Origin of the sequence: Chitinimonas prasina (assembly GCF_030160395.1) — a bacterium.
GTDB classification, from domain to species: Bacteria; Pseudomonadota; Gammaproteobacteria; order Burkholderiales; family Chitinimonadaceae; genus Chitinimonas; species Chitinimonas prasina.
Genome location: NZ_BSOG01000002.1, coordinates 674,478 through 784,538 on the forward strand (window position 1 = coordinate 674,478; position 110,061 = coordinate 784,538).

Annotated in this window: 126 protein-coding genes, 1 tRNA gene and 2 pseudogenes (2 of these 129 running past the window's edge); 74 read left to right on the plus strand and 55 right to left on the minus strand. The window is 60.1% G+C overall.

All coding sequences use genetic code 11. The features are described 5' to 3' along the window. From QQK16_RS10125 to QQK16_RS10135, 3 genes are all read right to left on the minus strand, one after another. Positions 1-6, minus strand: partial view of a xanthine dehydrogenase family protein molybdopterin-binding subunit gene (locus tag QQK16_RS10125; protein WP_284196340.1) — the beginning only. 2,160 nt of this gene lie to the left of the window's left edge; 6 of the gene's 2,166 nt are visible here — the first part of the coding sequence; it begins with the start codon at positions 4-6; its stop codon lies beyond the left edge, outside the window. A 1-nt stretch (position 7) separates the two neighbouring features. Next, positions 8-490: a (2Fe-2S)-binding protein gene (locus tag QQK16_RS10130; RefSeq protein WP_284196341.1), complete on the minus strand. Its 483-nt coding sequence runs from the start codon at positions 488-490 to the stop codon at positions 8-10. Positions 491-693: 203 nt separating this feature from the next. Continuing rightward, positions 694-1,842, minus strand: a complete 1,149-nt coding sequence (locus tag QQK16_RS10135) for a glycerate kinase (RefSeq protein WP_284196342.1) — start codon at positions 1,840-1,842, stop codon at positions 694-696. 106 nt (positions 1,843-1,948) lie between these two features. Between QQK16_RS10135 and QQK16_RS10140 the strand changes: the two genes are divergently transcribed. Continuing rightward, positions 1,949-3,007, plus strand: coding sequence for a PA0069 family radical SAM protein (locus QQK16_RS10140; RefSeq protein ID WP_284196343.1), 1,059 nt, complete (start codon positions 1,949-1,951; stop codon positions 3,005-3,007). 13 nt (positions 3,008-3,020) lie between these two features. Here QQK16_RS10140 and QQK16_RS10145 read toward each other — a convergent pair whose 3' ends face one another. Then, positions 3,021-3,725: a glutathione S-transferase N-terminal domain-containing protein gene (locus tag QQK16_RS10145; protein ID WP_284196344.1), complete on the minus strand. Its 705-nt coding sequence runs from the start codon at positions 3,723-3,725 to the stop codon at positions 3,021-3,023. 219 nt (positions 3,726-3,944) lie between these two features. On the opposite strand from QQK16_RS10145, the gene QQK16_RS10150 reads away from it, so the two are divergent. Further along, entirely contained in the window at positions 3,945-4,481 is a 537-nt protein-coding gene (locus QQK16_RS10150) for a DUF1993 domain-containing protein (RefSeq protein WP_284196345.1), read from the plus strand. Here the strand turns inward: QQK16_RS10150 and QQK16_RS10155 are convergent. From QQK16_RS10155 to QQK16_RS10175, 5 genes are all read right to left on the minus strand, one after another. Next, on the minus strand, positions 4,451-5,704 hold the full coding sequence (locus QQK16_RS10155) for a DEAD/DEAH box helicase (RefSeq protein WP_284196346.1): 1,254 nt from the start codon (positions 5,702-5,704) through the stop codon (positions 4,451-4,453). The two genes, QQK16_RS10150 and QQK16_RS10155, sit on opposite strands and share 31 nt — an antisense overlap. A gap of 375 nt (positions 5,705-6,079) precedes the next feature. Next, on the minus strand, positions 6,080-6,379 hold the full coding sequence (locus tag QQK16_RS10160) for a hypothetical protein (RefSeq protein ID WP_284196347.1): 300 nt from the start codon (positions 6,377-6,379) through the stop codon (positions 6,080-6,082). Between the two features lie 471 nt (positions 6,380-6,850). Beyond that, positions 6,851-7,189: a hypothetical protein gene (locus QQK16_RS10165; RefSeq protein ID WP_284196348.1), complete on the minus strand. Its 339-nt coding sequence runs from the start codon at positions 7,187-7,189 to the stop codon at positions 6,851-6,853. Positions 7,190-7,329: 140 nt separating this feature from the next. Next, the gene (locus QQK16_RS10170; protein ID WP_284196349.1) at positions 7,330-7,620 is read right to left on the minus strand and encodes a hypothetical protein; all 291 of its coding nucleotides are present in this window, start codon (positions 7,618-7,620) and stop codon (positions 7,330-7,332) included. Positions 7,621-7,982: 362 nt separating this feature from the next. Next, positions 7,983-8,231 (minus strand): hypothetical protein, encoded by a 249-nt coding sequence (locus QQK16_RS10175; RefSeq protein WP_284196350.1) that lies wholly within the window; start codon positions 8,229-8,231, stop codon positions 7,983-7,985. Between the two features lie 822 nt (positions 8,232-9,053). On the opposite strand from QQK16_RS10175, the gene QQK16_RS10180 reads away from it, so the two are divergent. Next, the gene (locus QQK16_RS10180) at positions 9,054-9,731 is read left to right on the plus strand and encodes an SOS response-associated peptidase (protein WP_284196351.1); all 678 of its coding nucleotides are present in this window, start codon (positions 9,054-9,056) and stop codon (positions 9,729-9,731) included. 40 nt (positions 9,732-9,771) lie between these two features. Next, positions 9,772-10,092 carry a hypothetical protein gene (locus QQK16_RS10185; RefSeq protein ID WP_284196352.1) on the plus strand — a complete coding sequence of 107 codons (321 nt, stop codon included), beginning with the start codon at positions 9,772-9,774 and terminating at the stop codon, positions 10,090-10,092. Between the two features lie 70 nt (positions 10,093-10,162). Here the strand turns inward: QQK16_RS10185 and QQK16_RS10190 are convergent, their stop codons facing one another. Together QQK16_RS10190 and QQK16_RS10195 are read right to left on the minus strand one after the other, a co-directional pair. Further along, positions 10,163-11,212, minus strand: a complete 1,050-nt coding sequence (locus QQK16_RS10190) for a phage portal protein (RefSeq protein WP_284196353.1) — start codon at positions 11,210-11,212, stop codon at positions 10,163-10,165. After that, the gene (locus QQK16_RS10195; protein ID WP_284196354.1) at positions 11,212-12,975 is read right to left on the minus strand and encodes a terminase ATPase subunit family protein; all 1,764 of its coding nucleotides are present in this window, start codon (positions 12,973-12,975) and stop codon (positions 11,212-11,214) included. Before QQK16_RS10195 ends, QQK16_RS10190 begins: the two co-directional genes overlap by 1 nt. A 144-nt stretch (positions 12,976-13,119) precedes the next feature. On the opposite strand from QQK16_RS10195, the gene QQK16_RS10200 reads away from it, so the two are divergent. From QQK16_RS10200 to QQK16_RS21220, 31 genes and pseudogenes are all read left to right on the plus strand, one after another. Next, on the plus strand, positions 13,120-13,947 hold the full coding sequence (locus QQK16_RS10200; protein WP_284196355.1) for a GPO family capsid scaffolding protein: 828 nt from the start codon (positions 13,120-13,122) through the stop codon (positions 13,945-13,947). 42 nt (positions 13,948-13,989) lie between these two features. After that, a complete protein-coding gene (locus tag QQK16_RS10205) occupies positions 13,990-15,015 on the plus strand; it encodes a phage major capsid protein, P2 family (RefSeq protein WP_284196356.1) in 1,026 nt (341 codons plus the stop codon). Beyond that, positions 15,015-15,713, plus strand: a complete 699-nt coding sequence (gpM, locus tag QQK16_RS10210) for a phage terminase small subunit (protein ID WP_284196357.1) — start codon at positions 15,015-15,017, stop codon at positions 15,711-15,713. Before QQK16_RS10205 ends, gpM begins: the two co-directional genes overlap by 1 nt. Positions 15,714-15,815: 102 nt before the next feature. Further along, positions 15,816-16,298: a head completion/stabilization protein gene (locus QQK16_RS10215; RefSeq protein ID WP_284196358.1), complete on the plus strand. Its 483-nt coding sequence runs from the start codon at positions 15,816-15,818 to the stop codon at positions 16,296-16,298. Further along, positions 16,298-16,501, plus strand: coding sequence for a tail protein X (locus tag QQK16_RS10220; RefSeq protein WP_284196359.1), 204 nt, complete (start codon positions 16,298-16,300; stop codon positions 16,499-16,501). The genes QQK16_RS10215 and QQK16_RS10220 overlap by 1 nt, the downstream gene beginning before the upstream one ends. Positions 16,502-16,503: 2 nt before the next feature. Further along, on the plus strand, positions 16,504-16,896 hold the full coding sequence (locus QQK16_RS10225; protein WP_284196360.1) for a phage holin family protein: 393 nt from the start codon (positions 16,504-16,506) through the stop codon (positions 16,894-16,896). Then, on the plus strand, positions 16,893-17,219 hold the full coding sequence (locus tag QQK16_RS10230) for a phage holin family protein (RefSeq protein WP_284196361.1): 327 nt from the start codon (positions 16,893-16,895) through the stop codon (positions 17,217-17,219). The genes QQK16_RS10225 and QQK16_RS10230 overlap by 4 nt, the downstream gene beginning before the upstream one ends. Continuing rightward, a complete protein-coding gene (locus QQK16_RS10235; protein WP_284196362.1) occupies positions 17,216-18,034 on the plus strand; it encodes an N-acetylmuramidase family protein in 819 nt (272 codons plus the stop codon). Before QQK16_RS10230 ends, QQK16_RS10235 begins: the two co-directional genes overlap by 4 nt. Continuing rightward, positions 18,031-18,429 (plus strand): annotated as a pseudogene (gene lysB, locus QQK16_RS10240) (Rz-like lysis system protein LysB); the annotation flags it as partial. The gene QQK16_RS10235 and the pseudogene lysB, both read left to right, overlap by 4 nt. Further along, the gene (gene lysC, locus QQK16_RS21310) at positions 18,359-18,589 is read left to right on the plus strand and encodes an Rz1-like lysis system protein LysC (protein ID WP_368860132.1); all 231 of its coding nucleotides are present in this window, start codon (positions 18,359-18,361) and stop codon (positions 18,587-18,589) included. The pseudogene lysB and the gene lysC, both read left to right, overlap by 71 nt. Beyond that, the gene (locus QQK16_RS10250; RefSeq protein ID WP_284196364.1) at positions 18,564-19,019 is read left to right on the plus strand and encodes a phage tail protein; all 456 of its coding nucleotides are present in this window, start codon (positions 18,564-18,566) and stop codon (positions 19,017-19,019) included. Before lysC ends, QQK16_RS10250 begins: the two co-directional genes overlap by 26 nt. Beyond that, a complete protein-coding gene (locus QQK16_RS10255) occupies positions 19,019-19,471 on the plus strand; it encodes a phage virion morphogenesis protein (RefSeq protein ID WP_284196365.1) in 453 nt (150 codons plus the stop codon). The genes QQK16_RS10250 and QQK16_RS10255 overlap by 1 nt, the downstream gene beginning before the upstream one ends. Before the next feature lie 178 nt (positions 19,472-19,649). Next, positions 19,650-20,165, plus strand: coding sequence for a hypothetical protein (locus QQK16_RS10260; RefSeq protein WP_284196366.1), 516 nt, complete (start codon positions 19,650-19,652; stop codon positions 20,163-20,165). Continuing rightward, a complete protein-coding gene (locus QQK16_RS10265) occupies positions 20,165-21,094 on the plus strand; it encodes a hypothetical protein (RefSeq protein WP_284196367.1) in 930 nt (309 codons plus the stop codon). Before QQK16_RS10260 ends, QQK16_RS10265 begins: the two co-directional genes overlap by 1 nt. A 158-nt stretch (positions 21,095-21,252) precedes the next feature. Continuing rightward, positions 21,253-21,927, plus strand: coding sequence for a phage baseplate assembly protein V (locus QQK16_RS10270; protein ID WP_284196368.1), 675 nt, complete (start codon positions 21,253-21,255; stop codon positions 21,925-21,927). Between the two features lie 11 nt (positions 21,928-21,938). Then, the gene (locus tag QQK16_RS10275; protein WP_284196369.1) at positions 21,939-22,289 is read left to right on the plus strand and encodes a GPW/gp25 family protein; all 351 of its coding nucleotides are present in this window, start codon (positions 21,939-21,941) and stop codon (positions 22,287-22,289) included. Beyond that, a complete protein-coding gene (locus QQK16_RS10280) occupies positions 22,286-23,176 on the plus strand; it encodes a baseplate assembly protein (RefSeq protein WP_284196370.1) in 891 nt (296 codons plus the stop codon). Before QQK16_RS10275 ends, QQK16_RS10280 begins: the two co-directional genes overlap by 4 nt. Then, on the plus strand, positions 23,166-23,777 hold the full coding sequence (locus tag QQK16_RS10285) for a phage tail protein I (RefSeq protein ID WP_284196371.1): 612 nt from the start codon (positions 23,166-23,168) through the stop codon (positions 23,775-23,777). The genes QQK16_RS10280 and QQK16_RS10285 overlap by 11 nt, the downstream gene beginning before the upstream one ends. After that, complete coding sequence (locus tag QQK16_RS10290) at positions 23,777-24,328, plus strand: phage tail protein (RefSeq protein WP_284196372.1); 552 nt, start codon at positions 23,777-23,779, stop codon at positions 24,326-24,328. The genes QQK16_RS10285 and QQK16_RS10290 overlap by 1 nt, the downstream gene beginning before the upstream one ends. A gap of 9 nt (positions 24,329-24,337) precedes the next feature. After that, positions 24,338-24,658 carry a hypothetical protein gene (locus tag QQK16_RS10295; protein WP_284196373.1) on the plus strand — a complete coding sequence of 107 codons (321 nt, stop codon included), beginning with the start codon at positions 24,338-24,340 and terminating at the stop codon, positions 24,656-24,658. Positions 24,659-24,693: 35 nt separating this feature from the next. After that, positions 24,694-25,569 (plus strand): hypothetical protein, encoded by an 876-nt coding sequence (locus QQK16_RS10300; RefSeq protein ID WP_284196374.1) that lies wholly within the window; start codon positions 24,694-24,696, stop codon positions 25,567-25,569. Between the two features lie 2 nt (positions 25,570-25,571). After that, complete coding sequence (locus tag QQK16_RS10305; RefSeq protein WP_284196375.1) at positions 25,572-26,108, plus strand: hypothetical protein; 537 nt, start codon at positions 25,572-25,574, stop codon at positions 26,106-26,108. Continuing rightward, positions 26,105-26,599: a hypothetical protein gene (locus QQK16_RS10310; protein ID WP_284196376.1), complete on the plus strand. Its 495-nt coding sequence runs from the start codon at positions 26,105-26,107 to the stop codon at positions 26,597-26,599. Before QQK16_RS10305 ends, QQK16_RS10310 begins: the two co-directional genes overlap by 4 nt. 67 nt (positions 26,600-26,666) lie before the next feature. Beyond that, on the plus strand, positions 26,667-27,617 hold the full coding sequence (locus QQK16_RS10315) for an MrcB family domain-containing protein (RefSeq protein ID WP_284196377.1): 951 nt from the start codon (positions 26,667-26,669) through the stop codon (positions 27,615-27,617). Between the two features lie 10 nt (positions 27,618-27,627). Continuing rightward, positions 27,628-27,972 carry a nucleotide pyrophosphohydrolase gene (locus QQK16_RS10320; RefSeq protein ID WP_284196378.1) on the plus strand — a complete coding sequence of 115 codons (345 nt, stop codon included), beginning with the start codon at positions 27,628-27,630 and terminating at the stop codon, positions 27,970-27,972. A 287-nt stretch (positions 27,973-28,259) separates the two neighbouring features. Further along, entirely contained in the window at positions 28,260-29,432 is a 1,173-nt protein-coding gene (locus QQK16_RS10325; RefSeq protein ID WP_284196379.1) for a phage tail sheath protein, read from the plus strand. A 56-nt stretch (positions 29,433-29,488) separates the two neighbouring features. Then, positions 29,489-30,001, plus strand: coding sequence for a phage major tail tube protein (locus QQK16_RS10330; protein ID WP_284196380.1), 513 nt, complete (start codon positions 29,489-29,491; stop codon positions 29,999-30,001). Positions 30,002-30,030: 29 nt separating this feature from the next. Beyond that, on the plus strand, positions 30,031-30,369 hold the full coding sequence (locus QQK16_RS10335) for a phage tail assembly protein (protein ID WP_284196381.1): 339 nt from the start codon (positions 30,031-30,033) through the stop codon (positions 30,367-30,369). Between the two features lie 8 nt (positions 30,370-30,377). Beyond that, on the plus strand, positions 30,378-30,494 hold the full coding sequence (locus QQK16_RS10340) for a GpE family phage tail protein (RefSeq protein WP_284196382.1): 117 nt from the start codon (positions 30,378-30,380) through the stop codon (positions 30,492-30,494). A gap of 228 nt (positions 30,495-30,722) precedes the next feature. Next, complete coding sequence (locus QQK16_RS10345; protein WP_284196383.1) at positions 30,723-31,535, plus strand: hypothetical protein; 813 nt, start codon at positions 30,723-30,725, stop codon at positions 31,533-31,535. Positions 31,536-31,552: 17 nt separating this feature from the next. Next, positions 31,553-31,741, plus strand: a pseudogene (locus QQK16_RS21220) (GpE family phage tail protein); the annotation flags it as partial. 96 nt (positions 31,742-31,837) lie between these two features. On the opposite strand, the gene QQK16_RS10355 reads toward QQK16_RS21220, so the two are convergent. Continuing rightward, positions 31,838-32,911 carry a putative phage abortive infection protein gene (locus QQK16_RS10355; RefSeq protein ID WP_284196384.1) on the minus strand — a complete coding sequence of 358 codons (1,074 nt, stop codon included), beginning with the start codon at positions 32,909-32,911 and terminating at the stop codon, positions 31,838-31,840. Positions 32,912-33,041: 130 nt separating this feature from the next. Here QQK16_RS10355 and QQK16_RS10360 point away from each other — a divergent pair, with 130 nt between their 5' ends. The 7 genes from QQK16_RS10360 (at position 33,042) to QQK16_RS10390 (ending at position 41,724) form a co-directional block, all read left to right on the plus strand. Beyond that, positions 33,042-35,885: a phage tail tape measure protein gene (locus QQK16_RS10360; RefSeq protein WP_284196385.1), complete on the plus strand. Its 2,844-nt coding sequence runs from the start codon at positions 33,042-33,044 to the stop codon at positions 35,883-35,885. 9 nt (positions 35,886-35,894) lie between these two features. Then, complete coding sequence (locus QQK16_RS10365) at positions 35,895-36,302, plus strand: phage tail protein (protein ID WP_284196386.1); 408 nt, start codon at positions 35,895-35,897, stop codon at positions 36,300-36,302. Further along, positions 36,299-37,333, plus strand: coding sequence for a phage late control D family protein (locus tag QQK16_RS10370; RefSeq protein WP_284196387.1), 1,035 nt, complete (start codon positions 36,299-36,301; stop codon positions 37,331-37,333). The genes QQK16_RS10365 and QQK16_RS10370 overlap by 4 nt, the downstream gene beginning before the upstream one ends. Beyond that, positions 37,330-37,803 (plus strand): hypothetical protein, encoded by a 474-nt coding sequence (locus QQK16_RS10375; RefSeq protein WP_284196388.1) that lies wholly within the window; start codon positions 37,330-37,332, stop codon positions 37,801-37,803. Before QQK16_RS10370 ends, QQK16_RS10375 begins: the two co-directional genes overlap by 4 nt. 274 nt (positions 37,804-38,077) lie before the next feature. Then, complete coding sequence (locus QQK16_RS10380; protein WP_284196389.1) at positions 38,078-39,097, plus strand: hypothetical protein; 1,020 nt, start codon at positions 38,078-38,080, stop codon at positions 39,095-39,097. Between the two features lie 267 nt (positions 39,098-39,364). Then, positions 39,365-40,786, plus strand: a complete 1,422-nt coding sequence (locus QQK16_RS10385) for a hypothetical protein (RefSeq protein WP_284196390.1) — start codon at positions 39,365-39,367, stop codon at positions 40,784-40,786. Positions 40,787-41,094: 308 nt separating this feature from the next. Further along, the gene (locus QQK16_RS10390; protein WP_284196391.1) at positions 41,095-41,724 is read left to right on the plus strand and encodes a BRCT domain-containing protein; all 630 of its coding nucleotides are present in this window, start codon (positions 41,095-41,097) and stop codon (positions 41,722-41,724) included. 108 nt (positions 41,725-41,832) lie between these two features. Here the strand turns inward: QQK16_RS10390 and QQK16_RS10395 are convergent, their stop codons facing one another. The 5 genes from QQK16_RS10395 to QQK16_RS10415 all read right to left on the minus strand — a co-directional run bounded on the left by QQK16_RS10395 (position 41,833) and on the right by QQK16_RS10415 (position 44,925). Then, positions 41,833-42,537: a helix-turn-helix transcriptional regulator gene (locus QQK16_RS10395; RefSeq protein ID WP_284196392.1), complete on the minus strand. Its 705-nt coding sequence runs from the start codon at positions 42,535-42,537 to the stop codon at positions 41,833-41,835. 7 nt (positions 42,538-42,544) lie between these two features. After that, complete coding sequence (locus tag QQK16_RS10400) at positions 42,545-42,709, minus strand: hypothetical protein (RefSeq protein ID WP_284196393.1); 165 nt, start codon at positions 42,707-42,709, stop codon at positions 42,545-42,547. A gap of 25 nt (positions 42,710-42,734) precedes the next feature. After that, positions 42,735-43,772 (minus strand): helix-turn-helix domain-containing protein, encoded by a 1,038-nt coding sequence (locus tag QQK16_RS10405; RefSeq protein ID WP_284196394.1) that lies wholly within the window; start codon positions 43,770-43,772, stop codon positions 42,735-42,737. 9 nt (positions 43,773-43,781) lie between these two features. Then, positions 43,782-44,009, minus strand: a complete 228-nt coding sequence (locus QQK16_RS10410) for a hypothetical protein (protein ID WP_284196395.1) — start codon at positions 44,007-44,009, stop codon at positions 43,782-43,784. 127 nt (positions 44,010-44,136) lie between these two features. Further along, the gene (locus QQK16_RS10415; RefSeq protein ID WP_284196396.1) at positions 44,137-44,925 is read right to left on the minus strand and encodes a helix-turn-helix domain-containing protein; all 789 of its coding nucleotides are present in this window, start codon (positions 44,923-44,925) and stop codon (positions 44,137-44,139) included. Between the two features lie 297 nt (positions 44,926-45,222). Between QQK16_RS10415 and QQK16_RS10420 the strand changes: the two genes are divergently transcribed. From QQK16_RS10420 to QQK16_RS10460, 9 genes are all read left to right on the plus strand, one after another. Then, positions 45,223-45,720, plus strand: coding sequence for an ogr/Delta-like zinc finger family protein (locus tag QQK16_RS10420; protein WP_284196397.1), 498 nt, complete (start codon positions 45,223-45,225; stop codon positions 45,718-45,720). Positions 45,721-45,832: 112 nt separating this feature from the next. Beyond that, the gene (locus QQK16_RS10425) at positions 45,833-46,078 is read left to right on the plus strand and encodes a pyocin activator PrtN family protein (RefSeq protein ID WP_284196398.1); all 246 of its coding nucleotides are present in this window, start codon (positions 45,833-45,835) and stop codon (positions 46,076-46,078) included. Between the two features lie 31 nt (positions 46,079-46,109). Beyond that, positions 46,110-46,517 carry a hypothetical protein gene (locus QQK16_RS10430; protein WP_284196399.1) on the plus strand — a complete coding sequence of 136 codons (408 nt, stop codon included), beginning with the start codon at positions 46,110-46,112 and terminating at the stop codon, positions 46,515-46,517. Between the two features lie 95 nt (positions 46,518-46,612). After that, positions 46,613-46,819 carry a hypothetical protein gene (locus QQK16_RS10435; protein WP_284196400.1) on the plus strand — a complete coding sequence of 69 codons (207 nt, stop codon included), beginning with the start codon at positions 46,613-46,615 and terminating at the stop codon, positions 46,817-46,819. Positions 46,820-46,821: 2 nt separating this feature from the next. Further along, the gene (locus QQK16_RS10440) at positions 46,822-47,292 is read left to right on the plus strand and encodes a hypothetical protein (protein WP_284196401.1); all 471 of its coding nucleotides are present in this window, start codon (positions 46,822-46,824) and stop codon (positions 47,290-47,292) included. Beyond that, a complete protein-coding gene (locus tag QQK16_RS10445; protein WP_284196402.1) occupies positions 47,289-49,469 on the plus strand; it encodes a replication endonuclease in 2,181 nt (726 codons plus the stop codon). The genes QQK16_RS10440 and QQK16_RS10445 overlap by 4 nt, the downstream gene beginning before the upstream one ends. 99 nt (positions 49,470-49,568) lie before the next feature. Continuing rightward, a complete protein-coding gene (locus QQK16_RS10450; RefSeq protein ID WP_284196403.1) occupies positions 49,569-49,802 on the plus strand; it encodes a TraR/DksA family transcriptional regulator in 234 nt (77 codons plus the stop codon). Beyond that, positions 49,799-50,050, plus strand: a complete 252-nt coding sequence (locus QQK16_RS10455) for a DUF4224 domain-containing protein (RefSeq protein ID WP_284196404.1) — start codon at positions 49,799-49,801, stop codon at positions 50,048-50,050. The genes QQK16_RS10450 and QQK16_RS10455 overlap by 4 nt, the downstream gene beginning before the upstream one ends. Continuing rightward, positions 50,050-51,075, plus strand: coding sequence for a tyrosine-type recombinase/integrase (locus QQK16_RS10460; protein WP_284196405.1), 1,026 nt, complete (start codon positions 50,050-50,052; stop codon positions 51,073-51,075). The genes QQK16_RS10455 and QQK16_RS10460 overlap by 1 nt, the downstream gene beginning before the upstream one ends. Positions 51,076-51,147: 72 nt before the next feature. Here the strand turns inward: QQK16_RS10460 and QQK16_RS10465 are convergent. Continuing rightward, positions 51,148-51,231, minus strand: a tRNA-Leu gene (locus tag QQK16_RS10465). Between the two features lie 42 nt (positions 51,232-51,273). Next, complete coding sequence (gene rsmI / locus QQK16_RS10470; RefSeq protein ID WP_284196406.1) at positions 51,274-52,134, minus strand: 16S rRNA (cytidine(1402)-2'-O)-methyltransferase; 861 nt, start codon at positions 52,132-52,134, stop codon at positions 51,274-51,276. Here rsmI and QQK16_RS10475 point away from each other — a divergent pair. From QQK16_RS10475 to QQK16_RS10490, 4 genes are read left to right on the plus strand one after another with little or no spacing between them, the layout of a single operon-like run. After that, positions 52,129-53,427, plus strand: a complete 1,299-nt coding sequence (locus tag QQK16_RS10475; RefSeq protein WP_284196407.1) for a penicillin-binding protein activator — start codon at positions 52,129-52,131, stop codon at positions 53,425-53,427. The two genes, rsmI and QQK16_RS10475, sit on opposite strands and share 6 nt — an antisense overlap. Continuing rightward, positions 53,427-53,783 (plus strand): YraN family protein, encoded by a 357-nt coding sequence (locus tag QQK16_RS10480; RefSeq protein WP_284196408.1) that lies wholly within the window; start codon positions 53,427-53,429, stop codon positions 53,781-53,783. The genes QQK16_RS10475 and QQK16_RS10480 overlap by 1 nt, the downstream gene beginning before the upstream one ends. Positions 53,784-53,816: 33 nt before the next feature. After that, positions 53,817-54,407, plus strand: a complete 591-nt coding sequence (locus QQK16_RS10485) for a phosphoheptose isomerase (protein ID WP_284196409.1) — start codon at positions 53,817-53,819, stop codon at positions 54,405-54,407. 5 nt (positions 54,408-54,412) lie between these two features. Continuing rightward, entirely contained in the window at positions 54,413-54,985 is a 573-nt protein-coding gene (locus QQK16_RS10490) for a BON domain-containing protein (protein WP_284196410.1), read from the plus strand. Between the two features lie 185 nt (positions 54,986-55,170). Here the strand turns inward: QQK16_RS10490 and ybiB are convergent, their stop codons facing one another. Both ybiB and QQK16_RS10500 read right to left on the minus strand, forming a co-directional pair. Next, positions 55,171-56,157: a DNA-binding protein YbiB gene (ybiB, locus tag QQK16_RS10495; protein ID WP_284196411.1), complete on the minus strand. Its 987-nt coding sequence runs from the start codon at positions 56,155-56,157 to the stop codon at positions 55,171-55,173. 161 nt (positions 56,158-56,318) lie between these two features. Next, entirely contained in the window at positions 56,319-56,831 is a 513-nt protein-coding gene (locus QQK16_RS10500) for a Crp/Fnr family transcriptional regulator (RefSeq protein ID WP_284196412.1), read from the minus strand. A 127-nt stretch (positions 56,832-56,958) separates the two neighbouring features. On the opposite strand from QQK16_RS10500, the gene QQK16_RS10505 reads away from it, so the two are divergent. Together QQK16_RS10505 and QQK16_RS10510 are read left to right on the plus strand one after the other, a co-directional pair. Then, a complete protein-coding gene (locus QQK16_RS10505) occupies positions 56,959-57,735 on the plus strand; it encodes a TatD family hydrolase (protein WP_284196413.1) in 777 nt (258 codons plus the stop codon). 35 nt (positions 57,736-57,770) lie between these two features. Next, complete coding sequence (locus QQK16_RS10510) at positions 57,771-58,553, plus strand: substrate-binding periplasmic protein (protein ID WP_284196414.1); 783 nt, start codon at positions 57,771-57,773, stop codon at positions 58,551-58,553. Positions 58,554-58,686: 133 nt separating this feature from the next. On the opposite strand, the gene QQK16_RS10515 is transcribed toward QQK16_RS10510, so the two are convergent. The 5 genes from QQK16_RS10515 to QQK16_RS10535 all read right to left on the minus strand — a co-directional run bounded on the left by QQK16_RS10515 (position 58,687) and on the right by QQK16_RS10535 (position 63,124). Next, positions 58,687-59,454 (minus strand): HesA/MoeB/ThiF family protein, encoded by a 768-nt coding sequence (locus tag QQK16_RS10515; protein WP_284196415.1) that lies wholly within the window; start codon positions 59,452-59,454, stop codon positions 58,687-58,689. A gap of 45 nt (positions 59,455-59,499) precedes the next feature. Next, on the minus strand, positions 59,500-60,567 hold the full coding sequence (locus QQK16_RS10520) for a DUF418 domain-containing protein (RefSeq protein ID WP_284196416.1): 1,068 nt from the start codon (positions 60,565-60,567) through the stop codon (positions 59,500-59,502). Continuing rightward, positions 60,560-61,180, minus strand: coding sequence for a TetR/AcrR family transcriptional regulator (locus QQK16_RS10525; RefSeq protein ID WP_284196417.1), 621 nt, complete (start codon positions 61,178-61,180; stop codon positions 60,560-60,562). Before QQK16_RS10525 ends, QQK16_RS10520 begins: the two co-directional genes overlap by 8 nt. 124 nt (positions 61,181-61,304) lie before the next feature. Continuing rightward, positions 61,305-62,525, minus strand: coding sequence for a hypothetical protein (locus tag QQK16_RS10530; RefSeq protein ID WP_284196418.1), 1,221 nt, complete (start codon positions 62,523-62,525; stop codon positions 61,305-61,307). Between the two features lie 95 nt (positions 62,526-62,620). Next, positions 62,621-63,124 carry a GAF domain-containing protein gene (locus QQK16_RS10535; protein ID WP_284196419.1) on the minus strand — a complete coding sequence of 168 codons (504 nt, stop codon included), beginning with the start codon at positions 63,122-63,124 and terminating at the stop codon, positions 62,621-62,623. Between the two features lie 383 nt (positions 63,125-63,507). On the opposite strand from QQK16_RS10535, the gene QQK16_RS10540 reads away from it, so the two are divergent. After that, positions 63,508-65,148: a porin gene (locus QQK16_RS10540; protein WP_284196420.1), complete on the plus strand. Its 1,641-nt coding sequence runs from the start codon at positions 63,508-63,510 to the stop codon at positions 65,146-65,148. 393 nt (positions 65,149-65,541) lie between these two features. Further along, positions 65,542-66,738 (plus strand): murein transglycosylase A, encoded by a 1,197-nt coding sequence (mltA, locus tag QQK16_RS10545; protein WP_284196421.1) that lies wholly within the window; start codon positions 65,542-65,544, stop codon positions 66,736-66,738. A gap of 189 nt (positions 66,739-66,927) precedes the next feature. On the opposite strand, the gene QQK16_RS10550 is transcribed toward mltA, so the two are convergent. The 9 genes from QQK16_RS10550 to QQK16_RS10590 are packed head-to-tail and all read right to left on the minus strand — an operon-like array spanning position 66,928 to position 74,646. Next, on the minus strand, positions 66,928-67,863 hold the full coding sequence (locus QQK16_RS10550) for a MerR family transcriptional regulator (RefSeq protein WP_284196422.1): 936 nt from the start codon (positions 67,861-67,863) through the stop codon (positions 66,928-66,930). Beyond that, entirely contained in the window at positions 67,860-68,276 is a 417-nt protein-coding gene (locus QQK16_RS10555; protein WP_284196423.1) for a nuclear transport factor 2 family protein, read from the minus strand. The genes QQK16_RS10550 and QQK16_RS10555 overlap by 4 nt, the downstream gene beginning before the upstream one ends. Further along, complete coding sequence (locus tag QQK16_RS10560; protein WP_284196424.1) at positions 68,273-69,040, minus strand: SDR family NAD(P)-dependent oxidoreductase; 768 nt, start codon at positions 69,038-69,040, stop codon at positions 68,273-68,275. The genes QQK16_RS10555 and QQK16_RS10560 overlap by 4 nt, the downstream gene beginning before the upstream one ends. A gap of 11 nt (positions 69,041-69,051) precedes the next feature. Then, positions 69,052-69,576 carry a DUF3833 domain-containing protein gene (locus QQK16_RS10565; protein ID WP_284196425.1) on the minus strand — a complete coding sequence of 175 codons (525 nt, stop codon included), beginning with the start codon at positions 69,574-69,576 and terminating at the stop codon, positions 69,052-69,054. Further along, entirely contained in the window at positions 69,573-70,841 is a 1,269-nt protein-coding gene (locus tag QQK16_RS10570; RefSeq protein WP_284196426.1) for an MFS transporter, read from the minus strand. The genes QQK16_RS10565 and QQK16_RS10570 overlap by 4 nt, the downstream gene beginning before the upstream one ends. Further along, positions 70,838-71,332 (minus strand): chalcone isomerase family protein, encoded by a 495-nt coding sequence (locus QQK16_RS10575; RefSeq protein ID WP_284196427.1) that lies wholly within the window; start codon positions 71,330-71,332, stop codon positions 70,838-70,840. Before QQK16_RS10575 ends, QQK16_RS10570 begins: the two co-directional genes overlap by 4 nt. After that, positions 71,332-72,543, minus strand: a complete 1,212-nt coding sequence (locus tag QQK16_RS10580) for an SAM-dependent methyltransferase (RefSeq protein WP_284196428.1) — start codon at positions 72,541-72,543, stop codon at positions 71,332-71,334. The genes QQK16_RS10575 and QQK16_RS10580 overlap by 1 nt, the downstream gene beginning before the upstream one ends. Beyond that, positions 72,540-73,355 carry a DUF1365 domain-containing protein gene (locus tag QQK16_RS10585; protein WP_284196429.1) on the minus strand — a complete coding sequence of 272 codons (816 nt, stop codon included), beginning with the start codon at positions 73,353-73,355 and terminating at the stop codon, positions 72,540-72,542. Before QQK16_RS10585 ends, QQK16_RS10580 begins: the two co-directional genes overlap by 4 nt. Next, the gene (locus QQK16_RS10590; protein ID WP_284196430.1) at positions 73,348-74,646 is read right to left on the minus strand and encodes an NAD(P)/FAD-dependent oxidoreductase; all 1,299 of its coding nucleotides are present in this window, start codon (positions 74,644-74,646) and stop codon (positions 73,348-73,350) included. Before QQK16_RS10590 ends, QQK16_RS10585 begins: the two co-directional genes overlap by 8 nt. A gap of 98 nt (positions 74,647-74,744) precedes the next feature. On the opposite strand from QQK16_RS10590, the gene earP reads away from it, so the two are divergent. The 3 genes from earP to recA all read left to right on the plus strand — a co-directional run bounded on the left by earP (position 74,745) and on the right by recA (position 77,756). Next, complete coding sequence (gene earP, locus QQK16_RS10595) at positions 74,745-75,881, plus strand: elongation factor P maturation arginine rhamnosyltransferase EarP (RefSeq protein WP_284196431.1); 1,137 nt, start codon at positions 74,745-74,747, stop codon at positions 75,879-75,881. 89 nt (positions 75,882-75,970) lie between these two features. Then, on the plus strand, positions 75,971-76,534 hold the full coding sequence (gene efp / locus QQK16_RS10600) for an elongation factor P (protein WP_284196432.1): 564 nt from the start codon (positions 75,971-75,973) through the stop codon (positions 76,532-76,534). Positions 76,535-76,709: 175 nt separating this feature from the next. Further along, positions 76,710-77,756 carry a recombinase RecA gene (gene recA / locus QQK16_RS10605; protein WP_284196433.1) on the plus strand — a complete coding sequence of 349 codons (1,047 nt, stop codon included), beginning with the start codon at positions 76,710-76,712 and terminating at the stop codon, positions 77,754-77,756. A 140-nt stretch (positions 77,757-77,896) separates the two neighbouring features. Here the strand turns inward: recA and QQK16_RS10610 are convergent, their stop codons facing one another. The 12 genes from QQK16_RS10610 to gluQRS form a co-directional block, all read right to left on the minus strand. Then, the gene (locus tag QQK16_RS10610) at positions 77,897-78,499 is read right to left on the minus strand and encodes a DUF2306 domain-containing protein (RefSeq protein ID WP_284196434.1); all 603 of its coding nucleotides are present in this window, start codon (positions 78,497-78,499) and stop codon (positions 77,897-77,899) included. Positions 78,500-78,996: 497 nt separating this feature from the next. Beyond that, positions 78,997-80,535 (minus strand): amidophosphoribosyltransferase, encoded by a 1,539-nt coding sequence (purF, locus tag QQK16_RS10615; protein WP_284196435.1) that lies wholly within the window; start codon positions 80,533-80,535, stop codon positions 78,997-78,999. 204 nt (positions 80,536-80,739) lie between these two features. After that, positions 80,740-81,231 (minus strand): CvpA family protein, encoded by a 492-nt coding sequence (locus QQK16_RS10620; protein ID WP_284196436.1) that lies wholly within the window; start codon positions 81,229-81,231, stop codon positions 80,740-80,742. Then, positions 81,228-81,932 (minus strand): SPOR domain-containing protein, encoded by a 705-nt coding sequence (locus QQK16_RS10625; RefSeq protein ID WP_284196437.1) that lies wholly within the window; start codon positions 81,930-81,932, stop codon positions 81,228-81,230. The genes QQK16_RS10620 and QQK16_RS10625 overlap by 4 nt, the downstream gene beginning before the upstream one ends. A gap of 8 nt (positions 81,933-81,940) precedes the next feature. Then, positions 81,941-83,209 carry a bifunctional tetrahydrofolate synthase/dihydrofolate synthase gene (gene folC / locus QQK16_RS10630; RefSeq protein WP_284196438.1) on the minus strand — a complete coding sequence of 423 codons (1,269 nt, stop codon included), beginning with the start codon at positions 83,207-83,209 and terminating at the stop codon, positions 81,941-81,943. A 69-nt stretch (positions 83,210-83,278) separates the two neighbouring features. After that, entirely contained in the window at positions 83,279-84,148 is an 870-nt protein-coding gene (accD, locus tag QQK16_RS10635; RefSeq protein ID WP_284196439.1) for an acetyl-CoA carboxylase, carboxyltransferase subunit beta, read from the minus strand. A 79-nt stretch (positions 84,149-84,227) separates the two neighbouring features. Continuing rightward, complete coding sequence (trpA, locus tag QQK16_RS10640) at positions 84,228-85,031, minus strand: tryptophan synthase subunit alpha (protein WP_284196440.1); 804 nt, start codon at positions 85,029-85,031, stop codon at positions 84,228-84,230. A 51-nt stretch (positions 85,032-85,082) separates the two neighbouring features. Then, complete coding sequence (gene trpB / locus QQK16_RS10645) at positions 85,083-86,306, minus strand: tryptophan synthase subunit beta (protein ID WP_284196441.1); 1,224 nt, start codon at positions 86,304-86,306, stop codon at positions 85,083-85,085. Between the two features lie 23 nt (positions 86,307-86,329). Then, positions 86,330-86,950, minus strand: coding sequence for a phosphoribosylanthranilate isomerase (locus tag QQK16_RS10650; protein ID WP_284196442.1), 621 nt, complete (start codon positions 86,948-86,950; stop codon positions 86,330-86,332). A gap of 24 nt (positions 86,951-86,974) precedes the next feature. Next, complete coding sequence (gene truA, locus QQK16_RS10655) at positions 86,975-87,757, minus strand: tRNA pseudouridine(38-40) synthase TruA (RefSeq protein WP_284196443.1); 783 nt, start codon at positions 87,755-87,757, stop codon at positions 86,975-86,977. Positions 87,758-87,854: 97 nt separating this feature from the next. Continuing rightward, positions 87,855-90,521, minus strand: coding sequence for a FimV/HubP family polar landmark protein (locus tag QQK16_RS10660; RefSeq protein WP_284196919.1), 2,667 nt, complete (start codon positions 90,519-90,521; stop codon positions 87,855-87,857). 257 nt (positions 90,522-90,778) lie between these two features. Then, positions 90,779-91,729 (minus strand): tRNA glutamyl-Q(34) synthetase GluQRS, encoded by a 951-nt coding sequence (gene gluQRS / locus QQK16_RS10665; protein WP_284196444.1) that lies wholly within the window; start codon positions 91,727-91,729, stop codon positions 90,779-90,781. Positions 91,730-91,807: 78 nt separating this feature from the next. On the opposite strand from gluQRS, the gene fdxA reads away from it, so the two are divergent. Continuing rightward, positions 91,808-92,146 carry a ferredoxin FdxA gene (fdxA, locus tag QQK16_RS10670; protein WP_284196445.1) on the plus strand — a complete coding sequence of 113 codons (339 nt, stop codon included), beginning with the start codon at positions 91,808-91,810 and terminating at the stop codon, positions 92,144-92,146. Positions 92,147-92,246: 100 nt separating this feature from the next. Here the strand turns inward: fdxA and prpR are convergent, their stop codons facing one another. After that, positions 92,247-94,148, minus strand: coding sequence for a propionate catabolism operon regulatory protein PrpR (gene prpR / locus QQK16_RS10675; RefSeq protein WP_284196446.1), 1,902 nt, complete (start codon positions 94,146-94,148; stop codon positions 92,247-92,249). 226 nt (positions 94,149-94,374) lie between these two features. Here prpR and QQK16_RS10680 point away from each other — a divergent pair, with 226 nt between their 5' ends. The 5 genes from QQK16_RS10680 (at position 94,375) to QQK16_RS10700 (ending at position 97,934) form a co-directional block, all read left to right on the plus strand. Continuing rightward, positions 94,375-94,935: a GNAT family N-acetyltransferase gene (locus QQK16_RS10680; protein WP_284196447.1), complete on the plus strand. Its 561-nt coding sequence runs from the start codon at positions 94,375-94,377 to the stop codon at positions 94,933-94,935. 281 nt (positions 94,936-95,216) lie between these two features. Further along, positions 95,217-95,903, plus strand: coding sequence for a hypothetical protein (locus QQK16_RS10685; RefSeq protein ID WP_284196448.1), 687 nt, complete (start codon positions 95,217-95,219; stop codon positions 95,901-95,903). 237 nt (positions 95,904-96,140) lie between these two features. Beyond that, positions 96,141-96,698: an isochorismatase family protein gene (locus QQK16_RS10690; RefSeq protein WP_284196449.1), complete on the plus strand. Its 558-nt coding sequence runs from the start codon at positions 96,141-96,143 to the stop codon at positions 96,696-96,698. Positions 96,699-96,713: 15 nt separating this feature from the next. After that, positions 96,714-96,947 carry a DUF1272 domain-containing protein gene (locus tag QQK16_RS10695; RefSeq protein ID WP_284196450.1) on the plus strand — a complete coding sequence of 78 codons (234 nt, stop codon included), beginning with the start codon at positions 96,714-96,716 and terminating at the stop codon, positions 96,945-96,947. A 9-nt stretch (positions 96,948-96,956) separates the two neighbouring features. Continuing rightward, positions 96,957-97,934 (plus strand): GlxA family transcriptional regulator, encoded by a 978-nt coding sequence (locus QQK16_RS10700; protein ID WP_284196451.1) that lies wholly within the window; start codon positions 96,957-96,959, stop codon positions 97,932-97,934. Here the strand turns inward: QQK16_RS10700 and QQK16_RS10705 are convergent. Genes QQK16_RS10705 through pcaC form a run of 4 tightly spaced genes read right to left on the minus strand, consistent with a single transcriptional unit; the run spans position 97,931 to position 100,712 of the window. Continuing rightward, positions 97,931-98,821, minus strand: a complete 891-nt coding sequence (locus tag QQK16_RS10705) for a DMT family transporter (RefSeq protein WP_284196452.1) — start codon at positions 98,819-98,821, stop codon at positions 97,931-97,933. The genes QQK16_RS10700 and QQK16_RS10705 overlap by 4 nt on opposite strands. Continuing rightward, entirely contained in the window at positions 98,814-99,707 is an 894-nt protein-coding gene (locus QQK16_RS10710) for a bifunctional helix-turn-helix domain-containing protein/methylated-DNA--[protein]-cysteine S-methyltransferase (RefSeq protein WP_284196453.1), read from the minus strand. Before QQK16_RS10710 ends, QQK16_RS10705 begins: the two co-directional genes overlap by 8 nt. Positions 99,708-99,757: 50 nt before the next feature. Beyond that, positions 99,758-100,342 (minus strand): adenylate/guanylate cyclase domain-containing protein, encoded by a 585-nt coding sequence (locus QQK16_RS10715; protein WP_284196454.1) that lies wholly within the window; start codon positions 100,340-100,342, stop codon positions 99,758-99,760. Continuing rightward, complete coding sequence (gene pcaC, locus QQK16_RS10720) at positions 100,335-100,712, minus strand: 4-carboxymuconolactone decarboxylase (RefSeq protein ID WP_284196455.1); 378 nt, start codon at positions 100,710-100,712, stop codon at positions 100,335-100,337. Before pcaC ends, QQK16_RS10715 begins: the two co-directional genes overlap by 8 nt. 70 nt (positions 100,713-100,782) lie before the next feature. On the opposite strand from pcaC, the gene QQK16_RS10725 reads away from it, so the two are divergent. Then, on the plus strand, positions 100,783-102,039 hold the full coding sequence (locus tag QQK16_RS10725; protein WP_284196456.1) for a mechanosensitive ion channel family protein: 1,257 nt from the start codon (positions 100,783-100,785) through the stop codon (positions 102,037-102,039). Between the two features lie 101 nt (positions 102,040-102,140). Next, a complete protein-coding gene (locus tag QQK16_RS10730; RefSeq protein ID WP_284196457.1) occupies positions 102,141-102,875 on the plus strand; it encodes a substrate-binding periplasmic protein in 735 nt (244 codons plus the stop codon). Positions 102,876-102,925: 50 nt separating this feature from the next. Here the strand turns inward: QQK16_RS10730 and QQK16_RS10735 are convergent, their stop codons facing one another. Further along, positions 102,926-103,396 carry an Lrp/AsnC ligand binding domain-containing protein gene (locus tag QQK16_RS10735; protein ID WP_284196458.1) on the minus strand — a complete coding sequence of 157 codons (471 nt, stop codon included), beginning with the start codon at positions 103,394-103,396 and terminating at the stop codon, positions 102,926-102,928. 143 nt (positions 103,397-103,539) lie between these two features. Between QQK16_RS10735 and QQK16_RS10740 the strand changes: the two genes are divergently transcribed. Then, on the plus strand, positions 103,540-104,844 hold the full coding sequence (locus QQK16_RS10740) for a D-amino acid dehydrogenase (protein WP_284196459.1): 1,305 nt from the start codon (positions 103,540-103,542) through the stop codon (positions 104,842-104,844). A gap of 107 nt (positions 104,845-104,951) precedes the next feature. Then, complete coding sequence (gene alr, locus QQK16_RS10745) at positions 104,952-106,019, plus strand: alanine racemase (protein WP_284196460.1); 1,068 nt, start codon at positions 104,952-104,954, stop codon at positions 106,017-106,019. A 326-nt stretch (positions 106,020-106,345) separates the two neighbouring features. Here alr and QQK16_RS10750 read toward each other — a convergent pair whose 3' ends face one another. Both QQK16_RS10750 and QQK16_RS10755 read right to left on the minus strand, forming a co-directional pair. Further along, complete coding sequence (locus QQK16_RS10750; protein WP_284196461.1) at positions 106,346-107,017, minus strand: glutathione S-transferase; 672 nt, start codon at positions 107,015-107,017, stop codon at positions 106,346-106,348. 224 nt (positions 107,018-107,241) lie between these two features. Further along, a complete protein-coding gene (locus QQK16_RS10755) occupies positions 107,242-108,150 on the minus strand; it encodes a LysR substrate-binding domain-containing protein (protein ID WP_284196462.1) in 909 nt (302 codons plus the stop codon). Between the two features lie 123 nt (positions 108,151-108,273). Between QQK16_RS10755 and QQK16_RS10760 the strand changes: the two genes are divergently transcribed. Beyond that, the gene (locus tag QQK16_RS10760) at positions 108,274-108,888 is read left to right on the plus strand and encodes an FMN-dependent NADH-azoreductase (protein WP_284196463.1); all 615 of its coding nucleotides are present in this window, start codon (positions 108,274-108,276) and stop codon (positions 108,886-108,888) included. 294 nt (positions 108,889-109,182) lie between these two features. Continuing rightward, a protein-coding gene (locus QQK16_RS10765; protein ID WP_284196464.1) for an ABC transporter substrate-binding protein crosses the window boundary here: on the plus strand, positions 109,183-110,061 show its 5' portion. 240 nt of this gene lie beyond the right edge of the window; the window shows 879 of its 1,119 coding nt (coding positions 1-879); the start codon lies at positions 109,183-109,185; its stop codon lies beyond the right edge, outside the window.

A 110,061-nucleotide genomic window follows, 5' to 3' on the forward strand; every position in this document is an offset into this window, starting at 1 on the left:
GTCCATATCAGGCCTCCAGCTTGTCTGAAGCCTTGCCAGCCATGATGGCCGAAGCCTCATGGATGGCAGCCCGGATGCGGTGATAAGTGGCGCAACGGCAGACATTGCCCGACATGGCGGCATCGATATCGGCATTCGTCGGCTTGGGCTTTTGCGCCAGCAAAGCAGTCGCCGCCACGATCTGGCCAGACTGGCAATAGCCGCACTGCACCACATCCAGTTTTTGCCAGGCAGCCTGTACGGCACGCGCTGGCGCACCGCTGATACCCTCTATGGTGGTGACCTTGCCCTTGCCGACCGCCGATACCGGCAAGCTGCAGGATCGGGTAGGCTGCCCGTTCAGCAGTACCGTGCAGGCACCGCACAAAGCCATACCGCAACCATACTTGGTACCGGTGTAGCCAAGCTCGTCTCGCAACACCCATAACAGGGGCGTGTCTGCATCGGCGTCGACCTCATGGGTCTTGCCGTTGATACTGAGTTTCAACATGGGTAGAGCCTCCGGGCAGGCGATGGGAAGAACTTCAGCAGTATAGAAAGCACGCAGCCAGAAAACAGCACGGTGCAACACACAATGGCATCCATCTCACCGGGTGGCATTTCCAGGCGTTTCGATTTCCAAGCAAGACAAGGCCTGCGTAACAACTGCAACGGCGCCATGCAACGACCGCGCGGTTCCAGGAGGCCCCCGCATCAACGCTTGGCTAACAGCTCGCAATGCTGTCTGGCCATGGCTTCAGCAGCATCGGTCAGCAAACTAGCCGCATCCCGTTGCGCAGTTTCCCGGTCTACCGCACCGCCCACCAACGCCAGGCAGTGATCAAAACGCTGCTGCAAAGCAGGTAGCGCAGCGCTGTCGATATCGCCCGACAGCAGGCTGGCCGGTACCGCAAGGCGAGCCGCACGACCCGCTACCCGCCACGGCACCTTGCCCAAGGGCGTCTGCGCATCCGACCGCCCCTCTCCCGTCAGCAGCCAATCAGCGCCAGCCAGGCTGGCATCCAGCTTCTGCAGATCGGCTATTGCCTCGGCGCCAGGCTCCAGCGTCGCCCCTAAAAGGCGCAGCGCCCAGCCCAGCCCACCCGCCGCACCACTCCCAGGCTGATCGCGTAAATCCTGGCCGCGCACGGCATCGCCCAACTCGCCCAAGCGTTGCAAGCGCCGGTCGAAGCGATCCAGCTCTTCGCTGCGCACACCTTTCTGCGGGCCAAACACCGCAGTGGCCCCAGTTGCGCCGCATAGGGGGCTGGCAACATCAGCCAGGGCTACCAGCCGGGTCTGCGCCAGCCTGCTGTCCAGGCCCGACAAATCCACCACCGCCAGATCGGCAAGGCTCGCCAATGTGGGTGGCAGCAGCAAACCCCGGCCATCCAGAAAACGTGCCCCCAAGGCTGCCAGCAGCCCTACGCCGCCATCATTGGTGCCTGTCCCCCCTAGGCCCAGCAACACACGTGCACAGCCCGCGTCGAGCACTGCCAGCAGCAACTGGCCCAGCCCCAGGGTGCTACGGTCTGCAACCTGGCTGCTGCCCACCAGCGTTATCCCCACCAGCTCAGCCGATTCGATCACCGCCGAACCATCAGGCAAGCGCAACCACCGCGCAGGTTTGAGCCTGCCCTCCAGATCAGGCATTACCGCGTGCTGCCATTGCGCCGGCATGGCTGCGGCTACCGCCTCCAGCGTGCCCTCGCCGCCATCGGCCATGGGGTGCAGATGCAGGTCGGCCTCCGGCCATATGCGGCTCAGGCCTGTTGCCATGGCATGGGCAGCCTGTGCAGCGGACAAGGTTCCCTTGAAGGAATCAGGCGCAATCACGATGCGCGGTATGAATGAGGTCTGCATGGACATAGTGTGCCGACCTGACGAGCGGCAGGAAAGTGCCCGGCCGTTTATCGTTTTGCATGGCCAATGGAGAACGAACGTTCTCCACGGTGCTATCATGGCGGCCATGGACCAGCCTCTACACGGCCGTGGCACAGCCCGCAATCCCGACAACCGCTACGCGGCCCATGCCCGCGAGGCGGTGGACGATGGCTGGCTACGGGAGGCGGATGGCAAGCCACGTACGGTGATTACGCTGCATGAAGCCAAGTCCATCATCAGTCGCAACAGCTCGCCGGATGTGCGCTTTCAGCAATCGATCAATCCCTATCAGGGTTGTGAGCATGGCTGCATCTACTGTTATGCCCGCCCCAGCCATGCTTATTGGGGCTATTCGCCGGGGTTGGATTTCGAAACCAGAATTATCGCCAAGCCCAATGCAGCCGCGCTGCTCAGGGCCGAGCTGGCCAAGCCCGGCTACCAGCCCAGCAGCATCTGCATAGGCAGCAACACCGATTGCTATCAACCTGCAGAACGGGAGCTGGGGCTGACCCGGGCGGTACTCGAAGTCCTGGCCGAAACACGCCACCCCACCATGCTGCTGACCAAGAATGCCCTAATAGAGCGGGATATCGACCTGCTGGCCGATCTGGCCGGAGACGGCCTGGTGCAAGTCATGATCAGCGTTACCACGCTGGATAGGGAACTGGCACGCAAGCTGGAGCCCCGTGCCAGCCAGCCGCTGCGCCGGATTGAGACCATTGCCAGGCTGGCGCAGGCCGGGATACCGGTAGGGGTGCTGGCCGCGCCGATGATTCCGGCACTGAATGATCATGAGATGGAACAGATATTACAAACCTGCCAGGCAGCAGGTGCCAGCCGCGCTGGCTATGTCCTGCTGCGCCTGCCGCTGGAATTGGCCCAGCTGTTTGATGACTGGCTGGCCCAGCACTACCCCTTGAAGCGTGATCATGTATTGAGTGTGCTGCGGCAAAGTCGCGGCGGCCGCTACAACGATGCCCGCTTTGGCAAGCGTATGCGCGGCGTAGGGGTGTTTGCGGATATGCTGTCGCAGCGCTTCAAACTGGCACGCCAGCGCCTGGGGCTGGACCAGCCCACCGTGGGGCTGGATACCAGCCTGTTCCGCCCACCCCGGCCCGATGGCCAGCTCGATCTATTCAGCTGACCGAGCGGCTGCATCAGCTCCTGGCCGGTATCCCCAGGCCAGTGGCAACAGCTGGCCTTGCCACAAAAGCATCCAGTGCCCGCAACACATGGGGGAATTCGCTAACCCCTACCAGCTCGCCCGCGCCATAAAAGCCTATCAGGTTGCGCACCCAGGGAAACACCGCGATATCGGCGATGGTGTAGCGCTCACCCATGATCCATTCCCTGTCCGCCAGGCGCTGGTTCAACACCGCCAACAGACGCTTGGATTCCGCCACATAGCGATCACGCGGACGCTTGTCTTCATAATCCTTGCCAGCAAATTTGTGGAAGAAGCCCAGTTGGCCAAACATCGGGCCTATTCCCCCCATCTGGAACATCAGCCACTGTATCGTCTCGTAACGCTCGGCAGGATCAGCCGACAGGAACTTCCCCGTCTTCTCCGCCAGGTACAGCAGGATGGCGCCCGACTCAAACAGGGCCAGGGGCCGTTCGCCAGGACCTTGGGGATCCAATATCGCCGGTATCTTGTTATTCGGGTTCAAGGACAAAAACGCCGGCGACATCTGATCGTTGGTCTCGAAGCTGACCAGGTGAGCCTCGTAAGGCAAGCCCGTCTCTTCCAGCATGATCGAGACTTTCACACCATTAGGTGTGGGCAAGGAATACAGCTGCAGCCGGTCGGGATGGGTTGCGGGCCACTTCTGGGTGATGGGGAAAGCCGAGAGGTCAATCATGTCTATCCTTCGGGGCAGGCCCAGCCTGCACACCGGTTGATGAGTGGAAGTAGATGCAGCAGCAGTGCTCTACATCAGGGCGACCGCCTCCGCTTTCAAGCATCACCCCGCAGCACCGCTCGCTTGCCCAAGCGCTACGCGGGAGCTTGTTCGTGATGCCAGCCCCCCAAATCCGCCGGAATCAGCTAGATTTGCCGCCCCACAAGCGACTCGGTCATCATGCAAACCAACCTCTACGACGCTTCGGTGCCCGTGTTCAGCCACTATCTGCAACAACTGGCGCACATGCTGGCGAAAGCCACCCTGCATGCCCAAGATGGTGGGGATGCAGCCGAGAAGCTGCTGAACGCGCATCTGGCTCCCGATATGTTCAATCTGGCGCAGCAGGTTGGCATCACCGCTGGCTTCAGCCTGCGCGCCTGTTACCCCTTGGCGGGTCTGGCCATTCCCAGCCTGCCGGATGCCGGCAGCAGCTTTGCAGGGCTGCAGGCTTGCCTGGGCCAGACGCAGGGCTTACTGCAGTGCCTGACCCGCGAACAGATGGCGCATGCCCCCGAACTGCCCATCACCACCCAGGCAGGCCAGGCCGAGCGCCAGTTCAACCGGCACGACTATCTGCTGCACTACACCCTGCCCAATTTCTTCTTCCACCTCGGCATGGTTTACGCCATCCTGCGCCATCAAGGAGTGCCGCTCAGCAAGCAGGATTTCGACGGCCACCATGCCTATGCCCCCGGTTTTTCTTTTGTGGCATAGGCTGCAGCCTCGCGCAGCTTGTCTTTCTTGCTCTTGCGCTTGCCCTTGATGCCGCCATTGCCGCTGACATCCACCACCGCCGAGGCCTGTTGTATTGGCTCGTACCCCGCCACCACTTCGCGCCCAACCCGCAGCCCTTGGCGTTTTTCTATCAGGCGGAAGTGCGCCTCGGTATCAGCGCTGATAAAGCTCACCGCCAGGCCATCCGCCCCCGCGCGCCCCGTGCGGCCTATGCGGTGGGCGTAATCCACCGCTGAACGCGGCAGATCGTAGTTCACCACCACCGGCAACTGGACGATATCAATGCCGCGCGCAGCAATATCGGTCGCTACCAGCACCTGCAGCAGGCCCGCCTTGAAATCCTGCAGCACCTGCCCTCGCCTACCCTGGCTAAGCTGGCCGTGCAGCGCAGCAGCGGCAATACCCGCGCGGCCCAACTTATCGGCCAATCGTTCGGTAGCATGCTGGGATGCGGCAAAAACCAGTACCTGAGTCCATTGCGCCTGCTGCAGCAAATGGCGCAGCAAAGCCGTGCGGCGGTTATCGTCCACCTGTATGGCGCGCTGGCTGATGGCTGGCGCATTGGCGGGTTCCGTCGTCAGCACGATGCGTACCGGGTTCCGCAGCAAGCGGTCGGCCAGCGCCATCACAGCAGCGGGAAAAGTCGCCGAGAAAAACAGGTTCTGCCGCTGCGTGGGCATCAAGGCCAGCAACCGGCCAAGCTCATCGGCAAAATCCATATCCAGCAGACGGTCTGCCTCATCCAGCACCAGGGTGCTCAAGCTACCCAGGCTCAGCGCATTCTGCCCCAGCAAATCCAACAGGCGCCCTGGTGTGGCGATCACCACATCGGCACCGCCCCGCAAATCCATCATCTGCGGGTTGATTGATACGCCACCGTAGGCAAGTACCCGCTTAAGCCGAGTGCCCTGGCTCAGTTGGCCCAGCGTTTCATCCACCTGTATGGCCAGTTCGCGCGTCGGCACCAGCACCAACACCTGCAAACGCCGTACCTTGCTCTCGGGCAAGGCAGAAAGCTGCTGCAGCAAGGGCAGGCAGTAAGCCGCCGTCTTGCCCGACCCCGTCGGCGCCAGCCCCAACACATCACGCCCTTGCAGAATGGCCGGAATCGCCTGCTGCTGTATGGGTGTAGGCTCAGCATACTGACAGGCCGCCAGCTTGAGCAGCAGCGGTTCAGTCAGGCCCAGATCGGCAAAAGACATGGCATCCCGCACTTATAAAAGGGAATGATTATACGTGCCCAAGCCAGCAATCAGGCCTAATCTTGGCAGGCCAAAGCGGAAGAAGTCCCGGCAAGCTGATGCCCCAATCTGGCCGATTCGGATCGATTGTGCAGGCGGCAGCCATGGCACATGAAAAAAGAGGACGGCACCGGCGGCGCAGTCTATACGCAACAGCGGCGCCAGGCAGGTTTGCCAGGCATGCAGGTGAGGACGTTAAATCAAAGCATGCGGGCAATACCAAAGCCTATCCACCCATTGCGTGGCCTTGTACTGGGCAGTAGCAGGTTTGGTCGTGGCCGGAGCTTACCGATGAGGTTGGGCAAGTGCGAAGTTGTGCAACAAAGCCCATACCCCCTACCGAATACGACAACAACAAGACTCGATCTCGCCGGTTGCAATCAAATCAGCGACTGTTCGTCGAATAACGTCCACGCTTATCGATTCAACCACGATCATATCCACTGCCCAAATATACGTACCCTCAGCACATTCCCCAGAATCGCGATGTCTCTTCATAATCGTCCGAAGATTGTCGACGGTAAAAAATGTTGCCGCATATCTCCTACCGTCCTCAAGGTCAACCAAGACGTCGATATTGTCATCGGTCGCAGCAGCGATTTCGCTGCCCGACGGTGTACCAATCTGAAAATTCATGGATTCAGTTTCTAAAAATTTTACGAATTAGGTCAATCACCAACTTTTGATTATCTTTGCACGATTTGCCAACAATATCTATTCCCTACCCCGTAGAACAGTAGTATATGCGCGCTCCATTTTTCGATTGCGCCTCAAAAAACCACATTCTATTGATTTTGATCCTGTACCCGGATTCATATTCCCTTGGTGAAGCTGCTCCACCAGTCGATCCAAAATCTCCTGAACAGTCTTTCCGGCAGCTTCGGCTTCCTTCATGATAGCGATGCTCTGGACTTCGGTGAATCGTGACTTCCTCATGAGGGGCTCCTTTGCCATTCATGCTAACTAATTTAGGGTAGACCTGGGTGGGGTAAGGTCAGCTACCTTTACGTGTTGCGGACGAGCGGGCGACGCAACAAGGTGGGCGCGCAAGGCGCATCTGGACACTACTCCGTTGCAAGCATTTCGTTCGCTGACAGGCACGATCGCCTACTCCGGCGCCAGTGACACCACCAAGCCGAACCTTACTAGGTCTTCTACGGCCCGCTCCATCTCTTCCTTTGTCACGGATCGAACGATCACCAGATTCGGTTCAAAGAACACATTGCCGCTCTCAAGCTCGCTTTCGATCTCCTGACCGAGGCGCGCAGCGTCGTAGAAATTCAAACGATATTGCTTTCCGCCGACAGTAATCCGCGCCCCTGAAAAACAGCCCTTTGCCGTCACCTCCCATTCATACCCCATAAAATCCGACGGCAAATCAAATGAATAATTTAACATGGCCACTTCACACCACCTCACGCAAATCATACCGTTGCATGCATTCATGAACTACTGCGGCGTCAAATTGACGCCGGGTACTGGAAAACCACAAGGGATGGTCCTATTATTTGCATTCTAGGACTATTTAGAATATGTAAGATACAAGATTTGCCCCTTTTGCGTGTAAAACAAAGCCCAGCAGACCATCAAACCGAAAAAGAAAAAGCTCGTAATAGTTGCTTATCAAGACCGCCAACCGACAGACTACCCCTGATAGTCAAACCTTCCAATGGAACAAAGCCTTCTTTGCCGACTGTGTTTTTTGATGGAATAAGTCTGAGCCTATCTCCATCCAATTCCAAATTGACAAGCCTTGCTGACTCACAAAAGGCACGCCAAGATTTTACAACGGCCAGCATTAGCACAGGTTCAAATACTTCTCCCCATGAATTTGGGTGAGGAACTCCCTCACGAGAGGCGTTTAATGCTGCAACCATCGCGACCTCCATATCCCTTACATTCACCACATCCACAGCGACACAAGGAGAAGATAATATTCATACCCCTTCTGTAGTTTTGGAAGACGAATGAAAGTAAACCACATCTTTTCGCATATACGCCGAAGCCAGTTTCATCACACTCTCATGGAAACATACCAAAACCACAGGACCAAGCCTTGTTATTTGCATTTCAAAACTGCTTAGAAAATGCAAAATAAATAATCCGACTCTTTATTAGCGACCCACTTTTAGTGAAACCGACAACTCGATAAATTCAGTTTCATACTTACTCCTGTATCCAAGGGCGTTTTCAACTGCGGTGACAACCTCTTGACGACCAGACTGTCCCTTTGCCGTATCTAATTGAAAGCAATTTCATCCAATATTGCCTGCAATTTAACAGGGTCCGCAGCGCCACCGAAGTAATACTCACTCCCACCTTCTGCCTCAAATTCTTTAGGCGTAGTTTTCCAGTAAAGAACGTAATACTGGTCATCCAAGATATCTTCCAGCGCCCCAGCATCGTCGTAGGTGGAAATACGGATGTATGGCCCGTATGCCTCGTGAACATGAACAATTACTCTATCACCCGTCTTTTTATCAATCACGATCCAATCTCACCAATTAAGAACTGCAGGCTCAGAACTTACCATTAACACCCCAAGATTTTATAAAATAAAAAACACAAGACCTGAACCAATACTGTTAGGTTAGATTGATCCCAGCGTTTGCTACCGTGGATGAATCAACTTGGGCTCAACCATGGCTACAGTGCAATCCAGCGGCTATCGTCGTAGATAGCGATGATCGTGCGAACAATCTAACCGAACAGTATTGGGACTTGACCACAAAAAAGCCAGCCGCAGGAGTACGTTTCAGGACGAATCTAAACAACAAAAAACCCGCATCGCTATCAACGATACGGGTTTTCTGGAAGTCCTTGGAACGACTCGGACTGTATTCTGGTGCCCGGGGTCGGACTCGAACCGACACGCCTCGCGGCGGGGGATTTTGAGTCCGGCGGGGCACCACATGAAATCAACACGATACGTCCAACGAGTTTCCGCAACCCGATGTGCCATAGTTATCACAAACCGCGTGGTTAAGCCAAGTGATTTGCGGTTGCGGAACAATTTCTGGTCGGTTTCGGCCTTGACTAGCGCCCTTTTCCCAGCCATCCCCCATCAGCTCGACACTACACTCAGCCCGCGCGCTTGCATGCCCATGGCGCATAAAAACGCATAAATTTCAGCCCGCCAAAAGATCGCCCGACAGCGCCTGTTTATGGGCCTCCCAGGGGCATTATGCAGGTGCATGGAAAGCGCCCTATGAAGCGGGCGGGCGTGGCGGGGCTACGAGCGCGCGCGCCAGGTGATGACCACTTAAAAAGTGAGCAAAACCCAGCGCGGCAGGCTGGTCCGGTGCCTGCTATGCTGTTCACCATGTGCGGCCGCTACAACGTCACCGATAGCCCCGAGGTTCAGGAACTCTGCAGGCTCCTGGGCATCCACCTCTACCCCGAGCCACGGCTCAACATCAGCCCCGGCGCGCTGGGTCAATTCATTGCGCAGAAGGGCGGGGAGCGCCAGCTCTACACCGGCATGTGGTCGATGCTGGTTGAACCCAAGCCCGATGGCAGCGGCGCCTTTCGACCCAACCCCAAGTTCAAGACCTTCAACGCCCGATCTGATCGGCTGGGTAGTAGCAGCCTATGGCGCCGGCTGTACCCATCCAAGCGGGCCATAGTGCCGGCCAGCGCCTTCCACGAATGGGCGGGCAAGCAACCGTACAACATCACCCAGCCAGGCCGGGCTATCGCTTTCGGTGCGCTGTATGAGCTGTGGAAGTATGGCGATGTGGTCGTACCTGCCTTCTCCATCATCACGCTGCCACCACACCCCAAGTTTCTGCATGTGCATGACAAGTCCTTGCCGCTGATGCTGGAGCCTGCCGCGTTTGATATGTGGCTTGACCCGGACATGCGTAACACCGAAGCCCTGGCCGATCTGCTGGAGTCACGGCTACGGCAAGACTTGCTGCTGACGCCCATTGATTCCCCCAAGACGCTGGCCACCATCGGCGAACCCGAGCTTTTTCCAGCCGATTAATGGCGGTGAACGTTCGTTCTCCGTGCGCTACACTTTGCGCATGAAAGTCATCGTCTACACCCTGCGAAACCAAGGGCGCAAATTGGCAGAGAGCGCCTGGCGTAACAACCCCACCAAGCCCGGCACGATGTCGCTCAGCTCCACCACGTATGGCGAACGGCGCGTTGAGCTGCTGACATTCTATGAAACGCAGCCCAATCAGGTAGTGGCCGGCAAGAACGGCCTGGCCATGGCGTTGTATGAGCCACGGCTTATCACACTTGGAAGTGGCCGCATGCGCTTCGCCGGGTTTGAGTCCGTAGGCACGGGCCAGGAGGCGCGTGGGGTGGTGCAGGAATGGATTACCGAGGTGGTGCCCTGATACGACAAGGCCGCCCATTGCAGGCGGCCTTACAACTGCAACCTCGCCCATTCTGGCGAGGCGGTACCGGTCAGCTCTCGGCAGTCTCCAGCGTGTACGGGGTGAAGGTGATGATCTCTTCCCCCATCCAATCATTCAATTCCTGGAAGCGCAGCTGCAGGTAAGCCAGCTCGTTGCGCGCAAACACAGACGCCGCCTTCTCTACATCGCCAAACCCACCTGTATTGTTTGGGATGATGCCCATCAGGTTCGGCGGCACCCGGTGCGATGCGAGCTGGTCATCGCGCGTCACGTTCTTGATGCCGATGAATTCATCTTTGGCCGCCACCTCAGACAGCGGAATGACTTGCAGGCCGTCTTTCTTGCCCCCTGGCGCGTAGACCATCAGGTTACGGAAGTTGCCCGGCCCTTTGCTTTGCTTGAGGGCTGTGCGCAATGTGTCGATATCGCTCTCTTTCTGAGCCGGGTCGGTTAGATACAGAATCACCCCGGCATGCGAGCCATTCAGATAGTACTTGCGCCTGAAAAGCGTAGCCGACTCGTTCAACCAGGTGCTGTTGTTCGCACTGAGGTAATCCGGCAGGCCGTAAATCTCTTGGTTGATGTCAGGCTCCAACAGATGGAACACCGAGCCAGGCTTGAACTGATGCTCCTGCCCGTTTCCCGATACAAACCAATAGGTATCCATGTCCACCCCGCGCCGGGTGTATTTGGACAGCGATGGCTTGAGCTGCATCGTGCGACCAGTAAAGGCCTCGCATCGCTCCACATAGGCATTGCCAAAGGTGAGGAACTCCAAGGCAAAGCGAGCGAAGTCAGACCGGCTCAAGGCCGGGTGCGGCTTGTAGCAGCTGACCAACAGGTTGCGCTTTACCTGCATCGCGCTGGAATGGTGGACTGCCGCCCGATAGGTGCGGGCAAGGCCATCAAGGCTGATGGGTGGCTCGTACCACTTGTTCCCCACCGTGGGGCACTCCAGCAAGTCGAGCAGCTCACGCCGGTCGAGCACCGGCACTGGCTCGCCAAAGGTGAACGCATCCACCCCGGCCTGGCTAGCAAGCGCCTCGGCCTGGGGCTGCTGCACCGGGCTGGCCGGCTTGAACTTGCGCTTGTTTCGCATCAACACATCTCCATAAAACTACTGTTTGCGCTGGTCATACCTTCCAGCGGTTCGTTTGCCAGGGCGTGCATCAACGCCCAGGCCAAGTCGGCGTGGCTCACTTCTTCGGAGCGGCTTGCTTCAAAGGTGGCTTGCCGGCCACTTGCGGTAACGGTTTTGCGTATCGCCAGAAATGCAGCGGCGAGATCCGTGCAGCCGGCGTCAAACTCCAAACGGCCATTGCTGATTACGTCCAGCGCCTTGAGCACCAGGCGGGTTTTGACGTCCACCGAGTAATTGAAGGCGACGACTTGGGGAAAGAAATTGCGCACCAGCTGATAGACACCCTGACCCACGCCCGTGGTGTCGATGCCGATATGGGTCACGTTGTACATTTCGGTCAGCATCTTGATCTTGGCGGCCTGGCCCGCGAAATCGAGGCCTTTGAACTGGTGGCGTTCCAGCACCCGGAACTTGCCGCCAGCCACCAAGGGCGGCGCCAAGACCACCAGGCCAGCGCTATCCCCGGTGTGGGCCGGGTCGTAGCCTATCCACACCTCGCGGTGGCCAAACGGGCGCAGGGTGTAGGGCTTGTAGTCCGTCCACTCCACCCAGGAATCCACCATGCAGCGTTGCAGCATGGCCAGGGGGAACACCGACGCGCCATCGTCGATGAATTCGCACATAAACAGCTGGGCGAACTCCTCGGCGGAGTTTTCAAGCTGCAGCTGATCCAAGTTGAACAGGTTGCAACCACCTGCCTCGGCATCCTTGACTGTGACAATCTGCCGCCACTGGCCATCAGGCCCACGCCGCCCAGGTGCAAGCGCGGCATGGCTGATATCAAGGTCTATATGCTCGCTCTTGGGCCGCCCCTTGTTGAATAGCTTCCCCGACCAGAATGGGTAAGCGCTATGGCTAATGGCAGAAGGGGTAGAGAAATACGTCAGGCGCCACTTGGCATGGCTGGCCATGGCGCCGGCCACCTTGCGCAGCTCTTGGAACTTGGGAATCCAGAAGTATTCATCCACGTACAGATTGCCGTGGTAACTCTGCGCCGTGCGGGAGTTGGTACCCAGGAAGATCAGCTGGGCGCCATTGGGCAGCACGATAGGATCGCCGCGCAGCTCGACGCCGACCTCCTTGGCAAACCCCAGTATGTAGGCCTTGAACTGGTGCGCCTGAGCCTTGCTCGCGCTAAGGAAAATCTGATTACGGCCAGTAGTCAGGGCATCAATCAAAGCCTCGAAGGCAAAGTAGTAGGTTGCACCAATCTGCCGGCTTTTCAGCAGATTGCGTATGCGCTGGGTCTTGCCGGCCTCGTGCCATTTGCGCTGGTACTCAAACATCGACCCCATGAACAGCTCGATCAGCGCGGCCTGCTGGTCATCGCTGATGGCGTTCTTGTCGGGTGGCTTGCGTGGCCCCTTATTGCGGTTAGCCACCTTGGGATTCAGATCCGTTTCGTTCCCGCCATTGGCGTACTTACGGACGCGTGCCGTGCGCTCCAGCTGCCGGCCTAGTAGGTCGATTTCCTTGTAGTCCGCGCCGCTCTTGGAATCCTTCGCAATCAGCTGCTGCATGCGGGCTTCGAGTGTGGCTTCCACCCGGTCTATCGGGTCGCTCTTGTCCCATTCGTCGCGGCGCTTCCAGCTATGGACGGTGGCGGCCTTTACCCCAAGGTGGTCGGCGATCTTGCCCACGCGCCAACCCTGCCAGTAGAGCGAGCGGGCGAAGCGCCGGGGGTCTATTTCCGGTGTGTCGAAAACGGTGTTGTTGGGCATGCCGACATGCTGCCGACGCATGCACGCGATGCCACGAAGTGGGGAATGTGGGGCTGGCTGGCACAACCACCTTGCGTTGATGGGGCGAGAGCTGAACGGGAAGATGGCCACATCAAGCCACTCACCCCCAAGCGAGCCTCACACATGCCGAAAACCGCGTTCTTCCGTATCGCCCAGGAAGGCACCACCACCGACCGCCGCGTCATCGAAGCCAAGTGGATCGACCAGGCCGCCGCCAACTACGACCCGAAGAAATACGGCGCCCGCGTCAATCTGGAACACTTCCGTGGCCTGCTGCCCGATGGCCCGTTCAAGATGTATGGCGATGTGCTGGCGCTGAAAGCCGAGACCATAGACGGCAAGCGCACCTTGCTGGCCCAGATCGACCCCACCCCCGAGCTGATCGCGCTGAACAAGGCCCGGCAGAAGCTCTACACCTCCTGCGAGATCGATCCCGACTTCTCCGACAGCAGCGAAGCCTATCTGGTCGGCCTTGCTGTCACTGACAGCCCCGCCAGCCTGGGCACGGAAATGCTCAAGTTTGCCGCTGGCCAGGGCGACCAAAGCCCCTTGGCAGTCCGCAAGCTGCACGCCAATACCCACTTTACCGCCGCCGAAGCCTTCCAACTGGAGCTGCAATCGGAGCCAGGCGACGCCATCAAGAGCGTGATCGAGAAGCTCACCGGCCTGTTCAAAAGCACGGAAAAACTGAGCCAGGGCGAAGCCGACACCAGCAAGGCGCTGGACGCGGTAGCCGAGCACCTCAAGACCGTGGAAACCCGCTTTGGCGAGATAGGCGATGTGCGCCAGACCGTGGACGAACTCAAGGCCACCGTAAACGCCACCAACCAGCAACTGGCCGAGACCGTAACCACGCTGAGCGCCCTGACCACCAAACTCAATTTCACCCTACAGACGCCGCCCCGTCCTGTCGCTGCGGGTGGCGGTGGCCAAATCGTCACCGACTGCTAAGCCACCTCTTCACCGCCACCCCATACCCGGAGCCCTACCCGCATGCAAAACACCACACGCAAGCTCTACGCCGCGTACCTGCACCAGATTGCCACCTTGAACGGTGTATCCGACGCAACCGTTAAATTCAACGTCGATCCCACCATCCAGCAGACGCTGGAGACCAAGATGCAGGAGTCCAGCAGCTTCTTGAGCAGCATCAACGTGGTTCCCGTCGCCGAGCTGGAATCCGAGAAACTCGGCCTCAGTATCAGCGGCCCCATCGCCAGCAATACCGATACCACCGCCAAAGACCGTCAGACCAGCGATCTCAGCGGCCTGGATGGTCAGCGCTACCGCTGCGAAAAGAACAACTCGGATACTCACCTCGGCTACGGCAAGCTCGATATGTGGGCCAAGTTTCCCGACTTCCAAGCGAGACTGCGCGACGCCATCATCAAGCGCCAGGCACTGGATCGCATCACCATCGGGTTCAACGGTGTCAGCGTTGCTGCGAACTCCAATCGCGCAACCAACCCCTTGCTGCAGGATGTCAACAAGGGCTGGCTGCAACACTACCGCGAGCACCGCGCCGGGGCGCGTGTCATGAAGGAGGTCGCTGTAGGCTCTGGCAAGATCAAGATTGGCGCCGCAATCTCCAAGGAACAGGGCTACAAGAACCTGGATGCCCTAGTGTTCGACTTGGTGGGCAGCCTGATCGACCCATGGCACCAAGAGAATCCCGACCTGATCGTCATCTGCGGTCGCGCCCTGCTGCATGATAAGTATTTCCCCTTGGTCAACAGCAACCAGGCACCCACCGAGCAACAAGCGGCTGACCTGATCATTTCGCAAAAGCGCATCGGCAACCTGCCCGCCGTCCGCGTGCCGTACTTCCCACCTAATGCGCTGCTGGTGACCACCTACGAAAACTTGAGCATCTACTACCAGGAAGGTAGCCGGCGCCGCCATGTTGTAGACAACCCCAAGCGCGACCGGATCGAGAACTACGAATCGAGCAATGATGCCTATGTGGTCGAAGACTTCGGCGCGGGAGCCTTTGCCGAAAACATCGAGCTGGTGGCGTAATGGTCAGCCCCGCACAAGCCCACGCCATGCGCGTGGCCGCCATGCTGGTGGCGTCAGAGAACAACCCCGCGCCAGCCAACGCCAGCGAATACGAGCTGATGCTGCTCAAGCTCGCCCAGGATCGCGCCAGGCTCAAACAGATCGAGAGCCAGCGCGGCAAGATCGAGGTCAAGCGCAAGCTGCTGCCGGAATACGTGCCGTGGATCGAAGGCGCGCTTAAAGGCAATGGCGCCCAGGATACGGTGCTCATGACCATCATGGTCTGGCGCATCGACACTGGAGACTGGCGCGGCGCCCTGGATATTGCCGCCTATGCGCTACGGCACAACCTCGTGCTGACCGACCAGTTTGAACGCAACCTGCCGTGCCTGATCGCCGAGGAAATCGCCGAACAGGCCAAGGCCGGCGAACCGGTGCCTCTGGCCATCCTGCTTGAAGCCGACGCCTTGCTGAACAGCTATGACATGCCCGACCAGGTGCGAGCCAAGTTGGCCAAGGCCATCGGCATGGCCCAGCTCAAAGAGGCCGGCGAAGGGCTGGCCGGCATGGCGCTAGTTCGCAAGCAACAAGCACTGGTCTCACTCAAGCGTGCCCTGGGCCTGCATGACGCCTGCGGCGTCAAGAAAGACATCGAACGGCTCGAACGAGAGCTGAAGAACGCGGCCAAGCCGGAGGAATCCTCCTCCGGCACCGGCTAGCACCGGGCGTTCCCCCGCGCAGGGCGGCTCGGGGTGGCGAGTGTGCATGTCACAACTCAAAACCCCGACCACCGCCCCCTCTACTTACACCAAGGCCGCGCCATGTCGAATACCTTCATCGCAGTCCCCGCAACACCAGCAACACCCGGCACTGGTAGCGACCTGATCGCAGCCACCGGCTTTTTCCCAAGCATCAGCTTGGCCAAGGCGCGGCAGGCCGTGCGTATGGATGGCACGGTCACCGACGAACGATTGCGCAACGCCATCATAGAGGCCAAAGCCACCGTTATCAGCGACCTAGCCACCTGGGCAGATGCGCAAAAGTCGCTTGGCTTTGCCACCCTGGGCGACATACCCGCCACCCACATTGATGGTGAAAGCATCCATGTCCACCGCTACCGCACGGCGGTCTATGGCCTGGCCGGCGCATCGCTATCCGAACGCTACCGCAGCACCGACCAGACCAAGTCCGGCCACGAAAAAGCAGACAGCATGGAACCCACCATCGACGATCTGCGCCGCGATGCGCGCTGGGCGATACGCGACATCCTGAGCGTATCCCGTACCACGGTAGAGCTGATCTGATGCGCGTCATCGCCCACGAAGGCGACACCATCGACGCCATCTGCCACCGCCACTACGGCCAGACCACCGCCATGGTGGAAGCCGTGCTCAACGCCAACCCCGACCTTGCCCGACTCGGCGCCATCCTGCCGCACGGCACCCCGGTCTATCTGCCGCCCTTGGTCGCAGCCCCCACCCAAAACCTCATTCAACTATGGGATTAAACATGGCCGAACCTGTTACCGCCGCTACCACTGGGAGTCTGGCCCCGCTCGGCCTGACCGGCGCCATTGTCATCAGCCTGTTCCCCGGCATCGACCCCGGCGCCGTCATGGGCGCGTTTGCTGGTGCCGTGGTGTTTGTCCTGAGCGCCAGGGATTTCACCGCCCTGGCCAAGCTCGGCTATTTCATCGTGGCCTTCATCGTCGGCCTGGCCGCCGCCCCCACCGTAACCAGCGTACTGTCCTGGCTGCTGCCGGCTCGCGTCACCATCAACCCCAGCATAGGCGCCGTCATCGCCGCCGCAGTGTCGGTCAAGCTGCTGCAATGGTTGATCGCCCAGGCTGACAACCCTATGGCGCTGGTAGCCAAGCTGCGCAAGAAGGGCGGCCAGGAATGAACCTGCTCGCCATCCTCAATGCCATCGTCTGTGCCGCCATCACCCTGCGCCTGCTGGCCTACCGCCGCCATGGTAGCCAGCACCGCCCCCGCGCCGCTTGGCTGGCCTACCTGCTGATCGTGGCCACGGCATCGGTGCCACTGCGGGTATTGCTGGGTGTACCGGTATCGGCAGACCTCACCACCGTCGCACTCAACCTCGTACTGGCCGCCGCCGTGTTTGCCGTGCGCGGCAACGTGTCGGATCTATTTCGCCGCCCAGGCTGGCGATTGATTACCGACAAAGACCACCCCATCGCCCACTTTGTAAGGAAGCCCCAATGAAAACGCTCATTCTCAAAGCCGGCGCCACCGGCCTGGACGTAGTCGAACTGCAAGAGCTGCTCAACCAGCAAGGCTTCAAGGTAGTGGTGGATGGCCTGTACGACGACACCACCGCCGAAGCCGTGCGCAAGGCCCAGGCTAGCTACGGGCTGGTGGTCGATGGCCAAGCCGGCGCCAAGACCTTGCACGCCCTACGCAATGGCGGTGAAGACCCGCGACACCTGCAAGAAGCCGACCTGATTGCCGCCGCCAAGCGCCTGGGCGTACCGCTGGCCGCCATCAAAGCCGTGAACCAGGTCGAAACCACCGGCCCCGGCTTCCTGCCCAGCGGGCGCCCGGTGCTGCTGTTCGAGCGGCATGTCATGTACCGTCAGTTGGCCGCAGCCGGCCAGGATGCTGCCGCCGCAGCCCAGCGCTACCCGCAGGTGGTCAGCACTGCGCGCGGGGGCTATGCCGGTGGCACCATCGAATGGCACCGATTCCAGACCGCCACCCAGATAGACCCCGCCTGCGCTATCGAGTCGGCTAGCTGGGGCATGTTCCAAATCATGGGTTACCACTGGAAAGCGCTGGGCTACGCAAGCGCCGCCGAATTCCTCGCCTGCATGCAGCAGAGCGAAGGCCAGCAGCTCGAAGCCTTTGTGCGCTTCATCGAGAACGACCCCACGCTGCTGAAAGCCCTCAAGGGCCGCAAGTGGGCCGAATTCGCCCGCCGCTATAACGGCCCGGCCTACGAAGAAAACCACTATGACATCAAGCTGGAGCGTGCTTTTGATCGTTTCAGCGCCGGTGAGAAAGCAGCGGTGCCCGCATGATTCGCGCCCTGATTGTCGCCCTTGCCGTGTCGCTGGCCGGCAATGTGGGGCTGGGCTGGTACAGCCAGGTATCCACCCGCAATGCCGAACTGGCCCTAGCCAACGCCAAGGCCGACCAACGCGAGGCCGTCATCCAGCAGCAGGGCGACCAGATCAACACCCTGCAAGCCATCAATCAACGGCACGACGCCCTGCAGGCCGAGGTCCACCAGGTGGTGGCCAGCCTGGGCGACCTCGCCACCCGCAATGTCCAACGCTATGAAAGGCTAGAACGTGAAAACCAAGCGCTACGCACCTGGGGCGATACTCTCCTGCCTGCTGATCTTGTCCGGCTGCGCCAGCGCCCCGCCTTCGATACCGCCGCCGCTTATCGTCAATGGCTGTCCGACACCGACCAGATGTTTGCTACCACCAGCCAGCCCCCAGACGAACCGGGACTTGAAACGCGACCTTGATGCCGCAGAAGTCGCCTGGGCGGTCTGTGCCGCCAAGGTGGATATGGTCATAGCCTGCCAACACAAGATGCCCCATGTACAAACCCCAGTCACTCCGTGACCACCTGAGCGCCATGGTGCCCGGCTTGAACACCAACCCCGACAAGCTGCTGCTGTTTGTCGAAAGTGGCAAGCTGCGCACCACTGGCGCCGGCTCGCTCTCCTTCCAGTATCACTACACCCTCAACGTGGTACTGCTGGACTTCGCTGCCCACGCCGATACCGTGTTTGTGCCCATACTCATGTGGCTGCGCGAGCATCAGCTCGACCTGCTGTTGAATCACGACAAGCAGTCAGACGGCTTCCAGTTCGAGGCCGAACTACTCAACCACGAAACCGCCGACCTCTCGATCAAACTGGCGCTTACCGAGCGCGTCATCGTGAAAGAAGCCAAAGGCGGCCTCGATGTGCGCCACGCCCAGGAACCCAAACTGGCCCACCACGACAAGCGTCCATGGGAGCTGTTCATCCGTACCGACAAGGTCGCCTGATGGCCGAGCTGACCGAACTCACCGCGTGGTGTGATGGCCTGTTGGCCAGCCTGGAAAGCAGCCAGCGCCGCCAGCTCGCTCGGCAGATCGCCCAGGAACTGCGTACCGCCAACGCCAAGCGCATCGCCGGCCAGGTCACACCAGACGGCGAAGCCTTCGAGCCTCGCAAGGTCACTCCCAAGTTTCGCAAGCAGGGCCACATCCGGCGAGGGCTATTCAGCAAGTTGCGCACTGCACGGTTCTTCAAAGCCGAAGCCGGCCCGGATGGCGCGACGGTCGGCTTTGGTGGCCGAGTCGGGCGCATTGCCCGTGTCCATCACTACGGCCTGCGCGATAGGGTTAGGCCAGGCGGCCCCGAACACCAGTACACCGCCCGCCCGCTGCTGGGTGTTACAGACGAAGACATCGAGTCCATCAAAGCGCTCGTATTGGCCAGCTTGATCAGGATGTAAACAGGCAGCTGCCTCAACTTCTGGTCAGGTACAGAACCCTTAAAGGGTATCGCTGGTATGCACTGCTTGGTAACCATAGAATCCGCGCCAGCCGTTATCCGGCACCGTATTGGTACGAGTTTGCCAGTGCGAGTACGTGATAGTTAAAGAACTAGAAACCAATAGAGCGAGGAAGAATATGTCTTTGAAAAACAAGGTAAAACAAGTAGTCCTGAGTACAGTGATGGCGACGTTTTGCATGCCATTCCAATATGCTCACGCGACAGAAACCATAGTAGTGATTGGCAAGCGCCCGGGTGGCCCCTCTGTCGATGATCTGCGCGATGCGGTAGACCGGGAAGAGGCGCTGAGGTATGGCGAATGGCTGGAGTCGCAGATGCAGCCCATCGATGTGGTTGCAGTAGAGATTACGTCACTGGATACGCGCTGCCATCCTGACGGAACTCAAGCAGTCTCGACAGACGGCAGCTTTGAACGATACCAAGCAGCACATGATACATTTACCTCAACTCTCCACGCGCTGCGCTCTTCCGCCAGTAACCTCAACGGGAAGGAGATTACAATTATTTTTGCCGACGGCGGTCGCGAAAAATATAAGGTGAATGCATTCAGCACGGGACTACTGACCCCAGTCAAAGACTCAATAGTCGTCGGTAGTGGAAAAGCTGAGCCAGGTTGTGGGAAAAAGGGCTAATGAAGAAATTTGCACTCGTTTTGCTGATTGTGTTCGTCGTAGCGTTCGCCTTCGTGTCGTTGCCGAATCAGCCTGAAAGCGCCCCAGTTGCAGAGAAGGTGCAGGCGACTGCTGCTGCTCAAGCAGAAGCATCGGGAAGTGGTCTATTCAGTCAACGTACTGTAGATGGCGGCAACGTCAAACCTCTCGACTCAAAGGCCTCAAGTGAATCGCTGACAGGGAGTCTCCGAGATGCACAGAGCTACAGACAGTTCATTCTGTCTGCAGCACAGCACCCGGAACGAGGTGGTATTGCCTATGCCAAATCGATTAGCACAACATGCTTGGTAATCCAAAAGTCGCAAATCCTCCCGCGAACCAATGATACGGGTGCTCCTGCAACAGCTGTCAGTCTTGCTGCAGCCTTGTTGAAGTCACGATGCGATATCACTCGCTCGGAATATGACGCTTTGCGTAAGTCACAGGCATTTGTCGACGGCAGCAAGAAGGACCCTTTGCTTGCCCTTCTGGATGCGCTGGACAAGGCTAAGGGGCAAGATAAAGCATTGCTCGTCAGCAAAGCATTAGAAAGCGCCGATCCCATTGTTCTGAGTTCCAACATGCTTGCCTGGCGCAAAGGTACCGGTAGTTCCGATCTACCGGACGGTTACTTCAATGGTAAATGGCACACTTATGAGGAAACCGAGGCTAGCGGTGTAGAGGATGCCTTTAGATTGGCCAGGTGTGATCTTGGATGGGACTGCGGCCCGAACAACCCCATGACTTTGGGTGAGTGTGCCTTGGCAGGCGTTTGTCAGGACTCACTTGAGAAGACGCTCTTGTCGGTGCAAGTACCAGGTCGAGATTGGGCCAAAACGCAGGTGCTAAGACGACAGATCGTGGAGGCTGTTCGCACCAAGAATGTAGGCTTCTTTGTGCCCACCAGCTAAGGTAGCAGTACAGTCTGTCGAACTACTAGTTATGCAATCAGCCCCGCTATGCGGGGCTGTTTGCATTGTCGACTAGGACACATCAAGCAGGACTGTGCCCTCCACTGGCACAACCACCACAGCATGACGCCCCCACACCTGCGCGGCATCCTGCCCGCATGGACCCCACCGCCGAACTCGCCCGCCGCCTCGAATCCCTGATTCGCACCGGCACCATACAAGCCGTTGACCACCCGGCCCGCCGCTGCCGTGTGCAGACAGGCCAGCTGCTCACCGACTGGTTACCCTGGCTGGAGGACCGCGCGGGCGACACCGGCACCTGGAACCCGCCCACTGTGGGCGAACAGGTCGTGCTGCTATGCCCCAGCGGCGACCCCGCTACCGGCATTGTCCTGCTCGGCCTCCCCAGCGACGCCAAGCCCACGCCCGACAGCAGCCCCGATACCCATGTCACCGTCTACCCGGACGGCGCCCGCATCTGCTACGACCACGCCTTGGGCGCGCTCACCGCCACCGGCATCAAGACCGCCCTCGTGGATGCCGCCGACAGCATCGCCGCCAAGGCCGGCAAGACCATCACCGCCCAGGCCGGCACGCTGGTCACCATCGACGCCCCCAATACAGTCGTCACCGGCAACCTGCTGGTACAGAAAACCCTGACCTACATGGGCGGCATGGCCGGCTTTGGCTCGGCCCAAGGTACAGGCGGCCCCGCCGCCGTCATCCACGGCCCGGTACAGGTGCGCGGCAATGTCCTGATCGAGGGCAACCTCGACGCCAGCGGCAGCGTCATGGATGCGGGCGGCAACAGCAACCACCACAGCCACCCATGAGCTACCACGGCATGAACGCCCATACGGGCCAACCCATCAGCGGCATAGACCATCTGCGCCAATCCATCGCCGACATCCTCACCACACCCTTGGGGAGTCGCATCGAGCGCCGCGAGTACGGCTCGCTACTGCCCTTCCTGATCGATAGCCCGATGAACGCCGCAGGCCGTATGCGCGTCATCGCAGCCGCCGCCATGCCACTGCTGCGCGATGAACCCCGGCTCAAGCTCAGCCGTATCACCACCATAGCCACGCCCGACGCCCCTGCCAGCCTCACGCTGGAAATCAGCGGCAACTATGTGGACGGCACTGGCCGCCAACAGCCCATCACCACCGCCGTCGAGATAGGCAGACCGCAATGACCACCATCGCCCTCGCCGACCTCCCGCCGCCCGAGCTGATCGAAGCGCTCGACTACGAAACCATCCACGCCCGCAAAGTGGCGCGGTTCAAGGAGCTGTATCCCGCCTTCACCGCCGCGCTCGAATCCGAACCCGTGGTCAAGCTGCTGCAGCTCGCCGCCTACGACGAACTCAACCTGCGCGCCCGCATCAACGATGCCGCCCGCGCCGTACTGCTGCCGTTCGCCCGCCGCAGCGATCTGGATGCCCTGGCCACGCTGCAAGGCGTAGCACGCCGCGTGCTGGTGCCTGCTAACCCTGACACCTACCCGCCGACAGACGCTGTCTATGAGAGCGACGACAGCCTGCGCCAGCGCGCCCAGATGGCGCCCGAGGGTTTCACCGTCGCCGGCAGTATCGGCAGCTACCGTTTCCACGCCCTGGATTCAGATCCGCGCGTGCTCGATGTCGCGGTGGATACACCCACCCCAGGCCAGGTGCGCGTCACCGTGCTATCGAGCGCAGGCAACGGTACGCCCACTGGCGAGATGCTGCAGACCGTTCAAGCCTACCTAAGCGCTGACGAACGCCGCCCGCTGACCGATGTGGTTACAACCAGCGCACCCACGCTGCAGCCCTACACCGTGCAAGCCACCCTGCACCGTAAGCCAGGCCCGGAAGGCGACCGCGCCGAAGCCGCCGCCCGCCAGGCGCTGGCCAACTACCAGGCCGACCGGCGCCGGCTGGGCTGCGATGTCTCGCTATCCGGCCTCTACGCCGCGCTCCATCAGCCCGGTATGGTGCGCGTCACCATCGAGCAACCCACCGCCGATGTGCTGTGCGCCCCCACCGAGCTGGCCCACTGCCAGGTCGTCACCCTCGCTATCGTGGTTAGCAATGAGCGCTAGGCTACTCCCGCCCAATAGCACGCCCCTGGAACGCGCACTGGCCAACGTCCTGCCCAGCGGGCTAGACCCCGAAGGCCTGCGCAAGCTGTGGAACGCCGACGCCTGCCCCGCAGCCTTTCTGCCCTTCCTCGCCTGGGCCATGTCGGTCGATGGTTGGGACGCTGCAACCACCGAAGCCCAGCAGCGCGCCCTGATACGCGGCAGCGCCGCCCTGCACCGCCGCAAAGGCACGGTATGGGCCATCAGGCACGTGTTCGAGCTGCTGGATATTGACGCCACCTTGGCCGAATGGCCCGCCTACCAAGGCGAGCCCTACACCTTCCGCGTGCGTATCGAGGTCACCGACCGAGGCATCGACCCCGCCCGGCTCGCCGCCCTGCATCGTCTGATCGCCGAATACAAATCCGCACGCTCCCACCTGGATCGACTCGACGTCGAGCTTGTGACCAGGGCGCCGATGAATACGGCAGGCCATGCCGCCATCCGGCCCACGTGCATCGCTTACCCCCAAGTCCTGCCCATCAACAGCATGGCGCCCACCCACACAGGCGCAGCTGCTTTCACGCGCCCGCAGATTTGCGTATTACCCAAGGAAACCTGATGGCCAACTACTACACCCTTGTTACCCAGGCCGGCCATATCCTGCTGGCGCAAGCGCTGGCCAACCGGCAACCACTGGTCATCGCCAGCATCGCAGCCGGCACCGGCCAGAATGAGGCCGAGTATGACCCCAGCGCCACCCAAACCGCGCTCGCCAACGAAGTCTGGCGGGGCACCCCTAACACTGTTGCCCAGGATGCCGCTAACCCAACCTGGATCTGTGTGGCTGGCGAGATACCCACACAAGTGGGCGGCTACACCGTGCGCGAGCTGGGCCTGTTCGCCCCGGATGGCACTCTGATTGCCATCGGTAAAACGCCCCCCTGCACCAAGCCACTCCCGACCGATGGCGCCGCCTTCCCGCTACCGGTCAAGTTCGTGTTCTGCGTCACCGACCGCGCCGCCGTCTCGCTGGTTGTCTCAAGCAGCACCTACGCGACCGAGGAATTCTCAACCGGCATCGTGGCTGCGCATGCCGCAGCCGGCGACCCTCATCCCCACTACCTGCGCCGCAATGAGCGCGCCCGCATCCATTTCCTGACTCAGCGTTAAAGGACAGCCATGCCCACACTCGGCAAAGGCCTCGTTACGGCCGCCAACACCCCACAGTCATTCTGGACTGCGTCGCCAGGATCTATGCCCAGCATCTGCATCAACCTGTGCAATGTCACCAAAGCGCCGATATTGGTCTCCCTTGCCATCCACGGCGCCGCGCCTGGACTGGGCGACCACATTGAGTATGAGTTTCCGCTCGACCCGGCTGGCACCGAGGGCAATACCCTGGAGCGCACTGGCATCGCCATCAGCCAAAACATGCAGGTGTGGGTCACCTGCTCAGCAGCTAACGCGGTCGCTGTGCACGTTCACGGCTACGAGGTGTAAACATGGGCCGACACTACACACGTCGCACACCCGGCATGAGCTGGCCCACCGCCGAAACTGCCATACGCCTGGATCTCGGTTACGCCACCGCCGATGCCGCCTTGATACCCCAGCCATCGGGCACAGGTGGCTACCTCAACGTCGCCCACGTGCTGGCCACCAACGGCCCAGGCACCGGACCACTTACTTCCAACACGCCAGCAGGCACATTGATCTGGACGAAAACGCCCGCCGATGTGGATAGCACATGTACTGGCTGGGCCGGAATGGCGGTACTCGACCCAAGCGACATCTGGGTAGCGGCCCGCAACGGCACCACTGGCATCTTCTGGGCCAAATTCAACCTCATCAGCGGTGCCAAAACCATTATCGGCGGGGGCGTATCCAGCCAATCCAGCCACAACGGCGCGTTTGTTCGCCTCGTCGGAAACGAGCTGCATGCTTATACGGATAGCAAACGATTCCGCTACTCCACTACCACGGGCGCCCTGCTGGCCGCCGAGAGCATCACCCTTACCAGCGGCTACCTACTGCCTGGCGTACCCAGCTACTTGCCGACAAACCTGCGCAATGCCCTCCTGCGCGTACCCACCGACCGCCGCGCTGTCGCCATGGCAAACGTGGTGGACGGCTCCGAATACACCAACCAAGTGCCGCTGCTGGTCGCCCGCAACGCCCGCACGCCCATCGCCGCCAATCTCGACCAGCCCGGCGCATTTGGCATCTATGTGCGCGACCACACTGCCGAGCGCTCAGGCCGCTTCATCCAGTACCCCGGCAATCGCTGGCTGCTGGTCGGCCTCATGTCCTACCAGGCCACCGCCAAGAACGAAATCTCCGGCTCCCGCCTGTACACCGAAGCCAACCTCGATAGCTGGCTCGAACGCATCTGCAACGCCTACAGGACATAACCATGAAGCGCGTAATCTTCGACCTCAAGACCAACGACGGCACCGTCACCTACCCCGACGACATCAATCTGTTCGGCGCCACCGACATCGAGACCGAACCCGGCAAGATCATCGCCGACTACCACGGCAAGCTGGCGCTCACCCCCTACCACCCACCCGGCAGCCAGCGCCCCCACCTCGTAATGACAGGGGTGGATAGCAACAAGACCGAGCTGACCCGCATCAACGGGGCATTGACCGAAGCCACCTGCCCACTTGGCACCACCCTCACATTCACCGCCAAGCTGATCGGCCCAGATGGCAAAACGCTCGACATCACCGACACCTTCCGCCTACCCATCCGCCAAAGCGGCGGCAGGGGCGGCATGCTGCTGGCCGATATGAAAGGCGGCATCGTCACAGTATCTGCACCGTTCACGGTGGCCGGCGACGATGGCACCTGGCAAGTGGACGAAGCCACGATCAACGCCGCCCTGCCGCCCACCCTGCAAATGGTGTTTGCTGGCTTCACCGTCCACGTTTTCCGGGCCGCAGCATGAAGACCCTCGCCAGCCTCATACGCAACCTACTCGGCAGCGACATTGCCACCGGCCCCGGCACCCCACCCAAGTGCTGGCGCTACCGGCTCGAACAGCACTACAGCTACAGCTCACCCCACCTGGCCGGCATCACCTGGGCAGGTGAGTGGGCCACCATCTACGAAGGCACCATCACCATCCGGCGCGGCTATGCCTGGGACGGCTGCACCCCAGCCTGGCCGGTACTGGGCCTGTTCTACCTTGGCACGCCCGATGGCGCCCAGCACCTCGGCAAACCGGCCACCTACCATGCCAGCCTCGTGCATGACGTACTGTGCCAATGGCGCCTGGAGATACCCATCACCCGCGCCGCATCCGTCGCCTTGTTCCGCGACATGCTGCGCGAGACCGGCTTCCCCCTGTCCAACGTCTACGCCGGTGCCGTCGCATGGCTCGGCCCCCAGCGATTTGCCGGCGACCAGCTGCAACCGTCAAAACCGGCGAGAAGCTGACGATGATTCTTGCTGCATGTAAGCTTTCGGCGTTTCGTAGCTGGTCCATCCAGGATAAGGAAGCGTTATGGGTTTGCGCGACGGATTTGACAGAGTACTGAATGAGTATCTAGTAGCAAGCCAGGGAGACTTTACACAGCACGCTTTAGCCAATTTCATCCGACGGAGTTTGCGCGACACTGTAGCTGTCGCAGTCGGCGAAAACGAGCGCTTGGTTCTCAAGGGGAGCGCCGGCCAAGGCAACTGGGCGCGCGGTCCTTGGGTGGGCATTTTTGATAAGCTCGTAACTAGCAGCGCACAGAGCGGCTATTACCCTGTCTACCTGTTTCGTGAGGATATGACTGGGCTTTACCTCAGCCTCAATCAGGGGATGACTGAAGCGAAGAAGCTATATAGGTCGGACGCCAAGACTGCCTTGAAATCGCGAGCGGCAAACTTCCGCGCCATGCTAGGCAAAGAGGTTGCCTACTTTCCAGAACTCGACATCGATTTGCGCCCTTCCGATCCGGCTAACGATACCGCTTTTTATGAAGCCGGGAATATATGCGCCCAGTTCTATCCACTCGGGCAGCTTCCAAGCGAGGCGCAGCTGATATCTGACCTCATGATTATGGTCAAACTCTACGAGACCCTAATTCAGGGCGAGACCAATAGCGAGGTGAGCACTACAACCGTGGAGGGCGATGAACCGCCAGAGATGGCATACGAGGATGCCACTCGTTTCCGCATGCACAAGCGCATTGAGCGTAACGCCGGCCTAGCCAGAGCCGTCAAAAAGCATCATGGCTATACCTGTCAGGTATGTAATACAAACTTCGAAGCGCGTTATGGAGAGATCGGTAAGGAGTACATTGAAGCCCATCACCTCAGGCCACTTGCATCTCTCAAGGGGAAGAAGGTTGCCATGGATCCGACCAAGGATTTTGCGGTGCTCTGCGCCAACTGCCACCGCATGATTCATCGTTCAGGTTGTGTAGATGACATCGCACAGTTTAAGAAGGCACACTATCGTGGCTAGCGCACCCCCAATGAGTTTAACGGAGCTCCGCGATGAACTTAGGTTATTCGCCGCAGAGCGCGATTGGGACCAGTTTCACACACCCAAAAATCTCGCCTCAGCACTGAGCGTGGAGGCAGCTGAGTTACTAGAGCCTTTCCAATGGCTCAAGACAGGTGAGCTATCCGAGCTGAACGAGCAGAAACATGAAGCTATTCGGCAGGAGCTGGCAGACGTCCTGATGTATCTCGTGCGTCTTGCAGACAAGCTAGACGTTGACTTAATGACCGCAGCCTCCGAAAAGCTAGTGCATAACCGCGCGAAGTATCCCGCCGAGAAGGTTCGTGGTGATTCTCGGAAATATTCAGAATACTAGGGACTAATCCTGCGCAGGATCACAAGCAGACGTTCGTGGCGTGCTCCTGAAACGTGCTCATTTGGCAGAGAAGCAGATGACTAAATACTCTCCAGATAACCAGCAGACTGCGCAAAAAATGCAGCGAGGCAATCACAAGTAATCTGCGTCCACAGGCAGTGCCAATCTCAAAACAGCCCCGAAAATGCAGGGCTGTTTGTATGTCCGGCTAGCACAACGGTAAGCGCGTGGCGGCTTCGCGGGTGCGCGGTAAGGTGGTTGCGCCCACCCCAACCCCCGGAGCACCAATGGCCAATGATTACCACCACGGCGTGCGCGTCATCGAAGTCAACGAAGGCACACGCCCCATCCGCACCATTTCCACCGCCGTCATTGGCGTAGTTTGTACCGCGCCCGATGCCGACGCGGCCTACTTCCCCCTCAATACCCCCAAGCTGGTCACCAACGTCTATGAAGCCATCGGCAAGGCCGGCGTTGGCGGAACGCTGCTGCCCACCCTGCGCGCCATCGCCGACCAGGCCAAGCCCATGGTGATCGTGGTGCGTGTAGAGGCCGGCGCCGATGCCGCCGCCACTACCTCCAACGTCATTGGCACCGTCACGCCCGATGGCAAATTCACCGGCATCAAGGCATTGCTGGCAGCCCAAGCTGCTTTCGGCATTAAGCCCCGCATCCTGGGGGCGCCAGGGCTGGACACCCTGCCGGTAGCCAACGCCCTGGCCGGTGCTGCCCACAAGCTCCGCGCATTCGCTTACGTCAGCGCCAACGGCGCCCAGACCAAAGAAGAAGCCGTGCTCTACCGGGGCAATTTTGGCCAGCGCGAGGTGATGGTGATCTGGCCCGAGGTCACCGCCTGGGACACTACCGCCAACGCCGCAGTCACTTATCCCGCCGTGGCCTACGCCCTGGGCCTGCGCGCCAAGCTCGACGAAGAACAAGGCTGGCACAAGACCTTGTCCAACGTGGCCTTGAACGGCATCACCGGTATCAGCAAGCCCGTGTTCTGGGACTTGCAAGACCCCGCCACCGATGCCGGCTACCTCAATAGCAAAGAAGTCACCTGCATCATTAACAGCACCGGCTTCCGCTTCTGGGGTTCGCGCACTACCAGCGACGACCCGCTGTTCGCCTTCGAGAACTACACCCGCACCGCCCAGGTGATCGCCGACACCATCGCGGAGGCTCACATGTGGGCGGTGGATAAACCGATAACGCCGATGCTGGTGAAAGACATCATCGAAGGCATCAACCGCAAGTTCCGCGAGCTGAAGCGCGCCGGCTACATCGTGGACGCCAGGGCATGGTTCAACGCCGAGGCCAATACGGTCGACAGCCTCAAGGCCGGCAAGCTCGCCATCGACTACGACTACACCCCAGTGCCGCCGATGGAAAACCTGATGTTCATCCAGCGCATCACCGACCGCTACTTGGCCGACCTCGCCGCCAAGGTCACCGCCTAAGCCAACAATGCCGGCCAGCCAGGCGCTGGCCAGCAACACACAGAAAGGACAACGCTATGGCATTGCCATCAGTGCTCAAGTTTTTCGGGACATTCGTCGGCGGGAACGATTACATCGGCGAAACCAAGGAAGTCGTTCTGCCGAAGCTCACACGCAAGCTGGAGAAATGGCGCAGCGGCGGCATGGACGGCGCCATCTCCATGGACTTGGGCCAGGGCGATCTGGAGATAGAAGTCACCTACGGCGGCTTTATGCGCGAACTGCTTCGGGACTATGCCGCCGACAAGCACGACGCCGTAATGATCCGCTGGGCCGGCTCCTACCAGCGCGGCGACAGCGAGGACGCCGACGCCGTCGAAGTCGTAGTGCGAGGCCGCCACGAAGAATTCGACTTCGGCAGCGGCAAGCCCGGCGAAGAGACCGAATTCAAGGTCAAGTCCGCCATCAGCTACTACAAGTTGACCGTCAACGATGTCGTGGTAGTCGAGATCGATCTTGTGGGCATGGTCTGCATCGTCGATGGCAAAGACCGCCTCGCCAAGCACCGCCGCAACATCGGCATGAACTAAATCCCACCCATACCCAGGAAGCAAAGACCATGACCCAAGACACTGCGACCGAAACCACCCAAGTAGCCATCCTGCCAGCCGCCGAACCCATCACCCTGGATTACCCCATCCAGCGCGGCAATCAGCGCATCAATCAGATCCACCTGCGCAAACCCAAAAGCGGCGCCCTGCGCGGCCTCAGTATCACCGCGCTGGCACAGATGGACGCCGAGTCCATCGCCACGCTGGTGCCCCGCATCAGCACACCCACCTTGACCAAAGCCGACATGCATCAGATGGACCCGGCAGACCTGACGCAGTGTGGCATGGCGATTACCAATTTTTTGCTACCGACTTCGCTGAAGGAGCCAGCCTCCCCGACCGAGTAGAAGACGCCATGGCCGACATCGCCACCATCTTCCACTGGCCACCGGACGCAATGACAGACATGACTTTGACCGAGCTGGCGGAATGGCGAGAGCGGGCCAGGGTAAGAAGCGGGACAGATGCGTAGCTAGCCGGCAATAAGCTGCGGCTCAGCGGAAATATACGGATCGCTGAGCCGCCGCATGCATGTTGGCATCGCTGACTTTACATCAAGAACGTTACAGCCCACGGCGTTACGCCACAAGAGCTCTCCGATCGCAACTACCACACCAGACACTAAGACACTTTGACCTCTCGGGATTGGTCTGCTATGCATCAGAAGCAGTCTTTACGATCCCATACAGGAGGAAAGCAAATGAAAAATATTATGTACATGGTGATTGCATTGTCTTGTGCAGCAGTTCATTCCGAAGAAATTTCTACAGCGGAGAGCACCACTAACGAAACCAAAAAAGATTTTTACAATGGCTGCGGCTCCGGTTGGAATGAAAAGCTGGTGCCTGAAGAGATCTCAATATTTCCATCCAAGATTAATTTAGAAAAGGCTTGCAGGGTTCACGATAATTGCTACAGCAAATGCCTTGAAGGCGGTGATTATTCCAAGACAGAAATATGCAAGGAGCAGGAGGACGAAGCGCGAAGCGCAAGAAGGAGCAAATGTGACGATGAGTTTTCCATGCAAATGAAAGAGATGTGCAGAGAACTTAACAAAGGCAAAATCGCAGAGGCAATATGTAAATTTGTTGGTAACGTCTATTTAACGGGTATAAGCATAGGTGGCGGCAGTTTCTTTGATGGCAAAGTGCTGCCTAAGGAATTCGTCGACTTCCTCAAGAAGGGGGAGGTAAATGAGGATATGCTTAATCGGCTCTCAAGTGATCTTGAGCAGCTTGGAAGTAGCAAACGCATTGTTGACTACAACGTGGCAACCATTAGCATGATTAATGGCCAACCGAAGTTGATTGTAACGGCTCGAGATAATGTAGCCATAGATACAAACGAAGTGCTTGCCGAGAATTACGTATTGCGACAAACCACTTTCGGCACGGCCGATATCACAAAGGCCGTGATTGGGCATGGTGGTGCATTTAAATTTGTAACCAGAGATAACATTGGAGCTAGCCTGCGCGCTAAAGTCATTCAGCAACGTTCACAAGCGATTCCCTGACTGGTCATTTCGAGAAATTGAGAGTACCGGCCATAGTCCGCAAGGCGCAACAAGCAAAGCGCGTTGCGCCGTATGAAACGGAAGGAGCCAGCGTCCCTAATAGAGATGAAGACGCCACCGGCGATATCGCCACCATCGCCCACTGGCCACCAGATGCCGTGGCCGACATAGCACTGACTGAGCTGGCGGAATGGAGAGAGCGTGCCAGGGTGCAGAGGGATAGGGCCGACAGGAGGGAAGTAGCGGCGACCGTGCCGGATGCGCTAATACCCGGCACGGTCTGGTACCCACACACCGATAAGCTACATGTGCATGCTAATATCTTTCAATTGACTCTCAAGAATTCTATGTTCGCGTCGTATTTCAACAGCATCCACACAGAACTGCTCTGCAGAATAGGGCTCAAGATACAGATTCAGGAGGCGCTCATTGTCACCCAAGGCGTTCTGCGCGACTCTTTTTATTAAGTATCTCGTGCATGGATCAAGGGGGCTAAAAGACAAATGCTTTAGTAGGTTATATTTGCATACTTTCTCGTCAAAATCCCGCCCCCAGTAAGAATCATAATTTAAAAGCAGCAGATAGAACTCCGCCTGGGACATTTGCGAGCGGACCATGCTGCTATAGAATTTTTTTTCCGAAGCCTCACCCCATACGTCAACACTATCAATGTGCTTGTATAGTTGAAACAAACTTCTAAAATATGGCCCGAGGCATTTTTGAACGTATGAATCCAGTATATGTTCAGTGCACTTGATAAATTTATCCTGAGGCATATAAGAAACTTGGTATAAATTGCGCATGGCACCAATGACACATTTGACCAGGGCGGCATTACCACTTGAAGTATCGTAAAAAATCTTATCCTTTACATCACGATGTAGCTCCAATAGCTTGAATAATGTTTCTTCCGCTCGTTCACGCTGCCTAAATATTTCATCAGAATGTCGCTCTTCATTGGCCTTCCTCAGCTGCATATTCTGCAGCCAGAAAGTTGCCCCGGCCGCAATAAACAGCAACGAGGACATCAGCGAATTGAATATTCCGAAAGAATCACCCAACTGCCCGAGCTGCGATATTTCAATTGCTGCTTTTTGCTCGGCGCTAGCTGGGCTTACAGTCGCTCCGACTTGAGAAGTGGGGCCCAAATACCTCTGGCCAAAATGAAGGGCAATGCTCGGGGCAGATGCCCAGCCTATTAGCACGATCGCGATCAAGGAAGCATACCAATGTGATTTTAAAATCCGGAACGCCCAAGGAAATGCCCCCTCAACTATAGTATTAACCCGCACTACCCACGCATCATCCACCCCATTCCTCCTTGCATTGGTTGTCTCACTCGCAACTGCAACTTTTTTTTGTTCTTGCTCAATCATTAGTCAACCTTTAGATAGCTTTACGGTTATGACAGGTTCGTGTTTGTTTGGACAATCTGCACAACGATTCTAGCGCGCCAACCACACAGCCGCACGCCACCATGGGCAACCCCCATCACCGCGCGCGCATATGTCCACCACCAACCTCAAACTCCAAGTCCTGATGGCCGGTGCCGACAAGTTGTCGGCCCCCATCCGCCGTATCCGTGGCGAAACCGTCGCCACCGCCACCACCGTCAAGAAGCTACGCGGCGAGGTGTCCGAACTCAACGCCAAGCAGCGGCAGATAGACGGCTACCGCAAGACCGCCGAGCAAACCGCCAAGACCGGCCACGCCGTGAAGGCAGCCCAAGAGCGCATCGCCCAACTGAGCCAGGAAATGGCCAAGGCCACCACCCCCAGCCGGCAGCTACAGAAAGCCCTGGAAGGCGCCAAGCGGGAAGCCAGCGACCTGACCAAGCAGCATCATGAATTGATCGCCAAGCAACAGCGCATGCGCACCGCATTGGCCGCCAGCGGTATCGAGACACGCAAGCTCGGCGAGCACCAACGCCGGCTCAAAACCGACACCGCCGAAGCCGTGCGCGCCCTGGCCGCCGAAGAACAGAAACTTACCCAGATCAACGCCAAGCTGCGGCAGCAGCACGCCATACGCGCCAAATTCAACAACGGCATGAACGCCCGCAACCAGATCGGCGGCGCTGGCGCATCCATGCTGGTCGGCGGCGCAGCGGTCGGCGCCCCCATCGTCGGCATGATCAAGAACTATGCAGACTTTGAGACCGCCATGCTGGGTGTGGCCAAGCAGGTAGACGAAGCCAGAAAGGACACTGGCGAGCTTAGCGACACCTATTACGAGATGGCCCGTGCCATCCAAGCCATGTCCGAAGTACCCGGCAGCAAGTCCGCCATCGAGCTGGCCGCCTTGGTTGAAGCCGCCGCCCGCAATGGCATCAAAGGCAAAGCCAACTTGCTCGCCTTCGCCGCCACAGCCAACACCAGCGCCGTCGCCTTCGACATGGCAGCAGAGGAAATCGGCGACAGCCTGTCCAAGATTTCCAACCTCTACAAGCTACCCATCGCGAACATCGAGGAGCTTGGGGACACCATCAACTGGCTCGACGACAAAACCCATTCCAAGGGCGCCGACATTATCGACGTCATGCAGCGCATTGCGGGTATGGCCGACAAGCTCGACTACCGCAATGCCGCAGCCTTGGGCAGTACCTTCCTCACCCTGGGGGCAAGCGCCGAGGTGGCCGCCAGCGCCAGCGAAGCCATGGTGCGCGAGCTGACCAACGCCACCATACAGCCCAAGCGCTTTCAGGATGGCTTGGCAGCGCTCAAGCTGAACGCAAAAGACGTCCAGAAAGGCATGGCGAAAGACGCCACTAACACCATCCTGCGTGTGCTGGACGCCATCCAGCTGCTACCCGCCGAGCTACAAACCAACGTCACCACCCAGCTATTCGGCAAAGAATACGGTGACGACGCCGCCAAGCTGGCCAACAACCTCAAGGAGTACCGCAAGCAGATCGATCTAGTGCACAGCGCCAAGGCGCGCGGCTCGATGAAGAAAGAAGCCAGCGCCCAGGCCGACACCCTCAACGCCAGGTGGGCGGCCATCAAAAACCGCACCTTCAACACAGGCGCCAACCTGGGCAAGACCCTCAAGCCCGAGCTGATCGAGCTGATGGGCTACACCAACCGCCTACTCGGCGGCATCAACGCCTGGGTACGCGCCAACCCCGCCCTGGCCGGCACCCTCATGAAAGTCGGCGCCGCCCTCGCCGTGCTGCTGGTCGCCATGGGCGGCATCACCCTGGCCCTTGCCGCTTTCATGGGGCCGATGCTGATAGTCCGGGCAGGCATGGCCATGATGGGCGTGCATGTGGGCGGCGCAGTCGGCCTGCTCAGCAAGCTGGGTGGCGTGCTGGGCATGCTCGGCAAAGCCATGATGTGGCTGGGCCGTATCTTCCTACTCAACCCCATCGGGCTGGTGGTCACCGCCATCGCCCTGGCCGCCTACCTGATCTGGAAGCATTGGGACGTCATCGGCCCCAAGTTCGCCGCACTGTGGGCCGGCATCAAACGTGTGTTCGCCACCGCACTGAGCGCCATCACCAACTTCATCATGAACTGGACGGTGGTCGGCTTTATCGTCGATCACTGGCAAGACCTCAAAGCCATCACCCTCGCCGTCTGGGCACTGATCAAGCGCGGCATTACCGCCATCGCCAACGGCCTCACCAGCTACTTTATGAACTGGACGCTCTACGGCGTCATCGCCCGCCACTGGGACACCATCAGCGGCACCGCCAGCCGCGCCTGGCAGGCCATCAAAGGCCACGCCATCGGCGCCGGCCAGGCCATACAGGGCTATTTCCTCAACTGGACGCTACTCGGACTGTTCGTGCGCGAATGGGGCCGTATAACCGGCTACCTGGCCAGCCTGCGCACCGTCATGGCCTCGCTTGGCGGCATGCTGGTCGATGGCATCGTCAACGGCTTTGTCGGCGGCCTGCACAAGCTCAAGGCAGCCATCAATGGCGCCGGTGAAAGCATGATCCTCACCCTCAAGCAGAAGCTCGGCATCCGCAGCCCCAGCCGCGTCTTTGCAGCCCTGGGCGGCCATACCGTGGATGGCCTAACGGTAGGCATCAACAAGGCCCAGCACGGCCCCCTGGATGCCATGGCCCGCATCACCAAGCAGCTCACCCGCCCAATCGGCGCCGCCGTCGCCCTGGGCGCCAGCGCCATGGCACCGGCCAGCACCCTCAACATCGACAAGCGCCCCACGCTGGCCAGCCAGGCCGCGCCAGCGCGATCCATCGTCATAGAGGCCATCAACGTCCACGCCGCCCCCGGCATGGACGCCCAAGCCCTGTCCCGCATGGTCGCCGAGGAAGTCGCCAAAGCCCTGCGCAAAGCCACGGCCACAAGCACCCGCTCGCGGCTGCATGACAAAGATTAAGGAAGCCCCATGATCGCACTCGGACTGTTCGTATTCGACCTCACCACCGCACCGCCCCAAGAGATTCAACACCAAGCCGCATGGCGCCACCCCGGCGCCGCGCGGGTAGGCCTGCGCCCCGCTCACCAGTACCTGGGGCCAGACGACGAACTACTGAATCTATCGGGCGTCCTGTACCCCGAAATCACCGGGGGAGAAGTCACCCTCGACGAACTCAAACAAATGGGCGACCAAGGCAAGGCATGGCCCCTGCTCACCGCAGACGGCTACCTGCAAGGCCTGTTTGTCATTGAATCGCTCGAAGCCACCCGCTCCCTGTTCTGGCCCGATGGCAGCGCCCGCCGTATCGAATTCCGCCTCGCCCTCAAGCGCGTGGACGATGATCGCGTGGATCTGATCGGAAAGGCCACAGCATGACCCCCCGCGCGCCCGCATTTCGCCTGGCCATCGATAGCCAGGACATCACCGCCAAGGTAGAACGCCGAGTCGAATCCATCACCCTCACCGACAACCGCGGCTTCGACGCCGACCAGGTCGAAATCGTCTTGCTAGACCATGACGGCAAGCTCGACATCCCCACACGCGGCGCCAAGCTCACCCTCGCGCTCGGCTACGCAGGTGAACCCCTGATCGACAAAGGCACATTTGTGGTCGACGACATCGAGCACCAGGGCGCCCCCGACAAGCTCATCCTCCGCGCCAGCTCCGCCGATCTGCGCGCCGGCCTGAGCGACAAGAAGGAGCGCAGCTGGCACCGCCAGACCATGGGCGCCATTGTCCGCACCATCGCCAAAGAAGCCGGCCTGCAGCCCGCCATCACTGCCGACCTGGCCAAGCAGCCTATCGCCCACATAGACCAGACCAGCGAAAGCGACATTAACCTGCTATCCCGCCTCGCCGCCATGTTCGACGCCGTCGCCACCGTCAAAGCCGGCCGCCTGCTGTTCATCAAAGCCGGCGCCGCCCAAACCGCCAGCGGCCAGCCCCTGGCCGCCGTCACCATCACCCGCCAGGACGGCGACAGCCACCACTTTACCGTGGGTGACCGCGAAGCCTACACCAGCGTGCAAGCCCACTACCAAGACACCAAAGGCGCCCACAAAGGCACCATCACCTGGCCAGACAAACCCAAGCGCAAGAAGGGCGACAAACGCACCACCAACAGCACCGACAGCGTCAAAACCCTACGCCACACCTACGCCAACAGCGCCAACGCCAAACGCGCCGCCAAAAGCGAGTGGGAGCGCATCCAACGCGGCATGGCCACATTCAGCCTCACCCTGGCTCACGCCCGCCCGGAGTTGTTCCCCGAGCTGCCCGCCACCGTTCAAGGCTTCAAATCTGCGATAGACGCACTACCATGGATTGTGACAAAGGCAACACATAGGCTGGCGGATGGGTTCACAACCGAAGTGGAACTTGAAGTTGCGGCCGAAGCACTGACATGATGGCAGGGCACCCAAGCGGTGCTCACTTAAAAACAAGAAGTAAATTGGGAGGAAGTATGAAAGTAACGACCATTGCCGTTGCACTGGCGGTAACGTGTGGCCTTGCACAAGCAAATGAGGCACAGACACAAGTGCCAGCCATCCAAGCTGCACAGCTACCCATGCTGCCCATGGCCTCTGGACTGCCCACAGGACACGGCCCTGCCGAAACCGGCACCCCACCAGTAGTCGGTGCCATCAACGGCCCTATGCAGCCAAAGGCCTGGGGCGAAATTCGCATCCTAGGCCCATCAACTTCATGGGTGTATACCCCCTATTACGCTCAACTGACCGTATCAGACTTGTGGAGCATAGGCTGGACATCCTCATTCGGCTGGCAAGCACTGCGCGATCCAAGCGGCAATGTCTGGCTTGCCCGTACTAGTGGGTTGTACATCGACTATGCCATTCCACTGCCGCGTCTTTACTAACACGATGTCTTTAGCACGAAGTGCAGACAAAGTGAAACATACTGCGCCGTATTACTCACCTTTAAGGTTAACGCAATTCAAGCGTAAGCAAATGAATTACGGTTGCACTTCGATGACTTATAAAAGGAATATGATCATCGCCTTACAATCCAGCGAGTGATAGAGCATTGAAGCATGACAGCGGAAGCCGTCAAAAATTCACTGAGACTGTCACCAATGAGCGCCGCCCAGCAGCTCCAATCGGTGGCGCACAATATTATAACCGTCCAAAGCCATGAACCACAACGAGCATATCAGTCAGACTTTCGAAGAACTAGTGCGAAAAATCCTAGAGGTGAACAGTTTTTCTGTCCAAACACCCGAGTCAAAGACATTAGACTTCCTCGCGGATTACAACAATGAGAAGTGGGCCATCGAAGTTAAGTACTACCGAACAGCTCGAGCCCAGATTCCATTGATTGAGTCCGCCGCCACCAAGTTAATCGTTGAATGCGAAAAATTAGGTGCAACTAGAGGAATACTCGTAGCTTCCTGTTACATCCCACTGGCAGCCCGCATAGAACTAGAAGGTCGTTATAAAATAGCATTTGCTGATAGGACAGACCTAGAAATATGGGCATCAAAGGATCCAGATTTACTAGATAAGCTGGCCGCGTATTTGAACGAAGACCCCATACCTGGGGCTGAAGAACATGGGCGGAACTTTGGGGACGTTATTTCTCTAACCAATCAGCCTCCCAGCCCATCGACACCCGTTATCACTAAGGGAGCAGACCTGTGCAAGGAGTTGAGGGAGTTGCAAGCAGGAAAGAACACATGGTCAAAATATGAAGATATCTGCGATCGCATTCTTCACTACTTATTTCCCAACAACCTTCATGGGTGGCACAAACAATTAAGCACGGAAGGTAAACATAGTAGATTCGACTACGTGTGTCGCATTAAACCATCTACGGAATTTTGGCAGTTCTTACTCGACAACCTAAACTCGAGATACATAACTTTTGAATTCAAGAATTACACGGAAAAGATAAAACAGGGTCAAGTACTGACGACGGAGAAATACTTGCTAGAAAAAGCCTTACGTCGCGTCGCGATAATCATTACTCGCAAAGGCGCAGATGAAGGTGCCAATGCAATGATTCAAGGTGCTATGCGCGAGCACGGAAAACTCATACTGGTCATCGAAGACAATCACGTTTGCGAAATGCTACATATGAAGGACAGAGGTGATGACCCTTCTGACCTGCTGTTCGATATCGCTGATTATTTCTTACTTACCCTCCCACGCTGAGTGGGGCAGCCCTGCATTAAGGGCGAACTGCGAAAAAGACAGCATCAAGGGAAACGTCTGCTAGTTCATAGCAGTCAAAACAGTGTATGGCAAGGTGGTCAGTAAGCCAGGTCCAAGCAGCCATGTTGGAAGTACTTGGAAAGCATCCCCCATTTTGATGATGTGTGGCACACAACACCGAGATAGACTTACACCAACTGCGCAAAAGCGGTTCAGTCATCCCGATTTCACATTTGGCATCGCAGAACACACTACCCTACCTCGAAAATGTCCAAGTTAATCATCACGGTAGGCATTTCAATTGCCTCGCAAGATGCTAAGAACGAGAGCTTTCGCTCTCGCGCCTCACTACTTGACTGGGACATTATCCTCTTTCGGCCACACATCAGCGAGTTTTTGGTGGACCAAACGGGTCAGTATCAAGGCAAGCCTAGCCTAAATGACTCGTCGTCGTTTCAACTGAAGGAAGCTTGCGAACATTGGCGTCGCGAAATCATACAGGCTGTGGAATCGGGAAAGACTGTATTTGTGTATCTTCCAGAGGTCCAAGAGGTCTATATCGATACAGGTAAACGCAATTACTCCGGAACGGGGCACAATCGGGCGACAACTAGGATAGTTGAGCGATATACAAACTATGCAGCACTACCAAATGACCTAAAACCCGTAAATGCTACTGGCTCTGCGATGAAGCTAGCTCCACTCGGTGCCGATATTCTTGCTCCCTATTGGGCTGAGTTTGGCTCTGTGTCGGAGTACAAGGTACGGCTCACCGCGGAGTCTATTTGCCCTAGTATTTTGACCAAGAACGGCGATATGGCAGTGGCGACGATCCAACGTAGCAAGATGTCTTCAGGGGCGCTTGTGCTCCTTCCCGACATAGATTTCTATCCTGAGACGTTTATAGGGCGTAAGGGAGAACCCTGGACGCCGGCCGCAAAGAGATTCGCTGCAAAACTCATTAGCTGCGTTGTTGCGCTCGACAAGGCACTTCACTCAACTGCAGAGGTGACCCCGGAGCCAGATTGGGCATCTGACCCGTCGTTCGTTCTCGAACCTGAACGTGTGCTTCGCTCTGAGCTTCTTGACGTTGAGCGAAAGGTTGAGGAGGCACAACGAAGGCTAGAAGAGACTCAAGCCTCACTACGTGATGCTGGTCAGTTGCGAGCACTGCTTTACGAAAAGGGAAAGCCGCTGGAGCACGCTATCGTCGGTGCGCTCTCAAGACTTGGATTCTCTGCCGCACCATACAAGGACGCTCAGTCAGAGTTCGATGTAGTTTTCCAATCAACTGAAGGGCGACTGCTTGGCGAAGCTGAAGGGAAAGACTCCAAGGCAATCAACGTAGACAAGCTGAGACAACTGTCGATGAACATTCACGAAGACCTTCAGCGCGAAGAAGTAACGAAACCGGCAAAAGGTGTCCTCTTTGGCAATGGATTTCGACTGAGTAGCCCTAACAACAGGGGACCTCAGTTCACGGAAAAGTGCATAAGCGCCGCAGTGTCATCCTCCACTGCACTAGTTCCAACTAGCGAACTCTTCAGGGCTATACAGTACCTTGCTGCACAACCAGATGATGGCTACGCATCGGAATGTCGAGCGGCGATTATCAACGGTGTCGGCGTTGTGGAACTACCGGCCACACCATATTTTGAGGCGCAAGAAGCGGAAGCGGCAGAGCGGTGATGCCTATAAGTTCCGCCTTACAGGTCGAATCCTGTTCGGGAACCGCGCGAATTGTTAGTAAGGGGTGCTTAGCCACAAAGTGCCAGATACCAAGAACCTATCACCAGTTGCTACCAGCTCTAACGATTACCCGCTGTAGGTACGACGCCCTAAATCGCCCCCAGCCCGCCTACCGCGCCGTCTCCATTTGACGTGAAATCAAGCCGCCCGGAACAATCCTATCCCCCAGATGGAGGATGGCATCAGTAGCTGTGTGGCACTACGCTTGCCACACCGCCAAACGGCGCAACAACAAAAAGGAGGGCTGAATGGCCTACGAGGGAAAGGATTTTGCAGCATGTAGTGCAATCGATCGGCGTTCGATGCAAAAGGCAGCAGAGCAACTTCTGGGTGTGGCAACCGGGTTGATTGCCGACAGCTCCATCAACGACAAGGAAATTTTGTTCCTGCAGACCTGGTTATTCGATCATCCAGAGCTGTGTCACCGCTGGCCGGGCCGGCCAATTGCAGATCGCATCCGAGCAATCCTCTCGGACGGCATCATCACCGATGCAGAGCGGACGGACATGCTGGAGCTGCTGCGCGGTATTTGTGGCTACCAGTTCGATGAGACAGGCACCGGGGAACCAAGTGTTGCGGCTATACCTTACGACGATGATCCATCAGTATGGATTGAGGGATACACGTTCTGCCTTACAGGTCGCTTCCTGTTCGGTAACCGAGCCGATTGCGAGCGAGCGGTGCTCAGTCGCGGTGGCTTCATAGCCGACAGTGTGACTACAAAGCTAGACTATTTGGTGGTGGGTTCGATGGTGGAGCCAACCTGGGCGAACACGACTTATGGAAGAAAGATCGAAAAAGCGCTGGATTACAACGACAAAGGGCATGGTATCGCCATAGTGCCAGAGAAGGATTGGCACGCCGCGCTGTTCCTGTAAGAGGTTCAGTAAGTACGGAGCGACAGGCGCAACGCACCGTATGGAAGACACGTATCGAGCGCCAAACAAAAGCCCCGCAACCGTGGGGCTTGCTACTTTCCAGGCTACTTAAATCGCCCCTAGCGCCCCATGCCGCGCAGCAATCATCGCAGCCTGCAGATAGCTGCCCGCTCCGATCTTCTCAGTAGCGTGCCGTAGTATACGGCGCGCATCGGCGAAGGACACATTTAGCTGCTCAGATACCTGATACTCAGTGTAGCCATGGGCAAACACCCATTTCAGCGCCTCCAGCTCCCTCGCGGTCAGGTCATGTTCAATAAGGCTTTGGATATCGAAGATGGACGCGACCGTTCCGGCCAGCACCTCTGAAAACGTCACCAACTCGCTTATCAGCATGGCTTCTTGCTCGGGCGTCCCGTCGAACGGCACATCCCTGTCCATGCTCATCATCATGCGCCGTTTACCGCCCAAGCAGGCGAGCCGGGCAACCCCGTTATGGATGCCCACGGAATTCCCCAGCTCCCACAGATCCCCGGCACCTGCCTGGGCATAGGTGTCACTTGTCCACAGAATCGTCTTGCTTTCCTTGGTGGCAACAATCGCCGCTGCTACTGGATCGCGGCATACAACTGCCGTGGAGTCCCAGGTGCGTGTGGGCATGTTGTCTACCCAGAATGGTTTGCTAGACAGGGATGGATTGACATACCCGAGCATAAAACTACGAAAGCCCAGCGCGCTCGCCATGGCGGCGACCTGGTCAGCAAGATTGTCCGCATGCCTGATATGGCCTAGCGAGTCGCGCAGTGCAGTCATATTGGTATTAGATGGCTGGATTAATGATCGGCTGTGGCTGATCTGACTTCGTGCTCAGCGCAGCAGCTTGTGGTGCCGCTTGCTGCTCTTTCGCCTGCGCCTCAGCCGGCGCAGCCAATGGTGTAACAGCGGTCAGCAAGTTGATAACGGTGGCAATGATGATCTCAATCATGGTTTCCCCTCAGGATAGTTAGGTGTCAAACAAGCCGACGCGCCATTGTCAGCACGTCGGGCAGCATGATAGAGCAAAAATAGTACCCCTCTATCAGCTGGGGTTCGGCTGGCGTTTCACACAACACCAGCGCTGGAATGTACTGTCCAGTCACCCCACGGACACCTAGTACAAATGAGGGCCAGTCCGGCAAGGCCTCATGCACCACCAGCAAGTTCGGTGGCAAGGCAAACCGGTCTACTACGCCATCATCAATCGGGCCTCCCCAGAACTTGAGCTGATCCCAAAGCGCATGCGCGCTCTCGTATGCCTCCCGAGTTGGGCATCGCTGAAGCTCACCCATCAACAGCTCAAACTCGCGTGCAACCGCCCTGGCTGGTTGCCCAGACAGCGACTTGAACAAGGCCGCCGAATCGGCATACGCATGGACATGCCCCAACTGCCCCATATAACCACCCAGATGCTGCGCCAGGCTTGCGGCATAGTCCTGCATACCTGGCAGACAGATCGCAATACGTGCGGTTGAATACCGCTGGGTGCACTGCATGTCCACGTAGTAGGCAACGTGGGCCGTTGCGCGCGGCCCGCGATTGCACGCCTCAAGCCGCCAATACCGTCCTTTGCTGGGCCGGCAAACAAGGCCAAAGGGCTTGTCGGCAGGCTGCGGTAGCTTCGATACCCACGCCCGGCAGATATACTCGCAGCCCTCAAACGACATGACGCAATCCACCATCTGCGTGCCTTCGAGCGTCGGCTCTAGCAGTACAGCAGGCGGCACATCAAACGCCTCGCATATGGCCATCACATCGGTAACGCTGCGTATGCCTTCATCGCGCCACCGGTAGACCTTACTACGGTGGACTTGCAACTTGGTGGCCAACTTACGGGCTTGGCTCGCCGGGTCCGATTCCTCGCTGTGCAACAGCGAGACCACGCGCGCATAGATCGCAGCCGGGTCGGGCAGCGGGGCCAGCTGCTCACTGAAAGCAATGCAGTGCCGTTCGAATACGTTGTGCTTCGAGACATCAGAAGCAACGCCGCACAGTTCCTCAAGCAGATCCATGGAGTAGGCTTATTCGCTGGTGGTTTTCTTGCCTACGCGTGCTGCATCTACAGCACTCATGGTTCGAGAGAGAATCCGCAGATTCTCGGTGACAGTCCGCACCGGGCCAGCAATCGGAGCCAGTGCGTGGTCACGGCTTACCAGCTCCAGAGTGTGGATACAGTCTTCAACGCGCTGGCGATTGGCAGCGTCTACTACGTCGCCAGCAACGGCCTGAAAATCAGAAATTACTTTCACTTGGATAACCCCCCGAGTTGTTGCTCTGTCTTATTGGGGGGCATCCTAACCACGCGCAACCATGCTGGGTAGCTGGCACCTGTCCGTTTTTCGGACACCTAACAGCTAGCTAACAGATAAACGTCAACTAGCCACCGGTTTTGGTGCGTGACTTGGTGGGCGCGCGCGGACGCTTTACTTCAGCCGCCTGTGCCTGGTCGATGGCGCTGAGTAGGTTTTCGTTCACCATGTCGTCGATGGCGGTATCTGCAGCTGCGCGCCTTGGGTTTGTCGCGGGTACTGGTGAAAGTGCAGGCTTCTGATGCTGCGCAAGCATGTGGATCGGGTTCATCAGCTTCGTTAAATCCGCAAGGACTTGAACGGCCTGCGCGTCGAGTGGGCGTACATGGTGCAGGTGCAACCAAGCCTCAACGAGCGACCCAAGTTCATCAGGAATCGACACCGCCGAGTACCCGGCTTCCTCTACCAAGCCGCGCTTGCCCGTGAGCACGAAAAGCACATCGACCCCAGTCGCATCAATAGCCCGCAATTGCGCGGCATTGGGTTCTGCCGTACCCAATATCCAATTGTTGAAGGTGCGGAGCGACACGCCTACGGCTTCAGACATCTGCAGATCAAGTATGCCGAGTCGCGAACATTCCATCGCCAATCGCAAGCCTAGGCTATCAGCTTCGGGTGTGCGCTCAGGCTGAGCCGACAGTGCGGGACGCTTATCCGTACGCGCACCCAGCACAAGGAATGAAAGATCAAAGCCCATGGAAGCCAATGTGCTTAATGCCTCAACGCTTGGCTCCGCGCGACCACGTTCATATGCCCCGTAGGCATTTGCCGTGATTCCAACCCTATCTGCCAGATCCTTCTGCGTGAGACCCAGGCGCTCTCGCTCGCTCCGTAGCCTCTCAGCAAAATCAGTCATTTGCGCCTCACAGACACAGTTTTTTCAACTTCCACTTGAAATGTGAAAATTAGTTTGGTTAAATTAAGTCACTTAAACGATGAAGGTGAAAAAATATGGATATCGGCAAGGTTCCAACACCATCTCGCCGCCGTCGCCGCCGTCGCTCACCAACCGGGTGCAACTCCAGCCCAGTCGCCTTGCGCTTCTTCCCCCTAGAGCGGGAAGACCTCGATCAGCTTGCCGAGCAACTTGGAGCAACGCCGGCAACCATCGCCCGCGAGTGCGTTTTGAAGTGCTACCCGGAGCTTGGCAAGCGTGCGTAAATCCTATTCCCTCCAGCCGTCATTAGGCACTTGCCAGCGCGTGGCCTCGCCCCGCTGGCGTCTTTTCTTCCGTCTGTTTGGTGCCGGTCACCAAACCGACATCACCACAGCGCTTGGCGCCCTGCTTGCCATGGAAACCATTGTCGCCAAAGCCACCGCGCCAGTGCTGTCAAAAGTTACATTTTTCAACCTTTTGGCAATTTTCGCCCGCAAAGTAACACATTGGAAGGTTCTCGCAATGGCCTTTGATTGCCCTCACTGCGGTGGTGTCGCCAAGACCCGCACCAGCCGTCGCATGTCCACCGTCACCCGCGAGTCCTATTACCAGTGCGAAAACCTGAGCTGCGGTCACACCTTCAAGGTATTGGCCCAGATCGTCTACACGGTCGTGCAAAGCGCCAACCCTAATCCCCAGGTGGCCATGGCGCTGCGCTACTGCCCCCGCAAGGTAGCGCCCCCCGAGCAATACGAGCTGACGCCCAGCACCTAACCCAACCCCGTACTAACCGCCCCGCCTACAGCGGCCATTTTTTGGCCGCATAGGCCCCGGCTTGCCCAAAGAAACGTAATGCCCGGCCACCCAAGCCAGGAAGGAGACCCAGATGAACACCGCCATGTTGCTCGCCGCCCGCTTCAACGGCCCGACCGTACCGCTCGAATCCATCTCCGAAGAATTCCTTGGCATCGAGCGCAAGAAGGCACTCGAACTGGCCAGGCTTGGAACGCTGCCCTTCCCTGCCACACGGCTGGGCAGGACGCAGAACGCCCCCTGGCTGGTGCATGTGGATGACTTGGGCAAAGCCCTGGATGACGCATTCAAAGAGGCCCGCGCGGCCTGCACGCTCTGAGTCCACCAAGAAAAACAAAGGAGGAAACACGATGCACAACCACACCGCCGCCCTCGTCAACGCTGCCCACGCGGTACTGGCACAGCTCGATAACGGCGAACTGTTCGTCCACTGCGAGCCCGCCATCAGCAACAACGTCGCCGCGCTCGATGCGCTGGCCCTGGCCGTATCTGCCACCGACAGCGCACCGACGGCCCAAGCGGCCCTGCCCGCCCTGCGCGCCTCCCTGGAGCACCACTTCAACCAGTCGGTTTACATCCCCCTGGATGGCAACGTCGCGCGCTGCTCCCTGGCCAGCATCAAGGTATTGCTGACCGCACAAGGTGAACAGGTGGTCTACATCGTCGCCGTTCCCGTCACACGCGAGCTGTGTAGATACATCGAAGTCGATGCCATCTACAGCAGCGCCGCTGATGCCTTTGCAGCGATGGTGGGGTGAGCCATGGACATCAACTACCTCTACGGCCTGCTGATCGTCGTCGCAATCGTGTCCGTCCTGGCCGACGCCTGGGCGCGCAAGGAAGGGGGCGACCAATGATCGCCGCCCACTCCACCGCCGAACTGGCGGCCTCCCTTGCCGTATTCGCCGACAACCTGTCACTGGCCCTCGAAAACGCCATTGGCCGGGGCGAGATAGACCCCGACAACCTGCATCCCATCGTCAAGGCCTCCCAGGCGCTTACCCAGGCCGCCACGCAAGCCCGCGCTGCGGGCGCCCACCTGCTCACCGTCAGGGGTTAGCCATGCACTACCACGCGTCCGCCCACCGTGCCGCCATCCGCGCCAACCTCGCCAGCCTGTTAGATCGCCTGGAGTGCAGCGACGCCGCACAACGTAGCGCGCAACTGGCCAAGGCCACGAAGCCCGCCGCGCCGGCCTCTGCGCCGCCGTTCTTGGCGCGCGGCACGGTGCCCATGGGCGCGGTGGCCGTAGACGGCAACAAGCTCATGTCCCGCGCCCAATACAGCAGCGCCGATGAAGCCGTTGCGATCGCTTACGAGATAGACGGGCTGCTGGTCGAGCTGCAAACCCGCGTGGCCAAAATGGCAACGGTCGGCATGGAGATAGACCCGCAGGCCTTTACCGGCAATCTGCGCGGCGGCCTGGGTTTTCTGGCATCCGAGCTACGCCGCGTGCTGGAGCAACACCAGTACGCCGCCGAACGCCTCGCCCCCACGCTGGCGCGCTCCACTGGCTTCGGTGGCGCGCAATGACCTTCGATTTTCGGTACTGCCTGGACGAAGACGACGAAAACTACATCCCGTCGCCTGACTTCTCGCCCGAGACTGACGAAGAATGGCTGGCGGCAAACCGCCCCTACCAGTACAGCGCCGAGGGCGCCCGCGAGCGTAGCCACCAGCTTCAGGCTATCCCGCAGGCCGATTGGCCCGCCCTGCAATGGGCCGACGAAGCCACGGTGGCCAACCACGCCGAGCAATACCGCGACCAGCTACCCGGCGCCGTGCAGTTGCAGAGCCTGGACCACCTCACCCGCGAGCTGATCGGCAAGGAATCCACCAGCCTCACCAGCATCGTCGACCTGGGCAATCTGGGCGCCGACACCGCCCGCCAGCTGCACGGCTGGGTAGACCCCGAGTACACCGCCGAGCTGGTGGCCGAACGCTACGACATACGCCTGCCCCCCCCTGGGCAGGGTGGCGTTACCGTCGAAGGCAACGGCCAGCGCTTGGAGTCGGCCAAGGTCTGGCGCCGTAATTTCATGCGCCAGCACCTGCAATCGCTTGAGTACGCCCGCATCGCAGCCGGCCAGGTGCGCCGTGGCCGTCAACCGGTAGTGTCCGCCTCGACAAGCGGCTATTTCGCCACCCGCTGGAAGCAATCCGAACAGGCCCTACGCAGCGCCGTCGCCCTGAGCGATGCCGGCGACGAAGTGTCGCTGTTCGAGTTGCAGCAAACGAGCGTCAGCAATCCCCGCGTCCGGTTCGCCGAGCTGATCACCCGCGCACGCGGCTTCGAGCTGATCGCCGAAGAGCTGGGCCACGTTGCCGTGTTCGTCACGCCGACCTGCCCCGGCTACATGCACCCTTCCAAATCGGTGCCCATCAAGCGCGCCAAGGGGCAGAAGGCCTACCGCCAGGTGCAAAACCCCGCCTGGGTCGAAGCCGGCAAGCCCACGCCCAAGATGGCAAACGACTACCTGGCCAAGCTGTGGGCCAAAGTCCGCGCCGCCGCTGCCCGCCGTGGCCTGCGTGTGTATGGCCTACGCGTTGCCGAACCCCACGCCGACGCCTGCCCGCACTGGCACATGCTGCTATGGGGCGAACCCCATGAACTGGCCATGTTCATCGCCCTGTTCAACAACTACGCCTGCCGCGAGGCCTGGGACGAACTGTTCGACCTCAAGCTGCGCAAAGATGGCGAACTCGACGTAGTCAACCATACCGTCTGGCACCACGACAAAGACGTACCTAAGGGCCGCGACCCGGTGTGGCGCAAGAAGCCGGCCAGCACCGTGCGTTTCGACGTCAAACAGATGCAGCCCGCCAAGATCACCGAAGACGGCCGCCGCGTAGGTGGTGCCGTGGGCTACCTCACCAAATACCTAACCAAGAACCTCGACGGTCGCACCGAGCAAAAGCGCGAAGACGGCGAACACCTCGCCATGGGCGACAACCACGAAACCGGCACCGACACCGTCACCGGCGCCCAGCTCGCCCGCGCCTGGGCCAGTCTCTGGCGTATCCGCCAGTTTCAGTTCTACGGCGGCCCAGCCGTCACCCTCTGGCGCGAGCTGCGCAAGCTGAAAGGCGCCGAGCAAGACAGTGTCTGGCTCGACTGGGCGGTACACGCCGCCGACCAAGGCGACTGGGCCACCTTCTGCAAGCTGCTAGGCGGCCCGCTAGCCAAGCGCAAGGACATGCCCATCAAGCTGGCCAAAGAGGATCAGCCAGAGAAAACCAACTGCTACGGCGAAGCCGCCTGCGCCGTGGTCAAGGGTGTCGAAGCCTCCGACCAAACCGCCATCACCCGCACCAAGTCGTGGCGCGTTGAGTGGCGGCCGCAGGCAGCCACCGAAGGCACGGCCACCAGCCGGGCCGCCAGGGTGGGGCGCAGCCACACCCACCTTGGACTTGTGCCACTAACTGTACGCGCCACCCCCAACGAAGAACCACCGACCCGCGCGTTTCACTTCCGAATGCTCACCCAGGAAGAAGCAAACGAGCCGGCGCCCTGGGATGTGCCGGCATCCACCGCCGATATCGACGGGGATGAAACCCCGCCCGACTGGCATGCGCTGGCCAGCACCGCTGATTCCGACGATGCCAGATCCGTTTTTGACGATGCAGGCCTGCCGCCCTGGGCCACATCCGTCCCCGACTGGCTCCAAACCTACCCAGCCACCCACGCCGAGGCCCGCCGCCATGCCTGATCTCGCCCGCCTAACCCCCTGGGCGCACGCCCTGCTGTCCGCCTGCGCCTTCTTCGCCTTGCAAGCCCTTATCCAGCTCATTGAAAGGTAGCCGTAGCCATGAACCACGAACGCCTAGACCAGATCGACCAAGCCAACGAAATAGCCCAGGCCCGCCTGGATAGCCTGCTGGCCGCCCAACGCGCCACCGTCCGCCAGGTCGGCACGGCAGAGTGCCAGGACTGCGGCGAAGACATCCCCACCGCTCGCCGCGCAGCCTACCCAGCCGCAACCCGCTGCATCGCCTGCCAGTGCCGCCAAGAAACCCGCAGGAAACAAGGGGTGGTGGCATGAGCATCGAAAACAACTCGCTATTTCTCACGGCCGACGAGGTCGCCGAGCTGACCGGCATTCGCAACGGACGTAATAAGCGCTCCCGGGTCCAGCTACAGGCTGACTGGCTTCGCGCCAACCTTATCCAGCACGTCGTCAACGCCCGTGGCGCCCCCATTGTCTTTCGGGCGCAGTTCATTGCACACAAGGTAGCCACGCCAACAACAGAACCCACCAGGTGGGTTCCGAATATCACAAGGAAAGCATAATGGGACGCAAGCCACACTTGGCAGGCAGCATTACCCGCCTGCGACTGCGAAAGCGCGGTAAGAAGGTTTACTACTACTACGACCAGGGTGGTCGACCACGCAAGGAAATCTCCCTTGGCAGCGACTATGCGCTAGCCCTTCGCAAATATGCCGAGCTCGAGCAATCTCGCGTCGCTGACACCCAAATATCACAGGTACTGACGTTCAAATATGTGGGCGACCTCTACATGAAGGAGGTAGTACCCACCAAGGCGCCGGCCACGCAGCGGGATAACGAGCGCGAGTATCAACAGCTACTCCTCTTCTTCAACAACCCACCAGCACCGCTCGAAGCCATCGAACCAATGCACATCAAGATGTACCTGCGCCAGCGCACAGGAAAGTCACGTGCCAACCGCGAAAAGGCGCTCTTGTCCCATATGTGGAACTGGGCGCGGGAGTGTGGCTACACAAAGCTCGCGAATCCCTGTTCCGGCATCAAAGGCAACAAGGAAAAGGGCCGCGACGTCTACATCGAAGACGACCTTTATCGACTGGTATATGAACACGCTAGTGATGGCCTACGCGACGCAATGGATCTCGCCTACCTGGCTGCACAACGCGTCAGCGACACGCTACGGATGGACATTCGGCATATCCGAGACGGTTACTTAGAAGTGGCCCAGGCGAAAACAGCCGCCAAGCGGAGAATTGAAGTAACAGGCGAGCTAGCAGCACTGCTAGACAGGATTGCAGCGCGCAAAGCTGGGCTGCGTTATTACACAAACAGGCTGGTAGTGAATGAGGCAGGTCAAGCGCTGACCTACAGCATGCTGCGAAAGCGGTTTGATGACGCCCGGGAAGCAGCCGGCGTGGCAAAGCAGGATTTCCAGATACGCGACCTTCGCGCCAAGGGTGCCACAGACAAGGCCGACAGCGAGGAAGACATCCGACAAGCGCAACGCTTGCTGGGCCACACATCAGTCGCAATGACGGAGAAGTACACCCGGAACCGACGCGGAACCAAGATCACACCAACGAAGTAATTGCGGAACAGTGCCGGAAATTGCGGAAGAAAATAAAAAGGCCTTCATCGCTGAAAGCCTTCTTAAATAAGCTGGTGCCCGGGGTCGGACTCGAACCGACACGCCTCGCGGCGGGGGATTTTGAGTCCCCTGCGTCTACCATTTCACCACCCGGGCAGGTCATGAAGGCGCGGATTATGGCCGAGCCTGGCGCTGCGGTCAATCACCCTTTAGCTGCAAGGCCCGCTCGTACAGCGCGTTGCGGTTGCCGCCGGTGATCTCGGCCGCCAGCTTCACTGCCTGCTTCATGGGCAACTCCCGCACCAGGGGGGCCAGCACGCTATCAAAGCTGGCGGCATCATCTGCAGCCTGCTCAGGTGCAGCCTCCACCAACACCACCAGCTCACCGCGCTGCTGGTTACTGTCTGCCGCCACCCAGCTTGCCAGTTCCGCCAATGGGGCGCGCCGTAGGGTCTCGAAGGTCTTGGTGAGCTCACGGCACACCACGGCTACCCTGTCTGGGCCAAATACCTCGGCCATGTCGACCAAGCTTTCGGCGATACGGTGTGGCGCCTCAAAAAAAGCGATGGTGTGCGGCAAGGCCTTGAGGGTCTCGAATTCCTTGCGGCGCGCACCTGATTTGGGCTCGGGAAAGCCATGGAACTGGAACCGGGGCGATTGCATGCCAGCACCGGCCAACGCAGCCAGCAGGGCCGATGCGCCCGGTATGGGCACAACCTTGTAGCCAGCGGCATGCACGGCAGCCACCAGGCGGGCGCCGGGGTCGCTGACGGCGGGGGTGCCGGCGTCCGATACCTGGGCCACGGCCTGGCCTTCTGCCAGCCGGGCGATCAGCTTCTCGGCGGCTTCACGTTCATTGTGTTCACGCAGCGACATCATGCGGGTATCGATGCCAAAATGTTTCAACAGTTGCCCGGTCACCCGGGTGTCCTCGGCGGCGATCAGATCGGCACCGGCCAAAATGGCCTGCGCGCGCGGCGTTAGATCACGCAAGTTCCCGATGGGCGTAGCCACCACATATAATGCGGGACGATCTATCGGATACGGCTCCTCATGCACGGTATTGCTCACCTTGAAGTGAATAGCGCCCCAGTGGCGCTGCCTGCCACCCTTGCTGTGTTGCAAGAGACCAGGCGGGATGAAAAACGCCCGCTAGGCTCAGGCAGCCACGGGCACAGGCTGCCCAGCCTGCATAGGCTGATATTGGCAACAGCGGCACTACTCTACCTTGCCACCCCAGCCCCTGCCAGCGCCGAGGAGCCTGCGCCTGCCCCGCCGGTAGCCGAGGCAGATGCGCCCGGCCCCCATATTGCGCTGATATTGCCAACGGATTCAAAGCAGTTGGCGGCACCTGCCGATATTGTCCGGCAGGGTGTGATGGCGGCAGAAGCCCGCCTGGGCGATGACAACACCCCCAAGGTCAGGCTCTATCCCACCGGCGCAGGTGACGAGGAAGGCATACTGGCCTACCGCCAGGCGGCCATTCGCGGGGCCGTAGGTGTCATCGGCCCGCTTACCCGTGGCGCCATTGCCAAGCTGGCAGCCTTTGGCAAACTGGATGTGCCGGTACTGGCACTCAACACCCTGGACGAGACAATTACGCCGCCGACCAATCTGTTTGCGCTGGGCTTATCGATTGAGGCGGAAACCCGCCAGATCGCCCGCAATATGCAGCGCGACGGCCGCAAGATGCCAGTGCTGATCGAGACGGAAGGCCTGCTGGCCAAGCGTATGCGCGAGGCGTTTACCGCCGAATGGCAGCTGCTTACCGGCAAGGCGCCCGATGTGATTGCCCTGGGTACGGACAAGGATGCGGTCTGGAAGCTCAAGGAAACCGTGGCAGCCCTGCGGGCCGACGCCCTGTTCATGGCGGCAGACCAGAAGAAGGCTCGCCTGATTCGCCCCTATATCGGCACAGAGCGCCCCATCTATGCCACCTCGCAGGTCTGGAGCGGCAAGTTTGGCAAGCAGGCCGGTGCCAATGTCGATCTGCTGGGCGTGAAGTTTGTGGACATGCCCTGGCTGCTGGAACCCTACCAGCCCGATGTGCTGGCCTACAAGCAGGCCGACAAGCCACTGGGGCCCGATATGCAGCGCCTGTATGCGCTGGGGATAGATGCCTACCGGCTCAGCCTGCTGCTGCTGGTTTCGGCCCCAGGTGCCGCCATCGAGGTTCAGGGTGTCAGCGGTGTACTCAAGCTCTCGGCCAACCGCCAGTTCAGCCGCGAGCTGATGAGTGGCGAAGTAGGCGGCCAGCCGCGCACCCCTGCCCCACCCAAGCTGGAAGTACCACCCGAACCAGCCCCTTCGCCTGAAGAGGGCATCACGGCCACGACCCAGCCAGCAGAATAATGGCCACGCCCACGCCGGCCCAGCACAAAGGCGCCGCCGCTGAAGCGCTGGCGGCGAACTTTCTGGCCGCCCGGCGGGTCAGCATCGTGGCGCGCAACTGGCGCTGCCGCATGGGCGAGATCGATTTGATCTGCCACGACGGCAGTACCCTGGTGTTTGTCGAGGTGCGCAGCCGTGCCAGCGGCCGTTTCGGCTCGGCAGCCGACAGCATCACTGCCCGCAAGCAGGCCCGGCTGGTGGCGGCTGCCCAGCACTATCTCGCCACCCTCAAGCGCGTTCCGCCCTGCCGCTTCGACGCCATACTGATCGATGGCGAAGCTGAGCCCCAATGGCTCAAGCACATCATCGAGCTCTAACCCCCGCAATACCGTAGCGAAAGATTCCCCGATATGGATTTGATAGACCGCGTCAACCAGCACTTCCTCGACAGCATCGCCACGCTGGAAGACGCTCGTGAGCTGCTCTCGGCCCCTGTGGCTGTAGCCGCCGAGCGCATGGTGGCGGCACTGATGGCCGATCACAAGATTCTGGCCTGCGGCAACGGTGGCTCGGCTGCCGATGCCCAGCACTTTGCGGCCGAAATGGTAGGCCGCTTCGAGAAGGAGCGCCCCGGTCTGGCTGCTTTCTCGCTCACCACCGATACCTCGGCCATCACCGCCATCGCAAATGATTACGATTACGACCTGGTGTTCTCCAAGCAGGTCCGCGCACTGGGCCAACCGGGCGATGTGCTGCTGGCCATCACCACCTCGGGTAATTCGGTCAATGTGATAGAAGCAGTGCACGCCGCGCACGAGCGGCAAATGACGGTGATTGCGCTGACTGGCAAGGATGGTGGCAAGATGACCGAACTGATGACCGGCGACGATATCCAACTCAACGTCCCCAGCATGCGTACTGCACGCGTGCAGGAAGTCCACGCCCTGCTGATCCACAGCCTGTGCGATGCCATAGACTGCATACTGCTAGACGGAGAATAAGCCCCATGACCAAGCGACTGACCGCCCTGACGATAGCCCTGCTGGCCACCAGCCAGCTGACCGCCTGTTTCCCGCTGGTGGTAGCGGGTGCCGCCACCGGCGTGGCTGTCTCGCAAGATCGCCGCCCCACCTCGGTCATCTGGAACGACCAACAGATACAAGGCCGGATTGCTGATCGCATCGCGGCCAAGTTCGGCACGCTCAGTCACGTCAACATCACCAGCTACAACCGCAGCGTGCTGTTGACCGGCGAAGTACCCGACGACACCACCCGCGCCGAGGTGGAAAAGATGGCCCGCGAGACCCAGGACGTCAAACAGGTCTACAACGAGATCGCCGTGATGCTGCCATCCAGTATCACCTCCCGTGGCTCGGACACCGCGCTGACCACCAAGGTCAAGGCCCGCATGATGGATGCCAAGCGCTTCTCGCCCATGCACGTCAAGGTTATCAGCGAGCGCAAGCAGGTGTTCCTGATGGGTTCGGTCAAGCAGCAGGAAGCCCGCGACGCAGCCGACATCGCCAGCCAGACTGCCGGTGTGGAGAAGGTTGTCACCCTGTTCGAATACATCGATTAAGCGCCGCCAACAACACCCTTCTTGGGCTGATGTGCAAGCTTGCCATACCCGCATACGGCCTGCAGCGCGCGCCTAGGCTTGCGCACCACCACAAATGCTCGCCGGCTATTGTTGGCAACGCCAAGGTCAGCACCCGGGCTCCCGGGTGTTGCCGCAGCCCCGATTCAGCCTATGCCACCCAGCCCTCAGGCTACGCGCCGCCGCTGCGCCAGCACGCCCACCTCCACCGCGGCTATGGCCTTGGCCTGATTCATATCGTCGACATAACCTATGCCATAAAGGCAGCAGGCCAGTTGATTCACAATGGGTGTGGGTACCGGCACGTCGCCCGCCAGCACAGCCTGTATCCAGCGCGCCGTTGCGGCGGCATCCAGGCTGGCCGGCAGCATGCCGGTGGGGCTGAACGAGCCATTTTCAGCGCGGAACAGTACTTCCTGCTCACCATCGCGCAGCAGGTCTATCTCAGGTCGGTGACGCGGGTCGGCAAAGGGCTCACCCTCGGTGCCCATCAGCACCAGTGCGCGACGTCGGCGGCCCAGGCAGATCAGCCGAAAGCGTTCCAACCGGTCGGCATGGGTGGCGCCTATTACGGTCAGCGCCCGCGCATCTTCAAACGGTTGCAACAACTTGGCCGCCTGGTGCCCCAGGTGCCGCACGCCCAGGCGGGCGCGCAAGGCCAAGAGACCAGCCAGCCCCGGCGCCAGCGCCCCAACAGGCAGGAACACCAGCCCTTCGCGGGTCAACACCTCATCAGCCCGCGCCAGGTTCGCCACTGGCATGATGCCCAACTCACGCAACACATAGGCAGTAGCTACTCTGCCGTGGCCATCCAGTTCGCCATGTAGCAGCACCGGTATTTCAAACCGTCGCAGCAGCAAGGCCAGCAGCGGGGTCAGGTTGGGAAAGCCGCGTGCACCACCATAAGTGGGCAGTACCACGGCCGGCTTCTCTCCCCCCGCCAGCTTAGCCGTACGCGCCGCCAGGGCTTCGGCTGCGCCATCCAGCTCATCGATATGCTCGCCCTTGAGGCGCAGGGCCATCAGCAAGGCACCCAGCTCAAAATCGGGTATGCCGCCATCCAGCATGGCCGCAAACAGGCTGCGTGCTTCATCCTGATTCAGATCGCGCGGGTCGCTGCTTGTCATGGCTTTCAGCAGCCGGGTGTAGCTCATGCCTTGTCTCCTTATTGTGGATGGCAGCAACTACCCAGCAATGGCCGTGCCATCTGAATAAGGCGGTTTTTTGGAGAATGCCTGGCAGATTTGGCGCTGCCAAGGTGCATGGCCAGCCCGCTTACGCACCAGTACCGCACAGTGGGCGGGGCACCAAGGCTCTAAGGTAGATAATCGACCAGCAGGCCGCTGGTGCGCCTCAGGCGTTGAGACAGCAAGCGCCCCAGGCGGCGCAGTATCTTGAGCGCAATGACGGGCCGCTCAACACACAAGCGGTCAAAGGCCTCGCGTGACAACAGGGCAATCTGGGTATCGACCGGCGCCATCACCGTGGCCGAGCGCGGCTCCCCATCCAGTATGGCCATCTCGCCAAACACCTTGCCGGCCGACATGCTGTACAACGGCTTGCCCGAGGCCTCATCGTTGCGCTTGGTAACGATCAAGCGCCCATCCAGCACCATGCCCATATAGCCGGCGGCCTCGCCCTCTTTGAACAGCACCGTACCCGCTGGCAGGGCAAAGGCCTTGAGCTGGGTGGCAAGATGGCCGATTTCGGCACCATCCAGCTCAGTCAGCGCCTCGCTCCCATCAAGCTTGGCGCGCAGACTTGGGGTGGTGAGCAGGTCGAAAGCATCCAGTTTCAGGGTTTTCAGGCTGGTATCGGCTTGTGACATGGTCGTTAGACAAAGCGCTATCAGGTAGCTTCATTCTAGGCCCGACCACGCCTGCGCCGCCATCAATACCCGTGCCTACTTTCACCGTTCGCTGCCCAAGGCCAGCCAGCCGCGCTACAGTAGCGCCATGCTCGATCTTATCGATACCCATTGCCACCTGGATGCCCCCGAGTTCGACGCTGACCGCGACGCCGTGGTGGCGCGGGCGCGTGATGGTGGCGTACATACGCTGGTCGTGCCCGCCATCTCGCTGGACACCATCCCCGCCACGCTCGCCATGCGGCAGCGCTATGGCTGCCCGGTTGCGCTGGGCTTTCATCCCATCTACGAGCGCAGCCACCGGGATGCCCATCTGCCTGCGCTACAAGCCTTGATCGAAGCCGAGCGTCCAGTCGCCGTGGGCGAGATAGGCCTGGACTTTTTTGTGCCGGGCCTGGATGCCAACCGCCAGACCGAGCTGTTTGCCGCCCAGCTCAAGCTGGCCCGCGACTTCGACTTGCCGGTGCTGCTGCATATACGTAAATCGCAGGATCAGGTTCTGAAGCAGTTGCGGCGCTTTGGCATACGGCGTGGCATAGCGCATGCCTTCAATGGCAGCCCGCAACAGGCAGATGCCTATATAGCGCAGGGCATGAAACTGGGCTTTGGCGGCAACCTTACCTTCGAGCGCGCCCTCAATATCCGCCGGCTGGCTACCAACTTGCCATTGGACAGCATCGTGCTGGAGACCGACGCCCCCGATATCTCGCCCGAGTGGGCCTATCAGCAACGCAATGAACCCGCCTACTTGCCGTGCATAGCCGGCCTGTTGGCCGAACTGCGGGGCATGGACCCCGCCAGCCTGGCTCAGGCCACCAGCAAAAATGCACGAGCGGTACTCGACCTGCCAGCTATGAAAGATTAGGCTAATATATAAATTCAAACATCTTAGAGAACACCATGCCACTCTCTCGCCTGCTGCTGCCTATCGTGTGCTGCCTGACCCTGTCTGGCGCCTCGGCGGCCGAGGCGACCTGGCGTTTCTGCCACGAGGATAACGAAACCTACCCGTGGATCATGAAAGACCGCGAAGGCCTCTATGCCACCATGGCCAAACTGGCAGCCAAGCGTGTCGATGCCCGTATCGAACTGGTGTGGCTACCCTGGAAGCGCTGCCTGGCCGACGTCAAGAACGGCGTCATGGATGGGGTGGTGGGCGCAGGCTTTCTGCAGGAGCGTTGCGAGATCGGCGTCTACCCAGGCGAGCCTTGCAAGCCTGACACAGCCCAGAGACTGTATATCGACCGCTTTCCGCTCTACCGCAACCGCGCCAGCACGCTAGGCTGGGACGGCCAGAAGGTGATCGGCCAGCGCAAGCCTATTGCCGTTCAACCGGGCTTTGTCGCAGCCCGCATGCTCAAGCAGATGGGTGCCCAGGTAGACGAGACCGACAAGGAACCCTACCAGATACTGCGCAAGGTATCGGCCGGCATGGTCGATGGCGCGATACTGCAGGCACCGGTAGCCGACCCCCTGCTCAAGGAGGTTGCTGATTTTGGCGCCACAATCGAGCGGCTGCCCATCTCATTCCAGGAATACCCCACTTATCTGGTGGTATCGCACCAACGCTACAAGGCCGATCCCAAGCGCGTCAAAGCCATCTGGCAGGCCTTTGTGCAGGCGCGCGACTCCAACGAATACCAGGCCGCCAAGGCCAGCCTGAATTACAACGAGGCCGACTGACCATCGAGCCGGCTCGGGGCGCGCGGCCGGTACAATCCGTCGGCGAGCTTGTTTAGATTCACCAGCGCCTCGTACCCATACCCCATTGCGGGACTATCTCGTGTGCTTGACGTCAAATCGCTGCGCGTCATGGCTAACCGCGCGACGCATTGCAGACAGGGCACGCAGTATCGCGCTTGAAGCGCAAGGTACGCCAGTTGTGGCTGCGCAAATCCAGCGTCACCAGCTTGCCGAGCGGGATATCGGGCATGCCTATCAGCAGCTTCAGCGCCTCGGCCGCCTGCATGGCGCCAATAATGCCGACCAAGGGCGCAAACACCCCGAATGTGGCACACGGACCATCGCTGGCCTCGCCTTCTTCAGGGAACAAGCAGCGGTAGCAGGGACTATCCGCCACGCGCGTATCAAACACCGCAAACTGCCCATCAAAACGCACCGCCGCCCCTGACACCAAGGGCTTGCCTTGCGCCACACAAGCCCGGTTGACAGCGTGGCGCGTAGGGAAGTTGTCAGAGCAATCCAGCACCACATCAGCCCTGGCCACGGCTTCAATCAAGGCCTCGCCAGCCAGCCGCTGGGCCATGGGCTCTACCCGTACCTGGGGGTTGATGCCGGCCAGCGTCTGGCGGGCAGAATCCACCTTGCTCAGGCCCAGGCTATCCTGGCGATGCACGATCTGCCGCTGCAGATTGGTCAGTTCCACCGTATCCGCATCAGCCAGCATCAAATGGCCTACCCCGGCAGAAGCCAGATAGAGCGCGGCAGGCGAGCCCAGCCCACCCACCCCGATAATCAAGGCGGTGGCATCCGCCAGCTTGCGCTGGCCCTCGATACCCACCTCATCCAGCAGGATATGGCGGCTGTAGCGCAGCAGTTCGTCATCAGAAAAATCGTGAGGCATAGCGTGCTCTGGCCAGCGGATAGTCGATACCGCAATCATACGCCGCTAGCCGGCAACCTTGCGCATCAGCATCTCCATGGGTCCACGCTCAAACCAGCGCGACCAAAGATTGGCATAGAGCACGGCGCCAGTGCAGAACAGCAAGGATGCCAGCAACACCAACTGCGGCGACTGGCTACCCAACATGCCCAGGGCCTCCAGAGCGCCCATGCCCAACAGGATATGTGCGATATACAGGGTCAGCGTTTGTCTGCCAGCACGCGTGAACACGGCCAGGCAGTGGCGCGACATACCCGGCCGCCGCGCCAATTGCTGCCCCAGCCACAGGCACGCCCCCAGCACTAGGCAAGCAGCCCCGCCACCGGCCAGCATATACAGCGGCACAGGGGGTATTGGTGCCGTACCTAGCAAGCCATGCAAGCCTGGATGCGCCGCCAAAAGGGTACGCAAACCGGCTGATAGCCCATGTGCCAGCAACATGGCCAACGCACCACCGGTCATCAATCGACATTGTGTGACCGCATCACCCAGTTGCAGGCGCCCCAGCCGTATGCCCAGCACGAAGAAGGCCAGCCAAGGCAGCAAAGGATGCCAACCATTGAACAGCAGGTTGCGGGTAAACCCCGGCAGGGTCCAGAAGTCGGTGTAGCCAAAGGTAGCCCAGTCCCAGCCCTGGCCATAATCCAGCAGGCAGGCCAGCACCACAAACCCCGACACCAGCAGGCCAATCAGTATATGCAAGCTACGGTTGCGCCAGCCCAGGCAGCATACGCCCAGGGCAAAGTAGCAGGCGTAGTAATGCAGGATATCGGCCACGAAAACACTGTAGTTGAGCAGCCCCAGAACCAGCAGAAATGCAGCCCGACGCCAGGTGGCCCGGCGCAGTGTGTCAAACGCACCGCGTGCAGCGGCAACGCTCAGGCCCACTCCGGCCAAGGTGACAAAGGTGGCCGATGCACGCCCTTCCAGCAGGTCAAACCAGTGACTCCAGCCCTGATCTGCTACCGGGCCCATCATGGCCAGCCTGAAATTCACCAGCAGCATGCCGGCAAATGCCAGGAAGCGCGCCAGATCCAAGCCTTCCAGGCGTACTGACTCAGATCTATCACGCATGCCGGCTCCTTACTCCCAACAGCGCCTGCACGGTGCGCAACACCGTTTCCACCGTGGCAGGCGCGGCTGTGGCTGGCAGCAGCACCGTACGAAAAGCTGCACCCTCTATGATATCCAGCACTGCCTCGGCAGCCTCTGCTGCCAGCCAGACACCAGGCGCACTGCCCGTATCGGCGGCACGCTGCAGCACATGCGCCAGGGCAGCGGCCAGATGGCGGCGGTTGTCGGCAAAGTGCTGCGCCACCGGCGGATTGCGCACGGCCTCGGCCATGACCTCTATGGTCAGCACCACGGTCTCTTGCTGCATGCAATTGGCAAGGTAGCGCCGTACAAATACATCCAATGCGGCAATAGCGTCGGGCTCTGTTCTCAAGCCTTCGATCAGCAGTTGCAACTCGGCGGCTTCCAGCGCCGCAATCTCAATGATCAAGGCCTCCTTGCCGCTGAAGTGGTTATACAGATTGCCCAGGCTGACCCCGGCTGCCGTGGCGATGTCGCGCATGCTGGTCTGGTGAAAGCCCTGCTGGATAAAGCAGGTCAGTGCAGCGTCCAATATGTGCAAACGCCGTAGTTCGGTCTTGTCCGAGCGCGGCAGTTTTTGTTTTGTACTCATGCTTGATGGCCTCCTAATCAAATTATGAACGAACATTCGTTCATTTATCAAGTGCGCTTGTGTCACAAAAAAACAGGGCCGGTGCCCGCTCAAGTCAGCGCAGGTACCGGCCAAGGGTTGATTTTCAGTCCAGGCTTACATAACGGGCACAGTGATCGGACGGCGCCACCACAGAAGGATCACGCACTGCTAGCGGTTTGCCATCCAGCGTAAAGCCCATAGGGCGCACAATGCGCTCGGCATCGCCCATGTCGGCCGCCAGTGCGCCGCTGATGACCACATGGTCTATGCCCTTGGTGTAACCGCAGTGCCAACTACCCGCCACCAGCCCGTCGCCGCCTTCACCCTCTTTGCGCAGGTGATCCAGCACCACGACGGTGCTGCCCTCAGGCTGGTTATCGTTCCACTCCGGCAGCATGGCCGAGACAACCGCATTCTCACGCGTGCCAAACTGCACCAGCGGCTTGGTGCCATAGCTATCCCGCTCCCGCAACAGGCTCCGGTTGAAGTCGCCCATCACCACAAAGCGCTTACCCGCACGCTGGTCTATCCACTGTTCCAGCAAGGTAGTCTGCTCTGCCAGGGCGCTGCACGCCTGGTTTGGTGTTTGTCCGCGTGGCTGATCCATGGGCTGCGACCTGCAACCAGCCTTGAGGTGCACCAACAGGAAATCCGTCGCCTTGCCATTGAGCTTGGCGCTAAAAGTCAGGCCTGGCCGCAGCGGCCGCTCACCTTCCAAGGTCAATTCCAGCACCGCCTTGATAGACGCGACATCCAACTTGATCCCGGCCGGCTTCCATGCCACCCCTATCTGCTGCGGCATGGCCGGCACACCGGGCATGTTCGCCGTGGTCCGCACCTTCCAGCCCTCAGGCAGGACGGCTTGCACGGCAGCATCATTGCTCACTTCCTGCAGCGCCACCAAGGTCACGCCAGCCTTGTCCAATGCCGCAAATCCCTCGCGCAGGCCTTGCAGCTTGCGCTCGTACTGCTTCCAGTCTGCCAGGTCGGGCGCAACCCGGCAGGAGGAGGCTTGCTGGTTGGGACGCTGGTAGTACACTTCGCCCAGTTCCGCCTTGCACTTGGCTTCGCGGCCATATTCCAGGCCATTGTGCACATCGCAGTACGGCAGCCCCCGCAAGGATGCGGGCATGGCTTTACCCTCCTGCTCCAGCTCCCTGGCGGTACGCCATTTCACACTGTCGCAGGCGGCAACCCAGCGGCTATGGCTGGCCTGATCCATCAGCCAGGCCAGGTTCCAGGTGGCAATACCCGCAGCCTGCGCGGGAGACAACAACAAGGCAGCCAGCAGGCCACCACCAAGGCGAGTGAGATTCTTTTGCATTAGCGAGGAAAACAGCGAGGTTAAGCAAGGCCGGCAGCACCGGCAAAACAAACGCCGCCCAGAGGCGGCGTAGCCAACAACAGGGGCGGAGCCTATCAGCCCAGCTTTTTAAGCGCCAGACTCACCATGGCTACCACCTGCTTGAGGTACTGCACATCGGTCTGTGTCCATTCCTTGATCTCCACCGTCTGCTCGCAGCAGACTATGCCGATCTGGCTACCATCCATCTCTATGCCCACATCCAGCAAGGAATAGATATTCAAGGGTTCAAAGTAGCCCTCGTTGAAGCAACTGGTTGCAGCATGCTGGCGTGCATCGCCAGCGACTATCATGCGCATCTCGCGCATGGCCTCAAAATACGGCGCATAGTCGTCCTCACTCAGGACCATGCCATTGCTCCACTGGTTGTCGCTGGCGTCATACAGGCTCTCGCAGATGATCTTGTCCTGCAAAGCGCCATCATAGAACCAGAAACTACCACGGCTGCAGCCCACCTCCTGCACCACCACGCGCGCCAGCATCTGGAAGAACTTGGCTCTATCCAGCTTGCCTTCATTCAGCAGCGTGTACAGGTTCTTGAGCAGATTGGTATCGTGCATTGCCACCCCCGTGCATAAGCCTGCCTTCTTTATAGCCCGCTCAGCGCAAAAATGCGAAAGGCCCGCGCCAGGCAGGCCTCGCGTACATCCATCCCCTCCTTGCCCAAGTCCAAGGCAGCCCCAGGCTGACGTGCTGCTTCATCAGGCGGAACCGCAGGCATCCACACGGATACCGCTTGCGGGTGGAGGCAAGGCACTGAATCAGAGGAACAACAACGCAGAACAGCTATTTCTTTTTGATTCAATGCACTACAAAAGAGTATTGCAGCGCTTTAGCAACAATATGACAAGCAGCTTGCTGAGCAAGCGCTCGGCTTGAGACAATCGAGAGTAAATATTCAAACTACCCTCAGTCTACTCTGATGAATTACGTGGAGAACACCATGCAACGCAGCCTGCTTGCACTCGCCCTTGCCAGCGCTTTTGCCGCTTCGGCACAAGCGGCAGAACCCGTTACCGTCTATGGCAAGATGACGTTAGGCGTCGAAAGCATTGCGGCAACCGGCGCCACCCTGGCCAACCAGAATATCGAGCGCCTCATGCGGGTGACCGACGGTGCCTCCACTCTGGGCTTCCGTGGCAGCGAAGAGATCAACGACGATCTGACCGCCTACTTCCAGATTGAAACCCAGATCAAGCCCGATGACGGTTGCGGCTTTGGTGGCTGCTCCACCGTGGGCAAGATCACTGCCCTGGGACCACAGGACAACCGCTATGCCGCGATCACGTCGCCGCATACCGGTACATCGCGCTTTGCCAACCGCCCGTCCTTTGTCGGTTTGCGCGGCTCTTGGGGCCAGATCCAGATGGGCCGCATGGACATGTACTACGAAAAGCATGTGCCGAACGAACTGCACCTGCTGCGTACTGGCCTCAACACCACCGCCCTGGCCGTACTGGGTAGCAACCAGCTCTCGCTGGCCGTAGGCGCCAACGATACCGTGGTGGCCCAGCGTACTTTCAGCACCACCCTGGCCCCCATTGTCGATGCTGCCATCGGCAAAAGCACGCCCGTCAACGCCACCATTGCCGCAACCCTGGGCAATGGCATAGGCGCAGCCTATGCACAGGGCCTGACTCCGGCGCAAATCCTGGCTCAAGCTGGCGGTGGTGTTCAGGCACTGCTGAGCAACCCGCAAATCGCCAGCGCCCTGATTGCTTCCGGCGTCAATCCAGTTCAAGCCGGCGCTTCGCTGCAGGCCGCACTGGGCACGGCCGCGACCCAGGTGTTTACCCCAGGTAGCGCACTCAACACCCAGGTGTTGAATCAGGCCCGTGCCTACACCGTGCAGAACGGCTTCTACTTCGTCGGCCACCGCTACAACAACGTAGTGCAGTACCGCAGCCCTGCCATGAACGGCCTGACCGTGCTGGGTGCTGTCCACACGCGTGAGAACAAGGGCGAAATGGGCGTCGAATACGCACTGGACAAGACCCTGACCAATTCTGCCGCCCAGCGCAAGCTCAACTCCTGGGGCGCCGAGCTGACCTTCCACTACATGAACAAGGGCGTCTTCGCCAGCTTGTCCATGATGCGCGACAATGACCCGTACTCCATGGGTGGCGCCCTCGATAGTGCCTACGGCATCAAGGCCGCCTACGGCATGTACTTCAGCCCCGAAACGCGCGCCGGTTTGGTGTTCGAGCGCCAGGTCAACAAATACAACGGCGCGCTGGGCTATGGCGACAATGTACGCGACGCCTGGGTACTGTCCGGTAGCCACAAGGTCACCCCCAAGATCGAGCTGATCGCGACCTACGCCCAGGCCCTGGATGCCGAAATGCACGGTGCCAAGCAGGCCAATTCCGGTGCCCGCTACGCCCAACTGACCGGTGTTGTGACACTGAGCCCCCGCACCAATCTGTTCGCCACAGCAGCCAAGGTCGCCAACGAAAGCGAAGCGGCCTACAACTTCTATGTCAGCGGTGCAGCTCACCCCAACGGTGACATCCAAAGCGCGCAGTACACCTCCCGCGGTGCCGATCCGACCAGCTTCCAGGTCGGCATCAACCACAACTTCTAAAGAGCCTGTCATCAACTCAAGTCTTGGATAGTTGATGACGTACTGCGCTGGCGCCAGGGCAACCCTGGCGCTAGTCGTCAATGCAGCCTGAATCAGTAGGCTCTTCCCTGATTGATTCCACTCCTCCCGCCCTCGCCGCCGCGACGAAAGTCCACGTTGCACGGTGCGTGGAGGGAGCCTCGCGGGTGCTCGTTGTTGTCTTGAATTGGCTTCAGAGCCGATGAACCTCAGCTTTCAATGAAGACAGCAAACAGGGTGCCTCGGCACCCTGTTTTCATTACTGTACTCACAGCATGCCCGCACCAATCCTGCGTGCCGGTTAGTGACGCTTAAGTACCCTATAACCCGGCCAGTTGCGGTAAGCTCAAACCCTTGTCCAGAACGCGACTCGCCATGCGCCGCCTCCTTACTGCTTCCTGCCTGATGGCCTTGCTGGCTGGCTGTGCCACCCAAGCGCCCGCACCAACCGTCACCGCCACACCGGCCAAGTCTGTCGACTGCCAGTGCCCCGATGCTACCAGCAAGCCCGCGCCCATCACCGCCCGCTATCAGCCTGCAGATTGGTCCGTCCTGCCCGGCTGGCCTGGCGACAGATTGCTGGAGAACTGGCCCGCCTGGCTTAATTCCTGCAAGCGACTGGCCAACCGTACCGGCTGGAAGGAAATCTGCAGCGAGGCACAGACCCTCAATCCACGTGATGATGCAACGGTAAGGGGTTTCTATGAGCGGTACTTCCAGCCGTGGCGGGTGGAAAGCAGTGACGGTAGCCAGAGCGGCCTGATCACCGGTTACTACGAACCCCTGCTGACGGGTAGCAAGCAAGCCAAGCCGGGCAGCGCCCCCATTCATGGCGTACCCGATGATCTCCTGACCATAGACATGGGCGAACTCTATCCCGAGCTGAAGGGCATGCGCCTGCGAGGCCGGCTGGATGGCCGCAAGGTCGTACCCTATTGGAGCCGTAGCGATATCGATGCCGGCAAGGCGCCGACAGCCGGCCTGGCATTGGCCTGGGCGGATGATCCCATTGAAGCCTTCTTCCTGCAGATACAAGGCTCCGGCCGTATCAAACTAGAGGATGGCAGCATCATACGGGTGGGCTATGCCGATCAGAACGGACATCCCTATAAATCGATAGGCCGCTGGCTAATAGACCAGGGAGAGCTGAAATCGCACGAGGCTTCCATGCAAGGCATTCAAGCCTGGGCACGTGCCAACCCGTTGCGATTGAAGGAATTGCTCGATACCAATCCCAGCTTCGTTTTCTTCCGCCTCCTGGCCAACGCTGATGGCGGCCCGATAGGTGCGCTGAACGTCCCACTGACGGACGGCGGCAGCGTGGCGGTAGACCCCAAGTTCGTGCCGCTGGGCAGCCCCATCTATCTCGCCACCACCTGGCCCAACGACAGCAAGCCGCTGTCCCGACTGATGCAGGCCCAGGATACCGGCGGCGCCATACGCGGCCCCATACGTGCAGACTTCTTCTGGGGTTATGGCCATGATGCCGGCCAACTGGCCGGACGTATGAAACAGCAGGGACAAGTGTGGCTACTGTGGCCCAAAGCGCTGGCCTTACCCGCCGGGGGATAGCGCGCAAAGGGCTGCATGCCAGGCTAATGCCCTCGCCTCAAACCAAGCCGCTAAGAGCGGCTATCAAAACCCAGCGTAGCGGTTCTGGCTAGGCGTGCGAGAGATGGCGCGCGCAGCAGGCGCGCGCAGCTGACAGTACGTGGGTACGGCAAGCTCGCACACCACCCCCAAAGGGTCTTGTTAGCCGCTCTATAGGGATCGTGCTGTACGCCACGCCTTGGCCACGGCACCTATCTGGTCCAGGCTAGCCACGATACGAATGCTGCTGGCCAGCCCGTCGTCTGGGCGCACACCGCTGCCCCCAGCCCAGATCTGAATACCGTCAGGCAGCCTGCCCGCCAAGCTATTCAGCATCTGGCGTGCCGCCTGCTCGCCATAGGCAGCACTGAAGGACAAGGCCACCACATCTACCTGATGGGCAATGGCCGCAGCGGCGATATCCGCCAGCGGCAGTTCGGTGCCCATGGGCAGTATGATGCAACCTTCCAGCCAGAGCATGACCTCCGCCATCAGCATACCAAGCTGATGCGGCTCATCCGGCATCGTGGTCACCAAGACGCGAGGCGCCTGCCCCATCGGATACAGTTGCAGCAGCGCCTGACGCAGCATCATCTGCACTTGCTCGGTGTAGAGGTGTTCAGCATGGATGGCCAATTCTCCTCGCTGCCATGCCGTACCAACAGCCTGGTTGGCATGCTGCAGGCTGACCGTCACAAACCTGCGCAAGCCGTGGTCTATCAGCTGCTGGCTCAACCAGCGCCGCATCCCGTCCACATCGTTCTGCTGCAGCAGTGCAACCAACTCATCCCCCGGCCCCACGGGCAGAGACGTAGCCACCGGCACGCCCTGCCGTGGCGCACCTGCCTGCAAGTCTCGCAAGGCCGCCAGCTGCATATTCATCAGGCGGCCTGGGCGGTATCCCCGGTCTATCAACAGGCGTATCAGCTTGAGCTTCTCCACCGTCTCGCGGCTGTAGACCCGATCACCACTCTCATCGCGATCGGGTAAAGGGAAGCCATAACGACGCTCCCACATCCTTAACAGCTCCTTGGATACCCTGGTTTCCTTCTCGACCGCCCCAATCGGCATCTGCAAGCCGCGCTCCTCTTGACCAGATGCACTCATGTTGCCAGCCTTCGTTTAATCATGCGCAACACCGCACCCAGCACCGGCACATGCTCATAGAGCTGCTCGGCGGCATCCCAATAGTCGTGGTGCAATACGATCAAGCCCTGGCTGTCCAGCTCCAGCTGTGAGCCGCCACGTATCACCATGGCACGACCACGCAAGCCAAACTCGAAGCGCCAGACAACAAAGGCGCGTTCCGCTTCGACAATACTGCTCTCCACCACAAAGCGGGGCTGTGCAAGCGTGTCGAACATGTGCTGGTAGATACGTTCGATGGCGGGCAGGCCCCGCACATCATTGAACGGATCCCTGAACCGAGCCTGGGGGGCGTAATAGTGAGCAATGCCGGTCAGGCTGGTCGGCGTCAGTGACTCAAACCAGCGGATGATCTCTTCAAAGCGGGGCTTCATAGTCCGGTAACCTTGTGCAGCAAGGGAAAGCGCCAGCTATAGGGCAGCCTGCTCAGCCACCACAGCATGCTGGTGAAACGACGGGGAAAACGAATCTCGAAGCGTCCGGCCGCCATGCCCGCCAGCATGGCTTGGGCAGCCGCTTGTGGCGTCATCAACTCAGGCATGCTGAAATCGTTGGCGCGGGTCATGGGCGTGGCGACAAAGCCAGGATTGACCAGGTAGATGGCCAAGCCACGGGGTGCTAGGTCAAAGTACAGCGTCTCGGCCAGATTGATCAGCGCCGCCTTGGTAGCGCCATAGACCGAAGCCTTGGGCAGACCGGTATAGCCCGACACACTGGCAACCAGCGCGACACCGCCACAGCCGTTAGCCAACATGGCGGGCAGTACCAGCGTCAAGCCTCGATATACACTCAGCACATTGAGCTCAAAGCTACGCGTCGCGGCAGCAGCATCCAGCTCCCAGGCACGCTGCGGCTCATAGCGCGCCGCCAAAAACACCACCAGGTCCAGGCCACCAAAGGCTGCCTCCGCCTTGGCATGGGCCGCCGGCCACTCTGCCTCGGCGGCAGCGTCAAAAGCCACGACTGCCGCCAGTGCATGCGAACCCGCCACCCGCCGCAGTTCGCTCTCCCGCCTGGCAGACAAGATCACCTTGGCCCCTGCGGCGAGCAAGGCTTGGGCAAAGGCCTCCCCTATCCCGCTGGAAGCACCTACCAGCCACACCCGCTGCGTGCGCCAGTCCTGTATCGGTCGGTTCATGGTGGCCATAATCACGACCGCTTGCGAAAGAACAGCGAGACCTCACCGAGGTTCACGCCGAACTTGGACATGGTAGAGCGGTTGAACATGGTCTGCTCGTCCAGCAGCCACATCCAGTCGTCGAAAACCACCTCATAAACCGTCCCATCCACTGGCAGTTTGAGGGTGTAGCGCCAGTGCAGGGCATTGCCGGCCACACGGCCCACCGCTACGCCCAGCACATCGTCGGCACGGCCATGCCAAGTGCCATCAGCCTGCCGGTTAAGGGTCCAGACGCGCCGCTGCGTCTCGCCATCGTCATAGACAAAACGCTCATCCAGCGTGCCGGTGTCACCCACCCAGCTACAGCGCATCTCCACCTTGAATCGGCGGGCCACCTCTCCATTTCGCTTCTGAAACACACCCCAGGCATCAATGGTGCCATTGAAATAACTGGGCAGATCCAGGGTCGGCCCTTGGCGTGCGTAGTGGTTGACATCCACCCCAGCGCAGCCCAACAAGAAACAGGCAATCAGCATGACCAACAAGCGTTTCATGGGGTGGGCTCCGGCAGAGGTTGAGGATTGAATGCGGTGCTCGACCCCAAGAGCAGCAAGCCGTTGAACAGCTTGAGCACGCAGGGCACGCCGGCATAGATCATGGCCAGCGCCCCGGCAGCCGCAGAACTGCCCGGCACATAGCCAAGGCCATGCAACAGCGGTAGCGCGAGCCCGGCAGCCAGGGCCAATGCCAGCTTGCCCAGCATGGCCCAGAATCCGAAGTAAAGCCCGGTATCCTGGCGCAGCCCAGACGGGATCAGATCGGCCAGCAAGGCGGGCGGCAATGCCAGATCAGCGCCCAGTGCCATGCCCGACAGCAGGCAGACGAGGCCAAACTGCCAGACATCGCCGCTCCCCAGGCTAGCCGCCCAGAAAAATGCGCAACTTCCAAGCACCATGCCCACCAACCAGGCCCTGGCCTTGCCTATGCGGTCGGCCAGCATTACCCAGCAGGGCAAGGTAAGGGCACCGGCCAGAAAATAAACCAGCAGCAGGCCGCCGGCAGCAGCAGGTGCCTGCAATACATCGGCGATATAGAACAGCACCAGCGTGGCGGGCAGTGCCACAGCCAGGGAGTTGATCAGGTAAATCAACATCAACCGTCGTATGGCCGGCGGTTGCAGCAGCTGGCGCCAATTGGAGCCTGCCCGTTTCGGTGGCAGCAATGGCGGCGGGGACCAGTGAAGGGTGTAGGCCAGGGCCATCAACAGCACGACTGCAAACACCAAGGCGTAGACGCTGTAACCCAGTCGCGCACCAAATTGCTGTACCAGCCAAACCGGGAGTACCGAGGCCAGCAGCACCCCCGCCAGTCCCGTTGCCTCACGCCATGCGGTCACCCGCGAGCGCGCATCCACTTCATCGGTAAGCCTGGCACCCCAGGCCAGGTAGCAGATGTTGACCAGACTGTGGGCCGTATAGACCACTACCAGGCAGACAGCCAGCCAGGCATGCAGGCCCCAACTGGCCAGTTGCGGCGGCGTGAACAAGGCAAACAGGCTAGCCGCCAGCGTAGCCCCCCCCAGCAGCATCAGTCGCCGCCAGCCTGCAGGCTTGTGCTGCCAGGCGTCTACCAGGCGGCCCAACCAGGGGTCCTGAACCGTATCAACCAGGCGCGCCAGAAACAGCACCAGGCCCAGGCTGGCCAGATTGAGCCCCAGCTCCGCACCATAGAACTGTGGTGCAGTCACATAGACAGGCAAGGCCGCCATGGCCAGCGGCCACCCCAGTGCGGCGTAGGCGAGCAGGCCGGTGGTTTTCATGGCGCGCCGCCCAGTAACTGCTTGCGCAGACCGGGCTCACTGGTGCGCGCATCCAGCCAGATAGCAAAAAACCATCGGGCAAACTCCGGGTCGTCAATGTCGGCCGTCAGCCGCTCGCCCGCATAAAAGCGTATGCCTTTGCCCGGCTGCAGCACGCCCACCAAGGCATCGCCCTCGCTGACATCGACAAAACCGCGTCGCATATGCGCGGTCCAATCATCAAAACGTGCCCTGGGCGCACCCAGCCTCGCCATCTGCTCCAGGCTTGCATCAATGATGCGGTCCGCCTTGAAGCTACGTGCATAAGTGAGCACCAGGGCATGGCCCTGCTGGGGATCGTATTTACCGCTGTGGCTTAGCAGTTCGGCACGATAGAGCTTGAGGCCAAACCAGCGCATCTCCCCCTGCCCTACCGTTCTCGCACCAGGCAAGGCATCGCGCCAGCTTGCCTGGGCGGCAACTGACAAAAAGACCACCAGCAGCAATCGCATCAACCCAGTGTCCATTGCCTCACCCCGGTTCGACCTTCACGAAAGCCCGCCTCGCAGTAGATGAAGTACATGCGCCACAGCCGGATGAACGCCTCGTCGTAACCCTGGGCACGCACCGTCTCCAGCGCCTCTTCAAAGCGCATGCGCCAAAGGCGCAAGGTTGCCGCGTAATCCAGGCCGAACTCCAGTTGATCCAGGACCAAAAGGCCGGCGGCGCGGGCTTGCGCCTCAAAGCGCTGCGGGCTGGGCAGCATCCCGCCAGGAAAGATGTACTGCTGGATGAAATCCGTGCCGCTACGGTAGCTCTCAAATCGCTCGTCCACGATATCGATGGACTGTATGACCACGCGCCCACCCGGTTTGCGCAAGCTGGCCAGCTTGGCAAAGTAGGTCGGCCACCAACGCTCTCCAACGGCCTCCACCATCTCGATGGAGACGATATGGTCGAATTGTCCCTCGATATCGCGATAGTCGGTCAGCGTCAGGTTGACCTGCTCACTCAGCCCCAGGCGCTCCATACGTGCCTGAGCCCAGGCCAATTGCTCAGTAGATAGCGTTACACCATGCACCTTCAGGCCACGCTGGGCAGCACGCTCGGCAAAGCCCCCCCAGCCGCAACCAATCTCCAACACCGTTTGCCCCGGTACAGCATTCAGTTGATCCAGAATGCGGTCATACTTGGCCCATTGCGCCGCTTCAAGTGTCTGCTCTGAGCCATGCTGAAACAGCGCGGCCGAATAAGACATCGAGGGATCAAGCCACAACTGGTAGAAGGGATTGCCTAGATCGTAGTGTGCCGAGATATTGCGGCGGCTACCGCGACGATTGTTGTCTCGCAAGACCAGATGCGTCAGCCGCTTGAGCAGCAGCGCCCACCAGCGACCGTTGACGGCCTGGCTCATTGCTGCCTCATTGCGCAGAGCCAGCGTGAACAAGGCCAGCATATCGCTGCTGTCTACCCAACCCTGCTTGTAGCTCTCGGCAAAACCGATATCGCCTTGCCGCAGAATGGCGGTAGCAGCACGCCAGTCATGCACCTTTAGCTCGGCATGGGGACAGGCGCCCAGCATGCCGAAATGGGCTACCTGGCCCTGGGGGTCCACCAGGGTCAGCGAGCCCGTTGACAGCTTTTTCAGCATGCCCACAAACAGTCGGGCACCCAGCGGCAGCCCCTCTGTTCGGTATGGCAGCACCAGATCGTTGCGGTTCATCGAATTACCTCGATGTTATGGGTGACTTCTCGTTCAGGCGCAGCGGGTTTGCGGAAAAAAGGCACGCCCTTCCCCCACAGGCGCAGCGCCTGCCAATGTATTCTTGCTACCACGCCCAGGGTCATGAAGGGCATGGCTAGCACGGCGGCAAGCACGCGGCCAGCACGCAAGGACTCGGCCCTGCCCCATAACGCCGTCTTGAGCAGGGGCCGTGCTTGATCCTGGCCGTCGTAATAGTCAATGCCAGCCATATGCAGATCGCCATGCCGGCGAATCCGAAACCGATAACTGCCCTTGACCTCACAGAAGGGCGAGACATGGAACACCTTGCTGCAGCTCAGCAAGGTATCGTTATCGATCACTCCGCCATTCGGCGGGGCGAGCACATACTGATGTCGCTCGCCAAAGGTGTTGTTTACCTCGGCCAGTAGCAATGTCAGCGCGCCGCTACGGTCATGGCAAAACCAGAAGCTGACCGGCTTGAAGGCATAGCCCATCAGGCGGGGAAAGGTCTGCAGCCAGACGTCGCCATCAGGCCGCTGCATTCCCGCAGCCGCAAGACGGCCGTCCAGCCAGGCCAACAGATCGCCACCATCGCGCCCACCATGGTCGCGATCATGGAAGCTCAACAGACCCGCTCGCTGGTAGCCAAACCAGGGGCCACTGGCAGCCCGCAAACCTGCGGGGTCGGTCAGCCGCAAGCGCAGAAAGAACACCGGGTAAACAAAGCGATTGAGGCGCGGGCGGCTGCGTGCATGCAGTACCCTGCCCCGGCAAAACTGTACCGCCCCTTGTTCCGCCGGCTTAGTCATAGACCGCCTCCCAAGGCGGCGTAACACCCAGGTCGCGAGCAACCCGCAGAGCAGACTTCAAGCCATCTTCATGAAAGCCATAGCCAGCCCAGGCACCGCAGAACCAGGTACGGCGGCGCCCCTGTATCTGTGGCAATCGCGCCTGCGCCGCTACCGCAGCTTGATTCATGACGGGATGCTCATAGTCGAAGCTAGCAATCAAGGATTCCGGCGCAGGTTCGGTATGCGGGTTCAGCGTGACCACCACGGGGGTCTTGAACGGCAGGGGTTGCAGCTGGTTGAGCAGATAGCTCACAGCCACCGGCCGCGACTGTGCATCACCCGCTGCGGCCAGGTAGTTCCAGGCAGACCAAACCTTCTCCCGACGGGGAAGCAAGCGACGATCGGTATGCAGCAAGGCGCGGTTGGGCTGGTAGCTGAAACCCGCCAGCACCTGACGCTCGGCGTCGTCTGCATCCAGCATGGCCAGGCTGGTCGGTGCATGGCATGCCAACACCACCGCATCGAACCGCTCCTTGCCAGCGGGCAAGGTGAGGCTTACGCCGGATTCGTCGCGCTGTATCTTGCTGACCGGGCTGGCCAGGCGTGCATCCTGTACGCCTTCCAGCAACTTCTTTACATACTCCCGCGCCCCCCCCAGCACAGTACGCCACTGCGGCCGACCAGCCACTTGCAGCAGGCGATGGTTCAGGCAGAAGCGGAGGAAGGTTTCTGCAGGGAAACCCAGAATGTCCTGTACGGATGAAGACCAGATGGCCGCCGCCATAGGCAGCAGATACCAATCCCGCATGGGCTTGCCATAGCCGTGTGCGGACAGTAGCTCACCCAGCGTCCAGCCTCTCTGGCTGGCTTCTTGCAGGTATGCCGGCGCGGCGCGATTGAAACGCATGATGTCGGCCAGCATGGCCAGATAGGCAGGCCGCAACAGGTTGCGCTTCTGCGCAAACACTGTAGCCAGGCTGGTGCCGGCCCATTCGATATCAGGGTCGCTGATGGACACGCCAAAAGACATGTCACTGGGAAAAACCGCCACATCCAGGTGCTGGAACATGGCAATCAGATTAGGGTATGTCAGCTCGTTGTGCACCAGAAAGCCGGTATCCACCGGGTAGGTCTGGCCTTCCAGGGTCACGTCCACCGTATTGGTATGGCCACCGAAATAATCGCCAGACTCAAGCAGCGTTACTCTATAGCGCCGGGCCAGCAGCCAGGCAGATGCAAGGCCAGCAATACCAGCGCCGACAACGGCAATGCTGGCGCCTTCAGGCAAGGGGTGGGGAGTGGTTTCCATGCCTTCACTCTAGGCTGGCATCAAATTTATGTCAATGCTTTGTACAGTACGTCTGCAAAGTAGACTTACCACTACCCCGAGCAAGGTAAAATCGACCCATGCGACTCTCCTGGGATATTTTCTGTACCGTCATAGACAACTATGGGGACATAGGCGTCTGCTGGCGCCTGGCACGACAACTGGCGCAGGAGCGCAAGGAGCCAGTACGCTTGTGGGTAGACGACCTGGCCGCATTCGCCTGTCTCAATCCGGCGATAAATGGCTCGGTAACCCAACAGCACTGCGATGGCGTGGAAATACGGCACTGGTGCAGCCCCTGGATGGCGGTGGCACCGCACGCGGTGGTGATCGAGGCATTTGCCTGCAACCCGCCGGAAGCTTTTCTCGCCGCCATGGCAACAAGCCAGCCCAAACCCGTCTGGATCAATCTCGACTACCTCACAGCCGAGGACTGGATCGAGGGCTGTCACAGGCTGGGCTCCCGCCACCCCAGGTTGCCGTTGACCCACTATTTCTTCTTCCCTGGCTTTACCCCAGCCACCGGTGGCTTGCTACGCGAGGCCGGTCTGCTCAACCAGCGGACGGCGTTCGACAAGGGTGAGTTCCTGCAAGGCCTGGGCATCAGCCCCCCCCAGCCGACACAGCCGCTGGTTTCCCTGTTCTGCTACGACAACCCTGCCCTGCCCGCACTGCTGCAGCACTGGCGCCTGAACCAGGAACTCACCTTGCTGGTGGCGGATGGCAAACCCAGGCAGCAGGTGGAAGCCTGGCTGGAACGGCCCTTTACTGTGGGTAGTAGCATCCGCCTGGGTCGGTTGCTACTGCATGCCCTGCCATTTCTGCCACAGCCCGACTACGACAAGCTGCTCTGGGCCTGCGACTGGAATTTCGTGCGGGGGGAGGATTCGTTTGTACGGGCACAGTGGGCTGGCCAGCCCCTGGTCTGGCATATCTACCCGCAGGACGATGCCGCCCACATGGTCAAGCTGGAAGCCTTCATGCACCGTTACAGCGAGACACTGGCAGCCCCTGCAGCCGATAGCCTGAGGGCATTCTGGCGTGCCTGGAACCATGGCGACGGTAAGACCTGCAGCGCCGCCTGGCCAACTCTTGCCGCACACGGCCCGGCCTTGCGGCAGCAGGCGCTACGCTGGTGTGCGCAACAGGCCGAACGAGCCGATTTGGCGCAACAACTTGCAGCGTTTGCTACAGAAAAAAGTACCCAGCCGCAATAAGCCTTCCGGCGAGGTGGCGCTAACAGCCTGTGGGCGGCTATAATGCTGCGTTTTATCAAACGCTTATCTTTTTCGCAGGATCTACCAGCATGAAAACCGCACAAGAACTCCGCGCCGGCAATGTGGCCATGGTCGATGGTCAGCCCATGGTCGTGTTGAAGGCTGAATACAGCAAGTCCGGCCGGAATGCCTCGGTCGTGAAGATGAAGATGAAGAACCTGCTGACCGGTTCGGGCTCCGAATCCGTTTACAAGGCAGATGAAAAGTTCGACGTGGTCGTGCTGGAAAAGAAGGAATGCACCTACTCCTACTTCGCCGATCCCATGTATGTCTTCATGGATACCGAGTTCAACCAGTATGAAGTCGAAGCCGAAAACCTCGGCGACACCATGAACTTCCTGGTCGACGGCATGGATGACGTCTGCGAAGTGGTGTTCTACGATGGCCGCGCCATCTCGGTCGAACTGCCCACCACCATCGTGCGCGAAGTGGAATACACCGAACCCGCCGTGCGTGGCGACACCTCGGGCAAGGTCATGAAGCCTGCCAAGCTCAAGGGCACTGCCTTCGAGCTGCCAGTTGCCGCCTTCATCGAAATCGGCGACAAGATCGAAATCGACACCCGCACCAACGAGTTCAAGAAGCGCGCCTAAGCCTTCCGAGCCGTTAGCAAAGGGCAGCCCCAGGGCTGCCCTTTTGTATTTGCAACAGGCCCAGGCCACCCAGCCTGAATATCTGCACACAGGTGCTTTACAGCATCGGCACATGTGCTATATTCCGCCCATTCTTATCGGTGAACGAACGTTCTCCACGCAAAGGGAAAACACCATGGACGACAACAAGAGCAAGGCCCTCGCGGCCGCGCTGGCTCAGATCGAAAAGCAGTTCGGCAAGGGTTCCATCATGAAGATGGGCGAAGCACAGATCGAAAACGATCTGCAGGTGGTTTCCACCGGCTCGCTGGGCCTGGATCTGGCACTTGGCGTTGGCGGCCTACCCCGTGGCCGTGTGGTGGAGATCTACGGCCCGGAATCCTCGGGCAAGACCACCCTCTGCCTGCAGGTTGTGGCCGAGATTCAAAAGCTGGGTGGCGTTGCCGCCTATATCGATGCCGAAAATGCACTCGACCCCGTCTACGCCGGCAAGCTGGGCGTCAACGTGGCCGACATGCTGATCTCGCAGCCCGATACTGGTGAACAGGCCCTTGAAATCGCCGATATGCTGGTGCGCTCCGGTGGCGTGGACATCATCGTGGTGGACTCTGTCGCCGCCCTGGTACCCAAGGCTGAAATCGAAGGCGAAATGGGCGACAGCCATGTCGGCCTGCAGGCCCGCCTGATGTCGCAGGCACTGCGCAAGCTGACCGGCAATATCAAGCGCACCAATACCCTGGTTATCTTCATCAACCAGATCCGCATGAAGATAGGCGTGATGTTCGGCAACCCCGAAACCACCACTGGCGGTAACGCGCTCAAGTTCTACGCCTCGGTCCGACTCGATATCCGTCGTACCGGCGCCATCAAGAAAGGCGAAGAAGTCGCCGGTAACGAAACCCGCGTCAAGGTCGTCAAGAACAAGGTCTCGCCCCCTTTCCGCGAAGCCAACTTCGATATCCTTTACGGTCAGGGCATCAGCCGCGAAGGTGAGATCATCGAGCTGGGCGTGCTGCACAAGATCGTGGACAAGTCCGGTGCTTGGTACGCTTACCAAGGCAACAAGATAGGCCAGGGCAAGGATAATGCCCGTGAGTACCTGAAGGAAAACCAGGCCATCGCCCGCGAAATCGAGGGCAAGATCCGCGCGGCAGTAGGCATCAGCGCACCGCTGCCAGTCGAACAGCAGGAAGAAGACGAGGCCGATCTGGATCTCGCCTGATCCTGCCTCCGCCTCAGCCAGTACAGCAAAAGCCCACGCTCAGTGGGCTTTTGCTTGTTCGTTACCACACTATTCGTGGGCAAGATTGCTAGCCCAGCGTTTGCGACGGAGCAACAAGACTTGGAGCAGGCTCTAAACGCTCAACCTACCATTCTAGGAAACCACATAGCCATCGCCGCCATCGTAGCACCCACTCCAATGGCTACGCTTAATCCCGCCAACAAGGTGGCCACAGCGAGTCGCACCTTGACACCCGCCTGTGACTCAGCAAAAAAGTACAGCTCCAGCACAGCCAACGGCAGCAGATAGTCCACAAATGCAAGCGTAGTCAGGAAAGGCCCGGTAAAACTGTCAGGGTCAAAGCCTACCGGGCCACCGTTCACCAGAATCCAGAACATCAAACCCACCCGGAAGAACCATACGCCACTGACAACCATGAACAGCCGCATGGCCCACCGACGATGCTCGACAAACTGCCCTCGCCTGGCAGCCCGCCAGGCCAGTGCCACAAAGCCCCAGATCAGTACGGCATTGAGTGTCAGTCCAAGATGCTGACCCATATCACCCACCGCACCGCGTATCCATACCATGTAAAGCCCTGCGCCACTGGCAGCCAGGGCCCCCAGCATATAAACCCGCCCATTCCAGCGATGCAGGCCAGCCAAACGCCGCCTGAGCCAAGGCAACAACTGTAGCAGTCCACCTGCGATCACCAGCGCAGCCAGTGCGACATGCAGCGCCATGGCCGTATTGCCGAGAGCATCTCCAGCCCTGTGGGCGTGTGGTACAACTCTGTTCCAGGCCTCGAAGTCCCCTGCCATACCATACCGGCCGTAAAATGCCAGCAAGTAGGCAACGAACATTAGCTGTCCCAGCACTACTACACCGAACCAGAGCCGCCCCGCCCAAGTCAGCGTCCGACGCGAAAAATCAGGGTTGGCGGAGAGGTCTGCTACCTCGAGTACCCGCGTTGCAGTTGTTTCACGCGGTAGAACGGACGTTGGCGAAATCATCGATGCCTCATCAGGTACTTGGGATAACCAGCACTGTGGATTAGCAATTCGCAGTGAGACAGGCCTGCCGGACAGAATGCAGAAGATATGGGACGAAATGCAGATCAAACCGACACATTGCAACGCCCCCCTGCTACCGACCACCCAAAGCACAAAACCCACCTCGCGGTGGGTTTTGGCTAACCTGAGCCAAGCGCAGGCATTCCGTCAGACAGGCTGTACCGGTGCTAGATCAGGTTCTGCTCTGCAACACCGACATTCATGTCCAGCACGCGGCTACCACCGTCATTGTCCTTGGACAAAGGACTGGCGCGACGGTTTTCCATCTCATCCAGGTAGGCGGCATCCACATCGCCGGTAATGTATTCGCCAGAGAAACAGGAAGTCTCGAACACCGTGATGCTGCCCTGGCTGGCATCGCCGACTGCCTGCACCAGCGCGTCGAGATCCTGGTAGAACACCGCATCAGCGCTGATCTCCTTGGCGATCTGGGCATCATTACGGCCGGTCGCAATCAGTTCGGCACGGGTGGGCATATCAATGCCGTACACATGCGGAAAGCGTACCGGTGGCGCCGCCGAGGCAAAGTAGACCTTGTTGGCGCCCGCTTCGCGCGCCATCATCACAATCTCCTTGGAGGTAGTGCCGCGCACGATGGAGTCGTCCACCAGCAACACATTGCGCCCCTTGAACTCCACGCCTATGGCATTGAGCTTCTGGCGCACCGACTTCTTGCGGGTAGCCTGGCCCGGCATGATGAAAGTCCGGCCGATATAGCGATTCTTCTGAAAGCCCTCGCGATAAGGCAGGCCCAGGTGATTGGCCAACTGCAGGGCGCTGGCGCGGCTGGTATCGGGGATGGGGATCACCACATCGATATCCATCTCAGGCAGTTCGCGGCGTATCTTCTCCGCCAGGTTGTCGCCCATATTGAGGCGTGCCTGGTACACCGAGATACCGTCCATGACCGAATCGGGGCGGGCAAAGTAGACGTGCTCGAAAATGCATGGGATCAACGTCGCCTTGTCGGCACATTGCCGGCTGTGGAACTGGCCATCCATGGTGATGAACAGGGCTTCACCGGGTGCCACGTCGCGCACCATCTTGAAGCCTATGGTATCGAGCGCCACCGACTCGCTGGCCACTAGGTATTCCGTACCTTCGGCCGTCTCATGCTCACCCAGTACCAGCGGCCGAATACCGTGCGGATCACGGAAAGCCACCAGGCCGTAACCGGCGATGATGGCTACCACGGCATAGGCACCCTTGACCCGGCGATGCACGGCGGCAATGGCGTCGAATATGGTGTCGGGCTTGAGCGCGAATCCAATGGCTCGCTTCTGCAGCTCGTAGGCAAAGACATTCAGCAGGGCTTCGGAATCCGAATTGGTGTTGATGTGGCGCAAATCATTGCGGTACATCGCCTCCTTCAACTCCTTGTGATTGGTCAGGTTGCCGTTGTGCGCCAGGACAATGCCGAAAGGGCTGTTGACGTAAAACGGCTGTGCTTCTGCCAGGCTGGATGCCGAACCCGCCGTGGGATAGCGGACATGACCTATGCCGATGTTGCCCATCAGGGAGCGCATATTGCGGGTACGGAACACATCCGCCACCAGGCCCTGTCCCTTATGCATATGCATCACGCCGCTCTGTTCCGCCGTCACGATACCTGCGGCATCCTGGCCGCGATGCTGCAGGACGAGCAGACCGTCATAGAGCAGTTGGTTAACAGGCGTCTTTGCCACCACACCGAGAATGCCGCACATGATGCTTCCTTGCTTTACAAACCAGTACGGCCTGTCCCGGGTACTCCCGACCAGACAGACCCTGTAGAAGATCGCCAGACACCGCTGTTTGCGGGTGAAGGCGGCGCATATTGGAACCATACCGGCCTAGCCCCATGAGGCTAGGCGAACGGGGGCTCTCCTGGTGACACCGCATCACGACGAAAAGTGGTCCCTGATGTCCCTCTACTCAAACTTAATATAGGCCGCCAACTGCGGCGGCAACCAGGGTTTGATCGTGACCGCCAAGGCCTCGAAAGGCGGGCTGAACATGGCATCGCGCCAAATGTTCTCGCGCGGCAGGCTAGTCAGGCCAGCCACGATCACCATGGCCAGCACGATCAACACCCCTCGGGCCAAACCGAACAAGGCCCCGATAAACCGATCCAGCGGCGCCATGCCGCTGGCCTTCAGAAACTGAGCCACCGTAATGCGTACGATAGCCGAGACAAACCACACACCCAGCAATATGCCGACAAAGCCCGCAATCAGGCGCAGTTCGGTCGTGGGAACATCCGCCGGCAGCAAGGCGCCAACCGTGGCGGCATACCGCTGCGCCAGCCAGAAACCCAGTATCCAGGCGGCCAGCGACAGTATCTCGGATACCCCGCCGCGCAACACCGCCAACAGGACTGACATCCCGACTATCACCAGAACCGCGTAGTCAAACCCTGTCATTTGCCAACAATGGTGCTAGATATGCCGGCCCCAGCCAGCTTGGCATGGGCTTTCTCGGCAGCATCCCGGTTATCATACGGCCCTGCCCGCAAGCGCGTCAGCGCCCCTTTGTCGGTCTTGATCGCCTCGGTCTGTACTGTCACCCCAGTACCTCTGGCCTTGGCTACCAGCCCCAACGCCTTGTCCTTGTCGGCAAAGGCACCCAGTTGCAAGAAGAACCGCGTATCGGTGGCCGGCTTGGGCTTGGCTGCAATATCGGCCTCTTCCTCTATGCCAGCCAGGATCCTGGCAGGGTCCTTGTGCACCTCGGCAGGCTTGCTCTCGGGCTTTTTCTCTACTGGCTTGGCTTCTGGTTTGGCCTCTGGCTTAGCCACCGGCTTGACCTGGGGCTCGGGCTTGGCAACAGGCGTAGTTTCGCCCACCGGAGGCGTCACCGGCTGCTGTGCCGGCTTGGTTGCCTCGACTTGCGGCAACGGCGGAAACGGTGCCGGCGCTGGCGTCGGTGTCACCGTACCAGCCAGCCCCGGCGTCGTGCTGACGATGGCCACGGGCTCGCTCGCCAGGCTTTGCGGCGGTTTGTCATCCATTACCGTCCACAACACCACCAGCGCCACCAGCACCAGGGCAACGGCCCCCACCAGGCGGCGGCGCGCACGTTTCTTGAGGGTAGTGAGTTCTTCGCTGATCGGGGCGTCGGCCATATCTGTCTTCAGCGTGGCTTCAGTGCAAGTACATCGGCCACGACCTTGAAACATCCAAAGGCCGCGATTCTATCATTTTCCCCGGCTGCCAGCCTCGCTGCAGCATAAGCCTCTGCAACATCGGGATAAATATGTACGCGGCCACGTGCGCCAGAGGCTGCAATCAGCCCGGCGATGACCTCGGGCGACTCCGCCCGCGGTACGTCCAGGGCAGGCACATGCCAGACGTCGATCTTGTCATGCAACAGCGCCAGTACACCTGCAATATCCTTGTCCGCCAGCCCACTGAAGATGGCATGGGTGGTCTCGAAGAAGCCCTGGTTCAACAGATTCTGCGCCAGCGCCCCGGCAGCATGGGGATTATGAGCCACATCCAGCACTATGGAGGGACGCCCCGGCAACACCTGGTAACGCCCCGCCAGCGTCACTTCCAGTAGGCCGCGCTTGATATCACCTATGCCTACCGGTACACGATCATGCAAGGCATCCAGTATGGCAATCACCAGGCTGGCATTGCCCAACTGAAAAGCGCCGCGCAGGGCCGGAAAAGGCAGTCCTGGCTTCTGCCCATGGCGGCCGCGCCAACGCCACTGCGTGGTTTCGTTGACGTAGCTGAAGTCGCGTCCTATCACCTGCAGGTCGGCCCCGATGGCGGCTGCATGGTCCAGCAGGCTTTGCGGCGGCCTGGGGTCGGCACAGAACGCCGGCTTGCCAGTCCGGAAGATACCCGCCTTCTCAAAGCCGATGGCCTCGCGGGTATCGCCCAGAAATCCCTGGTGATCCAGATCCACGCTGACCACCGCCGCCACATCGGGCTCGAAGGCATTCACTGCATCCAGGCGCCCACCCAGGCCTACCTCCAGCACAGCGACATCCACATTCGCCGCCATGAAGTGGTGCATGGCCGCCAAGGTGCCAAACTCGAAATAGGTAAGCGACGTATCGCGCCGCGCCGTCTCGACCGCGCGCAGGCCCGCCACAATATCTTCATCGCTGGCCGGCACCAGGTTGATGGCAACACGTTCGTTGTAATGCAGCAGGTGCGGGCTGGCATAGGTGCCCACCTTGAAGCCCGCCGCCCGGTAGGCGGCCGACAGCATGGCGCAGGTCGATCCCTTGCCATTGGTGCCACCCACAATGATGACGGGAAACGCAGGTCGCAGCCCCATGGCATCCCGTACCTGGGCCACTCGGGCCAGCCCCATGTCGATAGCACTGGGATGCAGCAACTCCAGATGTTGCAGCCATTCCGGCAGGGTTTTCGCATCAAAGCGCATGCTTATCCATTCCGATAACAGACACGGCCGCATCGCGCGGCCGTGTCTGGTTAAGCCTTAGTCTTGCAATCAAACCGCCACTGCGGGCTGTTTGCTCAATAGCGTAATCAGTGCCGCCAAGCGCTGACGCAGCTCGCGGCGGTCCACGATCATATCAATGGCGCCTTTTTCCAGCAGGAATTCCGCCCGCTGGAAGCCCTCTGGCAGCGTCTCCCGCACCGTCTGCTCGATCACGCGTGGGCCGGCAAAGCCGATCAGCGCGCCCGGTTCAGCTATCACCACATCGCCGAGGAAGGCAAACGAGGCAGACACCCCACCCATGGTGGGGTCGGTCAGCAGCGAAATAAAGGGCAGCCCCTTATCCGCAAGGCGAGTCAGGATGGCGCTGGTCTTGGCCATCTGCATCAACGACATCAGGCCCTCCTGCATGCGTGCACCGCCCGAGGCCGATACGCAGATGAAGGGACAGCCATTGTCGATGGCTGCCTGCGCACCACGCACAAAGCGCTCGCCCACCACCGAACCCATGGAGCCACCGATGAACTTGAACTCGAACGCGGCTATCACTACCGGCAAGGTATGGATAGCGCCCTGCATCACCACCATGGCGTCTTCTTCGCCACTGTTTTCACGGGCAGCTTCCAACCGCTCTGGATAGCGTTTTGAATCCTTGAACTTGAGGAAATCGGTGGGTCGCACCTCGGCGCCTATTTCTACCCTGCCCTCCACATCCAGCATCAAATCCAGCCGGCGGCGCGCTGTTACGGCATTGTGATGGCCGCACTTCGGGCACACTTCCAGATTGTTCTCCAGATCAGTCCGGTACAGCACGGCCTCACAGGCCGAACACTTGCTCCACAAACCTTCCGGCACCGACTTGCTGGGGCCGGTAGGTTTGGCCTTGATCTTGGGGGGCAGCAGTTTCTGCAACCAGCTCATGCATATCTCCTACGCTGTTTGGTCATCTCAACCAAGCGCTTGAAAAATCAAAGGGCCGCATGGGCGGCCCTGTTTGGGATTATTGTCGGGCCGCATCCATGGCGCTACGCACCTCGCGCAGGAAGGCTGTCAGCCTCACCGCCGCATCAGCGCCATGCTCCTCGACCTCCTGCACCAGGCGGCTGCCTATGATCACCGAATCGGCAATCCTTGCCACAGCCTGCGCCGATGCTGCATCGCGTATGCCAAAACCCACGCCTATGGGCAGGCTCAACTGGCCACGCAGGTGCGCCAGCTTGCTGGCAACACTGTCGATATCCAGCGTTGCGGCACCTGTCACGCCCTTGAGCGAGACATAGTAGACATAGCCGGCTGCATGCTTGGCCACTTCCGCCACACGCCAATCGGGGGTAGTGGGTGCCAGCAGGAAAATCGGGTCCAGTCCATGTGCCTTGAGGGTGTCGGACAGCGCTGCAGCCTCTTCGGGCGGCAAATCAACAGTGAGCACACCATCGACACCCGCCTCGCTGGCGGCCTTGGCGAACACTTCATACCCCATCGCCTCCACCGGGTTGGCATAGCCCATCAGTACCACGGGAGTCTCTGTATCGCGGCGGCGGAAGTCACGCACCATGTCCAGTACACTGGTCAGGCTGACGCCATGCGCCAACGCCCGTTCGGACGCCTTCTGAATCACCGGACCATCGGCCATGGGGTCAGAGAAAGGTACGCCCAGTTCAACAATATCAGCACCGCCAGCCACCAGGGCATGCATCAGGCCCACGGTGGCAGCAGGGTGCGGGTCACCAGCGGTGATATAAGGTATCAACGCCTGCTTTTGCTGGGATTTCAGGCGAGAGAAAACAGTCTGTATACGGGCCATAAGGTCAGAAGACTCGCACCGGCCGCAATCGCGGCCGGCATAGGTAAAGGCTTACAGTTCGATACCGGACAGCTTGGCGACAGTCGGAATATCCTTGTCGCCGCGGCCGGACAAATTGACCAGGATGATCTGATCGCGAGGCAGGGTTGGCGCCAGGCGCTTGGCATAGGCCAAGGCATGGCTGGACTCCAGCGCCGGGATAATCCCCTCGGTACGGCATAGCTCATGAAAGGCGGCCAGCGCCTCATCATCATTGGCAGCCGTATATTCTACCCTGCCCATGTCCTTAAGGTAGCTATGTTCTGGTCCCACGCCAGGATAGTCCAGCCCAGCCGAGATGGAATGGGTCTCAATGATCTGGCCATGCGCATCCTGCATCAGGTAGGTACGGTTGCCGTGCAAGACGCCCGGACGCCCTGCAGACAGCGGCGCCGCGTGGCGGCCGGTCTCCACGCCATCACCACCCGCTTCCACGCCTATCATGCGCACACCAGGAACCTGGATATAGGGATAGAACATGCCGATGGCGTTGGAGCCGCCACCCACGCACGCCACCACCACATCGGGCTGGCGCCCCGCCATCTCCACCATCTGCACCTTGGACTCCTCGCCGATCACCGCCTGGAAGTCGCGTACCAGCATGGGATAGGGGTGCGGGCCTGCTGCCGTGCCCAAGATGTAGAAGGTATGGTCGACATTGGTCACCCAGTCGCGCATAGCCTCATTCAGCGCATCCTTGAGGGTGCGTGAGCCCGATGTCACCGGCACGACGGTAGCGCCCATCAGCTTCATGCGATAGACATTGGCCGCCTGGCGCTGCACATCCTCGGCGCCCATATAGACCACGCACTCCATGCCATAACGGGCAGCCACTGTAGCGGAGGCAACGCCATGCTGGCCCGCACCGGTCTCGGCAATCACCCGCTTCTTGCCCATGCGGCGCGCCAGCAGAGCCTGGCCTATGGTGTTGTTGATCTTGTGCGCACCTGTGTGGTTCAGGTCTTCCCGCTTGAGATAGATCTGTGCCCCACCCAGCACTTCGGACCAGCGCTTGGCATGGTAGATCGGGCTGGGACGGCCCACATAGTGCTTGAGCTCATAGCGATACTCGTCCATGAAGGCCTTGTCGGCCTTGGCACGGGCGTACTCCTGCTTGAGCTCGTCCAACGCGGCCATCAAGGTTTCGGCTACGTAGATACCGCCATACTCGCCAAACCGGCCACGGGCATCGGGCAGATCGTAAACATCAGGAACAGGTAGATCGTTGATATGCATCGGTTTTCCGGTTGAAACTGGCTTTAATGATGTTGCCGGACGGCTGCAATGAACTGCGCCACCCGGTCGAGATCCTTGATGCCACGCTGAGACTCAACGCCACTGGAGACATCCACTGCCCACGGGCGCACCGCCCTGATCGCGTCAGCCACATTGGTGGCATCCAGGCCGCCAGACAGTATCAATGGCAAGGGCAGCGACGCTGGCAACAAGTTCCAGTCAAAGCGCTCACCCGTGCCACCATGCGCCAATGGCGAGTAGGCATCACACAGCAATCCTCTGGCATCCGCATAGCGGTCTGCCAATTCTAACAAATCAAGGCCGGGTTTTACCCGCACCGCCTTGATATAGGGCCGCCCAAATGCCCGGCAATATTCGGGTGGCTCATCGCCATGGAACTGCAGCAGATCCAGCGGCAGGGTACGCAGCACCCCTTCCACCAGACTGGGGTCGGCATCCACGAACAAGCCCACGGTGCTGACGAAGGGGGGCAAGGCCGCCACAATCTCGTGCGCCGTATTGATGGACACATGCCGCGGGCTGGCCTCGTGGAACACCAAGCCTATGGCATCGGCACCCAGCGCGGCAGTGGCCCTGGCGGTCGCGACATCACGCAGGCCGCAGATCTTGATTCTTGCTGTCATGGGGGGAGCAATGGCGAAATCAGACTAAACCAGATAGTGGCGGAAGGCGGGCTCGCTGGCAATGCCGAAGTCAGCCGGATAGCTGACACCGGCAAAATACAAGCCATCCGGCATAAAGGTCGGTGGCGCGATGGTGCGATCACGCGCCGCCAGCAACTCCGCCATCCAGGCAGGGTGTGCCGCCCCCCTCCCGATATGGATCAGCGCCCCTGTCAAGTTGCGCACCATATGGTGAAGAAAGCCCCCAGCCGAGACATCCAGGCGCAGTAGGTCGCCCTCGCGCACAATCTCAAAACGGGTCATGCGCTTGACCGGGCTGGCTGCCTGGCACTCCGATGAGCGGAAACTGGAAAAATCATGCTCGCCCAGCAAATAACCACCCGCCTCGCGCATGGCTTCCACGTCCAGCGGCGCATGGTGCCAACCCACCCGCCCTGCCAGAATGGCCGACCGGACCGGATGATTCAGCAACAGATAACGATAATGCCGCGCCGTGGCAGAGAAACGGGCATGGAATCGCTCATCCATTTCACGCGCCCACAACACGGCCACACCTTCAGGCAGAAAACTGTTCACGCCGCGTACCCAGGCTGTCACTGGCCGTCTGGCTCCTGTATCGAAATGGGCAACCTGTTGGCAGGCATGCACCCCCGCATCGGTACGGCCTGCTGCGTGCAAGCGCACCTTCTCACCGGCCATACGCCCTATCGCCGCCTCCAGCGCATCCTGCACGCTCCTGCCGCTGGGCTGTGCCTGCCAGCCACAGAAGACACGGCCATCATATTCAATACCCAGTGCAATGCGCATGACACCAACCCATATCAAATCCCAGTACAAAACAAAACGTGGGTCGCTAAGCGACCCACGTTCCATTTTGCCTCAAGCGGGGCCAGGCCCCTAGCAATTACAGCTGTGCCAGCAAAGACTCCGCAGTGGACTTTTGCTCGGAATTACCCTCGCTCATAGCCTCCTGCAGTATTTCACGCGCACCTTCCTTGTCGCCCATGTCGATATAGGCCCTGGCCAGATCAATCTTGGTGGTAACCGGATCATCCAGTTCCGCGCCAAAATCCATCACGTCCGTGCCGTTAGCCGCTTCGGGCGCAATGTCCAAGTCCAAACCCATACCATCCATATCCAGCGTATCTGCCGAGGCAGCTGCAGGCGATGCCACAGGGGCCTCACCCATGTCGAAGTTGAAGTCGAGGCCTGCAGCCAAGTCCGGCGTATCCAGCTCAGCCAGCGGCTCATTCGACACAGGCAGGGCAAAGTCCGGCATGTCCGAACCCAGATCAAGCGGCGCCGCAGCCTTTGCTGCAGGTTCATTAGGCAGGTCTAGCGGGATATCCAGCGAGAGGATGCCATCATCGGCAGCCGCCTCGGGTGCAGCGGCCGCAGCCGGCGAATCGAGGTTGAACTCACCGATGTCGAAGTCCATCTCGGCCTCAGCCGCTACCGGCGGAGGCGTCATGTCCGGCATGCCGGCCGACAGATCCAGCGGTGCCTCGGCAGGCGCAGCAGGCTCGGCGCCCAGACCCAGATCAAAATCCAGCGAATCGCCAGCGACCGGCTGTGAAGCCGCCTCGCCCGCATCCAGCTGGAAATCCAGGTCCAGACCAGCAGCCGGTGCTTCGGCAGCAGGCTGGGCAAACCGTGCAGTTTCCTGCGCCATCTCACCCAGCGTACCCGCCGAGAGAATCATGGTCTTGTCCAGCGCACCGGTATCAACTGGCGCCTGCTGCTGATACAGCGAGTTCTGCGGATCCAGGGCACGGCCCATTTCAGCCGCCTGCGCCCACAGCGGACCTTGCCCCTGCGTACCGGAATACAGTTCGCGTGCGGTGCCCTCAAACGCTGCAGCATTCTTGCGGGCGCTGTAGATTTCCAGCAGCTTCAGGCGTACTTCCTGCCGAGTGCCATCACGGGTCAAGGCATCCTTAAGTATCTCCTCGGCCTGGGCATCACGGCCATAGGCCATGTACACCTCGGCTTCGGCAATCGGATCCACTTCATCGGTATCGATGGTGCCTAGGCCAGCACGGCTGAAGTCGGTGAGGAAGGAGTTCTCCGTCACGCCCGTGCTGATGACCGCACCACCGGTGTTGCCCACCATGGTGTTGGATTTCAGGTCAGAACCGGTAATCACGCTGTCTTCAAAGCTGCCCTTCTTGCGGCGGCGCGCGAACCAGAAGCCACCACCGGCCAGCAGGGCCAGCGCCAGACCACCCGCACCCAGCACCATAGGGTTTTCCAGCAAGGACGGCTCCGGTTCCGGCTCCGGCATCACGATAGGCGGACGCTTCTTCTTGGGCTTGGGCGGCTCAACAGGTGCCACCACCGGCGGGGCCGGTTCTGCCACGACGGGTGTGCCAGCTTCCGGATTCAGCGGAGCTTCCACTGCAGGCGTGGCAGTCACGGCACCTGGGGCCGGAGTAGGCTCGGCTGGTACAGGGGTGGGCAAAGTTGGGGCTGTTACAACAGGCTTGGCCGGCTCCACAACCGCGGGCTTCGCAGCCTTGGCTGCTTCAGCCTGCTTCTGCAGATCAGCGCCTTGCTTGCTCTTCAGGGCCAGCAACTCTTCCAGCTTTTTGTTGGTCTTCTCCAGCTCGCTGACGCGCTGGCTGGCCTCAGCCAAGGCCTTCTGCCGTGCAGTCGATTCTTCTTCCAGCGTCTGCAAGCGCTCCTTGAGCTTGCCTTCCTCGCCCTTGGAAAGCTTCAGCGTGTCCTTGCCGGCAGACTCTGGCGCCTTGACTTTGTCTTCGACCTTGGCCGTAATCTTGCCGGCACCAGGTGTCGCTTCCGCCTGCGAGGCACCAGCACTGTCTGCCAGCTTGGCGCGGTATGCACGCCAATCCTGGGCCTGCACCCGTATCTCCTGGGCCGCTTCCGACGGCGAGATATTGCTCAGGGCATCCCTGTCGGGGATGTTGAGTATCTTGCCCTTGCGCAGGCGGTTCATGTTCTTGCCATCAAAAGCACCCTGGTTGGCACGATAGATACCAACCAGCATCTGCTCCAGGCTCACACCCTCAACCATGTTCATGCGCGCTACACCCACCAGCGTATCGCCCGTCCGCACCGTGTAAGAGGCAGCATCACCGGATGCTTCTTCGGCTACAGGCTGAGGTTGAGGCTGCTTGGCGGGCTCAGGCTTTGGGGCGACAGGCTTGGGTGCGGTTGCCTGCACCGGCTGCGCTGCAGGCTGCGGCACGGGCGTCGCCGGCCGGCTGGCGGCCACGGGTGCCGTGGCAGTAGCCGCGTTGTAACCCACCGGATCCAGCAGCGCGGTGTATTCACGTAATACGCGGCCACCTTCCCACTTCAGCTCGATCAGGAAATTCAGCGCAGGCTCATTGACGCTCTGCGAAGAATTGACCGAGATAAAGTATTGCCCGTTCGAGCGCTTATCCAGGCTGAAGCGCAAGCCCAGCGAGGATGAAGGGTATTCGATTTGGGCCTCCCGATAGGAATCGGGGGCGGCCAACCCGGCACGCAAGGACTCGATCTCGGCTGCCTGTACGGCAACGAGGTCTATTTCAGCACGTAGCGGCTGGCCCAGGCCCGACAGCACATTCAAGCGCCCGAGGCCTGCTGAATGAACGGCAACGGGTAACGTCGCCAAGGCAACAGCCGCGACAGTGGCCTTAAGTTTTGATCTGATTCGCACGGCTCCCACCTTTTTTGCGGAGTCAAAATTCCGACAAATAAATTAACATCATGGGGTTATGCACGCAAGCTCGCGTGCCACCTGAGTTTAGACAGCGATTGCGGCAAATAAAAAGAAAAAAGTTTGCCGCTTACATTTCAATGGGATACATGACATTGGCGTTAAACCGGTTCGTCGCTGCCGCACAACGGTTCCACCAAGTCCCTGCACGTAGGCACTTTGTCAAGTCGCCAATTCGTGAAGGCCCAAGACCAGATATCGGTCAGACTAGCCGAAAATAAAGCATCGGGTGGCATCTGTCCCAATTTATCCAGCGTCTGGCACAACAATAGCGACCTGCGCGACATATCCAGGGGCGCAGCGCGGGTCTGTTTACTGAGTTTCTCACCTGCGGAATTGATCAATACCGGCAGGTGCGCGTATTGCGGTTGCTGATATCCCAGCACCTGCTGCAAATAGATTTGCCTCGGGGCTGAGTCCAGCAAGTCCGCCCCCCTGACTATATGGCTAATTGCCTGATCGGCATCATCCACCACCACAGCCAGCTGATAGGCAAAATAGCCGTCCGCGCGCAAAAGTACAAAATCGCCCAAGTCGCGGGCCAGATTCTGCCGCTGCAAACCCTGTAGCGCATCGGTAAATGTTACGGTGACATTATCGGCCAGCTTTATACGCCATGCCCTACCGGTTTTACCGGCCGGCAGCCCGGCACGGCAGGTGCCGGGATAAACTGGCCCGTCGATGCCACGCACACTGGAATCCGCAATCTCGCGTCGGGTACAGGCGCAGGCATAGGCCTGCCCATCGCGCTGCAAGCCAGCCAACACCTCGCGGTAGCGCTCAAGCCGGCGGCTCTGATACATCACCTCGCCATCCCACTCGAAACCGAAGCCCGCCAAGGTGCGCAAAATGTCATCTGCCGCCCCCGGCATCTCACGCGGCGGATCCAGGTCTTCCATCCGCACCAGCCAGCGTCCGCCATGGGCGCGCGCCTCCAGATAGCTCCCTACCGCCGACAGTAGCGAGCCCGCATGCAGCGGACCAGTGGGGCTGGGCGCAAAGCGCCCGATATAGGGGGGGCTTATGATGGTGGCGTCTTTGGAAATAACCATGCTGTGCGGGGAGTCTTGAGCGCTTCTGTTACAATCGTCAAAAATTTCAGCGTCGCAAGAATTAAAGGACTGAGCGATATGACGTACGTGGTGACCGATGCCTGCGTGAAGTGCAAATATACCGACTGCGTGGATGTCTGTCCGGTGGACTGCTTCCGCGAAGGCCCCAATTTCCTGGTGATCGACCCGGACGAGTGCATAGATTGCACCCTGTGCGTGGCCGAGTGCCCGGTCGAGGCCATCTACGCCGAGGATGATGTGCCCGCCGATCAGCAAGCCTATATCCAGATCAACGCAGAATTGTCCCGGAACCCGGCCTGGACACCCATCGTTGAGAAGAAAGACCCGCTGCCCGATCACGACCAGTGGTCCACAGTGAAGAACAAGCTGCCGCATCTGGATCGCAACGGCGCCTGAATCTGACAGCGCCAAGGGTAAGCGGACACTTGCCCGTCAACGCCCACCCCTCCCAGGTGGGCGTTTTTCCTTGCCTACCAGTCAGCCCCCACCGAAAGCATTACTCCGCCTCGCGCAGTATCCGCCACAGGGTGGTGCGGCTGATACCAAGGCGCGCCGCCGCCAACGCCCTGTCACCACCGCACTCCATCAGGACGGCCTGCAGGCGCTGGCGCCTAGCGGTATCGGCAGTCCTGGCCAGCGATGCATCCCCTGCCTGTGCCGTGGTCAGCTCCGGTGCCAAGCGCCGTATATCACTATCGCGCAAGCTACCATGCGCACACAGAAACACCGCCAGTCGCTCCACCAGGTTTTGCAGTTCGCGCACATTGCCAGGCCAGCTATAGCCTAGGCTCGCCCTGACCAGGGGTACGACCAAGGCATCGGCGGGCTGCTTTGCGCCTAGCCGCTGCAGTGCATCAGCAGCCAGCCGCGTCGCCAGCAACACCACGTCCTGTCCGCGCTGCGCCAAGGCGGGCAAGGTCAGACTGAGGATATTGAGCCGATAGTACAGGTCCACGCGGAATCGACCTGCCGCCATCACCTCCTTCAACTCGGCGTGGGTGGCCGCTATCACCCGCACATCCACCGGTACTGGCTCCGATGCCCCTAGCCGCAAGACCTCCCGCTCCTGCAGCACTCGCAGCAGACGCGTCTGCAATGGCAGAGGCATATCGCCTATCTCATCCAGGAACAAGGTTCCGCGATGTGCCAGTTCAATCAGACCAGGCTTGCCACCGCGACGCGAGCCGGTAAACGCCCCTTCCTCGTGGCCAAACAATTCCGATTCCAGCAAGGTCTCGGGAAAGGCCGCGCAATTGAGCGCAACAAAAGGGCCATCCACCCGCTTTGAGGCCTGATGTATGCCCTGGGCAAACAATTCCTTGCCGGTGCCCGAAGCACCGCCAATCAGCACCGAAGAATCCGTACCCGCATACAGCAGGGCCAACTCGCGTGCTTCCTTGATCAACGGTGCCTCACCCAACACATCGGCCAGGCTGTATTTCGCACGAAATGGGCTGCGGCGCGCTTCAGCCCGCAACTTGCGGTCCGCCCGCTCAATGGCGGTCGATTCCTGCAAGGTCAGTACCGCCCCCACCTGCAGCCCAGCCTCCATCAAGGGCAGGCGCTGGCTTACCAGCCTGCGGCCGGCCACCGTTACCACCTCGTCGCGCCGCCCTTCACCGCTTTTCAGCACACTGGCCAGCGATAGCTCAGGGGCCAGCTCTGACAGCCGCCTGCCTTCGGCCCACTCCCCAGCCACCCCAACCAAGGCGGCCAGCGCCGGATTGATGGTCTGTACCCGCTCATCCATATCAACCGCAGCGACCCCCTCGGCCAGGCTCTCCAGTATGCGGTCCAGCCGCTCCCGCTTGGCCTCCTCCACCCTGGCTACCCGTGTCAGCTCCAGCGCGGCTTCAATCGCCGCCACGATGGAATCCATCGAGTAGATCAATACCGCAGGCAAGCCATGCAAGCCCGCCAGATGCACAATCTGGCTAGAGCCCACCACGACCGGCCGCGTAGCCTGTGACAAGGTATCGAGGTGTCGGCGTGCCTCATCGTCGCCCTCATAGATCAGCGGCACCAACTCCAGATTCAGTATCGGCTTCAACGACTCAAACTCATCCGCCAGGCGTCGGCGCGTCAGCAAGACGGCTCGCGGATTAAGCCGGCGCGCCGCAACCAGCGCATGCAATATGTCGTAACCGGTCACCTTGATCTGCGCCACCGGTATATCCAGCGCTCCACGCAGCAGCTCTGCACCACGGCCCGCAGCAATCACCGCATCCAGCCGCCCCGCCTGCACCAGCTCACGCACGCTAGCCACCGCCTCGTCGGCAGGCATCTCTATCAGCTGCAGTTCATAGCGCTGCCCCGCTCCAGCCAGCACGCCGCGCGCCATTTCTGCCAAGGCGCGCGTTGCTACCACCCCCAGGCGGGGTATCGATTGCCTTGCCATCTTTTCACTTTCCCTACAGATTGACCCAGCCCGGCGGCCAAGGGGCAGAGCGCGGTACACTCTGCACAGCGATTTCACTTGCGCAACAATATCAGCCAAAGTTGAAACCTGTCTGCCGCAACAAGAGCAACGGCCCACCAATGGCCTGCCAGCAAACCACGGCATAGCGGGTTTGCCTGACTACATCCGGCAGATTTGTCTGCAACCATTAGAAAGGAAAACTGCAATGGCCTTCTCCCTCCACGGCGAACGCGTCATCGTCCGAGACTGGCGCGATAGCGATCTGGAAGCCTACGCCGCCCTCAACGCCGACCCTGAAGTCCGACGCTTTTTCCCTACCGTGCTCAGCCGTGAACAGAGTGATGCAGAGATAGGCCGCATGCGTGAACACGCCGAGCGTGAGGGTTTTACCTTCTGGGCAGTGGAAGTGCCCGGCGTAGCCGAGCTGATCGGCTTTACCGGCCTGCTGCGCACCCCCTACCCCACCCATTTCACTCCCTGTGTCGAAATAGGCTGGCGCCTGGCTCGTGCCCATTGGGGCAAGGGCTACGCAACTGAAGCTGCCAAGCTTTGCCTGGACTGGGGCTTTCAACAGCCCGGTATCGAAGAAATCGTCGCCCTGGCGGCCATGGGCAATCTACCCTCGCATGCGGTAATGGAGCGCCTGGGCATGCAGCGCAATCCGGCCGATGACTTCGACCACCCCAGGCTGGAAGCAGGCCACCCCCTGCGACCCCACCTGCTTTACCGAATCAAGCGGCAAGACAGACTGCAGATGCAGGCCTGATCTGCTGGCACACCCATGCCAGGCCAGCCTATTATTAAGTTGGCCTAACCATGGACCTGGGCCTGCCCTGCCAGGACAAACCCAGGTGGTGTAAGACAGTGGTGCGGTAGGTGCTTGCGATCCTGGCGGCACGGCCCATACCCGATATTGATATACCCTGCACGGCTGATGGAACGTAAGTAAATGCTGAAATTCATCTAAAACACAGAGCTTGTACTCTTGTGCTAACTTTGCCCCGCTGCAGGCGATGCGGCGAGACATGACACGAGGGAAACACTGTAATGATGGCGATTATGCGCAAGACCGAAGCCGGCCAGCAGGCGCTGCAGGCACGCGAAGGTGGTACCAAGTTGCCGGTACGCCTGCGCACCCTGCTGCTGCAGGTGGACGGTCAAAAGAACAGCGAGCAACTGGTACAACTGGCCGTGTCGCTGGGTAGCCCGGCCGAAACAGTCGACAAACTGCTGGAGTTAGGTCTGATCGAGCCTTTGCCCGGCAGCGTGGTCGAGCCACCAGCACCCAGTCAACGCGAGATAGCCGCAGCCGCCATGGCCACCGTGGCCGTCACCATCAAGCCGGCGGCACCAACGCCCCCCCTTGCCGCACCCCCTGTCGTATCTACAGCACCCGTTGTTGCACAAACCGCAGCGCCGGTAGCTACCCCTGCAACAGCCGCTGTCGACGATACCCAGCTTGAAGACATCCCGGTTTCCACCAAGCTGCCCGAACACCTGCGCCCGGTAGCAGCGCTGATGCGCCAGCTGGTAGAGAAACACCTGGGGCTCAAGGCCATGCTGCTCAAGCGCCGTATCAGCCACTGCGATGACGAGAAGGAACTGCGTCTGGCGCTGGTAGCCCTGCGTGAAGCGATGGCAAAAGCCAGCAACAATGCCCAGGCCGATGCCATTCTGCAGGAGGTCTACACCCATCTGCCCATGATAGGCCTCAATCGGGCCAAGACATTCTAAGAGCTGCTAACAAAACCCTTCTGGCGTTGTTGTGCGAGCTTGCCGTACCCACGTACTGTCATCGCTCCCACGCCTAGCCAGAACCGCTACGCTGGGTTTTGTTCGCCGCTCTAAGAACCTGTTCAGGGGCGTCCAGGTAGCTTGTCCCTATCTGTCCTATTCTGGTCGGGTTTCGGCACTGTGGCTTGAGTGGATGTTGCTTAAAGTAGCGACATCCCAACCCGCTGGAGTCCTGATATGTCCGCCGCCCTGCTAGTCATCGATGTCCAAGAATCGTTCCGCCATACCACCTACTGGCAAGCCGACGACCTGGATGCGTATCTGCACCAACAGAACAAACTGATCGCCGGCTGCCGCGAAGCCGGTCTACCCATTATCCGGGTGTTTCATGTCGATATCGACGGCAATCCTGCCTTTGCTCAGGATTCCGGCCATATCACGCCATTGGCAGGAAGCGATCCGCAGGCGGACCACACCGTCGTCAAGCATGTCCACAGTGCCATGGTCGGCACCGACCTCGATGCCTGGCTCAAGGCGCAGGGCATACACCACCTGATCATCTCCGGCATACGCACCGAGCAATGCTGTGAAACCACCACACGCAACGCCTCAGACATGGGCTACACCGTGGATTACGTGACCGAAGCGACGATGACCTTCCCCATGCGCCATGCCAATGGCCACCTCTATAGTCCTGCCGAAATCAAGGAACGCACCGAACTGGTACTGGCAGGTCGCTTTGCCACCGTGCGCAGCGTTGCCGCTGTCCTGGATCAGTTGCCGCTGACAGCCTGAGCGAAGGATCACCCCATGCTTGCCCTGCGCCCTGGCTGTGAATGCTGCGACAAGGATCTGCCACCCGACAGCCTTGATGCTTTTATCTGTTCCTTTGAATGCACCTTTTGCCGCGACTGTGCTCAGGGCGGCTTGGCTGGTGTCTGTCCCAACTGTGGCGGAGAATTGTTGCAACGTCCGCGCCGGCCAGCTGAAAAGCTGATCAAGTATCCCGCCAGCACGGAACGTATCCATAAACCCCGTAACTAGCATGAGCAGATGACCCAGCCCCCCACCATCCCGGTTCATTTCATCCTGCTACCCGGCTTTCTGTTGCTGGACTTCGCCGGACCAGCCGAAGCGCTACGCATTGCCAATCAACATGGTGGTCGGTTCGAGCTGCACTATTGCGGGCCGGAAGCCATGCCACAAAGCTCGCTGGGGATGGCGCTGGATGGAATCGAGCCGCTGCCCGGCCAGCTACCAGCCCAGGGCTGGGTCATCATCCCCGGCCTGGCAGGTGCCATGGCAGCACAATCGGCCGCTGCAGCCCGGCAAACCGTGGCCTGGCTGCAGCAACTATGCCCCGCCGGGCAGCCCTGGCCACATGGTCAACTGATCACCATCTGTTCGGCAGCCCTGCTGGCGGGCGCCGCCGGTCTGCTGGATCATCGCCGCTGTACCACCCACCATACCCTGGTGGAGAAATTGCAGCAGATCGCGCCAAACGCCCGCGTGGAGAATGACCGGGTGTTTGTGCTGGACGGCGAAATCGCCAGCTCGGCCGGCATCACTACCGGCATAGACCTGGCACTGGAGCTGATCGCACGGCAGTGCGGCCCGAAATTGGCGCTGGCAGTGGCCCGCGAGATGGTCGTCTGGCTACGACGCGACAGCGCCACGCCGCAGCATTCGCCGTTCCTGGCTTACCGCAACCACCTGCATCCGGCAGTCCACCGCGTACAAGACGCCATCAGCGCCGAGCCAGCCAGACCCTGGCCGCTGGAGGCCATGGCCAGCATCGCCTGCGTCAGCCCGCGCCATCTGGCGCGGCTGTTCCGGCAGCATGCGGGCGTCAGCCCGCTGGATTATTACCAGCAGATACAGCTAGCTCAGATCGAACCCCTGTTGACGCTACGTGACTGGTCGCTGGAGCGTATCGCCGAAGCCGGCGGCTTTGGCTCGGCCCGCGATCTGCGGCGGGTATGGCAAAAACAGCGGACTACCCCGCTGCGGCGCCCCGCCGAGACGCACTAGTCCATCTTGGCCGGCGCCAGCCAGCGCGGCGACCATAGGCCCAATGCCAGCGCAATGCCCAGCAGGATGATGCCGCCGCCCGCCGCCATGGCTGCAGTCAATGTTTCGCCCAGGAATATCCCGCCCCAGACTATGGCAAACAGCGGAATCAGGAAGGTCACTGCAATCGCCTTGCCTGGCCCAACCTTTGCAATAAGCCGGAAGAACAGCAGAAAAGCCAATGCAGTGCAGACCACTGCCAAGGCGATGGCAGCAAGCCAGGCATTCAGGCTGATAGGGTGCTCAGGCCATAGCGGCACAGCTAGCGGCAAGAGCATCAAGGTCGCAGCAAGCTGGCTACCAGTAGCCACCACCAGGGGCGAGGCCATGGCCAGTTTTTGCTTGGTGTAGTTGGCGGCGATCCCATAGGCGACAGGTGCCAGCATGGCCGCCAGCACCGCCCAGCCATCACCGCCAGGCTTGAAGCTGATCCTGCCCCAGACCAGCACCACTACCCCAAGAAAGCCCAATGCCAGGCCCAGTACCTTGCCACGCGGCAGTTGCGTCGCCAGCCACAGCCACGCCACTACCGCACCCCATAAAGGAGTGGTGGCATTGAGCACCGCAGTAAACCCAGCCGAAAGGGAGAGCGCGGCCCAAGCAAACAGGCTGAACGGCAGTGCGGAATTGAGTAATCCAACCACTGCCAAGGGGCGCCAATGGGTCATCAGCTCGCGGGCCTCGCTGCGCCAGCATACCAGGGGCAGCAGGCATAGCGTGGCCAGCCCCACACGAACCAGGACCAGAACCAAAGGCCCAAACACAGGTGCCGCCACCCGCATGAACAGGAAGGACGCACCCCAGAGTGCGGCCAGCAATACCAGCTCAGCCAGATCCCGCCTACCCACGCACTACCTCGACGCTGGCTAGGTCCTGCCGATGTTGAAGCTCCAGGCCGATGAGGGCCCGCTTGCGGGTTTCGCCCCAGTGATAGCCACCCAGGCCACCATCGCCCCGTATGACCCTGTGGCAGGGTATCAGCAAAGCAATGGGATTGGCCCCCACCGCGCTGCCCACGGCCCTGGCCGCCCCAGGCTGGTCTATCCGCCGCGCCAGCTCGCCATAAGTGGTCAACCGCCCCTCGGGTACCTGCAGCAGCGCCTGCCAGACCTTGAGCTGAAACTGCGTACCTTTGACAAAAAGATGCACCGGCTCCAGTCGCTGAAAACCGCCAAACACCCGCTCAGCCAGCAACTGCATCATCTGGTCATCGCGCTGCAGGCGTGCCGCCGGCCAATCGCGTTTCAACTCAGCCCATGCCTGCGCATGACCATCGTCCACAAAGGCCAACTTGACCACCCCACGCGGTCCCTGCGCCAGCAGGGCCAAACCAAAGGGCGTCGCTGCCAGCCCCCAGGTCAACACCCAGCCCGCGCCACCCAGTTTGATCTCACCGGGTGTCGCCGCCTGAAAACTCAGCATCAGATCATGCAAACGCCCAGGACCAGAGAGCCCCACCGAGAGGCTGGCGCCCATCACATCCTCACCCGCCAGCAACGCCGCCCGGGCCTTTTCGCCCGTCAGATGCTGCAGAAAACGCTTGGGGCTGAGACCAGCCCAACGTGCAAACAGGCGCTGCAGATGCGATTCGGACAAGCCCACATGGCGTGCCAGTTTTGCCAGCTCGGGTTGTTCGTCGGCATGGGTGCGCAGCCAGTCCAGGGCCGCAGCCACTGTCACATAGGCCTCGGCGCGTGCTGGCAGATCATCGTGGGAGTAGGTAGCGGTATCCATGGCGGCATCTTAGGCAGGGTAACCCTCACCCGCCCACCCGATTCCTGCTGTCAACCCAGCAGGCGATACACCGGCCGGCTACCGAACAGGTACCCATGGTCGGCATAGGCCGCCTCGGGCTGTGCCAGCCGGAAGCCATCGGTCGCTAGTATCTCGCCTCCTTTGGCCATTTCCTCGCCCAGCTTGGAAGCCGCATTGACCTCCGCCCCCCATACCTCTTTGTCATCGATCAGCAACACCGGGCCGTAGCCCAGGCCTATGCAAACCTCTATCCGCTCCTCGGCCACCCGTCCGGCATTGGCGGCCGTGCAGGCGGCCTGCAGGTCAAGGGCACAATGCAGGGCGTCTGCTGCCTGCTCAAACAGCACCAACAGCGAATCCCCCTCACGCTTCAGGCACACCCCCTGATGCTGCTGCAGCAAGGGCAGGAACAAGGCCTCCGACTCCTGTATCACCTGCAGGAAGTGGACAATCCCGAACGCCTCCACCATGCGCGAGAACCCCACCAGGTCAGTGAACATTACCGCCCGCTGGCAACCAAAGCGCTGAAAGATAGCCTGCTCTATTGCCGCCTTGTCAGCGCCGGGCTGCCGTCGCTGCGCAAGCATGCTGCTGAGTGCGTCGGCATCAGTCACCTGCTACCTCCCGCACCACCTCGCCCGCCGCACGCATGGCATCAACACATAGCGGCACGCCCGCATAGATGGCCGAATGCAACAGCACTTCGCGTATTTCCTCAACCGTGGCGCCATTATTCAGCGCACCCCGCACATGACCTTTCAACTCTTGGCTACGGCCCAGCGCAGCCAACATGGCCAGGGTAATAAAGCTGCGGGTCTTGCGATCCAGCCCCGCGCGATTCCATACCGTACCCCAAGCGTGTTCGGTCACAAACTCCTGCAATGGCAGGCTAAAGGCATCTGCATCGGCAAAGGCCTTATCGACAAAAGCATCCCCCATTACCTCGCGCCTCACCTTCAGGCCACGGTCAAACTGTTCACTCATTGGATCTCCCGATTTGTCGGCAACGGAAAGGCTTCCCATAATAGCGCCAGCCCTCCCAACATCGAAGCCCATGCGCGCCCTACTCCTGCTTGTCCTCAGCCCCCTGGCCCTGGCGTTTGATACCGGCCTCCACCCAGTCTGGCTGAGCACCGTCTACACCGCACTCACCTTGTTTGGCGCCGTCATCCTGGGTGTCGTACTCAACCGGCTATGGCGCAGGCTGCAAGCCTGGATAGTGAAACGCAGCCGGCTCAGCGCCCGACAACTCGAACGGCGTACCCACCGGGTACTCAAGGCCAAGCCACTTCTGCGGCTGGAAGTCTTCCTGCTGCGTTTCTGCAAGCTCCTGCTGTGGCTGAGCCTGTTCTATCTGACGCTGGAACTGACGCTCAGCTATTTCGAAGCCACCCGCCCCTTGGCGGGCAAGCTGCTGGGCTGGATGCTCGATCCGCTCAAAGCAGCGGGCCAGACGCTAGCCGAGCAGTTACCCAAGTTACTGTTCCTGCTGGTACTAGTCATCGCCACACGCTATCTGTTGCGTGTTATCCGCTATGTATTTCTGGAGATAGAGCGTGGGCGCCTGCGCATTGAGGGCTTCTATCCGGACTGGGCCGATCCCAGCCGCAAGATCACCAGCTTCCTGCTGATCGTCTTTGCCTTGATGGTGGCCTACCCCTATATTCCCGGTTCCAGCTCAGACGCCTTCAAGGGGGTATCGCTGTTTCTGGGCGTCCTGTTCTCCCTGGGCTCCACTGGTGCCATCTCCAATATCGTGGCCGGCGTCATCCTTACCTATATGCGTGCCTACCGGGCTGGCGACCTGGTACGCATAGGCGAGGTCCAAGGTGTCGTCGTCAGCCACTCCCTCCTGGTCACCAAGCTCTACACCATACGGAATCAGGAGATCACCCTGCCCAATTCCGTGATACTGCAAGGCCATGTCACCAATCTCTCATCCGGTGGCGCAGATCGTGGTGCACTGGTGACCACGGCGGTAACGATAGGCTATGACACCCCCTGGCGACAGGTGCACGCCATTCTGCTGGAGGCCGCAGCGCAAACGCCTGAGGTTCTGCAGAACCCCGCCCCCTTTGTGCTGCAGACCGAGCTGCACGATTTTTATGTGCGCTACGAATTGAACGTCTATACCGATAAGCCAGAGCGCCTGCCGTTTGTACTGTCAGCCCTGAATGCCAACGTGCAGGATAGTTTCAATCGCCATGGGATACAGATCATGTCGCCTCACTACTTTGACCGTGCGCGCCAGCCAGTACTGACACCGCCCGAGCAGTGGTACACAGAGCCCGCCAAGCCGCCACGCCGGTAAGTTGCCGCAGCGGCCATGCAGGAGCAGCATCGCCAACCCCCAAATCAACAACTGAGACCACGTCAGTGGGTTTTTTATCAACTTATATATATTAAATAATCATGAAGCTACGACAACTTACTCTCCTGCTGATACTGCTCTCGTCCGCCCATGCCAAGGAAGTCACCATGGCCTTCGGCGAGAAGATCCCGCCGTTTTGCTTTCCACAGACCAATTCAGGCATAGAGTTGGAGGTCATTGGCGAGGCATTGGCTTATCGCGGCCATGTGCTCAAACCAGTCTACTTCCCCTTTGCACGCATTCCGGTGGCCTTCAAGAATCGCCACGTCGACGCCGCCATGACCGATCTGGGTGAAGACCTGACTCCCTACGGTGCAAAGTATGGCGATCCGGCAGTCATCTACGACAACGTGCTGATCACGCTCAAGTCACGCAATCTGCATCTACGCCAGCCCAGTGACCTTAAGGGGCTCTCGGTCATTTCCTTCCAGGGGGCCATCAATCGCTATCCTGACTGGCTCAATCCAGTCAAGCAAGAAGGCAACTACTTCGAGCAGAACGACCAGAAAGTCCAGGTACTTACGTTGGACAAAGGGCGCTACGACGTCGTGCTCAGTGACCGGAGCATCTTCCGCTACTTCACCCTGCAGATGAAGAAGACCGAAGGCTTTCTGCCCAAGCCCGTACAAGAGCATCGCTTCACCACAGTCAATCCGCAGGACTACCGTCCGGTATTCCGCGATGCCGTGGTACGTGACGATTTCAACGCCGGACTCAAGCAGTTGAAGGAGAGTGGACGCTTCCAGGCCATCTACGACAAATACCTGAAGGAGTAAGGCTGCCCACAATCATCCTCGCAGCGATCCTGACTAGGGGCAGCAATGCCCTAGCTGGGCAGTACAGGCAGTACCAAGGTCTCCTTGACCTCTTCCATCACGACATAGCTGCGTGATTCCACTGCGCCGGGCAGATTGAGCAAGATATCGCCCAGCAAGGTACGGTATTGCGACATATCGGAAATACGTGCCTTGACCAGATAGTCGAAGTCGCCGGATACCAAGTGACATTCCACGATATTGGGCAGTTTCATCACCTCGCGTCGAAACTGGTCGAATATCTCGGCCGACTTGGCCGCCAGCCGCAATTCCACAAATACCAGTTGGGCGCAGGCCACGGCGCGCGGATTTACCCGAGCGTAATAGCCCTCGATCACGCCATCACGCTCCAGCCGCTTCACCCGCTCCGACGTCGGCGTGGTGGACAAGCCCACCTTCTCGGCCAGCTCCGTCAGCGCCATACGCCCATCCTGCTGCAGCAGGGTCAATATCTTGCGGTCCACACGGTCCAATTCGCGCATAAGGGCAATTCCAGATTAAATCTGGCAAACATCATATCAAACCAGATTTTTTCCTGTTGAACGCCGACAACTTGGCGGCACTTTTTGGTATTTGATCAATACACTGCGCGAATTCTCTTCTTGCATATTCAGACAGGTAAACCATGAAGGTAATCGTACTCGGTGGCGGTGTGATTGGTGTGTCCACGGCCTACTACCTGGCCCGCGCCGGCGCCGATGTCACGGTACTGGAACGACAGTCCGATGTCGCCCTGGAAACCAGCTTTGCCAATGCCGGCCAGATTTCCCCCGGCTACTCCACGCCATGGGCCGCCCCCGGCATTCCTACCAAGGCCATCAAGTGGCTGTTCCAGCGGCATGCCCCATTGGCCGTGCGGCCAGACGGCAGCCTGTTCCAGTTGCAGTGGATGGCCCAGATGCTGGCCAACTGCAATGACGCTGCTTATGCAGTGAACAAGGAACGCATGATGCGTCTGTCCGAGTACAGCCGCGACTGCCTTCGTAGCCTGCGCCAGGAGATAGGCTTGCAATACGAAGCACGCACCGGAGGCACCCTGCAGCTGTTCCGTAGCCAGAAGCAGCTGGATGGCGCTGCGCGCGACATCCCGGTGCTGGAAGCCTGTAATGTACCGTTCGAACTGCTGGACGAAGCAGGCTGTGCGCGCGCCGAACCCGCCCTGGCCAAGGTGCCCGGCCGTGTTGTCGGCGGCCTGCGCCTGCCCAACGACGAAACCGGCGACTGCCAGCGCTTCACCACAGAACTGGCTCGCCATGCACAGCAGATGGGCGTGAAGTTCCGCTTCAACACCGAAATCGACACGCTGGAAGTCGAACGAGGCCGCATCGCTGCCGTGAGCCTGGCTGACGGTGAGCGGCTGGTGGCCGACCACTATGTGGTGGCCCTGGGCAGCTTCAGCCGCCAGTTGGTCAAGCACCTGGGCCTGAGCCTGCCGGTCTACCCCACCAAGGGCTATTCGCTCACAGTACCCATCACCAATCCCGATGGCGCACCGGTCTCCACCGTGCTGGACGAAACCTACAAGATCGCCATCACCCGCTTTGACGACCGCATCCGCGTCGGCGGCATGGCGGAGCTGGGCGGCTACGATCTGAGCCTGAACCCACGCCGTCGCGAAACACTGGAAATGGTGGTGACCGACCTTTTCCCTGAAGGTGGCGACGTCAAGGCCGCCAGTTTCTGGACCGGCCTGCGCCCCATGACGCCGGATGGCACCCCCATCGTCGGCCGCACTCCCTATGCCAACCTGTCGCTCAACACCGGTCATGGCACCTTGGGTTGGACCATGGCCTGCGGTTCAGGCAAATTGCTGGCTGACATCGTGATCGGCCAGCGCCCTGAAATCAGCACCGATGGCCTGGCCATAGACCGCTACGGTCGCCGCGCCGTAGCCAGCCACCTGCACGGCCTGCAACCCGCCACGGCCTAGTCCAGCAGCCCATGCGCACAGCAGTGCCTGCCGCCCATCTTGCTGTACCGGGCCGGCAGGCAGGCTTTGCGCCATAATTCCCTACGCTTTCCACACGCCTGCCCGCCATGAGCCGCCCGCTAACTGCCACCATCTCGCTTTCCGCCCTGCGCCACAACTATCTGCTGGCCAAACGCCTGCATGGCGGCCGAGTACTCGCCATCGTTAAGGCCAATGCCTACGGCCATGGCGCCGTACGCTGCGCACAGGCGCTGGAAGACATTGCTGATGGCTTTGGCGTGGCAGCAATCGAAGAAGCCCTGCAACTGCGTGAGGCGGGTATCAAGAAGCCCATATTGCTGCTGGAAGGCTGGTTTGAAGCCAGTGAGCTGGCGCTGATAGACCAATACGACCTCTGGACTGCCCTGCATAGCGAGGCACAGATCGCCGACATCGAAGCTGCCGAGCTGAGCCGGCCACTCACCATCTGGGCCAAAATTGACACCGGCATGCATCGCCTGGGACTGCAGCCTGCCGCCTTCAAGGCAGCCTATGACCGCATGCAAGCCAGCGGCAAGGTCGGCAAGGTCATCGCCATGACACATTTTGCCCGTGCCGACGAACTGGATGTAGAGACCACCTCGCAAGCCGCCAGCCTCTTTCAGGCGGCCATCGATGGACTGGGGCTGGAAACCAGCCTCTGCAACTCCGGCGCCATCCTCGGCTGGCCCACCACCCATGGCGATTGGGGTCGCGCCGGCATCATGCTGTATGGCGGCGTCGGCACTGATCGCGTGCTGCCCGACTGGCCGCTGCCCGTCATGGCGCTGGATAGCCAGCTGATTGCCATACGCGAGCTGAGCCGCGGTGAAGCCATCGGTTACGGCGCCCGTTTTGTAACCGAGCAAGCCACGCGTATGGGCGTGGTGGCCTGCGGCTATGCCGATGGCTACCCTCGCATCGTGCCCACCGGCACCCCCGTGCTGATCAACGGCCGCCGCAGCCGCATCCTGGGCAGGGTCTCGATGGACATGCTGGTAGTGGACCTGAGCGAGCATCCCGAAGCGGTCGTCGGCACCGCTGTCCGCCTATGGGGTGAGGGCCTGCCGGCCAGCGAGATAGCCGCAGCGGCCGGTACCATAGACTACGAGCTGTTCTGCAACGTCAAGCGCGCCCGCCTGATCTATCAGGCATAAGAGCCTGTTCAACGTCTTTTCGGCGTGCGCCGGCCCGCTGGGCTGAGCTGGAAAATGGCCAGGCACAAGGCGTGGTGCGCAGGCAATAACAAGCTATCGCCAAGCGCCACAACGCAGTGAGTGGCCGTTTTCCGGTTCAGCCCTTCGGATTCGCAGCCTTGCCGGCGAATGGCGGCGTTGCAAGCCGCTTACGGTACCCGTACCGCTGCGCGTCTTGCGCCTTACCCTTCATCCGGCAAGGCTGCGAACCCAGCGGGCCGCGACGCGGTGAAAAGACGTTGAACAGGCGCTAAGAGATACCGGCAGGTACAACTACCCCTACCGCCTCAGCCCAATAAGGCATACTCGCCGCCCCGCTCCAGCGCCCGCTGGTAAGCCGGGCGTGCATGGATGCGCTGCAGAAAATCCATCAGCCTGGGCCGGCGTTGGTCGAGGCCCGCGCGCGCTGCTGCCGCCTCCAGCGGAAAACTCATCTGTATGTCAGCCGCGCTGAATGCCTCGCCGGCAAACCAGTCTGCCTGGGCCAGCTCAGCCTCCAGATAATCCAGGTGCTGGGCAATCTGCGGCAGCACATAGCTTTGCTTGACCTTGCTGGCGATGGCACGCGCGATAGGCTTGACGAAGAAGGGCATGGGGCCGCTCTCCACCCGATCAAACACCAGCTTCAGCAACAAGGGCGTCATGGCCGACCCCTCGGCATAGTGCAGCCAATAGGTGTAACGCAGCCGCGCCGGCGTACCCGCTGGCGGCACCAGGCGGCCGCCACCATACTTGTCCACCAGATACTCGATGATGGCGCCAGACTCGGCCAGTACCAGTTCGCCATCGCTGATCACTGGCGATTTGCCCAGCGGATGGACCTCGCGCAGCGCAGGCGGCGCCAGCATGGTCTTGGGGTCACGCTCATAGCGCTTGATCTCATAGGGCAGGCCCAGTTCCTCCAGCAGCCAGAGCAAGCGTTGCGAACGCGAATTATTCAGGTGATGCACAATGATCATGGGGCTCTTTCCGGTAAGGGGCAGTGCAAGCCAGGGTCTGGCGCCACTAACAATACCCTGCTGTCGGGGTGGTGGGAAACTGAAGCTCACTACAATCCATGGCATATGGAAGGCAGGGTTCAGCGGCTCAGGCTTGAGGTGTTATCCAGGGCAGGGGTCTACACGTATGTACAAAGGTGCTGATTAGGCTCAAACGCGGGAAAGCCCAATTTCAACACAGCTTCCTACACCAAGCGCTGGGCATCACGACCAAATACCTCGACCAAAAAATCGATAAACACCCTGACAGCAGGCAGCAGCCCCCGGCGGTGAGGGTAGACCGCCTGCAGGAAGCCTCCCGGTATTTCCCAGTCCGGCAGCACCTGTACCAGTTCGCCGCTGGCAAGCTCTGCCGTGCAATAGGGGTGGGGCAGCGTGCCCACCCCCAGCCCGCGCAAGGTTGCCGTTTTGCGCAGCTCGAAATCCTCTACGCTCAGCCTGGGCTCAAATGCCAGCTCCTTGACCACCCCTGCAGCGCCCTCCAGCCGCAAGCGTACCCGTCTATCTGCCTCCACAGCACCCAGGATAGGCACGCCATGCAGGTCTTCCGGCACCGTGATCGCATGCTGCTGTAACAAGCTGGGTGATGCCACCAGGATGGCGGCTGCCGGCCGCAGCCGCCGCGATATCAGCGATGGGTCTTCATCATCCGGCGAGCGCACCCGCAGCGCCACATCCAGCCCCTCTTCCACCAGATCTACCCGCCTGTTGGTCAATACCAGCTCCAGCATGACCTCCGGGTAGGCAGCCAGGAAGTCCACCACGATGGCAGAAAGATCAGACTGTGCCAGTGCGACCGGGCAAGACACCCGCAACCTGCCCCGGGGGACGGCGCTAACGGCAGCCACCACTTCATCAGCAGCCTCCGCCTCCACCAGCATCGCCTGACAGTGCCGGTAGTAGCGCTCCCCCACCTCGGTCAAGGCCAGCTTGCGGGTGGTTCGCTGCAGTAACCGGACTGCCAGCCGCGTTTCCAGCTCGGCTATCCGTCGAGACAGGCGCGACTTCGGTATCCCCAGCAATCTGCCCGCCGCCGCAAAGCCGCCGGCCTCCACCACCTTGGCAAAGTAATGCAGGTCATTCAGGTCTTGCATAACATTGTCCTACCAATGAGACGATGAGTCATATTCTAGCTATCTAGTCCAAAATTAGCGCCATCCATAATATGCAACCCAAGACAGCCGCCATCGTGACGGCCACATTGATTGGAGATAGCCATGAAACTGTTGCATCTGGATTCCAGCGTCCTCGGCGATGTATCCGCTTCCCGCCAACTGAGCCGCGAAGTCGTTACCGCCTGGCAGGCGAGCCAACCCGGCATCGAAATCAGCTACCGCGATCTGGCAGCCGATAATATGCAGCAGCTCAGCGGCGGCACCCTGGCGGCCAGCGGCACACCGGCCGAGCTGCGCGATGCAGCGCAACAGTTCGAGGCCGCCTTGTCTGAGAACATCCTCAACGAATTCCTGGGTGCCGACGCACTGGTCATAGGCGCCCCCATGTATAACTTCGCCATACCCAGCCAGCTCAAGGCCTGGATAGACCGGGTGGTGGTAGCGGGCAAGACCTTCCGCTATGGCGCCAATGGCCCAGAGGGACTGGCAGGCGACAAGCGCGTCATCATCATTTCCACGGCGGGTGGCATGCACGCAGGCCAAGCCACGGCTGCCGCGCATGAGGACTATCTCAAGTTCGTACTGGGATTTGTCGGCATCAGCAACGTCACCGTCATCCACGCCCACGGCCTGAGCATGGGCCCTGATGCCCGCGAGGCCGCGTTTACCCACGCGCGCAGCCAGATTGCAGGGCAGTTCGAAGCCATTGCGGCCTAAGAGCCCGTTCACGATCCTCTCGCCCCGGCGCCGGGGCAAAAAATCGTGAACAGGCTCTAACAACCACCATTTCGGTCATCTCACCAACCCCTGTCGCCAGACAGGGGTTTTGGCCGTCCAGCTACCAGGAAAGGCTTTGGTGGACTGCCTTTGTCGCCTAAAGTGACAGATATGGAGCTTTCGCTCGAAATGCCGTGACCATTTCGGTGCATTTCAATAAAATTACCATCTCAAGCGCTTGATCGAATTCATGAAATCGATGCCGAGACAAGGCTAACCTGGAGACTTCCCCGCATGCGCACCACCCTACGTCATCTACTCCCTCTTATCGCGGCCCTGCTACTGGTGCCCGGCAAGGCCGAGACCGTCACGGTCGGCCACGTCGGCCCTGTGTCCAGCCTGCTCAGGGAGCTGGCGGTCAGCTCGGAAGACACCCTCAATGCCTATTTTCAGGAGATCAACGCCAAGGGCGGCGTCAATGGCATTAAGGTCAAGATGGCCTATGGCGACGATGCCTTCAATCCGCTGAAGCATGCCGACGAGACCCGCCGCATCATCAAGGAAACCAGCCCGATCGCGATGCTGGGCGCTGGCGGTTCTGCCGGCCCGCTGGAGCTGCTCAAGCAGAATATCCTGTCCGACGCCAAGATACCCTTGATTGCACCAATATCGGGCGCCCCCGCACTGCGCAACAACCCCTGGATGTACCACCTCCGCGCCAGTTGGGTAGAAGAAATGAACAAGCTGGGCCAGCAGATGGCCTCACTGGGACACCAGCGCATTGGCGTGTTTTACCAGAATGATCCAGACGGCAAGTTCGGCCTGTTTGCCTCCCGCCAGGAAGCCAAAAAGAGCAATCTGGAAGTCGTTGCCACGGGCAGCTACGAGAAGAACAGCATGAATGTCGAGGCAGCGGCCAAGGCCATCCTCGAGCAGAACCCCACAGCCGTATTGATGCTGGGTACCGATGACGCCTGCGGTGCCTTTCTCAAAGCCTACCGCAAGGCTGGTGGCACGGCGCAGATGTACACCGTCTCAGTGGTGGGTGCCAAAGAGCTGATCGCCTCGGCCGGCGTGGATGCCGCCCGTGGCACCGGCATCAGCCAGGTCATGCCCTTTATCTATACCGACTCATCCCAGTTGGTGAAGGACTACCGCGCCTTCGTCAAACGC

Coding starts and splice junctions, on each gene's coding strand:
- QQK16_RS10685 (WP_284196448.1), top strand. CDS start 95,217: ATGATGGCGATTATGCGCAAGACCGAAGCCGGCCAGCAGGCGCTGCAG.
- QQK16_RS10335 (WP_284196381.1), top strand. CDS start 30,031: ATGACCCAAGACACTGCGACCGAAACCACCCAAGTAGCCATCCTGCCA.
- QQK16_RS10250 (WP_284196364.1), top strand. CDS start 18,564: ATGTACAAACCCCAGTCACTCCGTGACCACCTGAGCGCCATGGTGCCC.
- QQK16_RS10730 (WP_284196457.1), top strand. CDS start 102,141: ATGAAGCTACGACAACTTACTCTCCTGCTGATACTGCTCTCGTCCGCC.
- QQK16_RS10220 (WP_284196359.1), top strand. CDS start 16,298: ATGCGCGTCATCGCCCACGAAGGCGACACCATCGACGCCATCTGCCAC.
- QQK16_RS10255 (WP_284196365.1), top strand. CDS start 19,019: ATGGCCGAGCTGACCGAACTCACCGCGTGGTGTGATGGCCTGTTGGCC.
- QQK16_RS10360 (WP_284196385.1), top strand. CDS start 33,042: ATGTCCACCACCAACCTCAAACTCCAAGTCCTGATGGCCGGTGCCGAC.
- QQK16_RS10160 (WP_284196347.1), bottom strand. CDS start 6,379: ATGAATTTTCAGATTGGTACACCGTCGGGCAGCGAAATCGCTGCTGCG.
- QQK16_RS10695 (WP_284196450.1), top strand. CDS start 96,714: ATGCTTGCCCTGCGCCCTGGCTGTGAATGCTGCGACAAGGATCTGCCA.
- QQK16_RS10510 (WP_284196414.1), top strand. CDS start 57,771: ATGCCACTCTCTCGCCTGCTGCTGCCTATCGTGTGCTGCCTGACCCTG.
- QQK16_RS10325 (WP_284196379.1), top strand. CDS start 28,260: ATGGCCAATGATTACCACCACGGCGTGCGCGTCATCGAAGTCAACGAA.
- QQK16_RS10380 (WP_284196389.1), top strand. CDS start 38,078: ATGAACCACAACGAGCATATCAGTCAGACTTTCGAAGAACTAGTGCGA.
- QQK16_RS10650 (WP_284196442.1), bottom strand. CDS start 86,950: ATGACAGCAAGAATCAAGATCTGCGGCCTGCGTGATGTCGCGACCGCC.
- QQK16_RS10305 (WP_284196375.1), top strand. CDS start 25,572: ATGAAGCGCGTAATCTTCGACCTCAAGACCAACGACGGCACCGTCACC.
- QQK16_RS10155 (WP_284196346.1), bottom strand. CDS start 5,704: ATGTCTTTTGCCGATCTGGGCCTGACTGAACCGCTGCTGCTCAAGCTG.
- QQK16_RS10215 (WP_284196358.1), top strand. CDS start 15,816: ATGTCGAATACCTTCATCGCAGTCCCCGCAACACCAGCAACACCCGGC.
- QQK16_RS10560 (WP_284196424.1), bottom strand. CDS start 69,040: ATGAACCGACCGATACAGGACTGGCGCACGCAGCGGGTGTGGCTGGTA.
- QQK16_RS10530 (WP_284196418.1), bottom strand. CDS start 62,525: ATGCAAAAGAATCTCACTCGCCTTGGTGGTGGCCTGCTGGCTGCCTTG.
- QQK16_RS10755 (WP_284196462.1), bottom strand. CDS start 108,150: ATGCAAGACCTGAATGACCTGCATTACTTTGCCAAGGTGGTGGAGGCC.
- QQK16_RS10385 (WP_284196390.1), top strand. CDS start 39,365: ATGTCCAAGTTAATCATCACGGTAGGCATTTCAATTGCCTCGCAAGAT.
- QQK16_RS10150 (WP_284196345.1), top strand. CDS start 3,945: ATGCAAACCAACCTCTACGACGCTTCGGTGCCCGTGTTCAGCCACTAT.
- QQK16_RS10540 (WP_284196420.1), top strand. CDS start 63,508: ATGCAACGCAGCCTGCTTGCACTCGCCCTTGCCAGCGCTTTTGCCGCT.
- QQK16_RS10690 (WP_284196449.1), top strand. CDS start 96,141: ATGTCCGCCGCCCTGCTAGTCATCGATGTCCAAGAATCGTTCCGCCAT.
- QQK16_RS10415 (WP_284196396.1), bottom strand. CDS start 44,925: ATGACTGATTTTGCTGAGAGGCTACGGAGCGAGCGAGAGCGCCTGGGT.
- QQK16_RS10330 (WP_284196380.1), top strand. CDS start 29,489: ATGGCATTGCCATCAGTGCTCAAGTTTTTCGGGACATTCGTCGGCGGG.
- QQK16_RS10580 (WP_284196428.1), bottom strand. CDS start 72,543: ATGAACCGCAACGATCTGGTGCTGCCATACCGAACAGAGGGGCTGCCG.
- earP (WP_284196431.1), top strand. CDS start 74,745: ATGCGACTCTCCTGGGATATTTTCTGTACCGTCATAGACAACTATGGG.
- QQK16_RS10300 (WP_284196374.1), top strand. CDS start 24,694: ATGAGCTGGCCCACCGCCGAAACTGCCATACGCCTGGATCTCGGTTAC.
- QQK16_RS10405 (WP_284196394.1), bottom strand. CDS start 43,772: ATGGATCTGCTTGAGGAACTGTGCGGCGTTGCTTCTGATGTCTCGAAG.
- QQK16_RS10515 (WP_284196415.1), bottom strand. CDS start 59,454: ATGCCTCACGATTTTTCTGATGACGAACTGCTGCGCTACAGCCGCCAT.
- QQK16_RS10490 (WP_284196410.1), top strand. CDS start 54,413: ATGACCAAGCGACTGACCGCCCTGACGATAGCCCTGCTGGCCACCAGC.
- QQK16_RS10535 (WP_284196419.1), bottom strand. CDS start 63,124: ATGCACGATACCAATCTGCTCAAGAACCTGTACACGCTGCTGAATGAA.
- QQK16_RS10180 (WP_284196351.1), top strand. CDS start 9,054: ATGCTGTTCACCATGTGCGGCCGCTACAACGTCACCGATAGCCCCGAG.
- QQK16_RS10485 (WP_284196409.1), top strand. CDS start 53,817: ATGGATTTGATAGACCGCGTCAACCAGCACTTCCTCGACAGCATCGCC.
- QQK16_RS10760 (WP_284196463.1), top strand. CDS start 108,274: ATGAAACTGTTGCATCTGGATTCCAGCGTCCTCGGCGATGTATCCGCT.
- QQK16_RS10355 (WP_284196384.1), bottom strand. CDS start 32,911: ATGATTGAGCAAGAACAAAAAAAAGTTGCAGTTGCGAGTGAGACAACC.
- QQK16_RS10590 (WP_284196430.1), bottom strand. CDS start 74,646: ATGGAAACCACTCCCCACCCCTTGCCTGAAGGCGCCAGCATTGCCGTT.
- QQK16_RS10230 (WP_284196361.1), top strand. CDS start 16,893: ATGAACCTGCTCGCCATCCTCAATGCCATCGTCTGTGCCGCCATCACC.
- alr (WP_284196460.1), top strand. CDS start 104,952: ATGAGCCGCCCGCTAACTGCCACCATCTCGCTTTCCGCCCTGCGCCAC.
- QQK16_RS10445 (WP_284196402.1), top strand. CDS start 47,289: ATGACCTTCGATTTTCGGTACTGCCTGGACGAAGACGACGAAAACTAC.
- QQK16_RS10440 (WP_284196401.1), top strand. CDS start 46,822: ATGCACTACCACGCGTCCGCCCACCGTGCCGCCATCCGCGCCAACCTC.
- QQK16_RS10390 (WP_284196391.1), top strand. CDS start 41,095: ATGGCCTACGAGGGAAAGGATTTTGCAGCATGTAGTGCAATCGATCGG.
- QQK16_RS10570 (WP_284196426.1), bottom strand. CDS start 70,841: ATGAAAACCACCGGCCTGCTCGCCTACGCCGCACTGGGGTGGCCGCTG.
- purF (WP_284196435.1), bottom strand. CDS start 80,535: ATGTGCGGCATTCTCGGTGTGGTGGCAAAGACGCCTGTTAACCAACTG.
- QQK16_RS10710 (WP_284196453.1), bottom strand. CDS start 99,707: ATGGATACCGCTACCTACTCCCACGATGATCTGCCAGCACGCGCCGAG.
- QQK16_RS10505 (WP_284196413.1), top strand. CDS start 56,959: ATGCTCGATCTTATCGATACCCATTGCCACCTGGATGCCCCCGAGTTC.
- trpB (WP_284196441.1), bottom strand. CDS start 86,306: ATGCATATCAACGATCTACCTGTTCCTGATGTTTACGATCTGCCCGAT.
- QQK16_RS10625 (WP_284196437.1), bottom strand. CDS start 81,932: ATGGCCGACGCCCCGATCAGCGAAGAACTCACTACCCTCAAGAAACGT.
- QQK16_RS10145 (WP_284196344.1), bottom strand. CDS start 3,725: ATGATTGACCTCTCGGCTTTCCCCATCACCCAGAAGTGGCCCGCAACC.
- QQK16_RS10315 (WP_284196377.1), top strand. CDS start 26,667: ATGGGTTTGCGCGACGGATTTGACAGAGTACTGAATGAGTATCTAGTA.
- QQK16_RS10475 (WP_284196407.1), top strand. CDS start 52,129: ATGCACGGTATTGCTCACCTTGAAGTGAATAGCGCCCCAGTGGCGCTG.
- QQK16_RS10285 (WP_284196371.1), top strand. CDS start 23,166: ATGAGCGCTAGGCTACTCCCGCCCAATAGCACGCCCCTGGAACGCGCA.
- QQK16_RS10130 (WP_284196341.1), bottom strand. CDS start 490: ATGTTGAAACTCAGTATCAACGGCAAGACCCATGAGGTCGACGCCGAT.
- QQK16_RS10740 (WP_284196459.1), top strand. CDS start 103,540: ATGAAGGTAATCGTACTCGGTGGCGGTGTGATTGGTGTGTCCACGGCC.
- QQK16_RS10135 (WP_284196342.1), bottom strand. CDS start 1,842: ATGCAGACCTCATTCATACCGCGCATCGTGATTGCGCCTGATTCCTTC.
- QQK16_RS10430 (WP_284196399.1), top strand. CDS start 46,110: ATGCACAACCACACCGCCGCCCTCGTCAACGCTGCCCACGCGGTACTG.
- QQK16_RS10290 (WP_284196372.1), top strand. CDS start 23,777: ATGGCCAACTACTACACCCTTGTTACCCAGGCCGGCCATATCCTGCTG.
- QQK16_RS10450 (WP_284196403.1), top strand. CDS start 49,569: ATGAACCACGAACGCCTAGACCAGATCGACCAAGCCAACGAAATAGCC.
- QQK16_RS10585 (WP_284196429.1), bottom strand. CDS start 73,355: ATGACTAAGCCGGCGGAACAAGGGGCGGTACAGTTTTGCCGGGGCAGG.
- QQK16_RS10680 (WP_284196447.1), top strand. CDS start 94,375: ATGGCCTTCTCCCTCCACGGCGAACGCGTCATCGTCCGAGACTGGCGC.
- QQK16_RS10575 (WP_284196427.1), bottom strand. CDS start 71,332: ATGCGATTGCTGCTGGTGGTCTTTTTGTCAGTTGCCGCCCAGGCAAGC.
- QQK16_RS10260 (WP_284196366.1), top strand. CDS start 19,650: ATGTCTTTGAAAAACAAGGTAAAACAAGTAGTCCTGAGTACAGTGATG.
- truA (WP_284196443.1), bottom strand. CDS start 87,757: ATGCGCATTGCACTGGGTATTGAATATGATGGCCGTGTCTTCTGTGGC.
- QQK16_RS10195 (WP_284196354.1), bottom strand. CDS start 12,975: ATGCCCAACAACACCGTTTTCGACACACCGGAAATAGACCCCCGGCGC.
- QQK16_RS10345 (WP_284196383.1), top strand. CDS start 30,723: ATGAAAAATATTATGTACATGGTGATTGCATTGTCTTGTGCAGCAGTT.
- fdxA (WP_284196445.1), top strand. CDS start 91,808: ATGACGTACGTGGTGACCGATGCCTGCGTGAAGTGCAAATATACCGAC.
- accD (WP_284196439.1), bottom strand. CDS start 84,148: ATGAGCTGGTTGCAGAAACTGCTGCCCCCCAAGATCAAGGCCAAACCT.
- QQK16_RS10480 (WP_284196408.1), top strand. CDS start 53,427: ATGGCCACGCCCACGCCGGCCCAGCACAAAGGCGCCGCCGCTGAAGCG.
- QQK16_RS10265 (WP_284196367.1), top strand. CDS start 20,165: ATGAAGAAATTTGCACTCGTTTTGCTGATTGTGTTCGTCGTAGCGTTC.
- QQK16_RS10455 (WP_284196404.1), top strand. CDS start 49,799: ATGAGCATCGAAAACAACTCGCTATTTCTCACGGCCGACGAGGTCGCC.
- QQK16_RS10190 (WP_284196353.1), bottom strand. CDS start 11,212: ATGCGAAACAAGCGCAAGTTCAAGCCGGCCAGCCCGGTGCAGCAGCCC.
- QQK16_RS10525 (WP_284196417.1), bottom strand. CDS start 61,180: ATGAGTACAAAACAAAAACTGCCGCGCTCGGACAAGACCGAACTACGG.
- QQK16_RS10370 (WP_284196387.1), top strand. CDS start 36,299: ATGACCCCCCGCGCGCCCGCATTTCGCCTGGCCATCGATAGCCAGGAC.
- QQK16_RS10620 (WP_284196436.1), bottom strand. CDS start 81,231: ATGACAGGGTTTGACTACGCGGTTCTGGTGATAGTCGGGATGTCAGTC.
- QQK16_RS10235 (WP_284196362.1), top strand. CDS start 17,216: ATGAAAACGCTCATTCTCAAAGCCGGCGCCACCGGCCTGGACGTAGTC.
- QQK16_RS10295 (WP_284196373.1), top strand. CDS start 24,338: ATGCCCACACTCGGCAAAGGCCTCGTTACGGCCGCCAACACCCCACAG.
- QQK16_RS10500 (WP_284196412.1), bottom strand. CDS start 56,831: ATGTCACAAGCCGATACCAGCCTGAAAACCCTGAAACTGGATGCTTTC.
- QQK16_RS10400 (WP_284196393.1), bottom strand. CDS start 42,709: ATGATTGAGATCATCATTGCCACCGTTATCAACTTGCTGACCGCTGTT.
- QQK16_RS10205 (WP_284196356.1), top strand. CDS start 13,990: ATGCAAAACACCACACGCAAGCTCTACGCCGCGTACCTGCACCAGATT.
- QQK16_RS10700 (WP_284196451.1), top strand. CDS start 96,957: ATGACCCAGCCCCCCACCATCCCGGTTCATTTCATCCTGCTACCCGGC.
- QQK16_RS10565 (WP_284196425.1), bottom strand. CDS start 69,576: ATGAAACGCTTGTTGGTCATGCTGATTGCCTGTTTCTTGTTGGGCTGC.
- QQK16_RS10725 (WP_284196456.1), top strand. CDS start 100,783: ATGCGCGCCCTACTCCTGCTTGTCCTCAGCCCCCTGGCCCTGGCGTTT.
- QQK16_RS10340 (WP_284196382.1), top strand. CDS start 30,378: ATGGCCGACATCGCCACCATCTTCCACTGGCCACCGGACGCAATGACA.
- trpA (WP_284196440.1), bottom strand. CDS start 85,031: ATGGCCCGTATACAGACTGTTTTCTCTCGCCTGAAATCCCAGCAAAAG.
- QQK16_RS10225 (WP_284196360.1), top strand. CDS start 16,504: ATGGCCGAACCTGTTACCGCCGCTACCACTGGGAGTCTGGCCCCGCTC.
- QQK16_RS10310 (WP_284196376.1), top strand. CDS start 26,105: ATGAAGACCCTCGCCAGCCTCATACGCAACCTACTCGGCAGCGACATT.
- QQK16_RS10270 (WP_284196368.1), top strand. CDS start 21,253: ATGGACCCCACCGCCGAACTCGCCCGCCGCCTCGAATCCCTGATTCGC.
- QQK16_RS10610 (WP_284196434.1), bottom strand. CDS start 78,499: ATGGCGCTGCATGTCGCACTGGCTGCGCTGGTGATCGCAGGTGGACTG.
- prpR (WP_284196446.1), bottom strand. CDS start 94,148: ATGGCAAGGCAATCGATACCCCGCCTGGGGGTGGTAGCAACGCGCGCC.
- QQK16_RS10320 (WP_284196378.1), top strand. CDS start 27,628: ATGAGTTTAACGGAGCTCCGCGATGAACTTAGGTTATTCGCCGCAGAG.
- QQK16_RS10185 (WP_284196352.1), top strand. CDS start 9,772: ATGAAAGTCATCGTCTACACCCTGCGAAACCAAGGGCGCAAATTGGCA.
- QQK16_RS10365 (WP_284196386.1), top strand. CDS start 35,895: ATGATCGCACTCGGACTGTTCGTATTCGACCTCACCACCGCACCGCCC.
- QQK16_RS10395 (WP_284196392.1), bottom strand. CDS start 42,537: ATGACTGCACTGCGCGACTCGCTAGGCCATATCAGGCATGCGGACAAT.
- recA (WP_284196433.1), top strand. CDS start 76,710: ATGGACGACAACAAGAGCAAGGCCCTCGCGGCCGCGCTGGCTCAGATC.
- QQK16_RS10555 (WP_284196423.1), bottom strand. CDS start 68,276: ATGAAGCCCCGCTTTGAAGAGATCATCCGCTGGTTTGAGTCACTGACG.
- QQK16_RS10275 (WP_284196369.1), top strand. CDS start 21,939: ATGAACGCCCATACGGGCCAACCCATCAGCGGCATAGACCATCTGCGC.
- pcaC (WP_284196455.1), bottom strand. CDS start 100,712: ATGAGTGAACAGTTTGACCGTGGCCTGAAGGTGAGGCGCGAGGTAATG.
- mltA (WP_284196421.1), top strand. CDS start 65,542: ATGCGCCGCCTCCTTACTGCTTCCTGCCTGATGGCCTTGCTGGCTGGC.
- QQK16_RS10520 (WP_284196416.1), bottom strand. CDS start 60,567: ATGCGTGATAGATCTGAGTCAGTACGCCTGGAAGGCTTGGATCTGGCG.
- gpM (WP_284196357.1), top strand. CDS start 15,015: ATGGTCAGCCCCGCACAAGCCCACGCCATGCGCGTGGCCGCCATGCTG.
- QQK16_RS10735 (WP_284196458.1), bottom strand. CDS start 103,396: ATGCGCGAATTGGACCGTGTGGACCGCAAGATATTGACCCTGCTGCAG.
- QQK16_RS10375 (WP_284196388.1), top strand. CDS start 37,330: ATGATGGCAGGGCACCCAAGCGGTGCTCACTTAAAAACAAGAAGTAAA.
- QQK16_RS10750 (WP_284196461.1), bottom strand. CDS start 107,017: ATGATCATTGTGCATCACCTGAATAATTCGCGTTCGCAACGCTTGCTC.
- QQK16_RS10165 (WP_284196348.1), bottom strand. CDS start 7,189: ATGAATGCATGCAACGGTATGATTTGCGTGAGGTGGTGTGAAGTGGCC.
- efp (WP_284196432.1), top strand. CDS start 75,971: ATGAAAACCGCACAAGAACTCCGCGCCGGCAATGTGGCCATGGTCGAT.
- ybiB (WP_284196411.1), bottom strand. CDS start 56,157: ATGAGCTACACCCGGCTGCTGAAAGCCATGACAAGCAGCGACCCGCGC.
- folC (WP_284196438.1), bottom strand. CDS start 83,209: ATGCGCTTTGATGCGAAAACCCTGCCGGAATGGCTGCAACATCTGGAG.
- QQK16_RS10460 (WP_284196405.1), top strand. CDS start 50,050: ATGGGACGCAAGCCACACTTGGCAGGCAGCATTACCCGCCTGCGACTG.
- QQK16_RS10200 (WP_284196355.1), top strand. CDS start 13,120: ATGCCGAAAACCGCGTTCTTCCGTATCGCCCAGGAAGGCACCACCACC.
- QQK16_RS10140 (WP_284196343.1), top strand. CDS start 1,949: ATGGACCAGCCTCTACACGGCCGTGGCACAGCCCGCAATCCCGACAAC.
- QQK16_RS10435 (WP_284196400.1), top strand. CDS start 46,613: ATGATCGCCGCCCACTCCACCGCCGAACTGGCGGCCTCCCTTGCCGTA.
- QQK16_RS10550 (WP_284196422.1), bottom strand. CDS start 67,863: ATGAGTGCATCTGGTCAAGAGGAGCGCGGCTTGCAGATGCCGATTGGG.
- QQK16_RS10425 (WP_284196398.1), top strand. CDS start 45,833: ATGAACACCGCCATGTTGCTCGCCGCCCGCTTCAACGGCCCGACCGTA.
- QQK16_RS10280 (WP_284196370.1), top strand. CDS start 22,286: ATGACCACCATCGCCCTCGCCGACCTCCCGCCGCCCGAGCTGATCGAA.
- gluQRS (WP_284196444.1), bottom strand. CDS start 91,729: ATGGTTATTTCCAAAGACGCCACCATCATAAGCCCCCCCTATATCGGG.
- QQK16_RS10170 (WP_284196349.1), bottom strand. CDS start 7,620: ATGGTTGCAGCATTAAACGCCTCTCGTGAGGGAGTTCCTCACCCAAAT.